This is a genomic window from Hyphomicrobium album (assembly GCF_009708035.1).
GTDB classification, from domain to species: Bacteria; Pseudomonadota; Alphaproteobacteria; order Rhizobiales; family Hyphomicrobiaceae; genus Hyphomicrobium_A; species Hyphomicrobium_A album.
This window is the reverse complement of the sequence record NZ_WMBQ01000001.1, coordinates 335,966-446,518: the sequence shown is the minus strand read 5'-3', so window position 1 is coordinate 446,518 and position 110,553 is coordinate 335,966. Positions and strand designations below refer to the sequence as shown.

At 65.9% G+C, this 110,553-nt stretch carries 116 protein-coding genes, 1 tRNA gene and 1 pseudogene (1 of these 118 running past the window's edge); 57 read left to right on the top strand and 61 right to left on the bottom strand.

Annotated elements, in window-relative coordinates:
- Positions 1-191: 191 nt before the first annotated feature.
- Positions 192-599, bottom strand: a complete 408-nt coding sequence (locus tag GIW81_RS02120) for a hypothetical protein (RefSeq protein ID WP_154737695.1) — start codon at positions 597-599, stop codon at positions 192-194.
- 340 nt (positions 600-939) lie between these two features.
- Between GIW81_RS02120 and GIW81_RS02115 the strand changes: the two genes are divergently transcribed.
- From GIW81_RS02115 to GIW81_RS02075, 9 genes are all read left to right on the top strand, one after another.
- Positions 940-1,272 (top strand): hypothetical protein, encoded by a 333-nt coding sequence (locus GIW81_RS02115; RefSeq protein ID WP_154737694.1) that lies wholly within the window; start codon positions 940-942, stop codon positions 1,270-1,272.
- A gap of 145 nt (positions 1,273-1,417) precedes the next feature.
- Positions 1,418-1,846 (top strand): DUF488 family protein, N3 subclade, encoded by a 429-nt coding sequence (locus GIW81_RS02110; protein WP_154737693.1) that lies wholly within the window; start codon positions 1,418-1,420, stop codon positions 1,844-1,846.
- Between the two features lie 85 nt (positions 1,847-1,931).
- The gene (locus GIW81_RS02105) at positions 1,932-2,165 is read left to right on the top strand and encodes a hypothetical protein (protein WP_154737692.1); all 234 of its coding nucleotides are present in this window, start codon (positions 1,932-1,934) and stop codon (positions 2,163-2,165) included.
- 151 nt (positions 2,166-2,316) lie between these two features.
- On the top strand, positions 2,317-2,559 hold the full coding sequence (locus tag GIW81_RS02100) for a MerR family transcriptional regulator (protein ID WP_154737691.1): 243 nt from the start codon (positions 2,317-2,319) through the stop codon (positions 2,557-2,559).
- Positions 2,560-2,755: 196 nt separating this feature from the next.
- Positions 2,756-4,207, top strand: coding sequence for a hypothetical protein (locus GIW81_RS02095; protein ID WP_154737690.1), 1,452 nt, complete (start codon positions 2,756-2,758; stop codon positions 4,205-4,207).
- Positions 4,208-4,401: 194 nt separating this feature from the next.
- The gene (locus GIW81_RS02090; protein WP_154737689.1) at positions 4,402-6,591 is read left to right on the top strand and encodes a phage tail tape measure protein; all 2,190 of its coding nucleotides are present in this window, start codon (positions 4,402-4,404) and stop codon (positions 6,589-6,591) included.
- Positions 6,592-6,668: 77 nt separating this feature from the next.
- Entirely contained in the window at positions 6,669-6,947 is a 279-nt protein-coding gene (locus tag GIW81_RS02085) for a phage tail assembly protein (RefSeq protein ID WP_154737688.1), read from the top strand.
- Between the two features lie 160 nt (positions 6,948-7,107).
- A complete protein-coding gene (locus GIW81_RS02080; protein ID WP_154737687.1) occupies positions 7,108-7,347 on the top strand; it encodes a phage tail assembly protein in 240 nt (79 codons plus the stop codon).
- Positions 7,344-7,664 (top strand): hypothetical protein, encoded by a 321-nt coding sequence (locus tag GIW81_RS02075; RefSeq protein WP_154737686.1) that lies wholly within the window; start codon positions 7,344-7,346, stop codon positions 7,662-7,664. Before GIW81_RS02080 ends, GIW81_RS02075 begins: the two co-directional genes overlap by 4 nt.
- Here the strand turns inward: GIW81_RS02075 and GIW81_RS02070 are convergent.
- The gene (locus tag GIW81_RS02070) at positions 7,654-7,851 is read right to left on the bottom strand and encodes a hypothetical protein (RefSeq protein WP_154737685.1); all 198 of its coding nucleotides are present in this window, start codon (positions 7,849-7,851) and stop codon (positions 7,654-7,656) included. The genes GIW81_RS02075 and GIW81_RS02070 overlap by 11 nt on opposite strands.
- A 29-nt stretch (positions 7,852-7,880) precedes the next feature.
- Between GIW81_RS02070 and GIW81_RS02065 the strand changes: the two genes are divergently transcribed.
- The 5 genes from GIW81_RS02065 (at position 7,881) to GIW81_RS02045 (ending at position 11,236) form a co-directional block, all read left to right on the top strand.
- Positions 7,881-8,438, top strand: a complete 558-nt coding sequence (locus GIW81_RS02065; protein WP_154737684.1) for a hypothetical protein — start codon at positions 7,881-7,883, stop codon at positions 8,436-8,438.
- 9 nt (positions 8,439-8,447) lie between these two features.
- On the top strand, positions 8,448-8,756 hold the full coding sequence (locus GIW81_RS02060; protein WP_154737683.1) for a hypothetical protein: 309 nt from the start codon (positions 8,448-8,450) through the stop codon (positions 8,754-8,756).
- Between the two features lie 130 nt (positions 8,757-8,886).
- Positions 8,887-9,624: a recombinase family protein gene (locus GIW81_RS02055; protein WP_154737682.1), complete on the top strand. Its 738-nt coding sequence runs from the start codon at positions 8,887-8,889 to the stop codon at positions 9,622-9,624.
- Positions 9,621-10,457, top strand: a complete 837-nt coding sequence (gene tcmP, locus GIW81_RS02050) for a three-Cys-motif partner protein TcmP (RefSeq protein ID WP_154737681.1) — start codon at positions 9,621-9,623, stop codon at positions 10,455-10,457. The genes GIW81_RS02055 and tcmP overlap by 4 nt, the downstream gene beginning before the upstream one ends.
- A gap of 5 nt (positions 10,458-10,462) precedes the next feature.
- A complete protein-coding gene (locus tag GIW81_RS02045; RefSeq protein ID WP_154739459.1) occupies positions 10,463-11,236 on the top strand; it encodes a DUF5131 family protein in 774 nt (257 codons plus the stop codon).
- 89 nt (positions 11,237-11,325) lie between these two features.
- Here GIW81_RS02045 and GIW81_RS02040 read toward each other — a convergent pair whose 3' ends face one another.
- Entirely contained in the window at positions 11,326-13,200 is a 1,875-nt protein-coding gene (locus GIW81_RS02040) for an ATP-binding protein (RefSeq protein WP_195930310.1), read from the bottom strand.
- Between the two features lie 289 nt (positions 13,201-13,489).
- On the opposite strand from GIW81_RS02040, the gene GIW81_RS02035 reads away from it, so the two are divergent.
- The 3 genes from GIW81_RS02035 (at position 13,490) to GIW81_RS02025 (ending at position 16,120) form a co-directional block, all read left to right on the top strand.
- Positions 13,490-14,164: an SOS response-associated peptidase gene (locus tag GIW81_RS02035; protein ID WP_154737679.1), complete on the top strand. Its 675-nt coding sequence runs from the start codon at positions 13,490-13,492 to the stop codon at positions 14,162-14,164.
- A 146-nt stretch (positions 14,165-14,310) separates the two neighbouring features.
- Positions 14,311-14,745: a hypothetical protein gene (locus GIW81_RS02030; RefSeq protein ID WP_154737678.1), complete on the top strand. Its 435-nt coding sequence runs from the start codon at positions 14,311-14,313 to the stop codon at positions 14,743-14,745.
- 664 nt (positions 14,746-15,409) lie between these two features.
- The gene (locus tag GIW81_RS02025; RefSeq protein WP_154737677.1) at positions 15,410-16,120 is read left to right on the top strand and encodes an ATP-dependent DNA ligase; all 711 of its coding nucleotides are present in this window, start codon (positions 15,410-15,412) and stop codon (positions 16,118-16,120) included.
- A gap of 642 nt (positions 16,121-16,762) precedes the next feature.
- Here the strand turns inward: GIW81_RS02025 and GIW81_RS02020 are convergent.
- The 3 genes from GIW81_RS02020 to GIW81_RS02010 all read right to left on the bottom strand — a co-directional run bounded on the left by GIW81_RS02020 (position 16,763) and on the right by GIW81_RS02010 (position 20,059).
- Positions 16,763-17,986, bottom strand: a complete 1,224-nt coding sequence (locus GIW81_RS02020) for a tyrosine-type recombinase/integrase (RefSeq protein ID WP_324614865.1) — start codon at positions 17,984-17,986, stop codon at positions 16,763-16,765.
- A 194-nt stretch (positions 17,987-18,180) separates the two neighbouring features.
- Positions 18,181-18,270 (bottom strand) — tRNA-Ser (locus tag GIW81_RS02015).
- A gap of 106 nt (positions 18,271-18,376) precedes the next feature.
- Positions 18,377-20,059, bottom strand: a complete 1,683-nt coding sequence (locus tag GIW81_RS02010) for a diguanylate cyclase domain-containing protein (RefSeq protein ID WP_154737675.1) — start codon at positions 20,057-20,059, stop codon at positions 18,377-18,379.
- 250 nt (positions 20,060-20,309) lie between these two features.
- On the opposite strand from GIW81_RS02010, the gene GIW81_RS02005 reads away from it, so the two are divergent.
- The 7 genes from GIW81_RS02005 to GIW81_RS01975 all read left to right on the top strand — a co-directional run bounded on the left by GIW81_RS02005 (position 20,310) and on the right by GIW81_RS01975 (position 27,916).
- Positions 20,310-21,329: a septal ring lytic transglycosylase RlpA family protein gene (locus GIW81_RS02005; protein ID WP_154737674.1), complete on the top strand. Its 1,020-nt coding sequence runs from the start codon at positions 20,310-20,312 to the stop codon at positions 21,327-21,329.
- A 65-nt stretch (positions 21,330-21,394) separates the two neighbouring features.
- Positions 21,395-22,591: a D-alanyl-D-alanine carboxypeptidase family protein gene (locus GIW81_RS02000; RefSeq protein WP_229309056.1), complete on the top strand. Its 1,197-nt coding sequence runs from the start codon at positions 21,395-21,397 to the stop codon at positions 22,589-22,591.
- A gap of 60 nt (positions 22,592-22,651) precedes the next feature.
- Positions 22,652-23,311: a dTMP kinase gene (tmk, locus tag GIW81_RS01995; protein ID WP_407658186.1), complete on the top strand. Its 660-nt coding sequence runs from the start codon at positions 22,652-22,654 to the stop codon at positions 23,309-23,311.
- A gap of 81 nt (positions 23,312-23,392) precedes the next feature.
- Positions 23,393-24,526, top strand: coding sequence for a DNA polymerase III subunit delta' (locus GIW81_RS01990; RefSeq protein ID WP_154737672.1), 1,134 nt, complete (start codon positions 23,393-23,395; stop codon positions 24,524-24,526).
- A 129-nt stretch (positions 24,527-24,655) separates the two neighbouring features.
- Positions 24,656-26,305, top strand: coding sequence for a methionine--tRNA ligase (metG, locus tag GIW81_RS01985; RefSeq protein ID WP_154737671.1), 1,650 nt, complete (start codon positions 24,656-24,658; stop codon positions 26,303-26,305).
- A 13-nt stretch (positions 26,306-26,318) separates the two neighbouring features.
- Positions 26,319-27,122 carry a TatD family hydrolase gene (locus tag GIW81_RS01980; RefSeq protein WP_154737670.1) on the top strand — a complete coding sequence of 268 codons (804 nt, stop codon included), beginning with the start codon at positions 26,319-26,321 and terminating at the stop codon, positions 27,120-27,122.
- Entirely contained in the window at positions 27,119-27,916 is a 798-nt protein-coding gene (locus GIW81_RS01975) for an MBL fold metallo-hydrolase (protein ID WP_154737669.1), read from the top strand. The genes GIW81_RS01980 and GIW81_RS01975 overlap by 4 nt, the downstream gene beginning before the upstream one ends.
- Positions 27,917-27,925: 9 nt before the next feature.
- Here the strand turns inward: GIW81_RS01975 and GIW81_RS01970 are convergent, their stop codons facing one another.
- From GIW81_RS01970 to rpsF, 11 genes are all read right to left on the bottom strand, one after another.
- Positions 27,926-28,672 carry an SDR family NAD(P)-dependent oxidoreductase gene (locus tag GIW81_RS01970; RefSeq protein ID WP_154737668.1) on the bottom strand — a complete coding sequence of 249 codons (747 nt, stop codon included), beginning with the start codon at positions 28,670-28,672 and terminating at the stop codon, positions 27,926-27,928.
- Between the two features lie 107 nt (positions 28,673-28,779).
- The gene (purF, locus tag GIW81_RS01965; protein ID WP_154737667.1) at positions 28,780-30,258 is read right to left on the bottom strand and encodes an amidophosphoribosyltransferase; all 1,479 of its coding nucleotides are present in this window, start codon (positions 30,256-30,258) and stop codon (positions 28,780-28,782) included.
- A 99-nt stretch (positions 30,259-30,357) separates the two neighbouring features.
- The gene (locus GIW81_RS01960) at positions 30,358-31,020 is read right to left on the bottom strand and encodes a CvpA family protein (protein ID WP_154737666.1); all 663 of its coding nucleotides are present in this window, start codon (positions 31,018-31,020) and stop codon (positions 30,358-30,360) included.
- Positions 31,021-31,057: 37 nt separating this feature from the next.
- Positions 31,058-32,434 (bottom strand): DNA repair protein RadA, encoded by a 1,377-nt coding sequence (gene radA, locus GIW81_RS01955; RefSeq protein ID WP_154737665.1) that lies wholly within the window; start codon positions 32,432-32,434, stop codon positions 31,058-31,060.
- A 6-nt stretch (positions 32,435-32,440) separates the two neighbouring features.
- Entirely contained in the window at positions 32,441-33,628 is a 1,188-nt protein-coding gene (gene alr, locus GIW81_RS01950) for an alanine racemase (protein ID WP_324614863.1), read from the bottom strand.
- An 81-nt stretch (positions 33,629-33,709) separates the two neighbouring features.
- Positions 33,710-34,225, bottom strand: a complete 516-nt coding sequence (locus GIW81_RS01945; RefSeq protein ID WP_154737664.1) for a hypothetical protein — start codon at positions 34,223-34,225, stop codon at positions 33,710-33,712.
- A 676-nt stretch (positions 34,226-34,901) separates the two neighbouring features.
- Positions 34,902-36,416 carry a replicative DNA helicase gene (locus GIW81_RS01940; protein WP_154737663.1) on the bottom strand — a complete coding sequence of 505 codons (1,515 nt, stop codon included), beginning with the start codon at positions 36,414-36,416 and terminating at the stop codon, positions 34,902-34,904.
- Between the two features lie 110 nt (positions 36,417-36,526).
- The gene (rplI, locus tag GIW81_RS01935; protein ID WP_154737662.1) at positions 36,527-37,111 is read right to left on the bottom strand and encodes a 50S ribosomal protein L9; all 585 of its coding nucleotides are present in this window, start codon (positions 37,109-37,111) and stop codon (positions 36,527-36,529) included.
- A 46-nt stretch (positions 37,112-37,157) separates the two neighbouring features.
- Positions 37,158-38,117 carry a DUF2232 domain-containing protein gene (locus GIW81_RS01930; RefSeq protein WP_154737661.1) on the bottom strand — a complete coding sequence of 320 codons (960 nt, stop codon included), beginning with the start codon at positions 38,115-38,117 and terminating at the stop codon, positions 37,158-37,160.
- A 134-nt stretch (positions 38,118-38,251) separates the two neighbouring features.
- The gene (gene rpsR, locus GIW81_RS01925; protein WP_154737660.1) at positions 38,252-38,506 is read right to left on the bottom strand and encodes a 30S ribosomal protein S18; all 255 of its coding nucleotides are present in this window, start codon (positions 38,504-38,506) and stop codon (positions 38,252-38,254) included.
- 2 nt (positions 38,507-38,508) lie between these two features.
- Complete coding sequence (gene rpsF / locus GIW81_RS01920) at positions 38,509-39,105, bottom strand: 30S ribosomal protein S6 (RefSeq protein ID WP_154737659.1); 597 nt, start codon at positions 39,103-39,105, stop codon at positions 38,509-38,511.
- Between the two features lie 931 nt (positions 39,106-40,036).
- Between rpsF and GIW81_RS01915 the strand changes: the two genes are divergently transcribed.
- Positions 40,037-40,246 (top strand): hypothetical protein, encoded by a 210-nt coding sequence (locus tag GIW81_RS01915; protein ID WP_154737658.1) that lies wholly within the window; start codon positions 40,037-40,039, stop codon positions 40,244-40,246.
- A 23-nt stretch (positions 40,247-40,269) separates the two neighbouring features.
- On the opposite strand, the gene GIW81_RS01910 is transcribed toward GIW81_RS01915, so the two are convergent.
- The gene (locus tag GIW81_RS01910; protein ID WP_154737657.1) at positions 40,270-40,449 is read right to left on the bottom strand and encodes a hypothetical protein; all 180 of its coding nucleotides are present in this window, start codon (positions 40,447-40,449) and stop codon (positions 40,270-40,272) included.
- Positions 40,450-40,659: 210 nt separating this feature from the next.
- On the opposite strand from GIW81_RS01910, the gene GIW81_RS01905 reads away from it, so the two are divergent.
- Positions 40,660-40,953: a hypothetical protein gene (locus GIW81_RS01905; RefSeq protein ID WP_154737656.1), complete on the top strand. Its 294-nt coding sequence runs from the start codon at positions 40,660-40,662 to the stop codon at positions 40,951-40,953.
- A gap of 12 nt (positions 40,954-40,965) precedes the next feature.
- Here GIW81_RS01905 and GIW81_RS01900 read toward each other — a convergent pair whose 3' ends face one another.
- Both GIW81_RS01900 and GIW81_RS01895 read right to left on the bottom strand, forming a co-directional pair.
- Entirely contained in the window at positions 40,966-41,361 is a 396-nt protein-coding gene (locus GIW81_RS01900; RefSeq protein ID WP_154737655.1) for a DUF4431 domain-containing protein, read from the bottom strand.
- Positions 41,362-41,447: 86 nt separating this feature from the next.
- Positions 41,448-41,708, bottom strand: coding sequence for a hypothetical protein (locus tag GIW81_RS01895; RefSeq protein WP_154737654.1), 261 nt, complete (start codon positions 41,706-41,708; stop codon positions 41,448-41,450).
- Between the two features lie 202 nt (positions 41,709-41,910).
- On the opposite strand from GIW81_RS01895, the gene fabD reads away from it, so the two are divergent.
- The 9 genes from fabD (at position 41,911) to GIW81_RS01850 (ending at position 51,400) form a co-directional block, all read left to right on the top strand.
- A complete protein-coding gene (gene fabD, locus GIW81_RS01890) occupies positions 41,911-42,858 on the top strand; it encodes an ACP S-malonyltransferase (RefSeq protein WP_154737653.1) in 948 nt (315 codons plus the stop codon).
- Between the two features lie 11 nt (positions 42,859-42,869).
- The gene (gene fabG, locus GIW81_RS01885; RefSeq protein WP_154737652.1) at positions 42,870-43,613 is read left to right on the top strand and encodes a 3-oxoacyl-[acyl-carrier-protein] reductase; all 744 of its coding nucleotides are present in this window, start codon (positions 42,870-42,872) and stop codon (positions 43,611-43,613) included.
- Between the two features lie 344 nt (positions 43,614-43,957).
- Positions 43,958-44,200 carry an acyl carrier protein gene (locus GIW81_RS01880; RefSeq protein WP_068462321.1) on the top strand — a complete coding sequence of 81 codons (243 nt, stop codon included), beginning with the start codon at positions 43,958-43,960 and terminating at the stop codon, positions 44,198-44,200.
- Between the two features lie 140 nt (positions 44,201-44,340).
- Positions 44,341-45,603: a beta-ketoacyl-ACP synthase II gene (gene fabF / locus GIW81_RS01875; protein WP_154737651.1), complete on the top strand. Its 1,263-nt coding sequence runs from the start codon at positions 44,341-44,343 to the stop codon at positions 45,601-45,603.
- A 167-nt stretch (positions 45,604-45,770) separates the two neighbouring features.
- Positions 45,771-47,033: an endolytic transglycosylase MltG gene (gene mltG, locus GIW81_RS01870; protein WP_154737650.1), complete on the top strand. Its 1,263-nt coding sequence runs from the start codon at positions 45,771-45,773 to the stop codon at positions 47,031-47,033.
- Between the two features lie 276 nt (positions 47,034-47,309).
- On the top strand, positions 47,310-48,197 hold the full coding sequence (locus tag GIW81_RS01865; protein ID WP_154737649.1) for a YicC/YloC family endoribonuclease: 888 nt from the start codon (positions 47,310-47,312) through the stop codon (positions 48,195-48,197).
- Positions 48,198-48,241: 44 nt separating this feature from the next.
- Positions 48,242-48,883 (top strand): guanylate kinase, encoded by a 642-nt coding sequence (gene gmk, locus GIW81_RS01860; RefSeq protein WP_154737648.1) that lies wholly within the window; start codon positions 48,242-48,244, stop codon positions 48,881-48,883.
- Positions 48,883-50,058: a lipase family protein gene (locus GIW81_RS01855; protein ID WP_154737647.1), complete on the top strand. Its 1,176-nt coding sequence runs from the start codon at positions 48,883-48,885 to the stop codon at positions 50,056-50,058. The genes gmk and GIW81_RS01855 overlap by 1 nt, the downstream gene beginning before the upstream one ends.
- Before the next feature lie 178 nt (positions 50,059-50,236).
- The gene (locus GIW81_RS01850) at positions 50,237-51,400 is read left to right on the top strand and encodes an alpha/beta fold hydrolase (protein ID WP_195930308.1); all 1,164 of its coding nucleotides are present in this window, start codon (positions 50,237-50,239) and stop codon (positions 51,398-51,400) included.
- Between the two features lie 21 nt (positions 51,401-51,421).
- Here the strand turns inward: GIW81_RS01850 and rsmA are convergent, their stop codons facing one another.
- The 6 genes from rsmA to lptF form a co-directional block, all read right to left on the bottom strand.
- On the bottom strand, positions 51,422-52,315 hold the full coding sequence (gene rsmA, locus GIW81_RS01845) for a 16S rRNA (adenine(1518)-N(6)/adenine(1519)-N(6))-dimethyltransferase RsmA (RefSeq protein WP_154737645.1): 894 nt from the start codon (positions 52,313-52,315) through the stop codon (positions 51,422-51,424).
- Entirely contained in the window at positions 52,312-53,355 is a 1,044-nt protein-coding gene (pdxA, locus tag GIW81_RS01840; RefSeq protein ID WP_154737644.1) for a 4-hydroxythreonine-4-phosphate dehydrogenase PdxA, read from the bottom strand. Before pdxA ends, rsmA begins: the two co-directional genes overlap by 4 nt.
- A 166-nt stretch (positions 53,356-53,521) precedes the next feature.
- Positions 53,522-54,730 (bottom strand): SurA N-terminal domain-containing protein, encoded by a 1,209-nt coding sequence (locus GIW81_RS01835; RefSeq protein WP_154737643.1) that lies wholly within the window; start codon positions 54,728-54,730, stop codon positions 53,522-53,524.
- Between the two features lie 206 nt (positions 54,731-54,936).
- Positions 54,937-57,273, bottom strand: a complete 2,337-nt coding sequence (locus GIW81_RS01830) for an LPS-assembly protein LptD (RefSeq protein WP_229309055.1) — start codon at positions 57,271-57,273, stop codon at positions 54,937-54,939.
- 93 nt (positions 57,274-57,366) lie between these two features.
- Entirely contained in the window at positions 57,367-58,461 is a 1,095-nt protein-coding gene (gene lptG, locus GIW81_RS01825) for an LPS export ABC transporter permease LptG (RefSeq protein ID WP_154737641.1), read from the bottom strand.
- Positions 58,462-58,466: 5 nt separating this feature from the next.
- On the bottom strand, positions 58,467-59,666 hold the full coding sequence (gene lptF / locus GIW81_RS01820; RefSeq protein WP_154737640.1) for an LPS export ABC transporter permease LptF: 1,200 nt from the start codon (positions 59,664-59,666) through the stop codon (positions 58,467-58,469).
- 395 nt (positions 59,667-60,061) lie between these two features.
- Here lptF and GIW81_RS01815 point away from each other — a divergent pair, with 395 nt between their 5' ends.
- Positions 60,062-61,597 (top strand): leucyl aminopeptidase, encoded by a 1,536-nt coding sequence (locus GIW81_RS01815; RefSeq protein WP_154737639.1) that lies wholly within the window; start codon positions 60,062-60,064, stop codon positions 61,595-61,597.
- Between the two features lie 111 nt (positions 61,598-61,708).
- On the opposite strand, the gene GIW81_RS01810 is transcribed toward GIW81_RS01815, so the two are convergent.
- From GIW81_RS01810 to GIW81_RS01790, 5 genes are all read right to left on the bottom strand, one after another.
- Entirely contained in the window at positions 61,709-62,176 is a 468-nt protein-coding gene (locus GIW81_RS01810; protein WP_154737638.1) for an SRPBCC domain-containing protein, read from the bottom strand.
- 2 nt (positions 62,177-62,178) lie between these two features.
- Positions 62,179-62,541 carry a VOC family protein gene (locus tag GIW81_RS01805; RefSeq protein ID WP_195930307.1) on the bottom strand — a complete coding sequence of 121 codons (363 nt, stop codon included), beginning with the start codon at positions 62,539-62,541 and terminating at the stop codon, positions 62,179-62,181.
- Positions 62,538-63,293 carry a hypothetical protein gene (locus GIW81_RS01800; protein ID WP_154737637.1) on the bottom strand — a complete coding sequence of 252 codons (756 nt, stop codon included), beginning with the start codon at positions 63,291-63,293 and terminating at the stop codon, positions 62,538-62,540. The genes GIW81_RS01805 and GIW81_RS01800 overlap by 4 nt, the downstream gene beginning before the upstream one ends.
- A gap of 99 nt (positions 63,294-63,392) precedes the next feature.
- Positions 63,393-63,878, bottom strand: coding sequence for a hypothetical protein (locus tag GIW81_RS01795; RefSeq protein WP_154737636.1), 486 nt, complete (start codon positions 63,876-63,878; stop codon positions 63,393-63,395).
- Between the two features lie 8 nt (positions 63,879-63,886).
- Positions 63,887-64,351, bottom strand: coding sequence for a hypothetical protein (locus tag GIW81_RS01790; RefSeq protein ID WP_154737635.1), 465 nt, complete (start codon positions 64,349-64,351; stop codon positions 63,887-63,889).
- 39 nt (positions 64,352-64,390) lie between these two features.
- Here GIW81_RS01790 and GIW81_RS01785 point away from each other — a divergent pair, with 39 nt between their 5' ends.
- The 3 genes from GIW81_RS01785 (at position 64,391) to GIW81_RS01775 (ending at position 66,485) form a co-directional block, all read left to right on the top strand.
- Entirely contained in the window at positions 64,391-65,068 is a 678-nt protein-coding gene (locus GIW81_RS01785) for a DUF2306 domain-containing protein (RefSeq protein ID WP_154737634.1), read from the top strand.
- 236 nt (positions 65,069-65,304) lie between these two features.
- Entirely contained in the window at positions 65,305-66,105 is an 801-nt protein-coding gene (gene mazG, locus GIW81_RS01780; protein ID WP_154737633.1) for a nucleoside triphosphate pyrophosphohydrolase, read from the top strand.
- Between the two features lie 152 nt (positions 66,106-66,257).
- Complete coding sequence (locus GIW81_RS01775) at positions 66,258-66,485, top strand: hypothetical protein (protein WP_154737632.1); 228 nt, start codon at positions 66,258-66,260, stop codon at positions 66,483-66,485.
- 45 nt (positions 66,486-66,530) lie between these two features.
- Here GIW81_RS01775 and GIW81_RS01770 read toward each other — a convergent pair whose 3' ends face one another.
- The 6 genes from GIW81_RS01770 to GIW81_RS01745 form a co-directional block, all read right to left on the bottom strand.
- A complete protein-coding gene (locus GIW81_RS01770; RefSeq protein ID WP_154737631.1) occupies positions 66,531-67,931 on the bottom strand; it encodes an APC family permease in 1,401 nt (466 codons plus the stop codon).
- 116 nt (positions 67,932-68,047) lie between these two features.
- Positions 68,048-69,442, bottom strand: coding sequence for a DEAD/DEAH box helicase (locus GIW81_RS01765; protein WP_229309054.1), 1,395 nt, complete (start codon positions 69,440-69,442; stop codon positions 68,048-68,050).
- A gap of 250 nt (positions 69,443-69,692) precedes the next feature.
- Positions 69,693-70,100, bottom strand: coding sequence for a hypothetical protein (locus tag GIW81_RS01760; RefSeq protein WP_154737629.1), 408 nt, complete (start codon positions 70,098-70,100; stop codon positions 69,693-69,695).
- 10 nt (positions 70,101-70,110) lie between these two features.
- Positions 70,111-70,455 carry a hypothetical protein gene (locus tag GIW81_RS01755; protein WP_154737628.1) on the bottom strand — a complete coding sequence of 115 codons (345 nt, stop codon included), beginning with the start codon at positions 70,453-70,455 and terminating at the stop codon, positions 70,111-70,113.
- Between the two features lie 181 nt (positions 70,456-70,636).
- On the bottom strand, positions 70,637-72,157 hold the full coding sequence (locus tag GIW81_RS01750; protein ID WP_154737627.1) for a ComEC/Rec2 family competence protein: 1,521 nt from the start codon (positions 72,155-72,157) through the stop codon (positions 70,637-70,639).
- 288 nt (positions 72,158-72,445) lie between these two features.
- Entirely contained in the window at positions 72,446-72,904 is a 459-nt protein-coding gene (locus GIW81_RS01745; RefSeq protein WP_195930306.1) for a tellurite resistance TerB family protein, read from the bottom strand.
- 159 nt (positions 72,905-73,063) lie between these two features.
- On the opposite strand from GIW81_RS01745, the gene GIW81_RS01740 reads away from it, so the two are divergent.
- Both GIW81_RS01740 and GIW81_RS01735 read left to right on the top strand, forming a co-directional pair.
- Complete coding sequence (locus tag GIW81_RS01740; RefSeq protein WP_154737625.1) at positions 73,064-73,465, top strand: hypothetical protein; 402 nt, start codon at positions 73,064-73,066, stop codon at positions 73,463-73,465.
- Positions 73,466-73,533: 68 nt separating this feature from the next.
- Positions 73,534-73,800, top strand: a complete 267-nt coding sequence (locus tag GIW81_RS01735; protein WP_154737624.1) for a hypothetical protein — start codon at positions 73,534-73,536, stop codon at positions 73,798-73,800.
- An 11-nt stretch (positions 73,801-73,811) separates the two neighbouring features.
- Here the strand turns inward: GIW81_RS01735 and GIW81_RS01730 are convergent, their stop codons facing one another.
- The 10 genes from GIW81_RS01730 to dusB form a co-directional block, all read right to left on the bottom strand.
- A complete protein-coding gene (locus GIW81_RS01730; protein WP_154737623.1) occupies positions 73,812-74,249 on the bottom strand; it encodes a hypothetical protein in 438 nt (145 codons plus the stop codon).
- A gap of 104 nt (positions 74,250-74,353) precedes the next feature.
- A complete protein-coding gene (locus GIW81_RS01725) occupies positions 74,354-76,024 on the bottom strand; it encodes a magnesium transporter CorA family protein (protein ID WP_210251894.1) in 1,671 nt (556 codons plus the stop codon).
- A 72-nt stretch (positions 76,025-76,096) separates the two neighbouring features.
- Positions 76,097-77,488, bottom strand: a complete 1,392-nt coding sequence (gene hflX / locus GIW81_RS01720) for a GTPase HflX (RefSeq protein ID WP_407658185.1) — start codon at positions 77,486-77,488, stop codon at positions 76,097-76,099.
- A gap of 32 nt (positions 77,489-77,520) precedes the next feature.
- A complete protein-coding gene (gene hfq / locus GIW81_RS01715; protein ID WP_072377609.1) occupies positions 77,521-77,766 on the bottom strand; it encodes an RNA chaperone Hfq in 246 nt (81 codons plus the stop codon).
- A gap of 139 nt (positions 77,767-77,905) precedes the next feature.
- On the bottom strand, positions 77,906-78,766 hold the full coding sequence (locus GIW81_RS01710) for a D-amino-acid transaminase (RefSeq protein ID WP_154737622.1): 861 nt from the start codon (positions 78,764-78,766) through the stop codon (positions 77,906-77,908).
- Between the two features lie 21 nt (positions 78,767-78,787).
- A complete protein-coding gene (ntrX, locus tag GIW81_RS01705) occupies positions 78,788-80,188 on the bottom strand; it encodes a nitrogen assimilation response regulator NtrX (RefSeq protein ID WP_154737621.1) in 1,401 nt (466 codons plus the stop codon).
- Positions 80,189-80,223: 35 nt separating this feature from the next.
- Positions 80,224-82,569 (bottom strand): sensor histidine kinase NtrY-like, encoded by a 2,346-nt coding sequence (locus GIW81_RS01700; RefSeq protein WP_154737620.1) that lies wholly within the window; start codon positions 82,567-82,569, stop codon positions 80,224-80,226.
- 157 nt (positions 82,570-82,726) lie between these two features.
- A complete protein-coding gene (ntrC, locus tag GIW81_RS01695) occupies positions 82,727-84,175 on the bottom strand; it encodes a nitrogen regulation protein NR(I) (RefSeq protein WP_154737619.1) in 1,449 nt (482 codons plus the stop codon).
- Positions 84,176-84,178: 3 nt separating this feature from the next.
- Positions 84,179-85,330 carry a two-component system sensor histidine kinase NtrB gene (locus GIW81_RS01690; RefSeq protein WP_154737618.1) on the bottom strand — a complete coding sequence of 384 codons (1,152 nt, stop codon included), beginning with the start codon at positions 85,328-85,330 and terminating at the stop codon, positions 84,179-84,181.
- On the bottom strand, positions 85,327-86,370 hold the full coding sequence (dusB, locus tag GIW81_RS01685; RefSeq protein ID WP_154737617.1) for a tRNA dihydrouridine synthase DusB: 1,044 nt from the start codon (positions 86,368-86,370) through the stop codon (positions 85,327-85,329). Before dusB ends, GIW81_RS01690 begins: the two co-directional genes overlap by 4 nt.
- Before the next feature lie 166 nt (positions 86,371-86,536).
- Here dusB and GIW81_RS01680 point away from each other — a divergent pair, with 166 nt between their 5' ends.
- The 4 genes from GIW81_RS01680 (at position 86,537) to GIW81_RS01665 (ending at position 89,702) form a co-directional block, all read left to right on the top strand.
- A complete protein-coding gene (locus GIW81_RS01680; RefSeq protein WP_154737616.1) occupies positions 86,537-87,721 on the top strand; it encodes a bifunctional 2-C-methyl-D-erythritol 4-phosphate cytidylyltransferase/2-C-methyl-D-erythritol 2,4-cyclodiphosphate synthase in 1,185 nt (394 codons plus the stop codon).
- 105 nt (positions 87,722-87,826) lie between these two features.
- A complete protein-coding gene (locus GIW81_RS01675) occupies positions 87,827-88,315 on the top strand; it encodes a MarR family winged helix-turn-helix transcriptional regulator (RefSeq protein WP_154737615.1) in 489 nt (162 codons plus the stop codon).
- Positions 88,316-88,393: 78 nt separating this feature from the next.
- Complete coding sequence (locus GIW81_RS01670; RefSeq protein WP_154737614.1) at positions 88,394-88,912, top strand: CinA family protein; 519 nt, start codon at positions 88,394-88,396, stop codon at positions 88,910-88,912.
- Entirely contained in the window at positions 88,905-89,702 is a 798-nt protein-coding gene (locus GIW81_RS01665; RefSeq protein WP_229309053.1) for a pentapeptide repeat-containing protein, read from the top strand. Before GIW81_RS01670 ends, GIW81_RS01665 begins: the two co-directional genes overlap by 8 nt.
- 3 nt (positions 89,703-89,705) lie before the next feature.
- Here the strand turns inward: GIW81_RS01665 and GIW81_RS01660 are convergent, their stop codons facing one another.
- The 13 genes and pseudogenes from GIW81_RS01660 to eno all read right to left on the bottom strand — a co-directional run bounded on the left by GIW81_RS01660 (position 89,706) and on the right by eno (position 100,343).
- Entirely contained in the window at positions 89,706-90,167 is a 462-nt protein-coding gene (locus tag GIW81_RS01660) for a type II toxin-antitoxin system RatA family toxin (protein WP_154737613.1), read from the bottom strand.
- A gap of 11 nt (positions 90,168-90,178) precedes the next feature.
- Entirely contained in the window at positions 90,179-91,114 is a 936-nt protein-coding gene (gene lipA / locus GIW81_RS01655; protein ID WP_154737612.1) for a lipoyl synthase, read from the bottom strand.
- 79 nt (positions 91,115-91,193) lie between these two features.
- Positions 91,194-91,463 (bottom strand): GlsB/YeaQ/YmgE family stress response membrane protein, encoded by a 270-nt coding sequence (locus GIW81_RS01650; protein ID WP_154737611.1) that lies wholly within the window; start codon positions 91,461-91,463, stop codon positions 91,194-91,196.
- A 32-nt stretch (positions 91,464-91,495) separates the two neighbouring features.
- Entirely contained in the window at positions 91,496-91,753 is a 258-nt protein-coding gene (locus GIW81_RS01645) for a GlsB/YeaQ/YmgE family stress response membrane protein (RefSeq protein ID WP_154737610.1), read from the bottom strand.
- 24 nt (positions 91,754-91,777) lie between these two features.
- Positions 91,778-93,244 carry a dihydrolipoyl dehydrogenase gene (lpdA, locus tag GIW81_RS01640; protein ID WP_154737609.1) on the bottom strand — a complete coding sequence of 489 codons (1,467 nt, stop codon included), beginning with the start codon at positions 93,242-93,244 and terminating at the stop codon, positions 91,778-91,780.
- 90 nt (positions 93,245-93,334) lie between these two features.
- Positions 93,335-93,643 carry a hypothetical protein gene (locus GIW81_RS01635; RefSeq protein ID WP_324614860.1) on the bottom strand — a complete coding sequence of 103 codons (309 nt, stop codon included), beginning with the start codon at positions 93,641-93,643 and terminating at the stop codon, positions 93,335-93,337.
- Between the two features lie 150 nt (positions 93,644-93,793).
- Positions 93,794-94,318 (bottom strand): hypothetical protein, encoded by a 525-nt coding sequence (locus GIW81_RS01630; protein ID WP_154737607.1) that lies wholly within the window; start codon positions 94,316-94,318, stop codon positions 93,794-93,796.
- A gap of 243 nt (positions 94,319-94,561) precedes the next feature.
- Positions 94,562-95,500: pseudogene (locus GIW81_RS01625) on the bottom strand (2-oxo acid dehydrogenase subunit E2); the annotation flags it as partial.
- 27 nt (positions 95,501-95,527) lie between these two features.
- On the bottom strand, positions 95,528-96,877 hold the full coding sequence (locus GIW81_RS01620) for a pyruvate dehydrogenase complex E1 component subunit beta (RefSeq protein WP_407658184.1): 1,350 nt from the start codon (positions 96,875-96,877) through the stop codon (positions 95,528-95,530).
- Positions 96,878-96,933: 56 nt separating this feature from the next.
- Positions 96,934-97,431, bottom strand: a complete 498-nt coding sequence (locus tag GIW81_RS01615; RefSeq protein WP_154737604.1) for a YfbM family protein — start codon at positions 97,429-97,431, stop codon at positions 96,934-96,936.
- 2 nt (positions 97,432-97,433) lie between these two features.
- Positions 97,434-98,489 (bottom strand): pyruvate dehydrogenase (acetyl-transferring) E1 component subunit alpha, encoded by a 1,056-nt coding sequence (gene pdhA / locus GIW81_RS01610; protein ID WP_154737603.1) that lies wholly within the window; start codon positions 98,487-98,489, stop codon positions 97,434-97,436.
- Positions 98,490-98,640: 151 nt separating this feature from the next.
- Positions 98,641-98,961 carry an FtsB family cell division protein gene (locus GIW81_RS01605; RefSeq protein ID WP_324614859.1) on the bottom strand — a complete coding sequence of 107 codons (321 nt, stop codon included), beginning with the start codon at positions 98,959-98,961 and terminating at the stop codon, positions 98,641-98,643.
- 89 nt (positions 98,962-99,050) lie between these two features.
- Positions 99,051-100,343 (bottom strand): phosphopyruvate hydratase, encoded by a 1,293-nt coding sequence (eno, locus tag GIW81_RS01600; RefSeq protein ID WP_154737602.1) that lies wholly within the window; start codon positions 100,341-100,343, stop codon positions 99,051-99,053.
- 149 nt (positions 100,344-100,492) lie between these two features.
- Between eno and GIW81_RS01595 the strand changes: the two genes are divergently transcribed.
- From GIW81_RS01595 to queF, 8 genes are all read left to right on the top strand, one after another.
- Entirely contained in the window at positions 100,493-100,849 is a 357-nt protein-coding gene (locus GIW81_RS01595) for a GFA family protein (RefSeq protein ID WP_154737601.1), read from the top strand.
- A gap of 9 nt (positions 100,850-100,858) precedes the next feature.
- On the top strand, positions 100,859-101,566 hold the full coding sequence (gene queC, locus GIW81_RS01590; RefSeq protein WP_154737600.1) for a 7-cyano-7-deazaguanine synthase QueC: 708 nt from the start codon (positions 100,859-100,861) through the stop codon (positions 101,564-101,566).
- Between the two features lie 189 nt (positions 101,567-101,755).
- Complete coding sequence (locus tag GIW81_RS01585) at positions 101,756-102,262, top strand: hypothetical protein (protein ID WP_154737599.1); 507 nt, start codon at positions 101,756-101,758, stop codon at positions 102,260-102,262.
- Positions 102,263-102,427: 165 nt separating this feature from the next.
- Positions 102,428-102,946, top strand: a complete 519-nt coding sequence (locus GIW81_RS01580; protein ID WP_210251931.1) for a Dps family protein — start codon at positions 102,428-102,430, stop codon at positions 102,944-102,946.
- An 87-nt stretch (positions 102,947-103,033) separates the two neighbouring features.
- Positions 103,034-104,089, top strand: a complete 1,056-nt coding sequence (locus GIW81_RS01575) for an aldo/keto reductase (protein WP_324614858.1) — start codon at positions 103,034-103,036, stop codon at positions 104,087-104,089.
- A gap of 48 nt (positions 104,090-104,137) precedes the next feature.
- The gene (gene queE / locus GIW81_RS01570) at positions 104,138-104,764 is read left to right on the top strand and encodes a 7-carboxy-7-deazaguanine synthase (protein ID WP_154737597.1); all 627 of its coding nucleotides are present in this window, start codon (positions 104,138-104,140) and stop codon (positions 104,762-104,764) included.
- 48 nt (positions 104,765-104,812) lie between these two features.
- Positions 104,813-105,196 (top strand): 6-pyruvoyl trahydropterin synthase family protein, encoded by a 384-nt coding sequence (locus GIW81_RS01565; RefSeq protein WP_154737596.1) that lies wholly within the window; start codon positions 104,813-104,815, stop codon positions 105,194-105,196.
- 4 nt (positions 105,197-105,200) lie between these two features.
- On the top strand, positions 105,201-105,662 hold the full coding sequence (gene queF, locus GIW81_RS01560) for a preQ(1) synthase (RefSeq protein WP_154737595.1): 462 nt from the start codon (positions 105,201-105,203) through the stop codon (positions 105,660-105,662).
- Here queF and GIW81_RS01555 read toward each other — a convergent pair.
- A complete protein-coding gene (locus tag GIW81_RS01555; RefSeq protein WP_324614857.1) occupies positions 105,644-106,483 on the bottom strand; it encodes a lysophospholipid acyltransferase family protein in 840 nt (279 codons plus the stop codon). The two genes, queF and GIW81_RS01555, sit on opposite strands and share 19 nt — an antisense overlap.
- A gap of 161 nt (positions 106,484-106,644) precedes the next feature.
- Between GIW81_RS01555 and GIW81_RS01550 the strand changes: the two genes are divergently transcribed.
- The 4 genes from GIW81_RS01550 to GIW81_RS01535 all read left to right on the top strand — a co-directional run.
- A complete protein-coding gene (locus GIW81_RS01550) occupies positions 106,645-107,826 on the top strand; it encodes an OpgC family protein (protein ID WP_195930304.1) in 1,182 nt (393 codons plus the stop codon).
- Between the two features lie 136 nt (positions 107,827-107,962).
- On the top strand, positions 107,963-109,543 hold the full coding sequence (locus GIW81_RS01545; RefSeq protein WP_195930302.1) for a L,D-transpeptidase scaffold domain-containing protein: 1,581 nt from the start codon (positions 107,963-107,965) through the stop codon (positions 109,541-109,543).
- A gap of 22 nt (positions 109,544-109,565) precedes the next feature.
- Positions 109,566-110,255: a methyltransferase family protein gene (locus tag GIW81_RS01540; RefSeq protein WP_154737592.1), complete on the top strand. Its 690-nt coding sequence runs from the start codon at positions 109,566-109,568 to the stop codon at positions 110,253-110,255.
- Positions 110,256-110,273: 18 nt separating this feature from the next.
- A protein-coding gene (locus tag GIW81_RS01535) for a DUF1810 domain-containing protein (protein ID WP_154737591.1) crosses the window boundary here: on the top strand, positions 110,274-110,553 show its 5' portion. 149 nt of this gene lie beyond the right edge of the window; only the first 280 of its 429 coding nucleotides appear in the window; its start codon is at positions 110,274-110,276; its stop codon lies beyond the right edge, outside the window.

Genomic DNA, 110,553 nt, shown 5'->3' with positions numbered 1-110,553 from the left:
GCCGGTCGCTGCCTGTGAGGTTCCCGAGGCTCCCGTGCGAGTCGCTGCTTAACCGCGGCGGCTGGTGCACCTGTCGAGGAACCGACTCCCGCCGCGTTCCAGGACCGCGCGCCGCGACTCCCTGCGGGGCGTCGACTCCCGCCATGTCCAGGACCGCGCAACGCGACTCCAGGCGAGGCTGAGACCTGTCGTTAGCTGGTGCTCTTTCGTTCAGTCTTCTTGCCCTCCTCAGCCCGTCTTGCAGCGTAGCTGAGCCACGTCAGGTAACCGAGGACGAACGTCGCGATACCTAGCAGAGCGGCGGCGATGGGCCAGTCGCTCTCGAGGCCCCAGACCGCGAGGCCGACCCAGTAGGGGATCACGGCGGACGCGAAGAAGGCGACCGTCTCGACGCGCTTCGGCAGCGCGCCGGCCGCACGTTCAGTGCCGGGCTGCAGGTCGTCGGCGTCCTGCGGGTCGCCGCGAAATTGAAGCCACCCGCCAAGTGCGAATATGGCGGCCACCGCCGCTAGCATCAGCCACTCGTTGTCAGGCAGGCCGAGGTCGACCCAGAACCACAAGAGCATCAACACCAAGGCACCGGCACCGGCGATCCACACTAGCCCTTCCTCCTCCTACGAGCCGACCTGGCGGCGATCGCCTCGGCCACGAGCTCGCGCACGATAGCACTGCGGTTCGGCCGGTCTAGACGTCGCTTCGCGATGGCGTCGATGGCCTTCAACATGCTTCCGGGGAACCTGATCATCACGGGCGCGAGCAGAGCCGACCGGGCGAGCCGTGGACGCCCTCTATGTGGCTTAGCCTTGGTCATGGAAAAACTTTATGTAACTTATTGAGCTACATAAATCACAGAAACTTGAACGATACCTTGCGCTTTTCGTGCCGCGAGTGGCGCATGCAATCTAGGATGTCTTCTCCAACCCTATTGCGGAGGTGCAGATGTTGACGGAAGCGTTGATGAAGGAGTTCGCGACCCTCGTTCCGGCTCGGCTCGAGGCTATCGACCGCGAGTCTGTCGTACTTGTCGGAACGAGAGCTCACAAGCGGGCCCGTGTAGAGGTGGCGGCATGCGACGAGCGCATGCTCAAGATCGCACGGTCCATCCCGGTCGATGGCACACTTGAGAGCGTGCTGGCCTTGCGGAATGTAGTGGCGGAATTCCACGACTACGGCCGCCAGGGCTGCTTGACCGAGCAGGCCCAGACGCCCGATGACGAGATGTTGGCGAAGCTCCTTGGGGCGCTCTACGAGCTCGAGAAGAAGCGCCAATAAGAACAACGCCGCCGTCCCGAGGGGCGGCGGCGTCTTCGCGAACATGGCAGCAGATGATGGAGCGTTGCGGCGCTCCGCAGCAAGCTATGGGCCGCTTCACTAGTTCGCGCTACGACAAGCGAGCAACAGGAGACACGGGATCTGCATGCCGAGAATCTTGACCAGCAGCTGGTACGTGGCGCTCCCCGAAGATCACCTGCGGGTGGGCATCTCGCGCGGCACGCCACGGGGCATGCCGGCGGGCTATCGCCGGTATCCCAAATTGGCCCCCGGCCCATGGTTCTCGAGCGTCTCGCCCGAGGAATACCGGAAGCGCTACCAAGCCGAGGTGCTCGACCAGCTGGACCCGGAGCGCGTCGTCTCCGAGCTCGTGGCGTTCGCGGACGGACGCATTCCCACGTTGGTCTGCTACGAGGCGCCCAACAAGCCGGACTGGTGCCACAGGGGCCTCGTGAGCCTGTGGTTGAAGCAGACACTCGACCTCGATGTGTTCGAGTACGGAATGGAGGACTGCGGCTGCGGCAGTCGACATCCGAAGCTCAGCCTTTTGCAGATGCCCGGCGGCGAATCCTAGAAGCCCCGCGCGCCTTGGGTACTGCTACCCCGGCCGTCGCCAACTCGGGCTTCACCGACGTCGTGCGGGGCGTTAAGCTGCACGGGTGTCGACGCTCAGAGACATTGTCGCTCGAGAAGCCGCGCTGCAGCAGCAGCGCTTCGATCTGCTGTTCGCAAAGCTCGACGACCTCAAGGCCGCATTCGATCGAGCGGAGGTAGCAGTAGACCGCACTAGTGCATCTCTGAATGTTCAGCTCGATGCATGGGCGAAGAGATTTGAGCTTCGGCTTGATGCGCTGGCGAAGAGACGCGAGCGCGAACCTGATAACACCGCTTGACGCCAGCGCGCTGGTCGAGTACACATTTCGGCATTCTCCGATTTTGCGCCTGGGGCAACCTGGGCGCTTTGCATTTTCTACATCCCCAACATCATCGACACGTCGACGTGACGCCTAGCGGCGGTCGCGCGCGTGTGCGTGGAGAAACGACATGGACAATCGACGTCTACCGAAGATGGTCAGGTTTACCGCCGCGATGCGCCAGCTCGGCATGAGCCCGAGCAAGGCCAAGCGCCTGTTGCGCGAGCCTGGGGGACTGCCGCCGCCGGTGTTGATCGGCGGGATCTACTATGTCGTCGAGGACGATCTTCTTGCCTACTTAGGCCTCAGCGGGTCAGCAGCTCCGTACATTGATGTGGATAGCGCCGCAGAAGCAAACCCAGGCCGAGGCTGAATCTAATAGCCTCGCGTCGGTGGCGTGCTCCAGGCCACCTCCGAGACGCTGCTCCTGACCAGAGCTAATACCGGCGTCTCACCATCCAGACCAGACCAGACCGCATGCGCGAGCGGCGCAAATGTCTCCGCTCAAAGAAAGCGACCGCGCTCGGGCTAGGGCGACGGCCGCAAGGTCATCATGCGAGGTCTGAAACATGAACCATTACAACGACACGCAAGTGCGCACACGCGCTATCGAAATTCGCGAACCTGCGAGCGCTGCCACCGTCCCGAACGCGGACTTGGACACTTCGATGCGCGCCCAAAACGTGATCGAATTTCCGTGCCGCGACGTCGGCTCATCATCCGATTATAGCGACATCGGCGACGTGCTGGCGGAGGTCCTAGTCGAGGAGCGCGGAAGGCTCCAACAGGAAGGTCCCCACCCGGCAGGGCGCGGACGGCCAAAACAGAATCAGACGCCGACGCCAGCCACCCAACCGTTCGCGTTCTACGCCGAGAAGATCGCCTCCATCCCGGACGACAAGAAAAAAGGCGAGGCTCTTCCGCATGGGGCACGGCGCGGCTGGCGTGGGGCACTGCAGGCCGCGCGAGAGGCAGTAAATCGGGACGCTCGGCAGACAAAGGCGTCCTGCGCGCTGTTCTCCTGCGTGGTCGACCGCATCAACCGCGAGAAGGGCAAGGACTGGCACGGCAACAATTACTACGCGGAGCATCTCGGCGTTTCGCGGACTACAGTCGAGCGCGCCTTCAAACGGCTCGTCGATACGGGGCACGTGAAACGTCAGACTCGGAAGTCAAAATTTGGCGACTACGACAGCTCTGAAACCACGTTGCCGACCCTTGCCGCCGCCGCATTCGATGTCGAGGGAATTTCTTGCGGGTACCCGCAGCCAAGCGGAGACGTACCCGCAGATGAGCGGGAAGGTACCCGCGCGGACGAGGAGAGGGGTACCCGCAGCGGTGCGGGACTAACCTCTCCTACGGGAGAACCTCAGAAAGATCCTCCACTTGAAGTGAAGTCCCCCCTATCCCCCCGTTCCGGGGGGAGAGAGCCGGCTTCGCCTTTAGAAAGAGGGCAAACCTCCAATACGTCGTCAAACGGGCGTGCTTCTTTTCCGCGGCGTGGTGGAGTACCGGACCCACGCGGCGACAACCGAACACTGGGCGCCACGCTGCTCAACAAATTGCTCGATCGACTGCGAGAGATCTGCCCTGAGGCCGAACCTCAGCACGTAGTAGATGGTGTTGAACGGACCCGCAGTTGGCGGTACCGAACGGTTGGGCGCACGTTCGACGATGATCAGCTGGCCAGCGACGTCTTGCGCGAGGCCGTGTACTCGCTGCGGGGCACGCCTAAGATGCACGCTGGGGGCGAAGTCGCCGAGCGACGTGATGGTTGCCCGTACGAATCCCCGTGGGTGTTCTTGTCCGCAAAATTTGTGGGCGACTTGGCGCTTCGGCACAAGGTTGCGTTCGACGACGAGGTAGGCGCGAAGCTCTTGTTCTCCGACATCGCACGCGCCGCTGGCCCCGGGGGCTACGGTCGCGACCTCCAAAAACGTGTCGAAGACAGTTTTGCGCAGGCAATTGCCGACCGCGCGATGTCGCTCAAGGCTCAGGAAGTGGAACGCGGGTCCGCATAGACACTGCGTAACTTGGTCCGCGAGCTCGAAGCTGTCGGCATCATTCACCCAAACGACCGGTTAACCTCGGCGCCGTGCTCGCCTTCCTGGAGGGGAGGGCTCGGCGTCGGGGTGTTGGAAATCTCCACAACATTGCGCACGCGCGGCAGCCACCTGCTGCTGCGAACGCCTGCGCGCGTCCAACAGGTATTCCCATGAGCAACCTCGCCGTCCAGATCCTGCTGCAACTGCGCGACCAGCTCACGGCGCCAGCACGCACTGCTGGCCGATCGTTCACGAGCATGAGCCGCGAGATTCAGGCGGCCTCGCGCAACATCACCGGCGCGGCCAACGGTGCCGCGAGCGGCGTGCGCTCAATCGGCGCCGCCGCGACGGCATCGAGCCGCCAGGTTGCCGGCTTGGCCCAGCAGATGAATGCTGCGACGCGCAGCCACGGCGCGATGGCGGCCCGCGTGGGCCGCAATAATCGCCTGGTGGGTCTGGGCGCCGGCCTCGGCCTCGCTGGCGTGCTGAGCTACGGCAGCGGCCTGGGCCGCGGGTTGTTCAATTCGAACCTCGATTTCGCACGCGAGATCAACAACACACGCGCGGTGATGACGCGGAGCTCGATCGCCGACCTTGAGGCGCTCGAGAAGAAGACCATCGAGCTGTCGACCACGACCACGTTCTCGGCGACGACGATCGCCAAGGCGTTCGGCGAGATGGGCGCGGCCGGCTACGAGGCGCGCGAGGCCATCATGGCCATGCCGACCGCCATCATGGTCGCCCAGGGCGCGCGAGAGCCGCTAGAGAAGACAGCGGAGACGCTGATCGGCATCAAGAACCAGTTTGGGTTGAGCGACGCCGACCTGCCTCATGTCGCCGACGTGTTGGCCGAAACGCAGCGCCAAACGTTTTCGAAGCTCGAAGATCTGCGCGAGGCCTTCAAGATGGCCGGCCCGATCTCGAAGCAGTTCGGCGTACCGCTCGAGCTGACCGCCGCTGCGGTCGGCCTCTTGTCGCAGCAGGGCATCAAGGGCTCGCTCGCCGGCACCGGCTTCCGACGCATGATGAGCGGCTTCGTGAAGGAGACAAAGCCGACGCAAAATATTCTCCGCAGCCTCGGCCTCGACCCGAGCGACATCTACGACAAGAACGGACACTTCAAGGATCTGCCAAACCTACTTGAGCACTTGCAGAAGAAGGGCGTTACGGCCCAACAGGCGATGGCGGCTTTCGGCGACCGGGGCGGACCGATCCTGGCAGCGTTGCTGTCCGGTGGCGTGAGCGAGCTTCGGCGTCTCACGCGCGAGCTCGAGACGGCCGACGGCGTTGCGCGCAAGATGGCCGACGACCAGATGGCCGGCCTGCCAGGCGTGTTCGATCGCCTGAGGGCCAATGTTGAGGCGGCTCGGCTGTCTATCGGCAGGTCGGGCTTTGCCGGGGACATGATCGCCGTGATGAACTTCGCCCGCGATCGGCTCACCGATTTCGTGCAAATGCCCGATTGGGTGCAGCGCGCGACGGGCTGGGCAGCGATGCTGCTCGGTGGTCTCGCCGCCATCGCGCTGCCGGCGGCAATGCTGCGCTTCGCGCTCGCGGGCCTCGGCACGCGGCTCGCGCTCCTGCTGCTGCCGGGCCGCGCGCTACTCGGCGTGCTGCAGGGTTTGGCGCGTGCGGGGCCGATGGTCGTGCATGCGCTCGCCACGGTGGCGCGAGTCGCAGGTCCACTTGCCGCCCTGTTTGCCGGCCTTCGCTTGCTGGCGCTCGGCACCGGCGTCGGCGCGGCGCTGCTCGGCATCGTGACGTTCTACCCCGCGATCGAGGCCGCGGCGTCGGGCTTCTGGTCGGGCCTCAACACCGGCTGGCAGGGCTCTGAGGCCCAGCAGGCCTTTCAGTGGCTCGCTGGTCAACTGCCGATCCTCGGCAGTGTGTTTGGCAAGATCAAATCGGGCATCGACTTCCTGTTCGATCTCGGTTCGCTCGACTCGGGGTCGCTCACGCGCTTCTTCGATGCTGGCGCGGCGGCCGCCAACAAGCTTCTCAACCCGCTGCGGGCGATCCGCGAGCTGCTTGGCTCCCTGCCGTCACTGAGTTCGCTCTGGGGCGGCGGCAAGGCTGGTGGGATCGCAGGCGCGGCCGCTGGTGCCCGCGCCGTCATCGCGCCGCCCGCTGGCGGCGTCGGCCGGTTCGCAACACTGCCTAGCGGCTTGCAGATGCCGCCGAGCATCGCGGGGCCGACGACCAACAACATCGATCAAAGCAAGACCGTCAATGTCGGCGGCGTCAGCACGAGTGTCTCCGTCAGCGTGCAAACCAACGCCGATCCAGGCGCCATCGGATCTGCCGTCGGCTCGGCCGTCGGCGCCAAGGTGCGGGGCGCAACCGCGATCGACGGCAACTAGCCACACCACCAATTCCGCCCGCGACGGCATCGCGGATCAGCAGGCGCTTCCGGGCGCCTTTTTCATTGGAGAAGCCCATGACAGGTACCAAGCCCGTCGAGCTCAAGCTCGCCTACCCGATTGACTACCAGGGCGCGACGATCGCCACGTTGAAGCTGCGTCGCCCCAAGGGCCGCGACATGCGCTTCCTGCCCGACGGGTCGTCGAGCGTCGAGAAAATGTTCCCCTTCTTCGCGTTGCTCGCCGGCGTCGAGGAGGGCGTGCTCGACGAGATGGACGCAGCCGACCTCACGCGCCTGGGTGCGGTTGTCACCGATTTTTTGTCGGACAGCCAAAAGGCGGCGGGTCGCCGATAAGCCCCTACGCCTGGCGCCAGATCCGCAACGATCTGGCGCTGATCTATCATTGGTCACCGTCGGAGCTCGATGAGCTCGACTGGCTCGACATGGTGGCGGATCACGCTGAGGCGGTCGCCCGCTGGAATGCCATGCACGTGCGGCCGGAAGGCGGTGCGCGATGACCAGCACCAAGCTAACGCTGCTGTACCCCATCGAACTCGACGACGGCTCGGTCGTGCGCGCCCTCATGGTGCGCCGACCGAGCCGCGAGGACGTGCTCGAGATCCGCCTCGCCGCCTACGCGGTGATGACCGGCCTAGACCGTCGCGTGATCGACGAGCTCGACCTCGCCGACATCCGTCGGCTCGACATCGTCCTCGATGAAATTTCAACCTTCAAACCCAAGGACAACCCATGAGCTATCCCCACTCGCTCTACGAGCTGCCGACCTCGATTGAATCCATCAGCGAGGCGCCGTCGAGCCAGCAACCTCTGTATGAGTCTGACGCCGCGGGCGGATACACGCTGCATGCCGGCGGCCGCCAGCTGCAAAAGGTCCGCAAGGCTATTCGCGACGCCGGCTACATGCCGGCCGCTATCGCTCGGCCGCCACGCGGCAAGGAGCCGGTGCTGGATCGGCGGGAATGGCAAATTGCTCTCGGCGCCGCTTCGCCCCCCGAGCGTAAGCTGCTGCTGGCTGCCGCAGGCCGCCGTGAGATCCGCTTCAAGATCTAAGCCGCTCCCACGGGCGCTCGGCCTGCACGCGCTCAAACCACGCGTAGCAGGCCTCCTCGGAGCCCAAGAACTCGACCGCCAGCACGTTGGTCTCGCGGTCGCCGTTGGCGATGTGTTTGTCCGACACGATCGCGATCCAACGACCCATCATGGGGTTGAAGGCGTGGCTCATGCGCAAGCGGTTCATCGCAGTCCTCTAGAACACGAGTGTAAGTCATGGCACGCAAGAAGCGTGAGGCCGCGGCTCGCCGGCCACATGAAAAGTTTTCCCCGGCTCAGGTCATCGCAGCCCTCGAGGCCAGCGCCGGTATCCGCCTCGGCGCAGCTCAGGTGCTGCGTTGCTCCCCCACAACGGTGACGAACTACGTGGAGCGCTACCCAGACGTGAAGGCGGCGCTCGCCGAGATTCTCGAGAACCGCCTCGACATCGCCGAAGGCGTGATCATCAAGCGCATCGCAGATGATCGGAACCCTGCAGTCCAAAGCAATGCGGCGCAGTTCTATTTGAAAATGATGGGCGCGAGCCGCGGCTACGGCGCGGCGCCTCGCGTCCTCAAGTTCAAGCTTCCCGATATCGATGGCGTCGAGGATGTCCCGCGCGCCCTGTCCGCCATCAGGGCTGGCGTGACGAACGCCGAGATCACGCCGGAGCAGGGACGACAGCTAAGCGACCTGGTCGACATACATCGACGTGCCCTGGTCGACGTCGAGCACGACGCGCGGCTGGTGGCCCTTGAGCGCACGCTCTCATCGAACGCCGCTCCGCGGCATTAGGAGGTGACAATGAGCACGAGCACGCGACTGCAGCGACTTGAGAAGGTTTTCGGCGCCCGACTACGCGAACGAGTCGATCCATATCCCGAAGTGACAGCCGCCTTCGCGCGCCTGCTGAGCGTGCTCACATTCGATCAGGTCACCGAGCTTGAAGGCCTGCTCCGGCCCGACCTCGGGGTCGAAGATGAGCGACGGCTCGCCGCCTACTGGGACTTGCTCGAGAAGGTTGTGGACGCTCCCGACGAAGTTGTCGCGGTGGCACGAGAGAAGGCGGAACGAGCCGACGCGCAGTTGCGCATCAACTTGATCTTGCCGTGAGCGTCCGCGCCGGTACTGTTCAAAACCCCTGTCGAAAAACCTCGCTGATAACCCCCAAAACACTGGCTCTCCGGAACGCCGTAAAGTATGTTCAAATCCACTACCTTTTGAACACGTCGCGGGAGGGTTTATGGCTCGTGTCGCTATCTACGCGCGCGTTTCCACGGATGCGCAGACTACCGCCAACCAGCTCGAAGAGCTGCACAGGTGGGCGGCGCGGTCGGGGCACGACGTGGTCGCCGTACACGAGGACAGGGGCATCAGCGGGTCGAAGGGCCGAGCGAAGCGGCCGGGGCTCGACAGGCTGCTCAAGGATGCAGTTCGCCGGAACTTCGACATCGTAGCCGTCTGGTCCTCGGATCGCCTCGGGCGGTCCATGAAGGACCTCCTTGACATACTCCAGACCATCCGCGAGACGCGCCGCGGCCTCTACATCCACACGCAAGCCCTGGACACCACGACGCCCGCCGGCCGCGCGCTCTACCAGATGCTCGGTGTGTTCGCCGAGCTCGAGCGCGAGATGATCGTGGCCCGTGTGAACGCCGGCATCGCCAGGGCCCGCTCCAGTGGCACCAGGAGCGGCAAGTCCATCGGCCGACCGAGAGGCGCGGACTTCGATATTGAGAAGATCAAAGCGGGGTTACTGCGGGGGGCGTCGGTGCGGGACGTCGTGGCCGAGACCGGCGCGAGCGTCGGCACTGTCGCAGCGGCGCGCAAGGCCCTCGTTGTGGCTGGACGGCAGGTAGGCGGCCAGCCGAGTCAAACTCGCGCGCGTAGGGTGTCCAAAATCTCCAGCTCAGTGCGACGTGACGCTCGGCCGGGATCCGACAGTACAGCGCTACCGATATCTGAGCGGAGCGGAAAGTGAAGGGGCGCGGCGGACCTTGGACGACGAAGAAGCTGGGCAAGGTGCGCGAGTACCTCGAGGCTTGGCTGAAGGTGATGAGCCGGCAGAGCTGGGCCAAGACGGTCTATATCGATGCCTTCAGCGGTAGCGGCGAGGTGATACTGCGCGATGCGGCTGCGCCGACGGCGGGCTCTGCGCTCCAGGCCGTCGGGCTGGATCCTCCAATGGCGGAGTATCACCTCATTGAAAAATCTGAGAAGGCGTTGAAGCGGTTGCGCGAGCAGATCGCCGCGCGCCATCTTGACCGGCTCGATCGCGTCTCCTTTCACGCCGGCGACGTCAATGCGATCCTGCCGGCGCTGCTGGAGAGGTTGACGAAGAAGCACCGCGTCGTGCTGTTCATTGACCCCTATGGCATGCAGCTCGAGTGGAGCACCTTGCAGGCGATCGCCAGGTGCAAGGCCGGTGTCGATCTCTGGCTATTGGTGCCGACCGGCATGGGCCTGCAGCGCCTGGCGACGAAGACAAGGTCGCAGATGCCCGCCAGTTGGGGTGCCAAGATCGACGCCTTCCTCGGCTACAAGGGGTGGCGAGAAAAGTTCTATGAGCCCTCGCGGCAGACCAATTTCTTCGGCAACGAGCCTGAGCAGGTGAAGGTGGCGACACTGGAGATGCTCGATCAGGAGGTTCAGGATCGAATACGCGCAGCCGGCTTCCCCGGCGTGGCGCGCAACGTGCTCCACCTCAAAGACAAGACTCGGGTACTCTACTCCTTAATGTTCGCGTGCTCGAATCCGTCACCGGCCGCGCAGGCGGCCTCGATGAACATCGCGAACCACCTCTTGAGGGAGTGACCCTACTGGCCGGCGGATCCGACATCGAATGGACGGATGCGACTTGGAACCCTGTCGCGGGGTGCGCCATGGTCTCGCCCGGCTGCACGAACTGCTATGCCATGCGCATGGCTGCGCGACTTCAGGCGATGGGTCTTGCGAAGTACCAGGGGACGACTCGCAAGTCTGGCGGCCGCGCGATCTGGTCGGGCTCCATTCGCCTAGATGTCAATGCTCTCAGCATCCCGCTGCGGTGGAGGAAGCCGCGGTTGATCTTCGTGAACTCGATGTCCGACCTCTTTCATGAAAGCGTCCCCGACACCTTCGTAAGCGCCGTGTGGTCGGTCATGGAACAGGCTCACTGGCATCAGTTCCAGGTGCTCACCAAACGCCCCCAGCGCATGGCGGCGTTCCTCAAGACGAGGAAGACGGTCACACCGAACGTGTGGTTAGGAACCTCTGTCGAGAGCGCCGCGTACCTCGATCGCATCGACGCCATCCGCGAGGTCTCTGCCGCCGTGCGCTTCATCTCCTTCGAGCCGCTGCTGGGCGCGATACCGAAGCCAAACCTGCGCGGCATCGATTGGATCATCGTCGGCGGCGAGTCGGGGCCCGGCGCGCGCCCTGTTGAAGAGAAATGGGTCTTGGACCTGCTTTCGGCCACCAGGAAGTACGGCTCGAGCTTCTTCTTCAAGCAGTGGGGCGGACCCGTGAAGAAGCGCAGAGGGCGTCTGCTTAAGGGGCGAACCTGGGATGAGATGCCGGCGACTGTGACCGCCACGCGCCAGAGAGCAGCTTAGCGCCTCGCAGCAGCGCCAGACAACGACTCGAGGTGTCGGAGCGTGGCCTCGCGCGAGCGCTGTGCTCACGCGAGGCCGAAAGGCCGGGACTACGCCGCATTTTTCTTGCGGCCCAGCTTGCCCAGCCGCTGGGCAAGCAGGCTCTCTTCGGCCAGCAGCCCCATCAGCGACACCGTGAGGGCCGCTTCATTGCGGTACACCTGATCGAGATCCTCCTCAGCAACATGTGCGATGAGCTTCTGGGAGTGAGCTATCTTGCACACCGCGACCTCGCCGTAGGTGTCTCGAACGATCTTGTCGACCTCGGCGGCGAAGACGTCCGGATACTGCTCCTGATGGTGCTTGACCGTCTCCAGCAAAATCGGCGCCTCACTGTTCATCAAGACCGTGGGCCCGTCTGGATCGTTCGGAACCCACGATGCGAGGTGCCAGTTCTCGTCGAACTGGTCGGCGCCGACGAAGCGGAACTTCGGCACGTCGACGGCTACCTGCCGCTCGACACCTTGCCCATTACCTCCTTCAACTGCGCGCAGGCGAATAACTTGAATTCGCCGAGCGCTCTTGCGCTTGTTCCGAACCTTCCGGGCGCCGCCACCCTCGCCATCGCGCTGCACGATCGCCACCGTCTCGTTGGTCGGGGTTGCAGGCTTGGAGTCCTTGTCCTCGTCGCGCGCCTGAACAAGCTTGGTGGTCAACCACCGAGTGCCGAACTTGTCCTGGAGACGCTTCCGGTACTCCTCATCCTCCAGGGTGTTGTTGCCGTCGCCGCGAGCCGCCAAGATCGCGTCGCGGATCTCTTGCGGCATGTTGTCGGAGAAGTCGAAACCCCAGTCGGAGAGGGGCAATCCAATGCCCTTTTCCCCGTTGCCAGCAAACATGAGCCGGTTGCGGCTTTGATCCGGGTACACGCCCCACATGGCGATCTGCGGGTCGAAGAGAGTGGGTTCGAGGATGATCGTCAGGTTTTGCTGCACCTGCGGATCAGCAATCCCGAACCACCGGAAGTGAGCCTTGTGCATGGAGAGCTCGAACAGCTCGTCCTTGTACTTGACGGCGATGTAGCCCGGCTTCTTGGCGTAGGAGTGAATGTTCGGCCGCTCGCCTTCCCAGAGGTACCAGTGCGCTTGTACGCGGCCCTCATCGAGCGGCAGGATCGACTGGTGCGCCAGCTCCCCCTTGCCGGCCGAAACGTCTGCCAGATAGTACTTCGCGCCACGAATTCGCCGGTTGTTCGGCCGCCGGGCGTCGTCGCGATCATCAGCGCTGGTGGGCCACGCGGTCTTGCGCTCACTGCGCAATTCGACAACGGTCACCTCGGGTTCGTTGAGGTCCCAGAATCGACTGTTCAGGTAGACCGAGAGGCCCTTGATATCTTTTTCGCCGGCCTTCGGATTGCCGAGCACGGTATCGGGGGCTTCTTCGCTGCCGAGAAGGACGATTGTTGTCCCATGCTCTCGTGCCCACGCGGGTGAAACCTCGCCCCAGTTCACGCCGTCGCCCCAGTCGACCTCGTCGGGATTGATAGCGTATGCAGCGCCCTTGGGGCTGCGGAATTCGAGGAGCTCGTACTCTGCGGCGTCGACGTCCAACTGGATCCGGATCATCGATGCGCGACCCTCCTTGTAGGAGATCACGACCACGCCTTCAGGGTTCCACGGCAACGACGCGATCTTGGCCCCGACGCCGAAATTGTCGTGGACGCCACCGATGCGCTTAGCGCCTTCCCCTAGTGTCGAGAAGAACCTGAGCAGTTCGTCGCGGGCCATGCCCGCGCCGTTGTCGGAGATCGTACGGCGATAGACGCCATCCTTCTCTACCGCCTGCCACTCGATGCCAAATTCGACCTTGGTGGCACCGGCCTCAAGTGAGTTTTTTAGGAATTCGCGCGCCCACTGGAAGTTTCCGCACGCCTCGAACATGCGATTGACGAAGTGAGACGCGCCGACGATGGCGAGCTTCTTCATAGGACTCTCCTGATCTCTAGTTGCTCTAGGTCTCGGGTCCGACGCTGCTGCTTCCGACATGTTGGTCATGGCTTCAGCAGGGCGCGACGAACACTTCGGATATACTCCGAAGTTGTAGTCCCCGCAACCCCGGGGCGAGGCCGCGGTATCCGCTCCGCATAGTTGCGGTCGCACTTGGCGGTTCGGAGACTACGATCATGCCCTTGCGCGCCAGGGCACCTCCCCTTGAACACGGCGCCACGCGACTTCGAACGCCTCGAGGGCATCGCGCTATCTGCCGTCGGGTTCTATGCTTAAGCTGATGTGCAATCTGTACTCTATGACCCGTGCCCCCGAGGCCGTGCTGCGCCTGTTCCGCGTCAGCCACAACCGTGCCGCGTCGATCGAGGGCAAGTCGGCGATCTTCCCCGGCTACGTTGCGCCGGTGGTGCGCAAGGCGGAGGACGGCGAGCGTGAACTGGTGAACCTCAACTGGGGCTTCGTGCTGTTGCAGAAGGACAGGGCCCCACGCCGCGTCACCAACGTGCGCGACGACAAGATCCTCACCAGCCCGTTCTGGCGTACGTCGTTCGAGCAGCGCCGCTGCCTGGTGCCGGCCTCATCGTACTGCGAGCCCAAGGGCGAGAAGCCGGCGACGTGGCACTGGTTCGCCGTCAACGGCGACGAGCAGCGTCCCCTCTTCGCCTTCCCCGGCGTGTGGACACGCTACCGCGGCCCGCTCAAGAAGGGTGGCGAGAACGTCGACCAGGAGGTTTTCGCCTTCATGACGACGGAGCCAAACGCGCTCACGGCCAGCATCAACCACGAGCGTATGCCGGTACTGATCACGGATCCCGCAGATTTCGAGACCTGGTTGTCAGGGTCGCCCGATCAGGCGTTCGCGCTGGCGCGCAGCTATGCCGCGGATCAAATGCAGATCGTTCAGTCGGGCGCCGATCAAGAGGATTTGCTCAACGCCGCTTAGTCGCTTGCCGCTCCGGCTCGAAGAGTTCGTGGCGATCGCCGTTGGGAACTTCAGCCAGCCGCGGTGGGCGCGACGCTGCATCGCTGAGATGGCGTTCCCTTTACGTCTGCGATAAGATGCCGATTTTCAGTGTGGGGAGTATTCCGATGAAATCGCTTTTTGCTGGCGTGTGTGCCCTGATGACTTTCGTGACTCTTCCAGCCCATGCAATGTGCCTGTGGAACTGCACGCCGAGCGAAGGCGCTGCGCGAAGCGTGTTCGAGAACTATCTCCGACAGCAGACGAACGGCGCGCCCTTTACGATCGAGAGCTTCAAGAAGTTGAAGGAATACCCGATCGCCAATATGGGGCGAGAGGGGTATGTGATCGACGTGGACGTGGTCGTGTCGTTCCCGCAAGGATCGCACCCCGAGTGTGTTTCGGGTGGTGGCCAGGGCTATTCGATGAAGTGCCTCACCATGAATACGGGAGTGCGGGGCGCGATCGTCGCTGAGCCTGGTGAGCGGCGGAGCATGCGCAGCAGCATGCTTTTCGAAAAGACATCGAGTGGATGGGTTGGCAGCGACGGGGTCGCTTATTAGCCTCCCTCGGGTCATCTGAGCGTTGCCCCGACATTCTGCCCGAGCAGATGCGCATCGTGCAGTCGAGCGCCGACCGCGAGGACCGTATCGAGCGGGAAGTCTGACCGTGGCACCTAAAAAAGCATACCCCGGCATCACGCTCGCCCAGCTTGCTGCTTCGGGCCGACACGTCGTCGTGCAGTGCGGGCACTGCCCGAACCGGCGCCTGTCCCGGACGACCGATCTCGACCTGCCGATGGACACGCCGGTGAACCTGGTGGGCGCGCTGCTAAGTGCTGCGAGTGCGGATCCACGGAAGTGCTGGTCTACCCCGAGAGCAACCGCGACGCGCGGCGTGGCCGCATCCGTTAAACGTGCCGGTGCGCCGCTCACCTGCGCCAGGCGCGGACATTCCGACCAAACGGGGCTAAGCTGATCTTGAGCATGCGGCGAGTTGTTCGGTACGCGACATGTCCCTTCGGCCCATCCCCAAATGCGCTCAGTGCTTCGACGTGGGCTGGGTCTGCGAAAACCACCCCACGTCGCCTTGGGATCGATCGGCGCCGGCGGGGTGCCGATGCGGGGCGGGTATGCCGTGCCCGAACTGCAACCCGTCTGACGCCGATACCAAGCCGCGCCTGCCAGCGGGCTTCAGGAGCGACGTCGCCAAGCGCGGGCAGCGTCATTGACGCCACGCCGCTCCACGCATCGCTCGTCCGCACGGTTCCTGGGCCGCGTCATCGAGGGCGCGAAGCCGGCGGCGTTCCCCGGCTTCGTTGAGCCGTGCGCGCCGACGCAGTGGAAAATTCCTCCGTCAGGCGACGACTGGCTGCACGAGATCAAGCACGACGGCTATCGCGCGCAGGCGCAGTTCTGCGAGGGCTCTGCCCGCGTCTACACCCGCCGCGGCAACGACTGGGCGGCGCGCATGCCGACCGTCGCCGCGTCGCTCATCGCGCTGCCCGTCAACAACGTCATCCTCGACGGCGAACTGGTCGCGGTGGACGCGAAGGGGCAGGCGGTGTTCTACGAGCTGCCATCGAGCCTCACGGCCAAGCCGACGCGCATCAAGGGCCGGCTCGTCTACTACGCCTTCGATCTGCTGTACCTCGACGGCTTCGACCTGCGTGGAGCGGCTCTGATCGACCGCAAGCGGGTGCTCGAAGCGCTGCTCGACAACACGTCGGGCGTACAACTCATCAGGTACGTGGATCACATCGGAGGCGACGGCGAGCTGGTGCTGGAGCACGCGTGCAAGCTCGGCCTGGAAGGCGTCGTGTCGAAGCGGGCGGATGCGGCCTACCGTTCGGGGCGCAGCACAGATTGGATCAAGACCAAGTGCCCGACGTGGAAGGACGCGAACCGCGAGCGCTTCGAGAAGATGGAAAAGCAGTGATTGCCTTCTACCAAGGAAAGCGCTCACCGTATCGCGCCGGTGCCACCCCCGGGACAGGAACATTTCGAACCGATGGGTGCCGGAGTGACCACGCATCGCCCGACTGGCCCGACATTTGTGATGCATTGATTTCCGCGCGGCAGGGCCGGTGTGGGAGTGGCCTGATTGCAGCCGGCAGAGGATCGACGGGGGTCATCGGCTGGCAGAAATTTGGACGCGGTGGTCACCCAGTACTCGGCGTTGCACTTTGAAGTGCGTTCGACGACGTCCTTGTCGTGTTCAATCTGACAATTGTAGAAGCCGATTTTCACAGCACCGGGATCGTTGCAATATCTACCGCGAATAATCTGCGACACGGACAGGGCCGAGGCCTTGTTGGCGGGATTCAGACACCATTCCAAGGTATCAAGGTCGGACTGCAAGCAAGCCTGGGCGTGCAGAGGTGTGGCGAACGTCAGGGTCAATAGGAATGCGGCTGTGTTCAAAACATTTTTCATCGGACGCCTGGATTATGTTTATGGAAAGTATGAATAATAACGAGAAGCCGGGTCCTGCTCCCTGGACGCCGGCTGTCTTAGTCTAGCTTGTAACCTAACCGAACCGAAGTCGATCGGCGGACCGACATCGGCTGTTGGCGCCCTATCACGCTGGCGCCCCGTGCAGGCCTGTAATTTGTGAGGTCCTGCGCTGGTCCAGGCGGTTTGGTCCCCCGGTGATGAACCTCTCCCAGGCCTTCATGAGCTCGCGCCGCTTCGCGAAGAGATCCCCACGTCTGTACGCGCCCTCAACCCTGTTCTCGACTTGGTGTGCGAGGGCGGCCTCGCAGACCTGAGGCTGGAAGTTGGTCTCCTCCGCGGCCCAGTCGCGAAACGAGCTGCGGAAGCCGTGCACGGTCTCACTGCGGCCGAGCCGACGCAGGTGCATGAGCATGGCCATGTCGGAGAGCGGCTCGCCGCGCCTCTTACGGCTGGGGAACACCAACTCGCTCTTGGGCGCCAGCGCACGTGCTAGTCGCAGCATCTCGACGCACCTGTCGCTCAGCGGCACTCGATGCTCGACCTCGACTTTCATGCGCTCGGCCGGGATCGTCCACGTGGCCGTGGGAAGGTCGATCTCCTCCCAGCGCGCCCCCAGGACCTCACCGGTGCGCATAGCAGTGAGGATTGTGAATTCGAGCGCCAGCCTGACTAGGCCGTCTCCGTTGCTGGCGTGAAGCCGGCGCATGAGGGCCGGCATGTCGGCGTACGGCACGGCCGCGTGGTGGCGAGACCGGCGAGGCTGCTTCTGCAACGCAGCGCCGATCGCATCAACGGGGTTGATACCGTCGCGGTGCCCGGCAACCCGTGCGCGCTCTAGCACGACGCGGAGCCGCTGGCGGACACGACGCGCGGTCTCTGCTTTGGCCAGCCAGATCGGTGTCAGCACATCGAGCACGTCGGCCATCGTGACGTCGGAAACGAGCCGGTCACCGATCTTCCGGAAGGCGTGTTGCCGGAGCGTGTTGATCCACTGGTCACGATGCTTGCCGTCGCGCCATCCCTTGCACCGGCGCTGATGCTCCTGCTCGGCGGCGTCTCTAAATGTTGGGATGGAGGTGCGCGCGGCGCGCTGGGCGGCAACCGGATCTCTGCCTTCGCGCACGTCCTTGCGCCGCTCGGCAGCTCTCTCACGCGCCTCTGCCAGGGAGACCTCAGATGCTGACCCCAGCCCGACGTCGCGGCGGCGGCCCCGCGCCGTCACGCGCAGCACCCAGCGCTTTGCGCCGCTCTCGAAGACCCGGAGGACCAGACCCTGCCCATCCCGATAGACACCTGGCTCGCGGACTTGCTTCACGAACAGCGCTGTCAGCAGAAATGCCTTGGCCACACGCGTCCCCCCTTTTCGCTCGGATGGCCCTAGAGCCGTCCCTCTTTCCGTCCCCCTTTTTTGTTGCGCTGTCCTGAGATTCGGCAAGCTCGCGTGAGCAGTCATGCACACTTGAATTCGGCGCTAAGTGTCCGCCAGTGCGTGCATTCTGCGCTTCAGTGAGCCGTCATGAGTTGATTTGAGCAGGACGGGGTTGGCGGAAGGGGTGGGATTCGAACCCACGGTGCCCTTGCGAGCACGCCGGTTTTCAAGACCGGAGCCTTAAACCACTCGACCACCCTTCCTGCCCGCCGCGGCGGAGGTGCGGACCCTATATAACCGGCCGCCGGGTCTCAAGTGATCAGGTGAGGCTGTGCCACGCCGGGAAGGCAAATTGCAGCAGCCGGCCGCTCAGGCGATGAGGGCCCTCTCGGCCTGCCCCGTATAGACGACAAGCGCGCGCGCCGTTTCGCCGTCGCGGCCATAGAAGCAATACCCGGTGCCGCCGGCCGCCTTCGTTTGATAGAGGGCGGAGTCGGCGCGCGACAGGAGCGTGATGGCGTCGACGCTGTCGCGCGACGCGACTGCAATACCGACGCTGGCGCCGATGTCGACGCGGCGCCCGGAAATGTGGAAAGGCGCCACAAGCGAGGCAATAATCCGGGAGGCGAGCTTGGCAGACTTGTTTATTGGATCGGTGGACGAGTGCATGACGACGAACTCATCGCCACCGAGACGTGCAACCAGGTCGGTGCGGCGCACCGTATCGCGCAAGCGGCCGGCCACTGCTTTGAGCAGGTCGTCGCCCATGAGGTGACCGAGGGTGTCATTCACCTGTTTGAAGCGGTCGAGGTCGAGGAAGAGGATGGCGACGCGCTCGTCACCGCACGCGTCATGCAGGGATGTATCGAGCACCTCCAGTAGATGGGCGCGATTGGGCAGGCCGGTGAGCACGTCGTGGCGCGCCATGTGCGCGATCCGGGCTTCCTGTTCCCTTTGCGCGGTGACGTCCTCCTGAACGTCCACCCAGCCTCCGCCGGCGATGGGACCAACCTTCTTGACGATGGTTCGCCCGTCATCGAGCGCCATCGTCTCGGAAAACGAGCTGCCACAGTCGAGATTTTGCCGGTGATCGGCGATCGACTGGCCGGCGCCGCCAACGCTCTTCTGAGCGCGGGCCAGCGTGGCTACGATGTCATTGTAGCGCACACCCGCGCGCGTCAGCTCCTCGGAAAGACCATAGAGCTTTCGGTAGGCCGGATTGCACATGATGAGCCGTTGGTCGCGATCGAACATCGACAGGCCGACGGGCAAGTAGCGCATCGCCGCCTCGAGCAGGGCGTTCTGCTCGGTCAGCGCCGCCTCGTAGCGCAGGTTCGCCCGCTGGACGGTGGCGGCCGAGAACACGCAGAGCAGGACGATGAAGGTCACGGCGGTGATGGCGAGCGCGAGATGCCCGCGGTTCATGCCCGATTCGTGAAATTCGACTGTTGGATCTGGCACGATCGTCACCGCGCCCATGGCAGTGAAATGCAACACGCAGATGGCGAGCGCCAGCAGGAAACCGGCGGTGACGATGGCGCGGGAGCCGGCCAGCGCCTTGAACGCAATGATGGCCGATCCGGCGATGACAATTCCAAGTGCAAACGACGCTGCGACCAGGTGCATATCCCAAGAGATGGAGCCTGGAATGAGGAGCGCCGTCATCCCGGTGTAGTGCATGGTACCGATGGAGAGACCAATGAGCAGTCCGCCGAGCGCTGCCGAGGCGTAGGACTTGCCGGTCGACACGACGAAGCCGGCGCCAGCGATCACGATTGCGATGAGAAGCGACAGCGCGGTCCATACCGGCTCGTAGTGGGTCGGCATGGCGCCCTTGTAAGCGAGCATGGCGACGAAGTGCGTCGCCCAAATGCCCGACCCGGCCGCCGCCCCAGTCAGCGCCGCCCACATAAATCGCCGCGGGCCGGTGGAGCTGTCGGCGATCGAGTACATCTGGAAGGACGTCAGCGTCGTCGCGATGCAGACGAGTGCGGCAAGGACGACGAGCCAACGATCGTGGTCGGTGGCGAGACAGGCGATGACGCGATACATGGCCTCACCGATGACGATGCAACGAACTAGCTCTCTGCCCCATGTGCTAAGGCCTCATTAAAATCGTTCGCGTACGGATTGAGCGACTTTCGTATGCGGTACTCTGCGCGCCGGCCGGCCCCATGCCCCAGCCTGAATGCACGGTTAACTCAAATTCAAACGTGTTGGGTCAACCTTGAGACGTGCCGCGCGAACGTCCGCGACGCACGAGGGACTTTCAGTTCTGCGCTCACCGGCGGCTGCTTCAAGTATGCGTTTGCGTTTGCCAATTGCCGGGCCGGCCCTTGTCGCCGTTGCCATCTGCAGCGCCGCCCTCGCCGGCTGCTCGGGCGGCAGCGCGTTCGACACAAATCTGGGGGTCAGCGCGAGCCCCCGCGTGGCGGACAACGGCCCGATCCGCAAGGGTGGCGGCATTTACAAAGTGGGGCGCCCCTATCGCGTCGGCGGGCGCTGGTACCACCCGCACGAGAGCCCCAACTACGATCGTGTCGGGACGGCATCCTGGTACGGCACGGCGTTCCACGGGCGCCGCACGTCGAACGGCGAAATCTACGACATGCACGCGCTGACGGCAGGCCACCCGACACTGCCCATGCCGTCCTATGCCTACGTCACGAACCTGCAGAACGGCCGCACGGTGCTGGTGCGCATCAATGACCGCGGCCCCTACGCGCGGGATCGCTTGATCGATCTCTCGTATCGGACGGCGCATACGCTGGGGTTTCATAACCAGGGTACGGCCCGCGTGCGGGTGCGCTATGCCGGGCGCGCGCCGCTCAACGGCGACGACAGCGCCGAGCGCCGCTTTCTGGCGCAGCAGAGCTGGTACGGCGGGCCGAAGCTGGCCCAGGCGGACACGGCCTCAATGACCACTGGATCGGTGAGCACGCGGCGCGTGCGCAGCGTCGACTACGCGCGTCTCGGTGCGCAGCAGACGCCGATGTGGTCGGTCCAACAGTACCGGCGCGGCGAGCTCGACAGCGCGAAGCAGGCCGAATCGATCCTCACCAAGCCTGCGGTCGATACGTATGTCCGGGTCGGACCGTTCTCGACGCACGAGGAGGCCGAGCGGCTGCGCTACATGCTGGGCGGCGGCGAATTAGGCCTCGTGGAGCGTTCGGGCACGCGCGCCGAGCCGGCCTACCGCGTGCGGCTCGGACCCTACGACGACGCTGATGCCGCGTCCGCAATGGCGCGAATCGTGGCCGCCGGGTTCGATCCAGAGGCCACCTCGCAGGCTCCGACGGGAGAGAGTGCTCCCAATCGTTGACAGGCGGCGCACCCTCACTTGATAGTCGGGGCGCGTGACGCAATTCCGTAAGGTGCAAAGGCGCAATGCTCTTTTCCCTCCGCCGGCGCGTTGGCAATGATCTCCTGCTGCCGTTGATGCTTCTTTTGACTGCCGTCGTGGCGGCGCCGCTTTCGGCGCTCGCACAGGGCGGCGGATTTACCACGCGCGCCAAGGCGGCGGTGCTGATGGACGGCGACACGGGCGCCATCATGTACCAGTCCAACGCCGACGAGCTGCTACCCCCCGCGTCGATCTCGAAGCTGATGACGGCGGCGGTGACCTTCCGCGCCTTGAAGGAAGGGCGGATCAAGCCGACGACCGAGTTCACGATGAGCGAGCACGCTTGGCGCACCGGCGGCGCGCCGTCGCGCACGTCATCCATGTTCGTGCCCATCAATACGCCGGCGACGATCGACGACCTGCTCAAGGGTCTGATCATCCAGTCGGGCAACGACGCCGCGATCTGTCTCGCCGAGGGGTTGGGGGGCACCGAGGATCAGTTCGCCAAGCGCATGACCGTCGAGGCGCGCCGCATCGGCCTCACCAAATCGACGTTCGCCAATCCGAGCGGGCTCTATGATCCGGCACAGTTGATGACGGCGCGGGAGATCGCGCTATTGGCGCGCTACATCATCAAGGAATACCCCGAGTACTACCCGATCTTCTCCCAGAAGCTCTTCGAGTACCGCAAACACAAGTTCTACAACCGCAACCCGCTGCTGCCGCTCGAGATCGGCGCTGACGGTTTAAAGACGGGCATGGTCAAGGAGTCGGGCTACAACCTCGTCGGCTCGACGGTGCAGGGCGGCAAGCGGCTGATCGTGGTCGTCATGGGGCTCGCCACGGAGAACGAGCGCACGGCGGAAGCGAAGCGCCTGCTCGACTGGGGCTACCGCAGTTTCGCGCCATTCAAGCTGTTCAACGCCGGCGAGACCGTCGGCAGCGCCCGGGTGTGGGGCGGCGAGCGGTTCTTCGTGCCGCTGACCGGCAATGGTCCGATCACCGTGATCCTGCCGCGCGTACCGGAGAACCCGCGCCTCAAGGCGGAGATCGTCTACGACGGACCGCTCAAGCCGCCGATCAAGAAGGGCGACAAGGTCGGCGTGCTGCGCGTCACCAGCCAGTCGAACTCGGTCAACGAGGTGCCGCTCTACGCCGCCGAGGACGTGGAGGCTGGCGGCCTGATGCGCCGCGGTCTCGACTCGCTCGCCCACATGGCGCTCAGCTGGGTGCCCCTGTAGCGCGGGGCAGGCTGCCGTGTTACCGACGCAGCACGGCTGTGGCGCTTTAGGGCGACGATCATCGTGCTCGGCAAGTTCATCACTTTCGAAGGCGGAGAGGGGTCCGGCAAGTCCACCCAGGCGCGGCTCTTGTCCGAGCAGCTCTGGCGGGTCGGCGTCCACACCTTCATCACCCGCGAGCCGGGCGGTTCGCCCTTCGCCGAGGCGCTGCGCCAGGTCATCCTCGATCCGAACATGCCGCCGCACTCGGCCCTGTCGGAGGCGCTCCTGTTCTATGCGGCGCGCGCCGACCACCTCGACAACACGGTCCGCCCGGCACTGAACTCCGGACTGTGGGTGATCTGCGATCGCTTCATCGACTCGACGCGCGTCTATCAGGGTATCGCCGGCGGCTTGCCGGGCGAGGTCATCGACACGCTCAACGAGATGATCGTCAGCCCGACCTACCCGGATCTCACCATCATCCTCGACGTGCCGGCAGAGCTGGGATTGGGCCGCGCCCACAGCCGCCGCGTCGACAAGGTCAATCCGGACACCGAGGCGGACGCCTACGAGAAGCGCGACCTCGCCTTTCACTGGAAGCTGCGCGACGCCTTCCGCGAGATCGCGCGTGCGGAGCCGCAGCGCTGCGTGCTGATCGACGCGGGGCTGGACGAACGCGTCGTGTTCTCGGAAGTCTGGCGTGCCGTGCAGACGCGCCTGTTCGCCCTGGCCCGCTAGTGTGATGATCGAGAAATTCGCCACGAAGTTCGCTCCAAGTCCCAGCAGCGAACGCCGGCGAACTTCGGAAGAGGGACACTAATGGCGCGCGCGCCGCTCACCGCGGAGATCGAGGAGCTGCCGGAGGCCGACCGGCTCGAAAGTTTCCCGCATCCGCGCCACACCAAGGTGCTCTTCGGTCAGGACGACGCCGAGCGCGCACTTGCCGCCGCGCTCGCCAGCGGGCGCATGCACCACGCGTGGCTGCTGGTCGGGCCGCAGGGCATCGGCAAGGCAACGCTGGCCTACCGGTTCGCGCGCGCCGCGCTTGCCGCGCCCGAGGAGCGCGACCTGTTCGGACAGAGCCTGGAGGTGGGAGATGAGACGACTGCCAGCCGCCAGGTGCGGGCGCTATCGCATCCGGGGCTGCTGCTTCTCCGACGTCCCTACGATGTGAAGGCCAAGCGGTTTTCCACCTCGATTCCCGTCGACGAGGTGCGCCGCCTACGGTCGTTCCTGGCGCATCGTGCTGCCGGCGACGGCTGGCGCGTCGTCATCGTCGACGAGGCGAATGAGCTCAACGTCAACGCCGCCAACGCGCTGCTGAAATCGCTGGAGGAGCCGCCTGCCCGCACGGTCTTCCTCCTGGTGTCGTCGGCCCCGGGTCAGCTCGTGCCGACCATCCGCTCGCGCTGCCGCATGCTCACGCTGCCGCCGCTGGACGACGGAAACCTGCGGAAAGCGGCGACACAGTCGCTCACGGGCGCTGATGCAGCACTGCCGGGGGATGGCGACTGGGCGCCGCTTATTCACCTCGCGGGCGGCAGCGCCGGGCACCTTTTGGGGTTGCTCGGTGCCGGCGGCCTGGAATTGCAGGGCCGCATCGACAAGCTGCTCGGACTGCTACCGCGCGTCGACTGGAAAGCGGTGCACGCCCTTTCCGACGAGCTACAACCCATAGCCGCCCAGGTTCGTTTCGACCTGTTCTTCGAGCTGCTGCTCGGCACACTCGCCCGGCTCATTCACGCGGCGGCGACCGGGGAAGGGAGCCCCGAAACACGGGCGCTGGCGGGGCGCATCATCGGCGATACCCGGCTTGCCTCGTTTGCCGCCCTGTGGGAAAGAGTAGCCCGCGAAAAGGCCGACACCCTTGCGCTCAACCTCGATCGCAAGAGCCTCATCATGGAGACGGTGGCTGGCCTTGCCGCCGCCGCACAGGATCGAAAGCCCGCTTAGAGATGCACGCGCCGCGCCGGCCCAGAACCGATCTCTCGCGCTCCGCCCGAATGTGAGGCGGCGATGCCGGCTGCGCGCCGGCGCCTTCGACCTCACACATCTCAATCCTATTCCGAGGACCCATAGTCCATGAGCGGGCGCCCCAAGTTCTACATCACCACGGCGATCTCCTATCCCAACGGCCAGCCGCATATCGGCCACGCCTACGAGGCGATCGCCACCGATGCGATCGCGCGCTTCGAGCGGCTCGACGGCAAGGACGTCTACTTCCTCACCGGCACCGACGAGCACGGCCTGAAGATGAAGCAGACAGCCCTCAAGGAGGGCCTGACGCCGCGCGAGCTGGCCGACCGCAATTCCAAGCGCTTTCGCGAGATGGCCGGATTGCTCGGGCTGTCGAACGACGACTTCATCCGCACAACCGAGCCGCGCCACTACCAAGCGTCGGAGGAGATCTGGCGGCGCATGGAGAAGTCCGGCGACATCTTCCTGCAGAAGTACGCCGGCTGGTATTCGGTGCGCGACGAGGCGTACTACAACGAGACCGAGACGACGCTCGGTGACGATGGCGTGCGCCGCGGCCCGCAGGGCACGCCGGTGGAGTGGACGGAAGAGGAGACGTACTTCTTCCGCCTCTCGGCCTACCAGGACAAGCTGCTCGCGCACTACGACGCCAACCCGGACTTCATCCTGCCGCCCGAGCGGCGCAACGAGGTGACGAGCTTCGTGCGCGGCGGCTTGGAGGATCTGTCGATCTCGCGCACCACGCTCGACTGGGGGATCCCGGTGCCGGAGCCGAAGCGCACCGACGGCAAGAACTCGCCGCCGCATGTCATGTACGTGTGGGTCGACGCGCTGACGAACTACATCACCGGCGTCGGCTTCCCGGATGAGAAGAGCGAGCTGTGGCATTTCTGGCCGGCCGACGTGCACGTGATCGGCAAAGACATCCTGCGCTTCCACGCCGTCTACTGGCCGGCGTTCCTGATGTCGGCGGGGCTGGAATTGCCCAAGCGGGTCTTCAGCCACGGCTTCGTCCTGTCGAAGGGCGAGAAGATGTCGAAGTCGGTCGGCAACGTCGTCGACCCCTTCGATCTCGTCCACGCCTACGGGCTGGAGCAGGTGCGCTACTTCTTCCTGCGCGAGGTGAACTTCGGGCAGGACGGCAACTATTCGCCGGAGGCGATCGCCAACCGCATCAATGCCGATCTCGCCAACGACCTCGGCAACCTCGCCCAGCGCTCGCTGTCGATGATCAACAAGAACTGCGGCGCGCGCGTGCCGGAGCCGGGCGAGTTCGCCGCGGCGGACAAGGCGATCCTCGCCGCGGCGGACGGGCTCTATGCCAAAGCGCGCGAGGCGATGGATAAGCAGGCGGTCACCCGCTACCTCGACGCGGTGTGGGCGGTCGTCGCCGACGCCAACCGGTATTTCGCCGGCGAGGAGCCGTGGGCGAAGAAAAAGACCGACCCCAAGCGCATGGAGACGATCCTCTATGTGACGGCCGAGGTGGTGCGGCAGATCGCCATTCTGGCTACACCGGTGACGCCGCACGCGGCGGAAAAGCTGCTCGACTACTTGGGACAGGACGACGACGCCCACACATTCAAGGCGCTGGGCGAGGCCGGGCGGTTGAAGCCCGGCACGGTGCTGCCGGAGCCGCAGGGCGTCTTCCCGCGCTACGTGGCGCCAGAGGCCGAGCCGCCGGCCGAGAAGCCGCCGAAGCCAGAGAAACAGAAAAAGGCGCCGAAGGACAAGGCGCCGAAAGACGAAGCCTGATGGGTCAAGCGTGATGCTCGTCGACCACCACTGCCACCTCGATTTCCCGCAACTCGTGGCCGACCGCGAGGGCATCCTCGCGCGCGCCAAGGCTGCGGGCGTCGGCGTGATGGTGACGATCTCGACGCGCATCCGCCAGCTTCCGACGCTGCTCGACATCTGCGCGGCGCACGACAACATCTACTGCTCGGTCGGCACGCATCCGCACAATGCGGACGAGGAGCGCGGCATCCCGGCGGACGAGATCGTGCGTCTGGCGCAGCATCCGAAGGTGGTGGCGATCGGCGAGGCGGGGCTCGACTACTACTACAAGAAGTCGTCGCCCGAAGCGCAGGCGGAAGGCTTCCGCCAGCACATCGAGGCGGCGCGGCGCACCGGGCTGCCGCTGGAGATCCATACCCGCGACGCCGACGACGACACGCTCGCAATTCTCGAGGACGAGCACGCCAAGGGCGCGTTCCCGGCGATTTTGCATTGCTACACGGGCGGCCCAAGGCTCGCGGCGCGCGCGGTGGAGCTCGGCCTCTACGTGTCGTTCACCGGCGTCGTGACGTTCAAGAAGTCGGACGCGCTGCGCGATATCGCCCGGGAAGTCCCACTCGATCGGCTACTGGTCGAGACCGATGCGCCCTACCTCGCGCCGGAACCGTTCCGCGGCAAGACCAACGAGCCGTCCTATGTCGCGCATACGGCGGCGACACTGGCCGAGGTGAAGGGCGTGAGCCGGGAAGAGATGGCCAAGGCGACGACCGACAACTTTTTCCGCCTGTTCGGCAAGGTGAAGCGCCCCGAGCGGCGGGATGACGCCGCCGCATGACCTACCGCGCCACGATCCTGGGCTGTGGCTCATCGGGCGGGGTGCCGCGCATCGGCACCATGTGGGGGGCCTGCGATCCTTCCAACCCGAAGAACCGGCGGACGCGCTGCAGCGCGCTGATCGAGCGCATCGGCAAGCCGCGCCACACGACCGTGCTGATCGACACCTCGCCGGACCTGCGCGAGCAGCTGTTGAGCGTGCGCTGCGAGGCGCTGGACGGCGTGCTCTACACGCACGACCACGCCGACCACACGCACGGTATCGACGACCTGCGCATGGTTTCCTATGCCATGAGAAAGCGCATTGACGTGTGGCTCGACGAGCCGACGCGGAAGAGCCTCGTCGAGCGGTTCGGCTATTGCTTCGAGAAGCCGCCGGGCTCGACATATCCGTCCATTCTGGCGGCGCACGCGATCGAAGCACCGGCCCCGATCACCGTTGCCGGGCCGTCGGGAAGCGTCAAGGTGACGCCGGTACCGCAAATGCACGGCGACATTGGCACGCTCGGTTATCGCGTCGCCGGCTTCGCCTATTCGCCGGACGTGAGCGATATTCCCGAGGCGTCCGTGCCGCTGCTCGAGAACCTCGATGTGTGGGTCATCGATGCGCTGCGCTTCACGGCGCATCCGAGCCACTTCAGCGTCAAGCAGGCACTGGCGTGGATCGAGCGCCTGAAGCCGAAGCGGGCGATCCTGACCCACATGACCAGCGACCTCGACTACGAGGCGCTGCGGCGCGAGCTGCCGGAAGGCGTCGAGCCCGCCTACGACGGCATGGTCGTCGCGTTCGATTGAGCTACCAGCTCAAGCGTCGGTGGAGGCGTGGTGCTTCTTCCACTCGGCAAAGCCGACGACCCGCCCGGAGAAATCGCAGTCGGGCGAGACGAGCTCCAGGAACATCGGCACCAGCTCCTCAGGGGCCGGCTGCTTCATTGGGTCCTCGCCGGGAAACGCCTTGGCGCGCATCGCTGTACGCGTCGGTCCCGGATTGACGAGGTTCACCTTCACGTTGGTGTCGGCGAGCTCGTGCGCATAGGTCTTTACCAGCGCCTCGAGGCCCGCCTTCGACACCGCGTAGGGACCCCAATAGGCGTACTTGCCGCTCGATGCACCCGAGGAGACGAACACCGCGCGTCCCGCATCCGATCGCTTCAGCAGCGGATCGATGGTGCGGATCAGCCGCCAGTTGGCCGACAGGTTGACGTCGATGACCTGGTTCCAGGCGTCCTCGGTGACGTGGTGCAGCGGCGACAGCGGTCCGAGCACTCCCGCATTGCCGACGAAAATGTCGAGCTTGCCCCAGCGCTGAAATAGCGTCGGGCCGATCTGATCGATCTTGTCGCCCTTGGAGATGTCGAGCTGGAGGAGCGTGGCCTTGCCGCCGCCGGTGCGGATTTCGTCGTCGAGCTCCTCCAAGGCACCGATGGTGCGCGCGACGATGACGACATGGGCGCCGGCTTGGGCGAGCGCGAGGGCGACGGCGCGTCCGATGCCGCGGGAAGCGCCAGTAACAAGCGCAAGCCGGTCTTTGAGCGGTTTCTTGTTTTTCATGGCCCCGTCAGGCTGGCGGAAAAAGCAACGCCCGCCCGGGCAGCTTATGCCGACGGGCGGGCGAGGCAAGTCCTACGAATTACCCGGGCGAAGCGCGCTGAGGCGGATTAACCCACTTCGGCCAGCAGCGAAAGCTGGCGCGGGACGGTCTGGCCACTCTGGTCCGTGAGCGGGGTCGGGTACTCGCCGGTAAAGCAATGGTCGGTGAACTGCGGGGCACGTGCATCCCGAGCGTCGAAGCCGACGGCGCGGTAGATGCCGTCGACGGACAGGAACGCCAGGCTGTCGGCGCCGAGGAACTGGCGCATGCCTTCCAGATCCTTGTTGGCCGCAAGCAGGTCCACCTTGTCCGGCGTGTCGATGCCGTAATAGTCCGGGTGCGTGATCGGCGGGGAGGCGATGCGCATGTGCACCTCGCGGGCGCCGGCCTCGTACATCAGCTGCACGATCTTTTTCGATGTGGTGCCGCGCACCACGCTGTCGTCGACGAGCACGATGCGCTTGCCGCGGATGACGCTGGCGTTGGCCGAGTGCTTGAGCTTCACGCCCAGCGCGCGGATCCGCTGCTCGGGCTCGATGAAGGTGCGGCCGACGTAGTGATTGCGGATGATGCCGAGCTCGAACGGCACGCCCGACTCCTGCGCGAAGCCGATCGCTGCAGGCACGCCCGAATCCGGGATGGGCACGATGACGTCGACCTCGGCCGGCGCCTCGTGCGCCAGCTGCACGCCCATCTGCTTGCGGATGTCGTAGACGGTACGGCCGCCGATGACCGAATCCGGCCGGGCGAAATAGATGTACTCGAAGATGCAGGGCCGCGACGGGCGCATCGGGAACGGGCGGTGGCTCTCGATGCCGTCCTCGGTGATGACCACGACCTCGCCGTTATCGATCTCACGGACGAACTCGGCGCCGACCATGTCGAGCGCGCAGGTCTCGGAAGCGAGGACATACGCCTGCCCGAGCCGGCCGAGGACGAGCGGGCGAATGCCGACCGGGTCGCGGGCGCCGATCAGCATGTCGTTGGTGAGGCCGACGAAGGCGTAGGCGCCCTCGACCTCGCGGATCGCCTCGACGAAGCGCTCGACGATTCGCCGCTTCTTGGAACGGGAGAGGAGGTGGAGGACGACCTCCGTATCGGAGGTCGACTGGCAGATGGCGCCGGTGGAGATGAGCTCCTGGCGGAGCGTCAAGGCGTTGGTCAGGTTGCCGTTGTGGGCGACGGCGAAACCGCCAGTATCGATGTCGGCGAAGAGCGGCTGCACGTTGCGCAACACGGCATCGCCGCAGGTGGAGTATCGATTGTGGCCGATGGCGGCGTGGCCTTTGAGGCGTTCAATCACCGAAGCGCGGGAGAAGTTGTCGCCGACGAGGCCCATGCGGCGCTCGGAGTGGAACTGCTTACCGTCGTAAGCGACGATGCCGCAGGCTTCCTGGCCGCGATGCTGGAGGGCGTGCAGCCCGAGCGCGGTGAGGGCCGCCGCATCCGGGTGCCCAAAAACACCGAAGACCCCGCATTCCTCGCGGAGTCTGTCGTCGTCGTAGCGCAGATTGACTGGCCCTTGGCGCTTCGCGTCGCAAAGCATTTGGGCATCTTCGAGCCGTTGAGTCATCGCCACCTCCCGCTGGTGTCGTGCCGCTGCCCGATAGGATGAACGCAAGTTAACGATGGCGGTGCCGCTGGATCAGCTGGCGCGCACCTGCCACGTGACACAAATATGATATCTCACTGCAGCTTCAAGCGCTAATTCGTCGCCCCGCGGGTTTTCCAGTGCCCCTTGCTGTTGAGGCTGCACGGGCTGCTCCTCCTGGGGTTGCTCTCCCGGGGGAGCCGTCAACGAGGACGGCATATAGGCTTCGAGGATGTAGCGGATCGAGTCGCCGGTGCCCTTGATGTAGGGCAGCGTCTTGGCGTCGCGCACCCACGGGACCTGCGTGTTCGGGTCCGGGAAGAACGCGTCGTAGAACATGTAAGGAATGACGACCAGCACGAAGCCGCGCACCACGCCGAAGATGAAACCGAGCACGCGGTCGATCATACCGATGCGGCTGTCGAGGATGGCGTCCGACAGGCGCGCGGTGATGAGATGCACGACGATCAGCACAATAAGGAAGATCACGGCGCCGACGACGATCTGCGCCACGGCGACCTGCGTGCCCATCTGCGCGGCCATGTCTTGCGCGAATGGCTTATGGAAGATGACAAAGTAGAGCACGGCCGCGGCCGCGATGGCCCACGAGACGATGGACAGCATCTCGCGGGCGAAGCCGCGGTAGAGCGCCAAGAGACCCGAGATGAAGCAGACGGCGATCAGCGCCGCGTCGAGATACGTGATCGGGCCCAGCATGGTTCAGAATGCTCCGTTACTCGGCAAAAGCTGCCTGTCAGTCGCATGACGGCGGGTCATCGGCAAGCTCCCTCAGGTGCGCGATCCGCGTCGTTTTGAGCTTCAGACCGGCAGTTTCGAGCTCTCCCTGACCGGGAAGCACCGCCTGGCGAAACCCCAGTTTCTGCGCTTCTTTCAAGCGCGGCGACATGAGCGGGGTCGCGTTGATGGCGCCCGAAAGCGACACCTCCCCGAAATGGACCCTATGTCGCGGAATAGCCACACCGGAAAGAGACGAGATGAGCGCCGCGGCAGCCGCGAGATCGGCGGCGGGCTCATTGATGCGCAGACCGCCCGCGACGTTCAGGTAGACGTCCTGGCCGGCGAACGACAGGCCAGCACGCGCCTCCAACACGGCGAGCAGCATCGACAGGCGCCCTGAATCCCAGCCGACGACGGCGCGGCGCGGCGTGCCGAGCGAGGAGGGCGCGACGAGCGCCTGGATCTCGACCAGCAGCGGACGCGTACCTTCCATGCCGGCGAACACTGCGGCGCCAGGGCTCGACGCGTCGCGATCGCCGAGGAACAACTCGGAGGGATTGCCGACCTCGCGCAGGCCCTCGCTCACCATCTCGAAGACGCCGATCTCATCGGTCGCGCCGAAGCGGTTCTTCACCGCGCGCAGGATGCGGTAGGTGTGCCCTCGGTCTCCTTCGAAATACAACACGGTGTCGACCATGTGCTCGATCACCTTCGGGCCGGCGATCTGGCCATCCTTGGTGACGTGGCCGACGAGGAGAAGCGCACTGCCGGCGTGCTTGGCGTGGCGGATCAGCGCCTGCGCCGCGGCGCGCACTTGGCTCACGGTGCCGGGCGCCGCTTCGATCGCTTCGGCCCACAGCGTCTGGATGGAATCGATGACGACGAGGTCGGGCGGCGGGCCGGCCTCGAGCGTGGCGAGGATGTGCGCCAGCGACGTCTCGCAGGCGAGCGCGACGGGCGCGTCCGAGAGCCCGAGGCGCTCGGCGCGCAAGCGGACTTGCGCGGCCGCTTCCTCGCCGGAGAAATAGACGGCGCGGCGCCCGGCGCGCGCCAGGGTCGCAGCGAGCTGCAAAAGCAGCGTCGACTTGCCGATGCCGGGTTCCCCGCCGATCAGCAGCGCCGAGCCGGGGACGATGCCGCCGCCGGTGACGCGGTCCAATTCGCCGATGCCGGTCGAGAAACGCGGTGCCTCGCGCGTGCCACTCTTCAGACCTTCGAGAACAATGACGCGCCCCGATCCACGGCGCGATAGGCCGGTGCCCGGTGGCGCGGCGACGGCGGTCTCCTCGGTCAGCGTGTTCCATTCCCCGCACGAGGGGCACTTACCCGTCCAGCGCGGCGAGGCCACCCCGCAGTTCTGGCAGACGAAGGTGGTCTTGCTCGGCTTCGCCATCCTGCTTCAGCCGCCGCGATAGATGCGATGGAACCGACGGCCGAGCCGCGTCAGCACCTCGTAGCCGATGGTCCCCGCCGCCGCGCCGACGGTCTCGATCGGCAGGCCCGGACCGATGAGGTCGACGAAGTCGCCACGCACCGGCGGGTGCTTGAGCTTGGTCACGTCGACGGTGATGAGGTCCATCGATACGCGGCCGACGATCGGCGCGAGCTTGCCCTCGAACATGACGTGGGCGCCGTCCTCGCCGGTGCCGCGGCTCAGGGCGCGGGCAACGCCGTCGTCGTAGCCGGCGGCGACGATGGCGAGCCGGGTAGGGCGATTGGGTCTCCACGTCGCCGAGTACCCGACCTGGTCGCCCGGTTGAACGTGCCGCACCTGCAGGACGCGCGCCTTCACGATGAGGACTGGTGCGACAGGTGCAGGGCCGCCCTGGAAGGCCTGGCCGCCGTAGAGCGCATAGCCGGGACGCACGAGATCGTAGTGATAGTCGACGCCGAGCATCAGTCCGTCGGAGGCGACGAGGCTCGCCGGCACGTGCGCCATGCAGCCACGCATCGCGTCGAAATTCTCGCGCTGCAATGCGTTCATGTCGTGCTCGGGATTATCCGCACACCCGAGGTGGCTCATGATGAGTCGCACGTCGAGCGAACGGGCGCGTCCTTCGGTGGCGATCACGTTCATGTCGGAGCCGGTCAGTCCGAGGCGGCTCAATCCCGTGTCCAGGTGGAGGACCGTCGGCAGGCGCGCGCCGCGAGCGGCGGCGAGCGTGGCCCACTCCTTCACCTCCTCGAAGCTGGCGAGCGCAGGGATGGCACCAATAGCGAGCAACTCCGATCCGGTCCCCGGCAGCAAGCCATCGAGAACGTAGATCGTGGCCTCGGGTGCAAGGCCGCGCGCCTGGGCTGCCTCGGCAATGGTGGCGACAAAGAAAGTACGGCAGCCTTCCTTCACCAGTGCCGGGATGACGTGCGCCGCGCCGAGACCGTAGGCGTCCGCCTTTACGACGGCGGCGCATTCGGCGGGAGCGACACGCCCTACAAGGGCCCGCCAGTTGGCACGGATCTGAGCGAGGTCGACGATGATGACGCCGGTGGCGCTGGTGGGCACCGCCGCGAGCTCCGCATCGGCACGCGGCGCCTCGCGCTGGGCGCTGTCGGTCATCGGCGAGATGTGGGCGGTCCTGTCCGACACTTGGCTTTCCGGGTTCCGGGAAAGCACTATTTCTAGCGCCGAATCGGGCCGCAAACGAGGCGCAGATTCCACGGTCCCAACCTATGGGGGATTCCCGCGTTGCGGCCTGGAGGAGAGCCATTGGATCAAGTCACGGGCTCCCACCCTGTAGTGGAGATTGAGCTTGCGACTGACGTTCTCAACGTCGGTGATAAACAGGGCCTCCGATACGAGGGAAACTGATCGCACTTCCTCCCACGCCACCCGCCAGCCCTTCGAGAACAGCCCTCGCACCTCCAGGGCTTCTGAGTTCCATCGGATGGTGCGGAAGAAAGAATCGTAGAACAGCCATGCGGCTCCGGCTGTCGTCAGGAAGATCACCGGAGGAACCCACCAGCTCTCCTCGAAGAGCTTGCTCCCGTTGTACAGGATGGCGGCGATCATGAAGGGGAGAAATAGCCCGGCAATCACCTTTACGAGCATCGTGTAGTGAAGGTAGGTCCAGCCTGCTGATACCTTCGGTTTCTCACGGTTCGCCGCCCAGGCCGCGAGCAAGAGCACAAGGGCCGTCGCCGCAACCTTTATGACCGCGTCATACTCTTTGAACCATTCGATCAAGGCCGTCCCCGGTAGCGGCAATGGTGCCTCTTCAATAGACCGCAACCTTGCGTCGTTTGCGCGACGGAGGTCGGCTAGTCGCCGTAGGTGGCAACCTGATAGTCGCGGGCGAGGTTGCCGAAGTGGCGACGGTGCCGACCGGGCCGTGGCGCTGCTGGCCGACGATACCCTCGGCGTTGCCGGACAGGCCATCATCTGGTTAAGGTAGCGCGATCAAGCCAATGAGCGCGTTCGTTGCGGTTGCCGCGGTGCGCTACGTCCGTCGACGTATTGAGCGCTGGCCGTTCTAGGTAATTGAGCCGTCATTCCCCTAGGACCTAGGTTCGCTTGCGGTCGCCACGCGGCTGCATTGCGACGGAGTATTGGAGGAAGCCATGTATCGGAAGCTAGGAGCAACCGGCGTCTTCTTGGCGACGACACTGTGGGCTCAAAACGCGTTTGCCTTATGCTTTTTGGGATTTGGTGATTGCGGCGGGGGCGATGGCGGAGCGGTTCCAGAAATAGACGGAACCGGGGCTCTCGCCGTGTTCGCTATCCTAGGGTCCCTCGTGGCCATACTTTATCGCCGTGCCCACAAATAGCACTGCGATGCTACCTCGGGAAGAAACGCGCCGTACGCTCCGCTGGGCGTACGGCGTTCTTGCGCGCATGAGGGGCGTCGCGCATAGCCAACTTGTCAGCGGCCGTATGGGGTGACCTGGTAGTCGCGGGCGAGGTTGCCGAAGCGCGTGAGGTGGCTCTCGAACGACAACTCGACCGTGCCGACCGGGCCGTGGCGCTGCTTGCCGATGATGACCTCCGCCTTGCCGGACACGGCCATCATCTTCTGCTGCCACTCGGTGAACTCGGCTGTTCCCTCCGAGGGCTTCAGGCGCTCGACGTAGTACTCCTCGCGGTAGACGAACATGACGACGTCGGCGTCCTGCTCGATCGAGCCGGACTCGCGCAGATCGGAAAGCTGCGGACGCTTGTCCTCGCGCTGCTCGACCTGGCGCGACAGCTGCGACAGGGCGATGATCGGCACCGCGAGTTCCTTCGCCAGCGCCTTGAGGCCGGTGGTGATCTCGGTGATCTCCTGCACGCGGTTGCTCTCGCGCTTGGAGGAGCCGGTCAGGAGCTGCAGGTAGTCGACGATGAGAACGCCGAGGCCCTTCTGCCGCTTCAGCTTGCGGGCGCGCGCGGCGAGCTGGGCGATCGAGATGCCGCCGGTCTGATCGATGTAGAGCGGGCTTTCGCTCATCACGCGGCTGACCTCGACGAGCTTGCGGAACTCGTCCTCGTTGATCATGCCGCGGCGGATCTTCTCCGAGCCGATCTCCGCCTGCTCCGAGAGAATACGCGTGGCGAGCTGCTCGGCGGACATTTCGAGCGAGAAGAAGCCGACGATGGCGCCGTCGACCGGTTTCATCGTGCCGTCCGGCTGCTGCTCGGCGCGATACGACTTGGCGATGTTGTAGGCGATGTTCGTCGCCAGCGCCGTCTTGCCCATCGAGGGGCGGCCGGCGAGGATGATGAGATCGGAGGACTGCAGGCCGCCGAGCTTGTTGTCGAGGTCGGTGAGGCCGGTCGACAGACCCGAGAGGTGCCCAGCCCGCTGGTAGGCGGCGCCGGCCATCTCGATGGCAGTGGTGAGCGCCGTGCCGAACCCCAGGAAGCCCGAGCCGTACTTGCGCTGCTCGGCGAGATCGTAGAGGCGGGTCTCGGCGTCCTCGATCTGCGTGCGCGGCGTCAGGTCGACGGGGCTGTCGTAGGCATTGTTGACCATGTCCTCGCCGATGATGATCAGCGCGCGGCGCGTCGCGAGGTCATAGACGGTGCGGCCATAGTCCTCGGCATTGATGATGGTCGTCGCCTTGCCGGCGAGCGTGCCGAGGTACTGCGGCACCGTGAGCGTCGGCGAGATCGGCTCGGCCGTCTCGAAAAAGGTGCGCAGCGTGATTGGCGTCGCCTGCTTGCCGGCGTGGATGAGCTTGGCCGCCGTCTCGTAGATCTGCTGATGCAGCGGATCGTAGAAGTGATGCGGGTCGAGAAAGCCCGACACGCGGTCCATCGTCTCGTTGTTGACGAAGATCGCGCCGAGCAGCGCCTGCTCCGCCTCGAGGTTGTGGGGAGCCTGACGGAAGGGCAGCGAATCGTCGGCAGCGCTAAGGGCAGCGAACCGATCGGAGACTTGGAGCGCGTTTTTTGCCATGGCTCACGGTATCCGATTCAATCGGTCCGCCGTCGAGCGCCTGGCTGGTCCCGTCCCCACTATGCACATGGGGACGGGATTTCGTTTGCAACGTCGCGAATCGCCCGCCGCTACTCTTCCTTGGCCTGTTCCTCGCCCTCGGCCGGGGAGGCGCCTTCCTCGAACATCTCGGGATTGAACGTCTCGAGCTCGAGTTTTTCTTCCTTGACCATGGTGACGTCCTCGCCGCGCGACTGGCGCTCGGCCTCGTCCTCGGAGCGAGCGACGTTCAGCGACACGGTGACGACGACCTCAGGGTGCAGCGCGACGCGCACCGGATGCAGGCCGAGGTTCTTGATCGGACGCTCGAGGATCACCTGACGGCGGTCGATGGTGAAGCCGCCGGCGGTGACGACTTCCGCGATGTCGCGCGTGGCGACCGAGCCGTAAAGCTGTCCGGTGTCGCCGGCGGAACGGATCGCGACGAACACCTTCTTGTCGAGCTTCTCGGAGACTGCCTCGGCTTCCTTCTTGAGCTCGAGGTTGTTCGCCTCGAGCTGGGCGCGCTGGCTCTCGAAGTGCTGGCGGTTGTCGTCGGTAGCGCGCAGCGCCTTCTTCTGCGGCAACAGGAAATTGCGCGCGTAGCCGTCCTTGACGTTGACGATGTCGCCCATCTGGCCGAGGCGGCCGATGCGCTGAAGCAGAATGACCTGCATGTTCAATACTCCTTCTATCTAACCGTTTGTTGTGTTGAGCCGGCGATCAGGTCGACGGCGGTTCGTCGGGTGGTGGTGAGAGTTTGCGCATCGGCCAAATCGCCTCGGCGAGGCCGAGAAGCGCGATGGCGAGAGACGCGATGGTGTTCATGATGAAGAGCGAGGCGTAGAGGCCCCACAACGCGAACGGCCGCCAGGAACGCCCGCGCGTCGTGTAGTGGACGACTGCGAGACCGAGCAGCACGTAGGAGAAGAGCAGGGGACCGGCGAAGCCGGCGGCGATCATGCCCGGTAACCCGGCGAGAAAGCCGGCAGCCGTCGCCGCGGCGAGCATCAACGGCGCCATCGGCGGATAGACCATCGCCGCCAGATCCGGCCAGGGACGCTGCAGGCGGCCGGAGGCCATGGTGATGCGGCCGGCGAGCCAGAGGTTGAACAGCAAGCTGCCCATGGTCGAGATGGCGGAAGCTGCAGGGAGCAGCGCCAGCGCGATCCCGGTCGCCTCGTCGATATCCGCCGGCCCGAGCGTGGGGGCGTCCGGCATCTTCGGTAGCTCGTTGTCGACGAACGTCTGCAGCATGCCGCGCAACGCTGAGCGTAAGGTGTCGATGTCGCCGCCGAGCAGGAACAGCGTCAGCGTGGCGAAGCCGCCGGCGATGAGCGCGGCGGCGATGACGATGCGCCCGACGGGATACCATTCGGTGCGCCCATCGTCGGCGACGCGGTTGAGCGCCACGAGATAGATGAGGATCGCCGCCGGGATGGCCTGGCTGGCGGCAAAGACGAGGGCGCCGAGCGGGCTGCCCGCGACGAGCACCAGCAGCGCCCCGGAAAATCCCGCCACCGCGACCGCGCGCGGTCCCAATCCGAGGCCCGCGAGGAACAGCGGCAGCGCCGTGAGCAGGAACAGGATCATGCGCATCAGCAGCGGGCCCGTGGTCGCAGAGGCGAACACGACCGCCGAGATGAGCCCGGCTCCCAATGCGATGAGCAGACGATACGGCATCAAAGCAGCTGTCCCGCGGTATCGCGGTTAGAGACACGTGCGGCTTCCCGCCTTGTCCCAACCTCGTGCCGAGAATTCTTCCCGGCACTTATTTGGCAGAGGACGGCGGGCGCGATGCACCCGCCGCCGGAATTTTACTTCAGCACGTACGGCAGCAGGCCAAGGAAGCGCGAGCGCTTGATGGCGCGCGCCAGCTCACGCTGCTTCTTCGACGACACCGCAGTGATGCGGCTCGGCACGATCTTGCCGCGCTCCGAGACGTAGCGGCCAAGGAGGCGCACGTCCTTGTAGTCGATCTTCGGCGCATGCTGGCCAGAGAACGGGCAGGTCTTGCGACGACGATGGAAGGGACGACGGCCACCACCGCCGGGAGTTGCGATCTCTGCCATTGTTATGCCTCCGAGCCGGAACCAGACGATGAGCCACCCGTCCCGCCATCACGCGGGGGCCGCGGGGGGCCACGGTCGTCACGCGGCGGGCGATCGCCGTCGCGGGGAGGACGAGGACGGAACGTCGAGCCCTCGCGGTCGCCGCCGCGGAAACCGCCGCCACCGCCGCCGCCGCGGTCGCCACCGCGGAAGCCGCCGCCACCGCCGCCGCGGAAGCCGCCGCCGCCACCACGGCCGCCGAAGCCGCCGCGATCACGGTCGCCGCGCTCGTCGCGGTCGCTCTTGCGCATCATGGCCGACGGCTCGGTCTCGTGCGCTTCGACCTTCACGGTCAGAAAGCGCAGGATTTCGGTCGACAGGCCCATGCGCCGCTCCATCTCGGCCACCGCCGCCGGAGGCGCATCGATGTTGAGCAGCGAGAAGTGGGCCTTGCGGCTCTTCTTGATCTTGTAGGCGAGGGACTTGACGCCCCAGTACTCGCTCTTGGTGACCTTGCCGCCACCCTGCTCGATGAGGTCGGAGAATTCCTTGGTCAGCGCTTCGACCTGGGCGTTCGAGACGTCCTGGCGCGCCAAGAAGACATGCTCATAAAGAGCCATGCGGATTGCCTTTCCTTTGTTCGTGCCGCCCCGGCGCAAAGCCCCTAATGGACCCGAGAAAGGCCCAAGCAGGTCACCCAAGAGAGTGAAGACACCGGGAAGCGGACCCCCTTAAGGGCCCTGCCGGTTCGGTTTCCCGCGCACGGCTCCCCGTTCAGCCTTCAGCCGAAGCGAGCGAAGGGGCGGTTTATAGCCGAAATCGCCGCCAGGGCAAGCCCACGATGGGCGCGAGGGGCTTGGCGGCCACGAGCAGGCGCCCCGCGGCATTAAGGCGGCCGGCATCGCCGTGATCAACGCCAAGGCGAGGAGACGCAGCAGAACAGCGCCTCCATCAAGGCTAGCGTCCCGTTCTGATCTGACGTGACCGCAGCTGCCCGTGAGCGCGACCCGCATACTCTCGAAAGGGCGTAATGGAGTAGGATTGCGTAGGGTCAGGCTCGACCGCTTTGCAGAGCGACGTCCACGGCCCTTAGGAGATTCTCGGAGATCACCCAGTGTGCAAACACATCTTCGGCGCGGTCCTACTATCCCTCGCCCTGATCCCATCCCCATCGGCAGCCGCCGAAATGGATGAGGTATGCGTCCAACGGCTGATCGGCGCGCAAAATAAACGGCTTCAGCAATGCAGCGACAAATTTCAAGGAGAGCATCGGGATCTCTGCGAAGCCGCCGCCCGCCTGGAGCACGCCAAAGCAATGCAAATCTGCAGAAGCAGAGATGAGGGTGCGCCTCCAGGCAGGCCTTAGCGGTATCGGTTCTGAGATAGTCGGCCGGGCCGGCCCAGCGCCCCCATCAAGGGCAGCGTCCCGTTCTGAGGCGATTTCCGGCTCCATCGCCTTCGCAGGTGTTCCCTGCGCGACAGCGCGTTCGCGTAGGCACCCCTAGCCTCCAGGCTCGCAGCGCTGAGCTGTGGTTCAGGAGGTATGGCGAAATGGCAATGGTCCGCAGGTGGGCGATCTTCAGGGTCGCCGATGATCTGCATCAGCAGGTGGGCGCGCATCCGTCGAAAGGCGCCGCCGCCGTCGAGGCGATGCGGCTGGCAAGCATCACCGGCATGTCGCATCACGTCGTCGAGCAGATCACGTCGCGGCGGCTCGCCCTGGAGAGTTATGGACGCGCCATAGGGCTCCAGCGCTTCTGACGGCGTGCGCTGGGTGAGGCAGGCTACTTGCCCTTCCCTGACCACCGCGTATGCGGGCGTGAGCGCTCCGCCACATCCCGCTCGAGCAGCCGCCGCAGCGCCTTCTCGATGTCCGGCTTGCGCTCCGGAGGCTCGCGGTCGAGCTCGTTTTTGAGATGCTTACCGATCACTAACAGGGCATCCCTTTGTCGATCGTTGACCATTCCCTTTCCCGCTAATCACAATATCAACGGCAGAGGAAAGCCCGGCGTTCCATTGATCGGGTTGGCCGCCGTTTTTTCCGGCAATTCCGCGCACTAGGCGATCTTATTTGCCGGCGAACCGTTATCACCTGTAGGCTCACCTCTCGCGGCGGGGGGACGTCGTCGATCTGTCTAGGAGCGCTGCGCTCCGCACCTACAGAGGATGTGCCCATGCCCCCGCGCAAGAAACCGGTCCGCCGCAAATCCGTAACCGCGAAATCACCTCGGCGCCGCCGCCCGAGCACGAAAGCGCTGGCGATCGGCGACGCGGTGCGGCGCGAGGCGTTGGGGCGCTCGGTGCTCGATCGGCAGCTCGCGGTGCTCGAGACGTTGATGGCGTGGTCGCCGGCCCGCATGCTGGTCAACCAGCAAGCGGCGTTTTGGGAAGGCTTCATTGCGCCGACCGCGACGCAACGTGCACCGGCACGCAAGCGGGTTCAAAAGCGCAAGGCGAAGCGCGGGTAGCCGCAATCTGAACTATTCCTGTGTGACGTCGCTCGTGTCGATGAGCACGTCCTCGGCGTGCCACATGGTGTGCGCCCCGAACAGGGTGCCGCTCACCTTCACGCGCTTGCCGAGCGGCAAGTCCTTGCCGGCTGCCTCGCCGGCGATCTGGATGCGGTCAATCGGCTTGTCGGTCGGCTCGTTGAACTCGTCGCCCGCGGTCTCCGAGGCGACGCAGACCGGCTGGTCGAGCGCGACGTAGCTATAGGCGAATGCACCCTGCGCCTCGTGCTGCCCTTTGCCGGCTTTGAGGGTGCCGCGGATATCGACCGGCTTATTGTAGATGAGGTTGATAGCGGCCTCGCAGGCCAGCGCCGGCATGGCGCCGAGCAACAGGCAGATGCAGGCGGCGCGGAGGGATGGGCGCATGGGACGGCCTCGAGATGACTGGGGCCGATCCTAGCAGAGGGTAGGGAGATGCGCGTCCGGCGTCGCGGCGTGCTTAATGTCCGGCCTTAATGTCCCGCGGGTGCGTGAGCGTCGGCGCGAACGATGCGGCAACCCTCGATGACGTGCAGCGCCACTGCGCAGAGGCGCTCCGGGTCGCGCTGCCCAGCGCGGACCGCGGCCATGATCCTCAGCGCCAGCGCCCGCCGGATGCCCGCCTTCTCCGGCGCGGCGCGCACCGGGGTGGAGCGCTCGACCTCGGCCCAGGCGGCATCGAGTGCCAACCCCATGACCGAGACGGTTTCCGGATCGAACGAACGATGCGGCATGGACTGTTTCTCCTCGCGAATTCCGCGGGGAGTGGGACCACGGCAGCTTCACAGGATCATGACAGGCGGGGCCCGCTACGTTGTCCCTTGCCCATGCCCCTAAGCGACCCTCGGCGTCCCGCACCGCGGCTGTATGCGCCGCTTGACAGGCGTGTGACAGGCGTGTTCTTGCCAGCCAAATCCTCCAGCCGAGCCCCAATTCATGGCCATCGCATTCATCTTCCCCGGACAGGGCAGCCAGGACGTCGGCATGGGCCGCGAGCTGGCTCAGGCCTACCCCAGCGCGCGCGCCGTGTTCGAGGAAGTCGACGACGCCCTCGGCCAGAAGCTCTCGCAGATCATGTGGGAGGGGCCGAAGGAGACGCTGACGCTCACCGAGAACGCCCAGCCGGCGCTGATGGCGGTGTCGATGGCGGTCATGCGCGTGCTCGAGAAGGACCACGGGTTCTCACTGAAGGATAAGGTGAAATTCGTCGCCGGCCACTCGCTGGGCGAATACTCGGCGCTCGCCGCGGCCGGCGCCTTCTCGCTCGCCGATGCGGCGCGACTGTTGAAGCTGCGCGGTCAGGCGATGCAGGCCGCCGTCCCGGTAGGCAAGGGCGCCATGACGGCGCTGCTCGGCGTCGGCATCGAGGCCGCGCGCCAGGTGGCGGAAGCCGCGGCCCAGGGCGACGTCTGCCAGGTCGCCAACGACAACGAGCCGACACAGGTGGTTCTCTCCGGCGACAAGACCGCCATCGACCGCGTGCCCGAGATCGGCAAGGCACACGGCGTGCGCCGCGCCGTGCCGCTGCCCGTGTCCGCACCCTTCCATTGCGCGCTGATGCAACCTGCCGCCGACGCGATGCGCGACGCGCTGGCCAAGGTGGCGGTCAACGCCCCGGCCGTGCCGGTGGTGGCCAACGTACTGGCATTACCGATCACCGACCCCGAGGAAATCAAGAAGCGCCTCGTCGAGCAGGTCACCGGCACGGTCCGCTGGCGCGAGTGTGTTACCTACATGACCGCGGGCGGCGTCACCGACGTTTACGAGATCGGCTCCGGCAAGGTCCTCGCGGGTCTCGCCAAGCGCATCGAGGCTTCGCTCACCGCCAGCAGCGTCGGCACCCCGGCCGACATCGACGCCGCGCTCGCGCGTCTCAACTCCTAGAGGATCCCCCGATGTTCGACCTCACCGGCAAGACCGCCCTCGTCACCGGCGCGACCGGCGGCATTGGTGCCGCTACCGCCCGCGCGCTCTACGCGCAGGGCGCCACCGTGGCGGTGTCAGGCCGCCAGGTGGACAAGCTCGAGGCGCTGGCGAAGGAGTTCGGCGACCGCGGGCACGTGCTGCCTTGCGACCTCGGTAAGCGCGATGAGGTCGTGAAGCTGATCGAGCAGGCGGTGGGGAAGCTCGGCCGCCTCGACATCCTGGTCAACAATGCGGGCTTGACGCGCGACAACCTCTTCATGGTGATGAAGGACGAGCAGTGGGACGAGGTGATCGCCGTCAACCTCACCTCGACGTTCATGCTGTGCCGCGCTGCCGCCCGCGCCATGCTGCGCGCCAAGCCGAACTTCGGCCGGATCATCAATATCGCCTCGGTTTCGGGCGTGTTCGGCAATCCGGGCCAGGGCAACTACTCGGCCTCGAAAGCCGGCGTGATCGGCATGACCAAGTCGCTCGCCCGCGAGGTCGGACCGCGTGGAATTACCGCCAACTGCATCGCGCCGGGCTTCATCTCGACCCCGATGACCGCGGCGCTGAACGAGAAGCAGACCGACGAGATCGCCAAGATGATCCCCCAGCAACGCTTCGGCGCGCCGGAGGAGATCGCTGCCGGCGTCATCTATCTGGCCAGCAACGAGGCCGGCTACATCACCGGGCAAACGCTGCACATCAACGGCGGCATGGCGATGGTCTAATGCCCATGGTAAATGTGCATCAGTTCGCTCTACTGCTTGGCCCGTCTGGGGAATTTAGGTCGCAAGGTGTGCGGCCGAATGCACCGGTGCGCCGCTGGCCAAGCTCTGTGAAGTATGTTAACGAGCCGAACGGTTTTTCGACCCTCGGCACACTAGTGCGAGTAAACGAAGGGCCTGAGTTCGGCCGCCGCACGGAGTGCGAACAAGTGGGATAGCCGCGTCGTTTCAATACCCAACGGTGGCGTGCGCCTTTATAGAAGTCGTGGCGCCGAGCCGGGTCAAGGGCTAGTCCTGATAACCGAATTTACGAACTGCCAAGAGCAACACCGACGCGAGGGAAGACGATGAGCGATGTCGCTGAGCGCGTGAAGAAGATTGTCGTGGAGCACCTGGGCGTGGAGGCCGAGAAGGTCACCGAGAACGCCAGCTTCATCGACGACCTGGGCGCCGACAGTCTAGACACGGTTGAACTCGTGATGGCTTTTGAGGAGGAGTTCGGTTGCGAAATCCCCGACGATGCCGCCGAGCACATCCTGACCGTCGGAGACGCGGTCAAGTTTCTCGAGAAGAACGCCAGCGCCGCTTAAAGGCCGCTCGCTTCCTTTCTGCCTGACCGCGGTTTCTGGAACGGCGACGCCGCGGTTGCTCGTGCGGACGCATCAGGCTCACGGGCTTGAGCGCGGCGTGGGCTGGGGACGGCGCCGTTCTCCCGCTTCGAAGGACTAGGATGCGTCGCGTCGTCATCACAGGTCTCGGCATCGTCTCCCCCGTCGGCTGCGGGGTCGATCACGCGTGGTCGAACCTCATTGCCGGCAAGAGCGGCGCGCGGCGGATCGAGGAGTTCGACGTTGCGGATCTGTCCTGCCAGATCGCCAACTTCGTTCCGCGCGGCGCCACCGCCGAAGGCAAGTTCAATCCCGACGATTGGATGGAGCCGAAGGAGCAGCGCAAGGTAGATGACTTCATCATCTATGCCGTCGCCGCCGCGGACCAGGCGATCGCCGATTCCGGCTTCACGGCGGATACGCCCGAGAAGCAGGAGACGACGGGCGTTCTGATCGGCTCGGGTATCGGCGGCCTCCCGGGGATCGCCGAGACCTCGCTGCTGTTGAACGAGAAGGGGCCGCGACGCGTCTCGCCGTTCTTCATTCCCGGACGCCTGATCAATCTCGCCGCCGGCTACGTCTCGATCAAGCACGACCTCAAGGGCCCGAACCACGCGGTGGTGACAGCCTGCGCGACCGGCACGCACGCCATCGGCGACGCGGCGCGTCTCGTCGCGCTGGGTGACGCCGAGGTGATGGTTGCGGGCGGTACCGAAAGCCCCATCTGCCGCATCGGCATGGCCGGCTTCATCGCCTGCCGCGCGCTATCGACCGGCTTCAACGACAACCCGACCAAGGCCTCGCGTCCCTACGACAAGGACCGCGACGGCTTCGTGATGGGCGAGGGCGCCGGCGTCGTTGTTCTCGAATCTCTGGAGCACGCCAAGGCACGCGGCGCGAAGATCTACGCCGAGGTGATCGGCTACGGCATGTCGGGCGACGCCTATCACATCACGGCGCCGGCCGAGAACGGCGATGGCGCCTACCGCTGCATGCGCGCCGCCCTGAAGCGCGCCCAGATCGACGTGAGCGATATCGACTACGTCAACGCGCATGGCACCTCGACGCCCATGGGCGACGAGATCGAGCTCGGCGCCGTCGAGCGCCTGTTCGGCAATGCCGCCGGTAAGGTGGCCATGTCGTCCACCAAGTCGGCCGTCGGGCATCTCTTGGGTGCCGCCGGAGCGGTGGAAGCGATCTTCTCGGCGCTGGCCATCCGGGACAACATCGCGCCGCCGACCCTCAATCTCGACAACCCCTCGGTCGAATCGGCGATCGATCTCGTGCCGCACACGGCGAAGAAACGCGAGATCAATACCGTGCTGTCGAACTCGTTCGGCTTCGGCGGTACCAACGCCTCGCTTATCCTGCGCCGCGTCGCCTGAGGCCCTCCCGCCACGGGCATCCACGGCTGCGTATCGGGTAACGAATTCCATTCGCGCTTTTGCCATAATTGGTCCTAGGGTCGTGGCGAGAATGACCTGCCGCGCGGGGCCGGCTTCGTCGGGAGCGCAACTTGAGCACTTTGCCACCTTCGCGGCACGAGCCTCCCATGCGGCGCGGGGCCATCCGTCCGCGCTCGCCGTCCGAGATGCTCGAACCGTCGCGTCCGCCCGGACCGCCGCGCGGTGCCGTGGCGCCCAACGCGCCCCGCCGGGGCTCGGGCTTCATGCGCTTCTTGAGCGGCCTGTTCACGGTCGTTCTGGTCGTCATGCTCGCCGCCGGCAGCGTCATGGCGCTGCTCTACCATCAGTTCGAGACGTCCGGTCCTCTGGCGGTGTCGCGCGTCGTCACCGTGCCGCGCGGTGAGGGACGCATCGAGATCGCGACGCGTCTGGAACGCGAGGGCGCCATCTCCAACCGCTGGGCCTTCATCATCAACTACATGCTGCGCAGTGCGCTGGGTCCGAAGCCGCTGGAACTGAAGGCCGGCGACTACGAGATCAAAAAGAACGCCAGCATGGCGGAGATCATGGAGACGCTGACGCAGGGCCGGGGCGTCCTTTCCAAGATTACGATCCCCGAGGGCCTGACGAGCCTGCAGATCGTCGAGAAACTCCGCGGCGAGGACGAACTCGTCGGCGATATCACCGAGATCCCGGCCGAAGGCACACTGTTGCCGGACACCTACCGCTATTCGAAGGGCATGGAGCGGCGCGAACTGCTCGAGCGCATGCAGGGCGAGATGCAGCGCTTTCTTGCCGCCGCCTGGGAGCGGCGTCAGCCGAGCCTGCCGATCACGACGCCCGAGCAGGCGATCATTTTCGCATCGATCGTGGAGAAGGAGACGGGCCGGGCGGACGAGCGGGGCCGCGTCGCCGCGGTGTTCATGAACCGCCTGAAGAAGGGCATGCGCCTGCAGTCGGACCCGACGGTGATCTACGGCATCGTCGGGGGGCAGGGCACTCTCGGGCGCTCGATCACGCGCGCCGATCTCGACCAGAAGTCGTCGCACAACACGTATCAGATCGGCGGCCTGCCGCCGACGCCGATCTGCAACCCGGGGCGCCCGGCAATCGAGGCGTCGCTCAATCCGCCGATGACCACCGATCTCTATTTCGTGGCCGACGGCACCGGCGGTCACACGTTCTCCGACACGCTCAAGGAGCACAATGCGGCGGTGAACGTCTGGCGCAAGGTCGAGCGCGACCGGAAGAAGGATCAGCCGGCGGACGCTGCCGATACGCCTGATGCCGTGCCCGTGCCGCTGGCGACCCAAGCCGCGGCGCCGCGCGTGCTCAACGCCAAGGGTACCGCGCCGGCCGTGGGCAGCGGCGCCTCCGTCCCCTTGCCGGTCCGCAAGCCGAAGCAATGAGCCCCACGGGGTGAGAAACCTTTCGGCGACCGGGCTCCTTGTTGCCGACGGCCGGGGCCGCTAGTGTCCTGATCGCGAAATTCGTCTCCGCGTGCGGCATAGTTGGAACGAATTTCGCGATCTGAAGGACACTAGCCAAGAAATGACTCTAGTGTGATTCAGATCGACAAGTCCGCTTCGGCCACCCAGCCGAGCGCGATGTTGCGGCCTTGTCGATCATCACACTAGATTTCGCGACGCGTTGGGGCCCCCGGCGCCGAGCCCAACGGAGCCGCGATGAGCATCAAGAGCATGACCGGCTTTGCGCGCGCCGAGGGCACGCACGAAGGCGCCACCTGGCATTGGGAGGCGCGCAGCGTCAACGGGCGCGGGCTCGACATTCGGCTCCGCCTGCCATCTGGCAACGAACCGCTCGAGCCCCGGGTGCGCGAGGCCGTAGGCCGCCACATAACGCGTGGCAGCGTTTCGATCACGCTCGCGGTGGAGCGCAGCGACGGCGGTGTGGAAATTCACCTCAACGAGCGAGCGCTGCAGCAGGTGATGCATGCGGCTGACCGCGTGCGCGACCTCACCAACGCGACGCCGCCGCGTGTCGACGGCCTCATCGCCATCAAGGGCGTTCTCGACATCGTCGAACCTCAGGAGAACCAGGAACTGGCGGCGGCGCGCGGTGAGGCAATGCTCAAATCGCTCGACGGGGCGCTGGTGGCGCTGGTCGCCGCGCGGTCAGCCGAGGGCGCGCGCCTCGCCGCGACGCTCGCAGCTCAGCTCGACGAGATCGAGCGTCTGGTCGCCATCGTGCAGGCGTCTCCGGCGCGCTCGCGCGAGGCGATCGAGCAGCGCCTCAAGGAGCAGGTGCGCCGTCTCGTCGATACCGGCAACGGCTTTGATCCTGCACGCCTGCATCAGGAAGCGGTGCTGCTGGCGACGCGCGCCGACGTCGAGGAGGAGCTGCAGCGCCTCGGCTCGCACATCGGCGCGGCGCGCGAGCTGATCAGCGAGCCTGGCGCGGTCGGCCGCAAGCTCGACTTCCTCGCCCAGGAATTCAACCGCGAGGCCAATACACTGTGCTCGAAAGCGAGCGACGTGGAGATCACCCGCGCCGGGCTGGCGCTCAAGACGGTGATCGACCAGCTGCGCGAGCAGGTGCAGAACATCGAGTAGGGAAACGCAAAAGGAGCGAGCGGGAGAACCCGCCACGGCACGACATGAGACAAACGCCCACTATCGATCGGCGCGGACTGCTGCTGGTGCTGTCGTCGCCCTCGGGGGCGGGCAAGACGACGCTAGCCCGCCGCTTGATCACCGCCGACCAGGACATTTCGATGTCGGTATCGGTGACGACCCGCAAGCCGCGCCCCGGCGAGGTCGAGGGACAGGACTACTACTTCGTCGACGATCCGACGTTCAAGCGCATGGCCGACAATAGCGAGCTGCTCGAGTGGGCGCACGTGTTCGACAACTACTACGGCACGCCGCGCGCGCCGGTGGAGGCCGCGATCGGCCAGGGACGCGACATGCTTTTCGACATCGACTGGCAGGGCGCGCAGCAACTCTCCGAAAAGATGAAGCACGACGTCGTGCGCGTGTTCATCCTGCCGCCGTCGGCTGGCGTGCTCGAGGAGCGGCTGCGCCGCCGGGCGCAGGACGCCGAGGACATCGTGCAGCAGCGCATGGACCAGGCGGCGGCGGAAATCAGCCACTGGCCGGAATACGACTACGTCATCGTCAACACCGACGTGGCGGTCTCGATGGAGGGCCTCACCGCGATCCTTTCGGCGGAGCGGTTGCGACGTGAACGGTTGAACGGCCTCACGGCTTTCGTGCGCGACATGCAGAACCAACTTTGATGCGCCGTCTCGCCAGCGTTCTCTGCGCCATTCCGATGGCAGTGCTGGCGACCGCCCCGGCCCAGCCGGGTGCGGGACATCCGCTTGGCGATGTCGGTAGTCACGAGATTGTCGCCGCCAAGCCCGGCACGATCCTTCGCGTATGGCCGCAAGTCGGCGGCGGCGAGGAAAAGGCCAAGGCGTATCGCATTCTCTATCGCTCGACCGGGCTCAACGGCGAGCCGATCGCGGTATCGGGCGCCGTGCTCATCCCGACGACACCGGCGCCGCACGGGAAGCGCGGCATCGTCGCCTGGGCGCATCCGACCACGGGGGTCGTAGAGAAGTGCGCGCCGACGCTGCTGCCCGATCTCGCGGGCACCATCGCCGGCGTCGAGGAAATACTCGACCGCGGCTTCGTCATCGCCGCCACCGACTATGCGGGGCTCGGCGGCGAAGGGATGCACCCCTATCTGATCGGAACCAGCGCGGCGCGGAGCGTGCTCGATTCCGTGCGCGCGGCGCGCTCGCTTCCGGACGCCGGTGCCGGCGACCACTTCGCGGTGTGGGGTCATTCGCAGGGCGGACATGCGGCGCTGTTCACCGGCCAGGAAGCGGCGGCCTATGCGCCGGAGCTACAGCTCGTAGGCGTTGCCGCCGCCGCGCCCGCTACCTACCTCGGCGAGCTGTTCAGGGCGGACCGCGGCTCGGTCGGCGGCAACAGCCTGACGGCCATGGTGCTCTTGTCGTGGTCGACGCTCTTCAAGATTCCGCTAGGCGACGTCGTCGTTCCCGGCTCCATGCATACGTTTGAGACCGTGGCCAAGACGTGCATCGAGCGCATCACCGAGCTTCTGCGCTTGCAGGAGATCGAAGCGCCGTTGCAGCGCGCATTCCTGAAAGTCGATCCGACGACCATCGAGCCGTGGCGCGGCATCATGGAGAAGAACACGCCGGGGCAGGCGCCCGCCGGTGCGCCGGTGCTGATCCTGCAGGGCACGGCCGACGATCTCGTGCGGCCACAGATCACCAAGCAATTCGCCGAGAAGCTGTGTGCCGCCGGCGCCGTCGTCGACCTCGTTTGGCTCGACGGGGTATCGCATGCCTTCGCCGGCTATGACGGGGCGTATACCGCGGTCTCTTGGATGGACGACCGGTTCCACGGGCGCCCAGCGCCCAATGGTTGCAAGCGCTGAGCCGCGGGTGCCTCAGGAATAGGCACTGTCATCAAGCCACAATGGCGCTCCATATACCTTGTTTGTCGCGGCCCCTGACTCTGGGCGCCGCGCACGATATGACACGTCCATAACCGCCCTCCACCAGCAAGTGCACACCCCGATGCGCGTTCTTCCCCGTCTCGCACCGCTTACCCGTATGCCTGCTCTCCTTCTCATCGCGGCGCTCTGGGTGCTCGTCGCACCGAGCGTGAACGCCGCGCCGGATCTCAAGCTCGACGTGTCCGAGGCAGAGATCCGCAAGGCCAAACCCGGCCGCGTCTTCCACATCCATCCGCAGGTCGGCGGGGCGCCCGCCAACGCCAAGGCGTTCCGCATCGTCTACCGCTCGACGGGATTGAACGGCGAGCCGATCGCCGTGTCGGGCACGGTGATCTATCCCGCGACCCCGGCGCCGAAGGAAGGGCGCGACGTCATCGCCTGGGCGCACTACACGACAGGCGTGGCGGGACGCTGCGCGCCGGGACTGCTGCCGAACCTGTCGGGAACCATACCGGGCCTGGAGGATATGCTGTCGCGCGGCTATGTCGTCGTCGCCACCGACTATGAAGGGCTCGGCCTTCCCGGCGTGCACGCCTATCTCGTCGGCATCAGCGAGGCGCAGTCGGTGCTGGACAGCGTGCGAGCGGCGCGCAATCTCTCGGGCGCCCAGGCGACCAACCGCTTCATCGTGTGGGGGCATTCGCAGGGGGGCCACGCCTCCCTGTTCAGCGGCGAGCTCGCGGCGTCATACGCACCCGAATTGAAACTGCTGGGCGTCGCGGCGGCGGCGCCGGCCACCAATCTCGTCGACCTGTTCAAGGCACAGAAGGGAACTATCGCCGGAGACAGCCTGACCGCCATGGCGATGCTGTCGTGGTCGCGGACATACAACCTACCGATCTCCGAGCTGTTGGAGGACGGCGTCGAGAAGTCGGTCGAGAAGGTCGCCGGGAGCTGCCTTCAATCCATCTCGCAGATGCTGCAGCTCTTGAAGCTCGCCAAGCCGCTGAAGAAGTCCTTCCTCAAAGTCGATCCGGCGACGCTGCCGGCCTGGCGCGATTTAATGGTCAAGAACTCCCCCGGTGCCGCGCCGCTCAGCGTACCGGTATTCATTGCACAGGGAACGGGCGACACGACGGTCAATCCGGCACTCACGGTGCGCTACGCCAAGGAACTCTGCAAAGCCGGCACGCCGGTGCAGCTGAAGATACTGAAGGGCGTCTCGCACAGCTTTGCCGCCGAGAAGAGCGCCTATGGGGCCGTGCAGTGGATGACCGATCGCTTCAAGGGGCGCCGCGCACCGAACGACTGCGGACGCTGAGGCGCTAAACTTGCGTAGCTCTCAGGCGCGCGACAGCGTCGAGCGCTCGAAGACCAGCGCCATGCGGGCGAAATCCTTCACGCTCAGATTCTCGGCGCGCAGGTTGCCGGCGATGCCCACCGCCTCGAGGAGCCGCTCGGGCTCGGGCATGAGCTGCTTCAGGCTTGCACGTAGCATCTTGCGACGCTGACCGAAGGCAGCAGCGGTCACCCGCGCCAGCGTACGCGGCGAACAGTCGGGAGACGGCGCCTTGTGAGGTACGAGCTCGACCACCGCGGACGATACCTTCGGTGGCGGCGTGAAAGCTTCCGGCGGCACTTTGAGCACGATGCGCGGCGCGCTGCGCCACTGCGCCAACACCGACAGGCGCCCGTACGCCTTGGTCCCCGGCTGGGCGACGATCCGCTCGGCCACCTCCTGCTGGAACATCAGCACCATACGCTGAAACCACGGCGGCCACGGCTCGGTGTCGAGCCATCCCGTGAGCAGCAGCGTGGCGACGCCGTAGGGGAGGTTGGCGACGATCAGCGCCTCGCGCGTGTCGCCGAGGATGCGCGGCCAGTCGGCTTCGAGCGCATCGCCAAAATGCACGTCGAGCCTGCCCGGGTAGCGCTGGGCGATCATGTCGAGCGCGCCGCGGGTGCGCTCGTCGCGCTCCACCGCGATGACGCGGGCGGCGCCTTCCATGAGCAGTGCGCGCGTCAGGCCGCCCGGCCCGGGGCCGACCTCGACGACCGTCTTGCCTTCGAGCGAGCCGGCGGCGCGCGCGATGCGTCGCGTCAGGTTCAGGTCGAGGATGAAATTCTGGCCGAGGCTCTTCTTGGCGTTGAGCTCGAAGGTGCGGATCACCTCGCGCAGCGGCGGCAGCCCGTCCGGGCTCGCGCCGCTGAGCGCGTCTCGCTCGCTGCCGCTCATGCCGGCGGCGTCGCGGCACGCGCGGCGGCAATAGCCGAGGCGAGCTTCAACGCCTCGATGAAGCTCGACGGCGAGGCGCGGCCCTGGCCGGCGATGTCGAATGCCGTGCCGTGGTCGGGCGAGGTGCGCACGAAGGGCAGCCCGAGCGTGACGTTGACGCCCTCGTCGAAGCCAATGGTCTTCAACGGGATCAGCGCCTGGTCGTGGTACATGGCGACGACCGCGTCGTAGCCGCGCCGCGCTGCGGCGTGGAACAGCGTGTCGGCCGAGTGCGGCCCGGTGACCGACAGTCCCTCGGCACGCAGATCGGCAATGGCCGGCGCGATAGTGTCGACCTCCTCGCGCCCCATCGTCCCTTCCTCGCCAGCATGCGGATTGAGACCCGCCACGGCGATGCGCGGGGCGCTGATGCCGAAGTCGCGCCGCAGCGCCGCGTAGGTGGTGCGCACCGTCTCGAAGATGAGGGCCCGGGTGATGGCTTTCGGCACCTCGGCCAGCGCACAGTGCACGGTGAGCGGGACGACGCGCAACTCGTGCGAGGCGAGCATCATCACTGGCCGCACCGGCTTGCCGGTGTGGCGCTCGGCGAGCGCGGCGAGGAACTCCGTGTGGCCTGGGAAGGGAAAGTCGGCGCTGCGCAGGACGTGCTTGGCGATCGGATTGGTAACGACGGCGGATGCCTCGCCGCGCACCACCGCAGCGGTCGCGGCCTCGATGGCGGCGATGATGGCGGGTGCGTTGGCGGTGTCGGGGTTGCCGGCGTGAGCGCGCATTGCGAGCGGGGCATGCAACACGGGGAGCGCGGTGCCGAACACGTCGAACGCCTCGGCGGCCGTTCCCACCGGCGCGATGGGGACCGTGACGCCGAGCGTCCGGGCGCGTTCGGCGATCGCGCCCTTGTCGGCGAAGACGACGAAGGGCTCGAGCCCCTTGTCGCTGCGCTCCAACCAGGCGCGGAGCGTGATCTCGGGGCCGATACCGGCCGGATCGCCCATGCTGATCGCGAGCGGACGCCGGCGCCTGTGGTCCCCACCAATCATCTAGTGTCCCGCTTCCGAAGCTCGCCAAAGCCCGCGGCTGATCGTGGGAGCGAGCTTCGGAAGCAGAAGGGACACTAGAGGCACACATTTCTTGCTAGTGCGATTCAGATCGAGAAATTCGCTCGAGACCTCGCAGCTGATGTTGGCGAATTTCTCGATCATCGCACTAGCGGTACTCGATATGGGCGTCCGTACGCAGGTCGTTCAGATGCTTCTTGGAAAGGATCTCGAACTCTTTCTGGCGCAGCTCGTTCTGCGCGGTCTCGCGCTTGGAGTCGGCGGCCTTGACCACCTTGCGTCCGCACACCGCCCACAGCTCGACGCCGTTCTCGCCGATGGTGGCGGGGAGGAGCTCGTCGTCGTGCGCGGCGAGGAGCAAGCTGCGCGTCGGCTCCGGCAGGCTGCTCGGGCGCCGGTCGCCGAGGTTGTCGAAGCGGGCCCCGGGCACGCCGCGCGCCATCGTTTCCATCGACTTGCAGCCGGTAAACTTGGTGCGCAGCTGCTCCGCATCGCTGAGGCGCTGGGTGAGGCGCTTCTGGTCCTCCTTCACCGGCAGGTTGAGGAGCACGCGGTGGATGCGCAGCTCGACGTCGTCCTGCCCCTCGGACGACGCGACCATCCGATCGACGTCGCGGCTGGCAACGGTGATCTGGTGGCCGAACTTGCGCCGTATCACGTCCGACCACGATAGGGACGCGCGGATACGGTCGCGCATCCCCGAGATGCTGGCGCCCATCTTGGCAATGTGCTCGCCAAATTGCGCGGGCGTCATCTTGTTGCGCTCGGCCATGCCGGCGATGACGCGGTCGACCTCGTCGTCGGCGGCGACGACGCTGAGCTTTTTGGCCTCCTGCAGCTTGAGCCGCTCGTCGATGATCTCGTCGAGCGCCTGCTTGCGCGCGGTCGGAACGTATTCCTTCTCGATCTGGTTCTTGATGCTGTTGACGAACTCGCCCTGCAACTGCTTCACCCGCGCCTGCTGCTCGGTCTCGCTCTTGGGTGGGTTGGCCTGTAGTCGCTTCATGGCAAAGTTCTTGAACTGTTCGTTCATGTTTGCCGACTTGAGGCGCGCCTGCAGCTTCTTCTGCACCTCAGTTGCGCCGAGCATCGACAGGGCGACGCGCTGCTCGATCTCGTAGCCGGTGATCGGCTCGTCGTTGATGAGGGCGACGATCGACTGTATCGGCCGGTCGCTGGCAGCGTCCGCCTGGGTCGCCTTGGCGGTGACGGTGGGCTTGGCTTGCTGGGCGACAGCGGCAGTCGGAGGCGCCACCAGCGAGCCCGCGAGCAGCGGCAGGCAAGCCCACATCAGCGTCCGCACGCCGGCGCGGCCCGCGGACGGGCAGCGCTGCCGATCTGGACGAAGAGTGGTCATACGGTTCGCGCCTTCCAGTGTGGCAGGGTCGCGGCGTCGCGGGTGGCGCCGCTTAACGAGGGCGGCCAAGCACTTTGCCCTGGGATGCGGACTCTATCGACGCAAACATTGGCGGTCCCGTGGCGCGGACGCAGCGCCCGGCAGGTTCAATTACGCCACGCTGCCGCTCGAAGCCACCCGTACCCGCGTCGACGGGACGCGCAAGGTTAACCGCCCGACTGCTGCTCGCTTATCGCCGCACCGCTGAGCACGTCGGTTGAATAGCCGAACTCTCCGAGATGCTTCAGCTCGAAGCGCAGCATCAGCGTCTGGCCGTCGACGATATCCTGGTTGTAGTAGTAGTTGTCCGTATACGTCGCGGTGAGGACGAAGCACTCGTCGGCGTACTTCACCTGGAACATGTCGGACGCGATCTGGTCGTCGTCGATGTCGTAGCGCATGGCGGCACCGACGCTCCAGCGATCGGTGAGCTGCAGGTTGAAGCTGCCGTACACATCCTCCTGGGCGGACAAGATGCCGTTGGTTGGGTCGGTGTTCAGGTAGGCGTAGATGGCGTTCATGGCGAACGGACCGATCGTCACCTGACCGCCGGCGTCCTGGCGGCGGATGTCCAGAGAGTCCTGATCGAAGCGCGACTGCGAGATGAGCTGCAGGAAGCTCCACGGGGCGACGTAGGCGCCGAGCACGTAGTCGGAGCGGTCGTTCTGCAGGCCGCTGAAGGGCGTGAACGTCGGGTTGCCGGTCGAATCGAGGCCCGGGTTGCGATACGGGTTGAGGCCGGCGAGGTGGAAGCTTTCACCCGCGAGGATGCGCGCGTAGCCGCCCTCATTGCCCTGGAAGGTATACTGCACGCCGACGTTGGCGCGGGTGCCCGTCTCGATGCGGTCGTAACCCGAGAACTTGGTCAGCTCGAACAGGTTGGTGTCGTCGAACACGAGGCTCTGCGCGTCCTCGTTGGGGAGGTTGGCCTGCTCGATGTAAGCCTGCCGGGCGATGATCTGGCCGATCGGCTCGATGACGTGCGAGCCCTGGCGCGTGTTGGCGGCCCACGGATAGGCGACGGTGACACCCGCTGCCGCGATGCCGCGCGCCACGGAGGTGTTCTCGACGCCGTTCGGCGATTGCGGATCGACGTAGTCGTTCAACTGATAGAGGTCGCCGCGCAGCTGGCCGAACGGCGTGTAGGTGATGCCGATCGGATCGGTCAGGCGGCGGCGCCAATCGACCTCGGTGACAACGCGGTTCATCTGCTCGTTGCCGGAGATGTTCGGGAAGACAGCGTTGTTCTGATCGTTGGTGAAGCTCAGCGCATTGGTGTTCCAGCGCAGCTCACCGCCGAGGATCGGATCGGCGAAGATATAATTGTAGTCCAAGATCGGATGCGCGAACGACTCCGATTCAGGAGTGTCCGAGAACATCAGGCCGGTGAACTGGTAGGCAGCGAGGCCGAAGTAGTTCCGGTCCCCGATGCCCTCGAGGAAGATCTTGTTCACGCGGTCGGTGAGCAGCATGTTGTCGAGTTTGTAGAAACGGCGGAACGTGTCGTCGCTCTCGGTGGTGATGTCCCACCCGAACTTCCACCAACTACCCAGATTGAACAGGCCCTTGGTCTCAATGCTTCCGCGCCAACCCTCGTACTGATCGCGATTGGTGATCGAGGAGGGCAACTGGTCGGCATCCTGATCGAGGCCGGCGCCGCGAATGAAGTACTGACCGTTCTCCGTGCGATGGCGCCACTCACCCTGCCAGAGGATGCCCTGGCGGGAGGTGTACATCGGGTAGAACGTGAAGTCGTAGTTCGGTGCCAACGCGAAGTAGTACGGGATCGTCGTCGAGTAACCGAGCGTGTCGGACGTCGACGGCTGCGGCATCAAGAAGCCCGACTTGCGCTTCACCGACGGATCGGCGTGCTCGAAGTACGGCGTGTAGAGGATCGGCACCCCGAACAGCTCGAACTGGGCGTCCTGGTACGTGATCGTCGCCGCCGACTGATCGTGGATGACGGTCGCCGCGCTCAAGCACCAGAGCGGCGGCGTGCTGTCGTCCGACTTACACGGCGTGAAGCGACCGTTCTTGAAGACGGTCGTGTTGCCCGCGCGGCGGGTCGCGGATTCGGCGGCGATGCGCGTGTCGTCGGAGGCGACGACGGAGAGCTGCGAGACGAAGCCGTCGCGGAAGTCGTCCGTCAGCGTGTAGCGGTCGGCGCGGACGATATTGCCGTTGGGCTCCTTGAGCACGACGTTGCCGACGGCGGTCAGCGTGTTGGCCGACTGGTCGTAAACGACTTGGTCAGCAGTCAGGATGTAGTTGTTGTAGTAGATCTCGACGTTGCCGCGGGCGATCACCTTGTTGCCGCCGGTGTCGTAGATCAGCTCGTCGCCCTGCAGATAGAGCGGCTGCGATTTGTCGACGTTGCGTGATGGGCCGACAAGGCTCTGCTTCGGAAATGAGCTCTTGGACTGCACATCCGGAGCGAGTGTCGATGGGTCTTGAGCGTACGCGTCGTGCGTGGCGAAGAGCGAAGCGGACAGCAACGCGAGCATAGCCAACCGCACCCAGCCGACTGCCTTCCGGCGCCGGCAGGTGACGCGTGACGATCCGCAACCCTCTTGCGGTGCCCGCGTAAGACGCATCACTCAGCCATCCTCCTGGTGCAACAGTACTGCAGCCGAGACAATCATCACGAGGACCACGGGCAGCCAGATCGCCGCCCATGGGGGCGTCAAACCAGCTACGCCGACTTGTCGGGAGACTTCCGAAAGAAGAAAGAAGCCGAACCCCCCCACCAGTCCAGCAATAACCATAGTTTGGATGCCTCCACCGCGGAATGACCGGAGGGACACAGTGGCGGCCAAAAGGACCATCGCCGCGCACAATAATGGCCTTGACATCAAAGCCTCGTACTGGATGCGCAGGCGGTCTGATGAAAGTTTAGCCTTTTCAGCCACTTCGATGAGCGCCGGCATCTCCCAGAAGGAGACGGAAAACACAGTTCCCAGCGCGTCCGTGACGCGGTCCGGTGTAAGGTATGTGGACACCAAGTAGATATCGAACTTTTCAGGCTCCCGTCCGATGCGTGCGACCCAGGCTTCCTTGACCTCCCAATAGCCCTCGTGGAGGTCGGCGCGCTTGCCGTCGACGCGCTCGACGAAGTGCCCCTCGTTGTCGAAGACGAACGCCGACACGCCGTGCAGCGTCAGGCCCTTGTTGGTGGCGACGGCAGCGCTGATGACGGATTGCCCGTCAGCGCCGTTCTGGCGCAGCCACGTGGAGCCCGAGCGCGAGCGCAAGAGGTTGGTTTCCCTACCGAAAGCGTCGGCGAATAGGTTCTCGGCGGCGTCGCGGCCGGCGGCAGCCATGGGGTTGAAGACGGCGACGGTGAGCACGCCGACCAGGAAGGCGACGACGATCCCCGGGCGCAGGAACTGCCAGACGGACATACCGCCGGCGCGCATGACGGTGAGCTCGCTCTTGCGGCTGAGCTGCAGGAGCGCCGTGATCGAGCCGACGAGCACGGCAAAGGCGATGAGGAACTCGGCGTAGGCCGGCAGACGCAGGATCGCGATCAGCGCCAGCGTCAGCAGCGGCACCTCGCCCTGCTTGCCGGACTGGCGCAGCAGCTCGACGAAATCGATCAGATAGATCAACACCGAGCACAGCAGGAAGGTCGTCAAGATCGCCATCATGAAACGGGCGGCGATGTAGTGGCCGAGGGTGCGGGTCCCGAACATGGCGCCTACCTCCGCCCGCTCGTTGCCGGACGTCGGCGCAGAAGCCGGCCAATCGATGCGAACGCATCGACGATCGGGTCGAGGAGGATGCCGGGGAAACGCGACGTGCTGAGCCGGCGGCGGGCGCGCTCCATGAGCATGAGAGACGCCAGCATGGCTGAGAGCGGCAAGGCGTAGAGCAGCGGCGTCGCCGCAGCGTCGATGACAACGATGTTGTTCATTGCCAGGCCGCCGAGGCGCAGCGCGGCGGCGACCACGAAGGCGATGGCCACCTGCTGAACGCGGTTTTGGCGCGTCGAATGTGCCTGGCCGACGGCAGCCAGCGCAATGAGCGCGAAGGCGATCGGGTATAGTGGATTGGAAAACCGCTCATGCAACTCGGCACGGAATTTTCCGGGTCCCTGGCGGAAGGCTTTGCTCGTCGCTTCCGGGTAGACGAGCTCGCTGAAGTAGCGCTCGCGCGGCTTCATGTCCTCGCCGTCCTCGTCGATCTTCTTCTCGAACTGGTCGAGGTCGACAGCGTACTTGTCGAAGGCGATGACCTGCGAGGGCTCGTCCTTGTCGGTGCGCCGTACGATGTGCCCGGTGCTCATCACCAGGTAGTTCGAAGGCTTGCGCTCGACGATCAAGCCGCGCTCGGCGAGATACGACTGGTTCAGCTCCTTGTTACGCGTGTCGTGCACGATGAGGCCGAGGAGTTCGCCGTTGGGCGCGCGCTCGCGAATATGGAAGGTGAGCCCTTGCTCCGGGCTCGAGAAGGCGCCGGGCTGGATGACCTGGGTGAGGATGTTGGCGCGCACCTGCACGATGTACTCGCGCAGCAGCTTCAGGCTCCAGGGCATGGCGAGGTGATTGACGAAGGCGACGCCCAGCGCCACGAGCAGTGCCAGCAGGAGCAGGGGCCGCGCCGCGCGCCATACGGTGGCGCCCGAGGCCGTCAGCACGATGAGCTCGCTGTCGCCGTTCAAGCGATTGAGCGTGTGGATCGAGGCGATCAGCAGCGAGAAGGGGGCGACGATGGCCATCAAGTTGGGCAGCGCCAACGTGGTCATCTTGATCAGCATCCACACGTCCTGACCCTGGCTGGTCACGACGTTCAGCTGACGCAGCGCCAGGGCCACCCAAACGATGCTCGACAGCGACAACAGGATGATGAGCAGCGCGGACCCGGCCTGCCGAAAGACATACCTTTCGAAAATCGTCATGCGGACCGAGAGTGGTGAATGCGCCCCCGGGACCTGCCGGCCCCCGGCACGTCCCATAGACTGTCGTTCCATTCCAGCGTGGCGGAAATTCGGCTTTTCCCCAGGGACTTGGCCTATGCAACCGGGCGAATTGCGCGACCTCCACCCTGAATTTGCAGCCGGGCGTGAACGCACCGGGAACACGACCCTTCACACGCCGGGTTGATGGCGGATTGAAGGCCCCCTCGCTTGCCAGCGCGGCTCCCGCGCGTTAGCTCGGTCGGGACCATCGTTTCGGACTTCCCTGCCTCCTCGTACATGGCTTGGGTCCCTGCTCGGCGGCAGGGGTTCCAGGCTGAGCGTTTGCTTCGCGAGCAGGGAAGCGTTTTGCGCAACCCACCTGGAGCTTCGCCCTCATGACCACCCGCCCCGAGATCGTCTTCCAGCCGCTCACCGCCGACCTCGAGCCGACCGTCGTCGTGCTCGCAGCCGACGACGTGGCGCTGGGGAGCCGCGCGCGCGAGCTCGATCAGCGGGCGGGCGGGGCGCTCCTCAAGGCGGCGGAGGCAGCGCAGTACAAGGGGCGCAAGAAATCGACGATCGAGGTTCTGGCGCCGCCGCGGCTGGGTAACGTCAACCGCGTGATCCTGCTCGGCACCGGCAAAGCGGGCGACATGCAAGAGAACGACTGGATCCTGCTCGGCGGCTCGGCCGCCGGTGCGATCGGCGCCCGCAAGAGCAAGTCCGCGAGCCTCATCGTCGAGGTGCCGGAGGGAGCGGGGATCAAGGCCGACGCGCTCGCCGCCTCGCTCGCCTTCGGCGCCGCGCTGCGCAACTACGAGTTCCGCAAATACCTGACGAAGAAAACCTCAGACGAGGACACGAACGGCGAGGCGGCCGACGGCCTGCAGAAGCTCGTCGTGCACTGCGCCGATCCCGACAAGGCACGCGCCGCCTATGTCCGCTACGCAGCGCTGGTCAACGGCATCGTCACCGCGCGCGACCTCGTCAACGAGCCCGCCAATGCGCTGGGACCGGTCGAATTCGCCGATCGGGTCAAGGAGTTAGAAGCCTCCGGGCTCGAGATCGAGATCCTCGACGCCGAGCAGATCACCGAGCTGAAAATGGGCGCGCTGCTCGCCGTGGCGCAGGGCAGCGTCCGTCCCGCGCGCATCGCCATCATGCAGTGGCACGGCGCCAAGTCGAAGCGCGCCAAGCCGATCTGCTTCATCGGCAAGGGCGTCGTGTTCGACACCGGCGGCATCTCGATCAAGCCAGCCGCCGGCATGGAGGACATGAAGGGCGACATGGGCGGCGCGGCTGCCGTCGTCGGCACGATGCAGGCGCTCGCCGAGCGCAAGGCGCACGTCAATGCCATCGGCATCATCGGCCTCGTCGAGAACATGCCGTCGGGCACCGCGACGCGCCCGGGCGACATCGTGCGCGCCCACTCGGGCAACACGGTCGAGATCCTCAACACGGACGCGGAAGGCCGCCTCGTGCTCGTCGACCTCATCTCCTACGTGCAGGAGCGCTTCAAGCCGCGGCTGATGATCGACCTCGCGACGCTCACCGGCGCGATCATGGTGGCGCTCGGCAAGGAGTACGCGGGGCTCTTCGTCAACGACGAGAAGCTCGCCGCCGATCTGCTCGAGGCCTCGTCCGAGACGGGCGAGAAGCTGTGGCGCATGCCGCTCGACAAGGCCTACGACAAGATGCTCGAGTCGAAGAATTGTGACATCAAGAACATCGGCGGCCGCTGGGCGGGCGCGTGCACGGCGGCGGCCTTCATCAAGTACTTCGTCAAGGACACGCCCTGGGCGCACATCGATCTCGCCGGCACGGCGATGGACGCACCCAAGTCGGAGATCAGCCCGAGCTGGGGCGCGGGCTGGGGCGTGCGGCTGCTCGACCGGTTCGTCTCCGACAAGTACGAGAAGGCCGAGAAGTAGGTGGGCCGTAGCGGCCGGACGACCGACGCATCGCGCGCCACAACAGACTGTTAATCCGCGTTAATCTTCATACGTTTTCCATAATATATATTATGCGAACGACGTTGGGGCTCAGCCGCGCTCGGCGTAGGCCGCGAGATTGGCGAGGCTCGAAGCGATCCCAACCGCGTGGTCAGCGGCGCTGATGCCCGCGGGCACGTCCGAGCATGCCATCGTCACCTCTGTGCCCTCTGCCACCGGCCTGAACGTGGTCGTGACGGTCATGACGCCGGCGAACGCCGGGTCGTCGCTCTCGAACGTGGCCTGCTCGGCAATGCGCGCGTCCGGTACGAGCTCGACGAACGTCCCGGTGAACACGTCGGCCTTCCCCGTCGACTTGCCGCGCACCGCAGGATCGTCACTCGCGTAGACGAACGCCATGCGATAGCCGCCGCCCACCCGCGCATCGAAGTTGTAGATCTCCGCCCGCATGCCGGCCGGCGGTCGCCATTGCGCCACGGCCTGCGGATCGAGAAACGCGTCGTAGAGCGCCTGGGGCGTCGCCCTGATGATCCTCGATCCGGTGTCGATCCTGCCCATGCTCACGCCGTCCCGAACATCACCATGCGGCCATCCGGGTCGGCGACGGTCACGACCACGTCGTCGATGAGTGCCGGCGCGACCGCCAGCCCTTCAAGGTGGTTCAAGAACGCCGCCTGGTCGTCGATCTTGAAATAGAGATGCGTCAGGTTGGAGGCGCGCACCGCCGGATGCGTGTAGGCGGAGAAGGTCTTGGCGTCGTGTATGGCGAGCTGCAGACCGTCGCGATCGATCTTCCAGTAGACGTAGACGCCCTCCGTGCCGACGTGCTCGAGCGGCAGCCCGGCGACGTCGATGTAAAAGCGCGCGCAGGCTTCCGGCTGCTCCGACGTGAGGAAGATGCCCCTGAGCGTCGCCGCCGTCACAGCAGGGTGTCCTCGGAGCGGCGAACCGTGGCCGCGATCAGCGCCGCGTAGACGGCCGTCACGAAGCCTGACAGCACGTTGACGCTGACGACGACGCCGATGAGCCGCGCCCATTCCTCGCCCACCAACACGGACAGCGCCTTGACGATGAACTCGTCGAACGCCTGCTTCAGCTGAAAGAACAGCTCGCTCACCTGCTCGACCGACGGCTCGGCGGGCGTGTTGAAGATGATGTCCCAGCCGATGCCGGTGACGTTCGCCGCCGGCAGGATCTGCGCCGCGGCAAGCAGCGCCAATCCGGCCGAGAACAAGAGGCCGAGCGGCGGCGCCAGCCGGAAGTAGCCCCAGCGCATGGGCAGCGCATCGGCGCGCAGCGACAGCAGGCGCAGCACGGCCGCACCGACGTAGACGCACACCGCAAACAGCACCGCGACCCAGAAGCGCCGATCTACATTGGTACCGGCGAAGGTGAAGAGCGCGGCGACGCCGGCGAGCAGTCCCTTGAACATCGCCTCGAAGCTGCCGACCAGCGCCGTGAGGAAGGCGCCACGCTTGACGAGACCGCCGAAGTAGAACGGCAGCTCGTAGCGCAGCCGCGCCACCTCCAGGCGCAAGCCGAGAACGAAGGCTAGCGCCGCCGTCACGCCGGCGAAGATGAACGGGTAGTAGAAGGCGAAGGCGGCGAGCGCCACGACCGCCACCACCTCGGCCCCCATGATGACGGCGTTGGTGATGATGCGCAGGATGATCATGCCCGTTGTCCGCTCCCCGTCCGCGGTGCGGACGCCCTTCCCCGCGTCGATGCTAGACCGGCGCGGTGCGCGCGAACAGGGGCAGATAGTGGAGGACTGCTAACGGAGCGAGGAGACCGTTGCCGGCGCGTGGCAGACAGCATCCTGTACGCGCGCCAACGCCGCCTGGAACGGGAACGAGCGGCGATAGGCGCGATACTCGCCACCCGTGTCGCCGGTGATCTGCAGGGCGAGAACACCGTTGTCCGGCCGCGGTATGAGCCACGCCTGCACCGTGTAGGGCTCGGTGCCGGGCATGAGCTCCAGCGTGCCATTGAACTGGAGACTGTCGGATTGTGGTCCGCCGAGCGGCTGGACGGAATCGAGCTTGAGTGCCGTCACCCCGCAATTGTCGCCCGCTTCCACCTTGATGCCGCACCAGGCACTACCGCAGGCGACGATGTCGAGCGTGATGCGAGCGCCGCTTTGCATGCCGTAGGTGGCGCCGCTCCAGCGCCCGGCGATCTGCTCGGGCTTCACATCCGCCGCGACGACGGGTGCCGTGAGCGCGAGGAGGCAGAGGCTAGCGAGGATGCGCTTGCGCATGGGTTCGCTCAGCGCCGATCGAGCGACGAGACGGTCTGTGGCGCGTGGCACACCGGATCCTTGATGCGCGCGAGCTGCGCTTCGAACGGGAACGAACGGCGATAGGCGCGATACTGACCGCCCGTGTCGCCCGTGATCTGCATGGTGAGCTTGGCGTCGGGCTCCTGTGGGAAGACAGTGGCGTGGACGGTATAGGGCTCGGTCCCTGCTGCGAGCTCGAGCGTGCCCTCGAACTGCGCGTTGTTCTCCTCAACTATCCCCGCATTCACTTTCAATGCCGTGCCGCCGCACGTATCGTTTGCGGCGACGCGGACACCGCACCAGCCTTGACCGCAGGCAACGATGTCCAGCGTCAGTGGGACTTCGCCTTCGCCCGCCCAGCTCGGTCCCTGCCAGCGGCCGACGATGCTGGCGGTGGTGAGCTCCGCGGCCGTCAGCGGAGACGCCGCCACCACAACACAAAGTGCGATCAATATGCGTTCCAACATGGCGTGCCTCGAAGCTCGATATCGATGACCAACGCAGCGACCACAGCACTTTCCGCGGGCGGCTTTAAGTCCACCATGCGCCAGCTTGCCGGGCGCTCTCCGCGTCTTGCCGCCATTTGCGGCGTGTTGCTGCTGGCGCTGCCGACGGGGTTCGTCGCCGTCTCGCAGGGTCTCGGCGCCATCCCGCTGCCCTACAATCTGTTCGTCGTCGACCACAGCCTGCCGGGCACCTTCAAGCTGCACATGCTGGCGTCGGGAGCGGCGCTCGTACTCATTCCGTTTGTCATCGCCCTGCGCCGCAATCGCGCGCTGCACCGGCCGCTCGGTTACGCAGCGGCCGTGTGCGTACTGCTCGGCGCGCTGACGTCGCTGCCCGTGGCGATCTACAGCCATTCGGCGGTGATGGCGCGCGCCGGTTTTCTCGCCCAGGGCGTCGTGTGGCTGGCACTGATCGCGCTGGGCATTTCCGCCATTCGGCGCCGCCAGTTCGCCGACCACGCGCGGCTGATGCTGGCGATGGCGGCGGTCGCGTCGGGCGCGCTGTGGGTGCGGCTGACGACCACGCTGGTGACGGGCTACGACCTGCCGTTCGACACCGTCTATAGCTGCGCCGCCTGGCTCGGCTGGCTGGTGCCGCTGGCGGTCGTGACGCTCCTCCCCACCCCCTGGACGCCGTCCTCACGCAACGTGGCGCCCCGCTGATTACTGGCCACGCCGCAACTCACGACTTCCATTCTCCGTCATCCCGGCGTAGGCCGGGATCCACGCAAGTCGAGTGGCGCTCACCAAGGCGATGGGACACCTGTGGCAACGACATCACTCGGGCCTCATAGAGAGAGCTCGTTGATCCTGGCGTGGTTCCCGCTCTGCAGCGGGATGACGGAGTTGAATTGGCGATCGGCGTGCCCTAGCGCACGGCATCGATTAGGGTGCCGCGCATGAAACCCTCCAAAGACATCTCCCGCCTCATCGAGATCATGGCCGCACTGCGCAACCCCGAGACGGGCTGCCCGTGGGACCAGGTGCAGACGTTCGCCACCATCGCCCCCTACACCATCGAGGAGGCCTACGAGGTCGCCGACGCGATCGCGCGCGACGACATCGTCCACCTCAAGGACGAGCTGGGCGATCTGCTGCTGCAGGTCGTCTATCACGCGCGCATGGCGGAGGAGCAGGACGCCTTCGCGTTCGGCGACGTCGTCGAGGCCGTCACGACCAAGATGATCCGCCGCCACCCGCACGTATTCGGCACGGACGAGGAGCGCGCCGCCGGCGTGACCGCCGGCTTCTGGGAGCGCGCCAAGGACAAGGAGAAGCCGGACGACGTTGCGCGAGGGGTTCTCGACGGCGTGCCAGTCGGACTGCCGGCGCTGACGCGCGCCATCAAGTTGCAGAACAAAGCGGCCAAGGTCGGCTTCGACTGGCCGTCGCTCGCGCCGGTGTTCGCCAAGCTGCACGAGGAGATCGGCGAGCTCGAGGCGGAGATCGCCGATGCCAAGGACAAGGCCGATCGCGCGGCGATCGAGGAGGAGTTCGGCGATCTGCTGTTCGTCGTCGCCAACGTGGCGCGGCATCTGAAGATCGATCCCGAGACCGCGCTGCGGGCAGCGAACGAGAAGTTCACCCGCCGCTTCCGCTACATCGAGGAGCAGCTCGCGCGGCGCGGGTCGTCGCCTGCCCAGTCCGATCTCGCCGAGATGGACGCGCTGTGGGACGAGGCCAAAGCGGCGGAGAAGTAAGCCCTAGGAATTGCCGCATAATCCGCCGCAACAAAATTTCAACGGCGGTTCATCGGCCGTTCAGGCGGGGCGAGCGTTTCTAGCGCGCGCACCCGGCGTCGTGGGCGCCGCGTGCCTCACCCTAAGTCCAAGTCCAAAACGGAGTATCCGCAATGTCTCGAACCCTCGTGATTGCGAGCGCAATCTGTGCCATGTCCGCCGCCGCCCTCCTCGTGCCGGCCCAGGCGAGCCCGATGTCGGGCCTCAGGAATGGTGACCCCGCCGCGCAGTCGCTCATCATGAAGACCGGCCCGCGCTGCTGGAAGTGGAACGCCATCTGCCGCGAGCGCTGGGGCTGGAACTGGCGCTATCGCCGCTGCATGCGCAATCACGCGTGCTGATCTGACTTCCCGGAGCAGCGTGCGCGCTGCTCCGGACCCCTCCGATCAGTTCTTCAGGCCGCGCTCGGAGAGATCGTCGGCGAGCGGCTCCGCCACCTTCTCGCCGGTGGCGCGGTTGACGTACATCGTCACCACCCACAGCGCCACCCCGATGGCAACGAGGATTCCGCCGATCACATACTGCTGCGGATTGCGTCCCGTCCACGGGCCGACGAGGAAGCCGCAGGTGATCGCGCCGAGCACGGGCACGAGCGTCGGGGCGCGGAAATGCGCGTGCTCGACCGTGTCCTTGCGCAGCACCAGCACCGCGACGTTCACCACCGTGAAGACGCAGAGCAAGAGCAGCGCCGTCGTGCCGCCGAGCGCCGGCACTTCGCCGACGAACATGATCAGCGCAAAGGCCAGCAGCGTCGTGAAAGCGATGGCAATGTAGGGCGTGCGCCGGGTTGCATGCACCTTGCCCAGCACCGCCGGCAGCACGTGCTCGCGGCTCATGCCGTAAATGAGCCGGCTCGCCATCAGCATGTTGATGAGCGCGCTGTTGGCCACCGCGAACATGGTGATGACGCCGAAGACGCCGAGCGGAAACCCCGGCGCGCCGGCCTGCACGACCTGGAGCAGCGGCGTCTCCCCTTCCCCGAGTTTCTCGGGCGGGACGAGCGCGATCGCCGAGATCGAGACGAGCACATAGACGAGGCCGGTGATGACGAGGCCGCTGAGCAGCACCTTGGGGAAGATGCGGCTCGGGTCCTGGGTCTCCTCGGCCATGTTGACCGAGTCCTCGAAGCCGACCATGGCGAAGAAGGCGAGCGTCGTGCCGGCGATGACGCCCCAGACGATGCTGCCGTCGGCCGCGGTGTTGAACTCGAACGCCCGCGACAGGTTGCCCGTGCCAGCGCCGATGGCCCACAGGCCGATGGCGATGATGATCAGGAGGCCCGACAGCTCCACGACGGTGAGCAGCACGTTGAGCTTCACGCTCTCGCCGACGCCGCGGAAATTGATGGCCGCCACAGCCGCCATGAAGACCAGGCCGACGAGCGTCACGCCCCAGGCGCCGAGCCCGAGGCCAAGCGAGTCCGAGAAGTTGGCGGCGAAGGCGCGCGAGGCCGTCGATGCCGAGGTGATCCCCGAGCACATCACGGTGAAGGCGATGAGGAACGTAACGAAGTGAATGCGGAAGGCGCGGTGCGCATAGAGCGCGGCGCCGGCGGCTTTCGGATATTTGGTGACGAGCTCGAGGTAGCTGAAGGCGGTGAGCAACGCCACGCCGAACGCCGCGAGGAACGGCAGCCATACCGCACCGCCGACGTGCTTTGCCACTTGGCCGGTGAGCGCGTAGATGCCGGTGCCGAGGATGTCGCCGATGATGAACAGCAGCAGCAGCCACGGGCCCATGACCCGGGCGAGCGATGGCTCCGTGGAGGTGTCGTGCTGGTCGGCCATCGCGCGGTCCCCCCTGCTCAGGGCGGCAGTGTGGCCGGGCACGTGTTGCCGCGTCAAACGAAAGCGGCGCGCGAAGCATTTGCCTCGCGCGCCGCTTTACTTGATAAGCCGGGCGCTCAGCGCGCCGCGGCGCTGCCGGAACGCGGCCCCTTGCGGTGCGCCTTGGCCGCCCCGCCGCGGCCTTCGGCGCCGCGCTGGGGACGGAACTTGCCGCCACCGTTGCGACCCGCTCCGCTGCGCGAACCCGCCGGCTTGTGGCCGTGGCCGTTACCGCCGGTGCCGCCGGTGCCGCCGGTGCGCTGACCGCCGCCGGTGTGGCGATGGACACGCTCGCCGCTGCCAACGCTAGCGTTGCCGACGAGAGTTGCATCGCCCGTGCGGTCGGACGCCGGAATCGTCTGGCGCGTCGTGCGCTCGATATCACGCAGGAAGGCGCGCTCCTCGCCCGAGCAGAGCGAGATGGCGATGCCCTCGGCGCCGGCCCGCGCCGTGCGTCCGATACGGTGCACGTAGCTTTCCGGGATATTCGGCAGCTCGAAATTGACGACGTGGGTCACCTCGTCGATGTCGATGCCGCGCGCGGCGATGTCGGTCGCCACGAGGCCGCGGATGTGGCCGTTGCGGAACTGGTTGAGGGCCCGCTCGCGCTGGCTCTGGCTCTTGTTGCCGTGGATGGCCGCAACCAGAACGCCGGCGGCTTCGAGGTGGCGAGCCACCTTGTCGGCACCGCGCTTGGTACGCGTGAAGACGAGGGTGCGCTTCATGGCCGGATCGGCGAACAGCTCGACGAGCAGCGCGCTCTTCTTCTGCGGCTCGACGTGGATGACGCTCTGGCGCACGCGATCGGCGGTCTTGGCGACGGGTGTCACCTGGACGCGCAGTGGATCGCGCAGCATCTCGGCGGCAAGTGCCCCGATCTCGCGCGGCATGGTGGCCGAGAAGAACAGGCTCTGGCGGCGATGCGAGAGCTTGCCGAGGATCTTACGGATCGGTGCGATGAAGCCCATGTCGAGCATCTGATCGGCCTCGTCGAGCACGAGGATCTCGGTGCCCTTGAGGTCGACGCTGCGCTGTTCCATGTGGTCGATGAGGCGCCCGGGCGTGGCGACGAGGATGTCGACGCCGCGGCTCATGGCCTTCACCTGGGGACCGAACGGCATGCCGCCGTACATCACCGCGACGGTGAGGCCGCTGTGCTTGCCGTAGGTGCGGAAGCTTTCGGCGATCTGCGTCGTCAGCTCGCGTGTCGGCGAGAGGATGAGCGCACGCGTGCCCCCGCGCAGCGCCGGGCGGCGCTCGGCGGCGAGACGCTGCAGGATCGGCAGCGCAAAGGCGGCGGTCTTGCCGGTGCCTGTCTGGGCGATGCCCATGAGGTCGCGCCCGGCCAAGACGCCAGGAATAGCCTGCGCCTGAATCGGAGTTGGAGTTGTGTATCCCTCAGCAGCGAGCGCTTTCAAAAGCTCGTTGTTGAGGCCGAGGTCGGTGAACGTGGTCGAAGTCGTATCGGTCAAATGCATGTCTTTCATTGAGGCCAGGCGCGCGGGCAGCGGCACGCACAACAAAGGCGGCCGAACGCGAGCGAACGCGGCGGTACTAAGAGAGCCCCGCGTGGCCTGGGCTATCGATGGATTGGAGGTTCTAAAGGCGCTCAACAGGAGGGCAGTCGTAAGCCCGTTCACGCGGCTGGAGCACCGATGGCCGCTCGGAGTTCCCGAGCGATGTGAGGCATATGGCACGCCTAGGCGCGGAACACAAGTGCGGCTAGTTGAGCAGCGCGGCGAGGCTCGCTGCGGCGGGTACAACTGCGGGCACGATGAATGCGAGGTAGGCCCATCCCTCGTTAAGCTTTGGCGCCCCCTCCGGCGCCGCCGATCTATCGTCCGATGATTGCCGCGCGCGCTCGGCATCGGGCGTCCGCTCGCCCCGCCCTTCACGCAAACTGATGGCAAACACGCCCAGCGCCGCGATGGCCGTGAGCGTGGCCGCCATCAGGGTCCAGGCGAGCGCGGTGACGTCGTCGTAGCCGACGAGGAGCGCAACCAGCGACAGCGCCGCGGCACCTCCGAAGCACGCGCCGACCTTCGGCTCGTTGAGCAGCCCCGATATCGCGAACGCGAGGCCGTTGATGGCGACGCTGACGGCGGCAAGGGTCAACGCGAGCGCGTGCATTTGGGCGAGCCTATTTGCAGCTGACGCCGGTCACCTTGTTGAGACCCCACCAGGCATCCATGCGTTCGTACACCTTGCCGGTCGCGGTAATCTGTTGACCCGCCTTGCACGTGGCGAGCGCCGCCTTCGGCACACCGGTGAGGAACGTCAGGCAATGGTCGGCGGCGGAATTGTCGAGCGTCACCCATACGGTTTTCGGGTCGTCCTCGTCCGGCTCCATCATCTCGATTTTCGCCGTCATCGTCATCTTCTCGCCGGCCACGCTCTGCATCTCGCGATACTTGCACTGGCGCGCGGCGAGAGGGGCCGAGATCAGCGTCATCGCCAAGCCGAGCAGAAGGACCTTGAAGCTCACGCAGACCTCCTCCGGTTGCGATCGAGGTAGCGCGCCGCCGGGACCGGCGGGCGGGCTCGGCGTAATGAGGCTCAGTTCGCCGACTTAGACAAGATCGGCGACGCTGCCCGCCGCGAGTCGCAAACAGCTTCTACGACGAAGCCTGACGCGCGAAGGCGATTCGGCGCGGCAGCGCGGCTGCTCAGAAGCGGGAGCTGAAGGACTTGATCGCCCAAGAGCCGTCCTTTTCGTTCATGGTCGCGGCGAGGATGCGCTGGCCGTCGGTGCGCACGTTGACAAGACCGTAGATCAGCCGCGTCATGACGCGGGTATTGCGCAGCAGCGTCTCCCCGTTCGTCTCTCCCAGGGCGCCGACGCCCCTTTCGCGGTACTTCAACTTTGATTCGCCGAAATCGTTTTGCGCCAGCTCGCGCACCCCGCCGCCCTCGTCGAGCGACAAGCCGACGGCACGGCCGACGCTGATGCTGCGCGCGAGCTCCGTCGAATAGACGAGCGGCGTGATCACCTCGTCCCGCTCGACCGTGACGAACCCCGTCTGTCCGCTGGCGGCGACGATGCGCGGACGCGGATGATCGTGCCCCTCGCCGTCGCCGGAGCTGATGACCGTGCAACCGGCCTCCATGGCCTGCAGGAACTCGAACGAAACGTCGTCGCTGCCGTGGTGGCAGGCTTTCGCCACGTCGCATTTGAACTGCAGGCGATCGCCTTCGTAGTCGTTGAGCAAGGTGCGCTGCGCCGCCTTGTTGAGATCGCCGGTCAGCAGCACACGCACGCGGCCGTAGTCGACGCGCAGGAGAATGCTGTTGCCGTTGGTATTCTTGCTGGTGTCGCCGAGCGAGCGCAGGGCCGGTTTGCCGTTCACCCGGTGCTCGACGGGCCCGAGGATCTCGACCCGCGGTTCCGTATCCGAGGCCTCCGCGAACCCCGGGAGGTGCAAGCTGGTGCCCGACTGGATAGCGGTCGCAGGGCGGCTGAGGCGCGATATCGGCGTCGATGACCCGTCGAGCGTCTTGGCGACCAGCAGCTTCTCGACGAAGTCCCGCCACTCGCCCTGTAGAATCGGATCGGCGCCCTCCCTCGTTACTTTGCGCGCATGCGTCCGGTTGCCGAGCAGTTGGACGAGGAACTTGCCGTCATCGGTCGTCTCCATCTCGCCCAGCCAGCGACCGCCCGTCGGCTTCACCCACCAGGAGACCCCGGCGTGGTAGATCGCCTCGACGGTCATCGATCCGGCGTCCAGCTCCCCTTCCTGCTCGACGTCGAGCAGGTCGGCGAGACCGCCGTAGTGGTCGTAGTCGTTGTGCGAGGCGATCAGGGCGTCGAGGTGAATGGCGTCGAGGCCGTAGTCCTTGACGAACTTCCAGTCGACGAAGTCGGCGCCGCTCTTGCCGGTGTTCTGCGATCGCCGCGGATAGCCGGCGTCGATCAGGATGTGGCGGAAGCCCGGCGTCTTGATCAGGATGCCGTCGCCCTGTCCGACATCGATGAAGTAGAACTCGAGAAGCGACCGGCCGCCGAGGGCGCCGGCATCGATCCAACCTTCTTTGTCGCGAAGCTTGACCTTGACGCGGCCGTCAATCTGCCGGCCGCCTAGCCGCTTAACGCCGTCGCCCCAGAGCCCGTAGCGGATGACCTTGCCGTCGTCGTTGTAGAGCTTGGCCTCGTCGGCGCCGATGAAGTCGTCAAACTGAATTTCGGCCATGGCGGCCTCCCGAATGAATGAACAAAGAAAGCTGCAGGAATAAAGGACAGGAAACGTAATTCGGTCGTGTGACGGCCAGCGTATAGCGGTGTCGAATGGCTTTAAAGACCCGCGCGCGCGGGGGCGCCCACCAGGTGCGCGAAACAAGCTAGCGCCAGCGAACAACGAGGTTTGCCATCATGCCGACGTCCCCGTGCCGTCACGCCCCGCAAGCGGGCACACGCAGCGTATGCCAGCAAGAAGCGATAAATTGTATGGGCTCGCGCGCTTCCGCGTTCGGCGGCAGCGTCAATCGTCCTGCCTGCCGGCTGCCAGCGCGCGCTGGCGCGCCAGCCCGCGCTCGCGGTCGGGCACATGGATCAGCCCGGCGATCTGGCGGATGAGCATGTCCTCGTGCGGATCGAGCACGCCGTCGGCAAACGCCACGCGCCACAGCATCTCGATGATCTCCGCCCGCTGCTCGCATTCGAGCTCGCGCGTGACGCGGCTCGTGTAGGGAAAATATTGCGCCGAGCTTTCGACCTTGCGCTGCGCCTCGTCGACGAGCGCTGTCACGTCGTCCTCGCTCAACTCGAAGCGCCTGGCGAGCAGGCTTTCGATCGCCGACCGCTCATCGGCGCCGAACACGTCGTCCATGCGCGCCGCCTCGACGAGCAGCGCCGCGACGGCCAGCTCGAGGTCATTGGCCGCGGCCCCGATGCCCGGGGCTTCGCGCCCGTTCAGTACATTCAAAAGTCGTTGCAGCATGCTCGGTCCCTGGCGTTCGCGGCGTTGTGTCCTGATGTAAGCCGCCGTGCCTGGCCTGACCAGCCGCCTGCGGCACCCGTGCATTGAGCCGCAAGTCGCATTGCACCCGGCCGGCCGGCCCGCTCTAATCGGTGCGGCCAACAAGAAGCGAGGGATTGCATGCGCTCGCCTAACATCTCATTAGCCGCGGCCCTGGTCCTCGGCACCGGCGCCATCGCCGCCGCTGGGGTCGGCACAAGCCCCACCGAGATACCGAGCCTGTCGGCCAAAGACGCCGGCGCCCGCTACGGCGAGGCGGCCGGCGCCGTCCTCGTCTGCTACGGGCTGAAGATCACACCGCGCGTCGCCGCGCTGCGGTCGCGCTACCAGGGCGACGAGCTCACAGAGTTCGACGCCCAGGCGGGCAAGATCCTCTCCGCCTGGCGCGAGACGCTCAACTGCACACACGCCGACGGTCCCAACGACTGCAAGGTGTCGCAGCAGTGGAGCTGCCAGCAGGCCGTGCAGGAGATCGGGCCGGCGGGAAGCAAGGTGCCGGGGCTGGTCGAGCCGAAGAACTGACGGCCGCGCAACGAAGCCGCCGCCTTGCGCGTTGTCTCGATAGGACAATGCGTTCTGGCGAGGCTCTCATGCGCAGGCATTTGCTCGTTGCTGCTCTTACGGCTTTGTGCGCGACCGCGGCGGCCGCGCAGGGTGTGCCGCACGACTTCACGCAGGACACACCACCGGTGCCAGGTCAGATCATCGAACCGCAGCGCGAGAAGTTGCGGTTGGCGCCGTTGCCGTTGCGCGATGCACGCGACGCCCACGAGGTCGCGCTGCCGTCGAGCGGGCCGAAGGGCATCGTGCGCGAGACGCGCAACGAGCGCAAGTACGTGCCCCCGGCCGATCGCTGACGGCGGCTAAACTAACCTGCGGCGCGGCGGCGCCGCTGCATCAAACTCACCGGCGCTGCAGATTCGTTCGCACGCCGCTCGTGCGGGAACAGCGCGCGCGGCGCAGCGCTGGCGCTGACCGGTTCTAAATCGTCGCGGATGTTGCTGGCGGCTTCACGCCAATCGCCGGCCGTCGGGAGATAGGTTGGCTCTTCAAGGTCGGCACGCGCAGTTACCTGCGGGTGCTGGACCTGGAACATGCCGATGCTCGAGGCGAGGCCCTGCAGCTCGCCAAGGATGGCGGAGCGGCGCGCCTCGTGCTCACTAGCGATGGTCTGCACATCCTGCAGGAGCTGCTGATCGAGGCGATCGAGCGCTTCACTCAGCGCCCTGACCAGCGTCTCCTCGTGTGTCGCAGTCTCGGCAATTCGGATGTGCATATCTTGGAGTTGTTGCAGCAGCGGTCGCATTCGGGCCCCCTCGTCGTCGTTGCCGAATCAAATTGCACTTTGGATTTGGCCATGCGTTCGGGCCGGAAATGAGGTGGAAACAAGGATGTAGCTGCTTAGGTCGGCTAGCGTTTCTCCCAGATCGCAAAGAAGGCCTTGAGCTTGCGCCGCCAATAGAGGCGCGTATCGGCCAACGCATCGAGGAACTCGGCGAGCCTGTTGGCCTTCATGACCGTGTAGACAGTGAGCATGGTGGTGAGCAGCGCGACGACTATGAAATAGATCACCTTGATGGTCAGCGAAGCATCGGCCTCATCGAGCAAGTTCATGCCGAGGAAGCCGGTCGTTGCCGTGCCGATGAGGCTCAGAATGGCGACGACGGTGAGCCTCACGATCGTCGCCGACGAGCGGCGCAGCAGGTCGCTGTCGAGGTACTCGCTCATGTCGCGCAGCTCCTCGCGCACGTCGTTGTAGAGGCGCGTTGTCGCCAGGTGGTCGGACCAGAGGCGAAAGAGATCCCGGGCGACGGCCTGATTGGACACCTCGTAGAACCAGTACCTGTGCGAGAAGCGGAGAAAGATCTCCAACGAGCGGCGAATGTTGGAGTGAAAGTCCTCGACGCTTTGCGGGCGCTCCGTGTTCAGCCGCCCGATGGTGCGCGCCAGCCGCTCGGAAAGCGCCAGCAGAGCGGCGCGATGCAAGTGGGCGATCAGGCCCAAGAGGAAGAAGGAATGGCGGAACTGGGCGAGCAGGCCGCGCTCGGCATCCGTGACGGCCTCGTGCCGCGCATCGACGACCATGACGAACGCGTGCCCGCAGCACATGATGCGGGTATCGCTCCAGTCACCGGCGCGAGATCGATCGTGGAAGCGGTCGTAGCAATAGCGCTTATCGAAATCCTGCAGGAACGCCGCCGCATAGGGCGCCGCCGCGGGATCTCCGGGAGGGAGCACCAGCGCCAAGCGCGCATGATCGTTGGCCGTCAGGCTCAACGGGTCAGCCATGGCGAGGTAGGCCATAAGCGGTATCCAGTTGTGCTCGATGAGCCCGAACCGCAACGCCCCCGTCCCCTCGCCGCGATTGAGCGGCGCCAGCAGGAACCTCCAGTGCGCGGCGATGGCCGGAACCTGCCGCTCGCAAATCGAGGCCAGGAACTTGTCGCGCTGCTCATAGTCTGAAGTCGCGAGCCCACGGCCGTCCCGGTCGAGCCATTCGACCCGTTCTGGGCAGTGCCAGGGCTCTCCGGTTTCGGTCCAGCCCGACGGATAGGCGCGGCCGAAGCGATACATGACCTCCTGCACATCCTCGATGGCGAGATCCCGGCCCTCGATCTCGACGGCAAGGATGGCAACGTCGACGTCGCAGAAGAAGTGCAACTCCACGCGGGCGACGTCGAACACCAGCGGCGCTGCACCGCGGACAAGCGTTATGCGCGCCCGCGCGATGTCACGGCGGCTGAAGATGCGCGTCGGCCCACCCTCCCCGTAGAGAAACCGCTGCACGTGCGGCAGGACGGATACGAACTCGCGATAGCAGTGCTCGTAGAGGGCGCGCGGATCGTCGGGAATTGCGCGGTCTGTCTTCTCCGTCCACGGCGAGCCGGTGGCGGTCATCAGTGCAGCAACGGAGTGGCAATCGCGGTCTTCGGCGTCTCGCTTGCCCGGCTTCAGTTGTAGCGGCCAGAGGAGGACTTGCCGAAACTGCCGCACACGGCGCCCCGGATCGGCAAGCGCCGGCCCCGCGCCAAGAACGTCGGCGCTGGGCGATTGGCGATCGGCGTTGTTCGTCGTGGCCATGACGTCACGGCGGGCTCGAGCACACGTGCCCCGATTACAATCTTCAACCTTTAATATCGCGTGCGCAGGCTTCTATTCGAGCGATAACGCGGCCCCGGCGCGGCGGGCTTGCACCAGAAGTCGCTCTTTCTTCTCCGCGGCGACACGAACGCGCGCGCGCGTCTCGCCGTTGTCGAGCGCCTCGCGCGCCAGCACCTCGGCCTCCTCGTAGAGCCAGTTGAGGAGGCGGCCCTCGTGCGCCGGGATGACCAGCTCGACGACCGCGTCCCCGCGACCCAGCCGCTTGTCGATGTCGGCGAGCAGACCGTCGATCCCCTCGCCCGTCGCGGCCGACACGAGGGCGGGCGGACGGTCGGCGAAGCGCGCGGCGCTCACCGCCGCCTCGCTGGTCACGGCGGAGAGCAGGTCGATCTTGTTCCACACCTCGAGGATCGGCGCCTCGGCAGCGAGCGTGTCGATGCCGAGGTCGGTGAGCACAGCCTCGACGTCGCGCGCCTGGCTGTCGGTCTCGAGGTGAGCGATGTCGCGCACGTGCAGGATGAGGTCGGCCTCGATCACTTCCTCGAGCGTGGCGCGGAAGGCGGCGACCAGCATCGTGGGCAGATCGGAGATGAAGCCGACGGTATCCGACAGGATGATGCGCCGGCCGCTCTTGAGGCGGACCTCGCGCATGGTCGGGTCGAGCGTCGCGAACAGCTGGTGCTTGGCGAAGACGTCGGCGCCGGTGATCCGGTTGAAGAGCGTCGACTTGCCGGCGTTGGTGTAGCCGACGATGGCGACGACCGGATACGGCACGCGCCGGCGCCCCTGGCGATGCAGCTCACGGGTGCGCACGACGACTTCCAGATCCTTGCGGATGGCGATGATGCGCTCGTCGATCATGCGCCGGTCGAGCTCGATCTGCGCCTCGCCGGGACCGCCGAGGAAGCCGTAGCCGCCGCGCTGGCGCTCCAAGTGGGTCCAGGTCCGGACCAGGCGGCTCTTTTGATAGGACAGGTGCGCCAGCTCGACCTGCAGGCGTCCCTCCTTGGTGCGTGCCCGCCGCCCAAAGATCTCGAGGATGAGGCCGGTGCGATCGAGAACCTTGGTGTTCCAAGCCCTTTCGAGGTTGCGCTGCTGGATGGGCGAGACGGGATGGTCGATGATGACCAGCTCGATTTCGTGCGCGGCAATGAGCGCCTTGAGGCTCTCGACCTTGCCGGTGCCGAACAGCGTCGCGGGACGCGGCGTGGCGACGGGCACGAGCATGCTGTCGATGACGTAGAGGTCAATCGCCTCGGCGAGGCCGCTGGCTTCCTGCAGGCGATCGCGGGGAGAGTGCAGCGGCGCCGTGCGCGCCTTTCCGCTACTCTGGCCGCCACTCTGCTCGCCGCCCTTGCGTGCTGCGCGCTTCAGATCCGGAACGAGCACAAGAGCGCGCGCACCGCTTGCGCGCCGCTCTCCGTCCTCAAGCTCTTCTGCTATGTCAACGCGTTCGTCGATCTGTGCCGTCCGGCTTAGGCCTCGGTCGTCTCGGTCTCCATGAGGTGGACCGGTTGGCCGGGCATGATGGTCGAGATCGCATGCTTATACACGAGCTGCGAGTGACCGTCGCGCCGCAACAGAACACAAAAGTTGTCGAACCAGCTCACGATCCCCTGAAGCTTGACGCCATTGATGAGGAAAATGGTCAGCGGCGTCTTGTTCTTGCGCACGTGGTTCAGGAACGTGTCCTGAAGGTTTTGGACTCTATCTGCGCCCATTTTTGTTATCCGCCTGTTCTAGGGTCTGCATAGGGTATTCGATACGTGGGTGAGCGTCGTTGCTGAGCGTAATATAATAACATTTTTTCGCACTGCACCTTAAAAGGTATACCAACTCCGTCATCAAAATGAAGCCGCTTCAAGCGCTCGAAATGGCGGCAATCTGGTGAAAATTCAAGCGTAGGCGCTGGGCCACCGGACCGGGTTTACCATCGGCGATTGGGCGTCCGTCAATGCGGACGACCGGCATGACCGTCTGGGTCGCCGAGGTGATGAAGGCCTCCCGCGCGGAATAGGCCTCGTCGAGCCGAAAAGGCCGCTCGGTCAGCGTAATTCCCTCTCCCTCCAGCACGTCACGGAGCGTCGCCCGCGTCACGCCCGGGAGGATGGCGCTGCTCAATTGCCGGGTGATGACAGCACCGCCGGCATCGACGATCCAGGCGTTGCTGGAGGCGCCCTCGGTGACGAAGCCATCGGCGTCGATGAACCAGGCCTCGCGCGCGCCGTCCTGCCGCGCCGCCTCCTTGGCAAGGCAGGCGGGGAGCAGCATTACTGTCTTTATGTCGCACCGCTGCCAGCGGATGTCGGGCATCGACTTCACCGCGATGCCTTCGAGCGCGCGGGCGTCGAGCCCCGCGCTGGCCATCGGGCGGGCGAGACAGACGACCGTCGGCTCGGTATCGGCTGGAAACAGAAACTCGCGCGGAGCCGCCCCGCGCGTCACCTGCAGGTAGACGAGGCCGTCCTTGACGCGATTGCGCCGGATCACCTCGCGCATGACGTGGCCCAAAGCAGCAGCGCTCATCGGCGCGGCGATCTCGAGTTCGCCGAGCGATCGGGCAAGGCGTTGCATGTGGCGCGCCTCGTCGATGAGGCGCCCGCCGCGCACCTCGCATACCTCGTAGATTCCGTCGCCGAACTGGAAGCCGCGGTCCTCGGCGTGAACGGCGGCCTGTGCGTACGGCACGTAGCGGCCGTTGACGTAAACGATGCGGCTCAACTGATCCCCGCGTGCATGAGATTAGGCCTGGCGGATTTCCATGCCGCGGTGCTCGGACGAGACGCCCAGCGCGCGCAGCTTGCGGTGCAGTGCCGAGCGTTCCATGCCGACGAACTCCGCCGTGCGCGAGATGTTGCCGCCGAAGCGGTTGATCTGCGCCAGGAGGTACTCGCGCTCGAAGATTTCGCGCGCCTCGCGCAGCGGCAGCGACATCAGGTGCTCGGCACCGCCGTTGACCGGCAGCGGCACGTTGGAGCCGATCTCCTCCGGCAGCATCTCGGCGGTGATCACCGTCGTCGGATCGCCGCCGGCGAGGATCATCAGCCGCTCGATATTGTTACGCAGCTCGCGCACGTTTCCGGGCCAGTCGTGCGCCTGCAGCACGGCGATAGCGTCCTCGCCGATGCGACGCGGCGCGAGACCAGAGGCACTGGAGAGCTGGCCCACGAAGAACTGGATGAGGTCGGGAATATCCTCGCGGCGCTCGGCGAGGCCGGGCACGCGCAGCGGCACCACGTTGAGGCGGTGGTACAAGTCCTCGCGGAAGCGGCCCTCCTGGATCTCGCGCTCGAGATCGCGGCTGGTCGAGGAGATGATGCGCACGTCGACCGCCACCTTCTGGCTGCCGCCGAGGCGGAGGAACTTCTGCTCGACGAGCACGCGCAGCACCTTGCCCTGCGTCTCGACCGGCATGTCGGCGACTTCGTCGATGTAGAGGGTGCCGCCGTGGCTCTCCTCCAGCGCGCCGACCTTGCGCGGGCCGCCGCCGGTGCGATCCTCGGTGCCGAACAGCTCCTCCTCGACGCGGTCGGGCGCCATCGCCGCCGCGTTCAGCACGACGAACGGCCCTTCGGCGCGCGCCGACTTCATGTGGATGACGCGCGCCGCCAGCTCCTTGCCGGCGCCCGAGGCGCCGCGAATGAGGATGCGGCTGTTGGTCGGCGCCACGCGATCGAGCGCGTTGCGCAGCTGGTTGATCGCCGGCGACTTGCCGACCATCTCGGCCGAGAACGTCGAGCGCTCGCGCAGCTCCTTCACCTCGCGCTTCAACTGCGAGGCTTCGAGCGCACGCAGGGTAACGAGGATCAGTCGGTCGGCCTTGAAAGGCTTCTCGATGTAGTCGTAGGCGCCGCGCTTGATGGCGGTGACGGCGGTCTCGATGTTGCCGTGACCGGAAATGATCACCACCGGCAGATCGGGATAGGTCCGCTTGATGTAGGACAGCACCTCGAGCCCATCGAGGCGGCTGCCCTGCAGCCAGATATCGAGCACGACGAGGTGCGGGCGCCGCTCCTCGATCGCCTTCAGCGCCTCGTCGCTGTCGCGAGCCAGGCGTGCGCTATGTCCCTCGTCCTCGAGGATGCCGGCGACGAGGTCACGGATGTCGGCCTCATCGTCAACGATCAGGATGTCTGCAGCCATCTCTCAAAGCTCCCTTCAGCAGGAATTCGTCGGGCCTAGTGGGCCACGGCTTGTTCAGTCTCTTGATGCGGTGTGACGGGGCGAACCGGCCCCTGTCCGTGAACGAGTGGCAGCGTGATGCGCACCAGCGCGCCGTGCGCGCGCCCCGGTGCCGGCGGCGCATCCTCGAGAACGAGGGTGCCGCCGTGCTGCTCGGTGATCTTCAGCACCATGGCGAGGCCGAGACCCGTGCCCTTGTGCCCTTTGGTGGTGACGTACGGCTCCAGCAGCCGCGCGCGGTTCTGTTTCGGCAGGCCGGTGCCGTTGTCGATGACCTCGATGGTCACGCGATCCGACTGCGGCGTGACGATGGTTTCGATGCGGCCCTTCCAGTTCGGGTCTTCCTTGAGCGAGGCCTCGCGCGCCGCCTCCACCGCTTCGCTGGCGTTCTTGACCAGGTTGGTGACGGCGCGGGTGATGAGCCGCCGGTCGAGCGACATCATCAGCGGCTTGTCGGGGATACGCAGCTCGTAGTGGATCTCCGGATGCCCCTCGCGGAACAGGACGACAGGCTCCTGCACCGCGTGGCGCAGGTCGTTCGGCGCCATCTCGGGCTTGGGCATGCGCGCGAACTCGGCGAACTCGTCGACCATCGTCTTCAAGTCGGTGACTTGCCGCTCGATGGTCAGTGTGAGGCGGTCGAACGTCTCGCGATCGTGGGTGATGTTCTTGGAGTATTTGCGCCGCAGCCGCTCGGCGGAGAGTTGTATCGGCGTGAGCGGATTCTTGATCTCGTGCGCGATGCGCCGCGCCACGTCGGCCCAGGCGGCGGTGCGCTGGGCGACGACGAGATCGGTCACGTCGTCGAAGGTGACTACCGAGCCGACGTCGCCGCCGGTGGCGCGCTCCCGCGTCGCTATCACGGCGAAGGTGCGCTCCTCGCCGTTGACGAAGACCGTCACCTCCTCCTGCGAGCGCTGCTTGAGCGTGTGCTCCTCGCGCTCATCGAGGACGTTGGCGAACGCGGGGATGGCATCCTTGAGCTTCTTGTCGACAAGGTCGGTTTCGCTAAGGCCCAACAGGTTGATGGCTGAGCGGCTCACGAGCGTGATGCGGTCCTGGCTATCGAGACCGATGACTCCGGCCGAGACCCCCGACAGCACCGCTTCCATGAACTGGCGGCGCTCCATCAGCTGCTCGTTGGCGGTGACGAGCGCGTCGCGCTGGTTCTTCAGCTCCCGCGTCATGGTGTTGAAGGTCTGCGACAGGCGGCGCAGGTCTCCCTCGCCGCGCTTCTCGGGCAGCTCGATGTGGAGGTTGCCGGTAGAGACCTCCTGGGCGGCGCCGATGAGGCGCCGGATGGGCGCCACGAAGCGGCCGGCGAACCACAGGCCGATCCAGATGGCGGCAAGCAGCGCCGTCATCGAGATCATCAGGTACATCAGGCCGTGCGCGATCTTGAGGCCGCCGCGCGCTTTGCGCAGCCGGTTGAACTCGTCGACGTTCTGCGCCGTCAGCTGCAGATGCTCGATGACCTTCGGACTGACCTTGCGGGTCACGTAGAGGTATTTGCCCGGATAATTCTCGAGCCGCGCCACTGCCCCGACGCGAAAGGTGCGCGAACTTGGTTCCAGAAGCGCCACCTGGCCCGTCGCGGCTTGCGCCAGCGCACTCAACGGCGGCACGATGTAGGGGAGCTGGTTGTCAGCACTCGTTTCGATGACCGGCACGCCCTCGCCGTCGATGATGTAGGCGGACGGCAGGTCGCGAAGACCCGCCTGCACCATGACCAGGCGCTGCAACCGCCCCGGGTCGCCGGCTACCGAGCCGGCCGCCATGTCGAGATCGCGCGCCATGTTGACGATGTCGGTGCGGATCACCTGCCCATGCTCGTCGAGATAGGCGTTGGCGACGTCGCGCGACGACAGCACGATGGCGCGGGTGCTCGTTGCGAACCACCCGTCGAGCGAGCGCGCGAAGGTGACGGTCGCGCCGATGGCGAGGAGCAGCGTCGGCAGCGCCGCGATGATCGAGAACAGAGCGACGATGCGGATGTGCAGCCGTGCGCCGGGCGTCCGCTGCTTCCAGGCGCGCGCCAAGCCGATGATCTGCCGCGTCAGCAGGACAATCATCGCAACGATCAGCACGACGTTCAGGAAGAGGACGGTGAGCACCACCTCGTTGCGCGGGGCGATGGGCGACAGGCCGGTGAGGATAATGTAGGTCGCGAACGCCGAGACGAGCGACAGCAGCACCAGGCAGAGGCCGATCCAAAAGGCGCGGTCGCTCGGATTGAGGGCGGACGAGCCCTCTTCCAAGCTATAGCCTCGCTGCGGTGCAACCTGCACGGCCGGCATCAGCACACTTTCGAAATGGTGGCGGCCGGGGGAGGCCGGGTTCATTGGTCGCCGCCGAAATCGATCCGCGGCCGTTGCGAGAACACATCACATCAAGTGACTGTGACATTTTCGCGACGTGGCCAATAGGTAACGCCAGCTGCGCACTGGCGCAAGCCGGTTTCGAGATTGCCCTGGGATTCCAAGGGGAGAACGCGCCGCACTAGCCCTGCGGAGTCCGAAACACCCGGATGTCGAGCGCACGAATGCGCGAACGCAAGGTGTTGCGGTTCAATCCCAACAGCTCTGCGGCGCGTATCTGGTTGCCGCGCGTCGCCGCCAGCGCCGCCGTCAGCAGCGGCAGCTCCACCTGGCGGATGACCCGGTCGTAGAGACCGGGCGGCGGCAGCTCCTTGCCGAAACCCGAGAAGTACCCGGCAAGGTAGCGCTCCACCTGCTCGGAGAGATCTTTGGCGTCGCCGTTGCCGATGTCGGTCGCCCGATCCGGCAGCACCTCGGCAAGCTCTTGCTCGATGATCTGGCTGGTCAGCGTGTCCTGCGTGTAGAGCGCGGCGAGACGGCGAACGAAGTTCTCGAGCTCGCGCACGTTGCCCGGCCACGGGTGCGCCTTGAGACGGTCGATAGCCGCCGCCTCGATGGACTTCTGGCCGAGACCTTCGCGCGCTGCCTGACGCAGGAAGTGGCGCACAAGATCACCGACGTCCTCCAGGCGCTCGCGCAACGGCGGGATGCGGATAGGCACCACGTTCAGGCGGTAGTAGAGGTCCTCGCGGAACAGGCCCTGCGCGATCTGGGAGCGCAAGTCGCGGTGCGTGGCGGCGATGATGCGCACGTTGGTCTTGATCGGCGTGCGCCCACCGACGGTGGTGTACTCCCCCTCCTGCAAAACGCGCAGCAGTCGCGTCTGGGCTTCGAGGGGCATGTCGCCGATCTCGTCGAGGAACAGCGTGCCGCCCTCGGCCTGCTCGAAACGGCCCTGCGTGCGCGTCTGGGCGCCGGTGAAGGCGCCCTTCTCGTGGCCGAACAGCTCGCTTTCGACCAGCTCGCGCGGGATTGCCGCCATGTTGATCGGCACGAACGGACCCTGCCGGCGGCGGCCATAGTCGTGCAGGACGCGCGCGACCAGCTCCTTGCCGGTGCCGCTCTCGCCGTTGATCATCACCGTGAGGTCGGTCTGCGTCAGGCGGGCGAGGACGCGATAGATCTCCTGCATCGCCGGCGAGCGGCCGATGAGCGGCAGCTCCTCGCTCTCGATCTCCTGCGCCGGGCGTTGCAGGCGCCGCCCCGGCTGCGTCAGGGCGCGGCCGACGACGGCGACCATCTCATTTAGGTCGAAGGGCTTGGGCAGATACTCGTAGGCGCCCTTCTCGGCGGCGGTCAGCGCCGTCATCAGCGTGTTCTGCGCGCTCATGACGATGATTGGCAGATCGGGGCGGATCTTCTTGATGCGTGGGATCAGATCGAAGGCGTTCTCGTCCGGCATGACGACATCGGTGAGCACCACGTCGCCCTCGCCCTGGCTGACCCACCGCCACAGCGTTGCGGCGTTGCCGGTGGCGCGCGGCGCGTAGCCGGCACGCGCCAGCGCCTGATTGAGAACAGTGCGGATCGCGGTGTCGTCGTCGGCAATAAGTACGGTGCCACGGGCCATGGCCTACCTCGGGCTCGAGCGGGAATTCTGGGTGGATGCACGATCCTGCATGGGCAGCAGGACGCGGAAGACGGTGCGCTTTGGCTCGCTGTCGAGCTCGATGATTCCCCCATGGTCATTGATGATCTTGGCGACGAGCGCGAGCCCGAGCCCGGTGCCATAGGGTTTGGTGGTGACGAACGGGTCGAACAGATGCTCTTTCAGGTGGTCGGGGACGCCGGAGCCGTTGTCCTCGATCTGGATCATCAGCGGCAGGCTGATGCGCATGTCGGAGCCTTGCACCGACAGACGGACGCCGGGACGGAACGATGTCTGAATGACGACGCGCCCTTGCGCCTTGTTCTCGCCGATCGCCTCGACGGCGTTCTTCACGAGGTTGAGGATGGCCTGCACGAGCTTGTCGCGATTTCCAGAGACGGGCGGCAGGGATGGATCGTAGTCCTCGATGAAGCGGATGCCGCGGCCGAAGCCCGACTCGCACAGCCGGCGCACGTGGTCGAGCACGTCATGGATGTTGACCGGCTCCTTCACCAGCGGGCGCTCGTCGCCGAACACTTCCATCCGGTCGACGAGGTTACGGATGCGGTCGGTCTCGGAACAAATGAGCTGGGTGAGCGAGCGGTCGGCGTCGGTGATGCCCTGCTCGAGCAACTGAGCAGCGCCGCGGATGCCCGACAGCGGGTTCTTGATCTCGTGCGCGAGGACGGCGGCGAGGCCCGAGACGGAGCGCGCCGCGGCCCGATGGGTGAGCTGGCGCTCGATCATCTGCGCCATGTTCCGCTGCTGCAACATGAGCACGACGAGCTCTGGATTGTCGGGCATCGCTCCGCCGTACACGTCGACGAGCTTGGGCGTCTGGAATTTGGGCCCGGACACCTCGATGCCGTACTCGTTCACCGTGGACCCGGAGCTGCGCACCTGCTCGACGAGGCCGAGCAGCGGGCAGCCGAAGGCGACGATCTCTTCGAGCTTGATGCGCTTCAGGAGTGCGACGCCGCTCGACAGGAAGGCTTCCGCCGCCGAGTTGGCGTAGACGATGCGGTTTTCTTCACCGAGCACGATGATCGGATGCGGCAGTGCGGCGAGCAGCAGATCATGCTCGACGGGGCGGCGGCTCGGCGCGGCGGGACGCGTGGCGGTAGCAGTCTTGGTCATGCGGCCGCCTCCTTCTCCTGCGCGTCGGCATAGAATGCCTTCTTCTCCTGCGCGTCGGCATAGAATGCCTTCAGGCCATGCAGCACGCGCGCCGGACTGCTCTCGGTGCACAGTTGGCGGCGCCACGCCTTGACGACGTCCACCGCGCGGCCACTCGTCTCCAGGTACCAGCCGATGTGCTTGCGCGCATTGCGCAGGCCGAGGTCGGCGCCATAGTGGCTCAGCATGGCTTCGACGTGCTCGGTGGCGATGCTCGCCTGCTCGTCGAGCGGAGGCGCTGTCGGCGGCGTGCCACGCGATAGGAACGCGGCGATGCGACCCGGCAGCCAGGGCGCGCCGTAGGCGCCGCGGCCGACCATGACGCCGGTGGCGCCCGAAGCGTCGAGCGCCGCGGCGGCGTCCTTGGCCGATGCGATGTCGCCGTTGACGATGACGGGAATTGAGACGGCTTGGCTCACCTCGCGCACCGCCTTCCAGTCGGCGGCGCCCTTGAAGAACTGGCAGCGCGTGCGACCGTGCACGGTGATCATCTTGACGCCGGCGCTCTCGGCGCGGCGAGCGAGCTCGGCGGCGTTGCGGCTCTTGTCGTCCCAACCGAGGCGCATCTTGAGCGTCACGGGCACGCGTACGGCGCGCACAACGGCCTCGATGAGCGACAGCGCGTGATCGAGATCGCGCATCAGCGCGCTACCCGACAGCTTGCCGGTGACCTCGCGCGCCGGACAGCCCATGTTGATGTCGATGATGTCGGCGCCCATACCTTCGACGATGCGGGCGCCCTCGGCCATCCACTGCGCCTCACGCCCGACAAGCTGGATTACAAAAGGTTGCAGCTCCCGCCCTTCGGCGCGGCGTAGGACGTCGGCGCGCTGGCGCACCAGCTCCTCGCTCGCCACCATCTCGGAGACGACGAGGCCAGCGCCCAGACGATGCGCGAGGCGCCGGAACGGCAGGTCGGTGACGCCCGACATGGGCGCCAGGAGAACCCGGTTGGGTGCGCTATATCCCCCGATGGTGAGTGCGTCGGTCTTCGACGTCATCGCGACAGCTGACCTGCTCACTATTTAGGCAATGTGAAACGGTGCCCTTGATTTGTGCAGAATAGGGGGTCGCGCCTTCTTTCGCAAGCGCGAACAAGCCCGTCCACAATTGCCGTCGATGGCCAATCTGGCTAAGCAGGGCCGAGTTTTTCCGAAGGGTGCGACAATGGTGACGACGGCGGCGGTGATCGTGGCGGCCGGCCGCGGAACGCGGGTCAAGGGCGGCAGCGGCACGCCGAAGCAATACCTGCCGTTGGGGGGCACCCCGGTGCTTGCCTACTCGCTGCGCACCCTGACCGGCCACCCACGAGTGAACACCGCCGTTGTCGTCTACAACCCTGAGGATGCTGAGTTTTATCAGGCTGCCGCGGCGCCCTTCGAGGGCCGCCTGCGGCCCCCGGTGCCGGGCGGAGCGACCCGCCAAGCGTCGGTGCTGGCCGGTCTCGAAGCGCTGGGGTCCGCGTCCCCCGACCGCGTCCTGATTCACGACGCGGCGCGCCCCTTCCTCACCGCCGAACTGGTCGACGATCTCGTCGCGGCGCTCGACACAAGTGCCGGAGCGATCGCCGCCGAGCCCGTCAGCGACACGCTGAAGCAGGCAGCCGCCGACGGCACCATTTCGCGCACGGTCGATCGCGCCGGGCTGTGGCGGGCGCAGACACCGCAGGCGTTCCGCTACGACGTGATCCTCGAAGCGCATCGGCGCGCGATTGCCGAGGGCCGCTCCGACTTTACCGACGATGCGGGCCTCGCCGAGTGGGCGGGACTGCCGGTGAAGCTCGTCGCCAGCTCGGCGCGCAACATGAAGCTGACGACGGCAGATGACATCGAACTTGCGGAGCGGCTGCTCGCGCGCGCAGCGGCGCTATTGGAGCCACGCAACGGCACTGGTTTCGACGTGCACCGCTTCGCCGCCGGCGATCACGTCTGGCTGTGCGGCGTGAAAATCGCCCACACGCATCGCCTTGAGGGTCATTCCGACGCCGATGTCGGGTTGCATGCACTCACCGACGCCATTCTCGGCGCGATCGGCGACGGCGACATCGGCCAGCACTTCCCGCCGAGCGACCCGCAATGGCGCGGTGCCGCCTCGCGCATTTTCCTCGCCGACGCCGCCGCGCGCGTGCGCAAGCTCAACGGCCGCATCGTCAACGTCGATGTGACGTTGCTGTGCGAGGCGCCGAAGATCGGTCCGCACCGCGAAGCCATGCGCGACGCCATCGGCGGCATCCTGGGTATCGGCGCTGAGCGCGTCGGCATCAAAGCGACGACGATGGAAGGCCTGGGCTTCATCGGCCGGGGCGAGGGAATCGCCGCGATGGCGAGCGCCACGGTCCTCCTGCCGGCCTGAAATCCGGGGCCCGGCGCCGAGTTGTGTCGGTCATTTGACCCCTGCGACAGAATCGCGGCATCAAGGCCTGAGGTGGTTGTATGACCACGAGCCTCGGGGGCCGCTATGAACCTGATGACCAATACGTTGGAGCGCAAGCCGGTCGAGACCGCGAGCATTTCCGACATCGCCGAAACAACGGCGAACGCCTGTCTTGCCACGCGTGTGCGCCAGCTGTCGCGCATCGTGACCCGCGTCTACGACGATGCCATGCGCCCGCTAGGCATCACCGCTAGCCAATACACGCTGCTGGCACAGCTCGCGGCACGTGACGCGATCACGGCCGTCGAGATCGGCCACGAGCTCGACATCGAGAAATCGACGCTGTCGCGCAACCTGAAGCGCCTCCTGGCGCTGGGTCACATCAACATGGATCCGCCGGCGGGTCGCCGCGGTCGCGGCCTGCATTTGACCCCCAAGGGGCAGGCGATCCTCAAGGAAGCGTTCCCGGTCTGGCAGGACGCACAGAAGCGCGCCTTCACGGTCATGGGCGCGGAGAGCCGCAACACGCTCGACAATCTGCTGCACCAGGCCGAGAAGCTGGTTCCCGCCTGAGCCTATTTGACGGCTCACGTGGCTCTAGGACTATATTCGGGGGTGCCGTCGGCGCCCCCGAATTCATTTCTAAGGTCCATGACGAGCCTCTTCCCCGCCGATCTCTACGCTGAAGCCGAAGCTCTGCTGGCAGAGCTGCAGCGGCATGCGCTGCTCATCGTGACGGCGGAAAGCTGCACCGGCGGGCTGCTTGCCGGCCTTCTCACCGAGGTGCCGGGCTCGTCCGGCATGGTGGAGCGGGGGTTCGTTACCTACTCCAACGCGGCCAAGACCGATCTCCTCGGCGTACCTGAGGAGTTGATCGCGCGGCATGGCGCCGTCAGCGCCGAGGTGGCGCGGGCCATGGCCGACGGGGCGCTGGCGAGGACGCCCGCGCACATCGCCTTGTCCGTGACCGGGATTGCGGGGCCGGATGGCGGCTCCCCGGAGAAGCCGGTCGGCCTCGTCTACTTCGCCGTCGCGGCCGAGGGCGAGACGACGCGTGCGCTCGAATGCCGTTTCGGCGATATTGGACGGCGTGAGGTGCGTTTGGCCAGCGTGCGCGAGGCTGTCGCCTTGGCGCGCTCCGCCGTGAAGCCGGGATTGCGACATGCGTAGAATGACCGCTGGCATCGTTGGCTTGGCTGCGACGATGCTGATGTCTGCCGCGGCAACCTTCGCCGCCGACGTCACGGTCCGCGATCTCACGCTGCGCCTGCACCACGCGGATCGCACTCGCCCTTTGCAGCTTTCCGGCCTCGACTTGCGCGAGCTTGACCTGAGCGGCCTCGACTTCAAGGGGGCGACGCTCGCCAACAGCAACATGTTCGGAGCCGACCTGACGCGCGCCGACCTGTCGAAGGCGGATCTGCGCGGGGCGCGGCTCGACCGCGTGGTGATCATCGGGGCGCGCTTCGACGGCGCCGATCTTTCCGATACGAGCTTCCTGCGCCCGTCGAGTTTCTCCACGCTCGCCGCACCACGGAGCGAGGCGCCGAGCTTCGCCGGCGCCAACCTCGCCCGCTCGCGCCTCTTCGGCCGCTTCAATCGCTCGAGCTTCCGCGCGGCCGATCTTTCCGGAGCGATGCTCGCGCCGTTCAACAAGACGGGGTTCATCGAGCACATATGGCGGACGGAGCTCGCCGGCGCCGACCTCGCCAACGCCAATCTCTCCGGCGCCGATCTCGGCTATGTGCTGCTCCGCTTTGCCAATCTACGCGGCGCCAACTTACGCGGCGCCAAGCTGCGCAAGGCCGACCTTTCGCGCGCCGATCTCACGGGGGCGGACCTGACCGGCGTCGATCTGGCCGAGGCCGACCTCGACGGGGCGATCCTCACCGGAGCGAAGGGATTGAGCACGGCGCTGGGCCTCGATACTGCTCTTAACGTCGACAAGGCGATCCGCTGAGCCCTACGCAGTGACGGTGGGGCTGCCATAGACGGCGCGGGCGCGCGCCTCGAACGCATCGGTGTACTTGCGTACCGCCTTGTCGAAGACGGCGCCCATCAACAACGCCAGCATGCGCGAAGCGAACGCGTAATCGATATAGAAGTGGACCTCGCAGCCGCCGGGCAGCTCGCGGAACCGCCAGCGGTTGGCGAGGTACGAGAATGGCCCCTTGATCTTGACGACATCGACCTCGTGCCGCTCGGGGCGCAGCGTGACGCGGCTGGTGAAGCTCTCGCGGATGGCGCCGTAGCCGACGGTCATGGTGGCGACGAGCGTTGAATGCGTGCTGCCGTCCTCGCGCGAATGGACGACCAACTTTTCGCACAGCGGCAGGAATTCGGGATAGCGCTCGACATCGGCGACCACCGCGAACATCTGCGCGGGCGTGAAGGCGACGCGCCGGGTCATCTCGAAGGTCGGCAAGGGGTGCTCCGCTATGCCTGCGTCGCGCTGCGCGCCGCCTGCAGCTTCGCGAAGTCATCGCCCGCGTGATAGGACGAGCGCGTCAACGGGCTGGCGGCGACGAGCGCGAATCCCTTGGCGACAGCGATCTGACGCAGCGCCTCGAACTCGGCCGGCGGCACGAAGCGCTGCACGGCCGCATGTCGCGGGCTCGGCTGCAGGTACTGGCCGATGGTGAGGAAGTCGACGCCGGCCGAGCGCATGTCGTCCATCACCTGCATGACCTCCTCGCGCGCTTCCCCGAGCCCGACCATGATGCCCGACTTGGTGAACAGTCGGCCGTCGATCTCCTTGGCGCGCTGCAGGAGGCGTAGCGAATGGAAATAGCGCGCGCCGGGCCGGATGGAGAGATAGAGCCGCGGCACGGTTTCGAGGTTGTGGTTGAACACGTCCGGGCGCGCCGCGAGCACCGTCTCGAGGGCGCCGGCCTTGCGCAGGAAGTCGGGCGTCAACACCTCGACCGTCGTCGACGGGGAGGACGCGCGCAGTGCATCGATGACGCGGGCGAAGTGCGCCGACCCACCGTCAGCCAGATCGTCGCGATCGACCGAGGTGACGACGATGTGCGTGAGGCCCAGCTCCTTCGCCGCCTGGGCGACGCGGGCGGGCTCGCCCGGATCGAGCGGCCGCGGCATGCCGGTGCGCACGTTGCAGAAGGCGCAGGCGCGCGTGCATGTGTCGCCCATGATCATGAAGGTTGCGTGCCGCTTCGCCCAGCACTCGCCGATGTTGGGGCAGCCGGCTTCCTCGCACACCGTATGTAGGCCGTGCTGGCGAACGATGCGCGCCGTCTCGGCATGCGCTGCCGAGCCAGGCGCACGCACGCGAATCCACGCCGGCTTCGCCGGACGCGGCGATACCGTTCCGCCCTCGGCGGCTACTTTTGTGGATGTGGCGGGCGCGCTCAATCAAAAGCTCCAGCCTCGGCTTCGCCGCCATCTTAAGGCTCGGCGCCGTCGACGCAAAGCGGGCCGCGGTGACACCCGCCTAACGCCCAATGATGCGGGCAATGATGATGATCAGGAGCGCGCCGATGGTGGCGACGAGGATCTGATGCACCCAGGGCCAGTCCAATAGGATCGGCAGTTTCAGAAGACCCGCCTGTACCAGGGCGCCGCCGACGAAGGCGCCGATGATACCCGTGAAGATATCGCGGATGAGCCCACCGCCGCCGAGGATGAGATGGGCGAGCCAGCCGGCGATGAGGCCGTTAACCGCCATGACGATCCACGGCGCGTAGCCTGCGTAGTCTTCCATTCGCGTTTTCTCCCTAGCGTTCGTTGGGGCGCTTACGCGATGATCCGCGCCAATAAGACGACGATAACGGCACCGACCGATGCGGTGACGATCTCAGAAACAATTTTGCTGCGAAATCCCAAATCGATCTTCAGGACGTCGAAGAGGTAGCCGCCGACGAAGGCACCGATGATGCCGGTCAAGAGGTAGCGCAGCAGTCCGCCGCCGCCGCCGAGCAGCAGCGAGGCGACGAAGCCGGCGACGATGCCGATGAACGCAAAGATGAGCAGCGCCCGCGTATCGATATCCATGGCGTCCCTCCCGGTAGCAACGCGTTAGCTCGACGGCTTGCCCGCCGGCGGAATGTGCAACGCCCGCCCGTACGCCGCCAGCGCGCTTTCACCCATCATCTCCGAAAGGGTCGGATGTGGGAAGACGGTACGCATCAGGTCCTCCTCGGTCGCCTCCAGCTGCATGGCGATGACGAACCCCTGGATCAGCTCGGTGACCTCGGCGCCGATCATGTGCGCCCCGATCAGCTCGCCGCTCTTGGCGTCGAAGATCGTCTTGACGAGCCCCTCCCGCTCGCCCAGCGCCAGGGCCTTGCCATTGGCGCGAAACGGAAAGCGGCCAATGCGAACCGCGCGGCCCTGGGCCTTGGCGCGCTGCTCGGTGAGACCCACGGAGGCGATCTGTGGACGACTGTAGGTGCAGCCGGGGATGTGCAGCTTGTCGAGCCCGTGCACCTTCATCCCCTTGATGGCCTCGACGCAGATCACCCCTTCGTGCTCGGCCTTGTGGGCGAGCATCGGTGGCCCGGCCACGTCCCCGATCGCGTAGATACCGGACACGTTGGTGCGGCCGAGGTCGTCGGCGACGACGAGGCCCCGGTCGAGCTTGACGCCCAACGCCTCCAAGCCGAGCCCCTCGGTATTGCCGAGGACGCCGACGGCGGAGATCAGCCGTTCGGCGGCCATGCTCTCGCGCTTGCCGTCGCCATGCTCGATCGTGGCGGTGATGCCGTCCTTGCTGCGCTTCACGTCGCCGACCTTGGCGCCGGTGACGATGCGGATACCCTCCTTCTCGAACGCCTTGCGCGCCAGCGCGGCAATCTCGGCGTCCTCGGTGGGGAGTATCTCCGGCAGGATTTCGACGACCGTCACCTCCGCGCCCAGCGCCCGGTAGAACGAGGCGAACTCAATGCCGATGGCACCGGAGCCGGCGATCAGCAATGACTTCGGCAGCGCCGGCGGCAGCATCGCCTCGAAGTACGTCCAGATGCGGTCGCCGTCCGGCTCCAGGCCGGGTAGCGCCCGCGGTCTGGCTCCGGTGGCAATGACGATGTGGGATGCCGTATAGCGGCCGGGGCCGCGCGCATCTTTTGGCGGCTCGGGATCGGTCCGGCCGGTCGGCTCGGGTTTCGTCACCTCGATGACGCCGTTGCCTTTGAGCTTGGCGGCGCCCCAGATGACGTCGACGCCATTTTTCTTGAGCAGGAAGCCGACGCCGGCATTGAGCTCGGCCGATACCTTGCGCGAACGCTCGACCATCTTCTTGAGATCGATGCTCGGTTTGCCCGGCACGACGACCCCGAAGTTCGCGGCCTCGCCAACCTCGTGGAAGATCTCGCCCGAGCGCAGCAGCGCCTTGGTCGGGATGCAGCCCCAGTTGAGACAAATGCCGCCGAGATGCGTGCGCTCGACGACTGCGGTGCGCAGGCCGAGCTGCGCGGCGCGGATGGCGGCAACGTAGCCGCCGGGTCCGGCGCCGATGACGATTGCGTCGTAGTCGCTGGAGCTCATGGCTTAGGCCCCATCTGAAAATCGAAGGCCCCGGTGTCGTCGGACGCCGAGGCCAAAGCACTCATCGCAGTGAATGGGCCGCGCCGCCTCTTACACGTGGCAGCGGGCGCCGAGGTACTTGTCGAGCAATTGGTTGTACAGATCGGCCTTGGCCTTCTGCGGAGCGGCCAGCTTCTTGCCGTTGTTCTGCTGCTCGACCAGCGAGGGCACGCCCTCGCGGTCCATGCGGTTGAGGTTGGCGCGAATGCCCTGGCATGTCTCGCCGCCGCTCAAGCTTTGCGGACCCGGGTCGCCGCTGGTGCCCGTACCGGTGTTGCCGGCACATCCCGCGAGCAGCACCGCTAGGGTGACCGCTACTGCCCCGCTGTAAGCACGCGCCCGCCGACCGTTGCCAGACACCATGGCCTCCCCTGGTATTGGTTCCAGGGCGGTTTCACCACACGCTAACGGGGCGTGCAACCCTTCTCATCGTAGTGTGCAGAAATGATCGAGGCGCCCCCGCATCTGAGTGACACGGTAGGCGCCTGGAAGTTGAGTACAACTCGCGTTTTAAGGCGTAGGCGTCGTCGTCGTCCCGGAAGCCGGAGCGTTCGCCGTCTGTGTCGTATCCTGGGCCAAGGCCGAGGCAACCGGCTTCTGTGACGGAACCGGCGGCTTGGCGGCAGTCTTCGTCGCCGGCGCTGCCGCAGGTGCGGCTTCCGACGTCTTGGTCACCGGCTCGATCGGCGCCGTCGCGGCGACGCGCGGCGGGTAGCTCGAGCACTTGCTCTGGAATTCGACGTTGGCCTTGTTGAGCTCGTCGGCCTTCGTCAGGTCGGTGGCCTTGAGCTTGTATTTCTTGGCCGCCGCCTTGGAGACTTTGTCGGTCACGCCTTCCGAGTTGAGCGCCTCGATCTGCGAGACGAGCGTGTTGCACAAAGCCTGCTTTGATTTCTCAGCCTGCTCGTTCGCCGCCTGCTTTTGCGGATCGATAGAGCCGGTGTTGAATGCGGAAGAGAGAGAGCCGTCGTTGGCGCAACCTGCGAGCATGCAGGCTAGGGCCGCGGCATAGAGGGCGTTCGAGCGCGCCGTCATTGTGATTCACTCCAAGGGCTAGAGTCGGTCACCAGGTACGCCCACGCTGTCGTTCCGCTTTAGGCTTGCCCTGGGCCGGCAGCAAGCAAGTGCCCTATTCTTATGCTTTTCGGAGCCGATTGTGAGGCTCTTACCTGGGGAAAGGCGCCGAGGCGTGCTCCTCGTGCCACAGCTTGTCACCCCAATTGGGGCCTGAGGCACCACTCGGCGCCGCGCTGATTCGCAATTAACCACTCCGGCCGGTCAGACGAGCATGCGCACGGGATCCTCGATGAATGCACGGAAAGCGCCGAGCAGCGCGGCTCCCGTCGCACCGTCCACCACCCGGTGATCGCACGACAGCGTCACGTTCATGACGGTTGCCGCCTGCAAGCCCTCACCCACCACGACTGGCCGCCGTTCAGCCGAGCCGACGGCAAGGATCGTCGCGTGCGGCGGGTTGATGACGGCATCGAAGTTCTTGATTCCGTACATGCCGAGATTGGAGATCGACGTCGTGCCGCCCTGATACTCGTGCGGGGCGAGGCGGCGTTTGCGGGCACGGTCGGCCAGGTCGCGCATCTCGTTGGAGATCTCGGACAGCGACTTCACCTCGGCATGGCGGATGACCGGCGTGAACAGGCCGCCCTCAATCGCCACCGCGACGCCGACGTCGGAATACTTGTGGCGCAGCATGCCGGCTTCGGTCCACGTCGCGTTCGCCGCCGGCACCTCCTGCAGGGCGAGTGCCATCGCCTTGATGATGAAGTCGTTGACCGAAAGCTTGTAGGCGCGCGGGCCGTCAGCGGGGGCCGCGGCGTTCATCCGCTCGCGCGAGCGCAGCAGCTCGTCGATGCGGCAATCGATCGACAGGTAGTAGTGGGGGATCGTCTGCTTGGCGACGGTCAAGCGCTCGGCGATGACGCGGCGCATCTTGTCGTGCGGGACGACTTCGTAGCTGCCCTTGTCGTAGAGCGCGAGGATTTTGTCGTCGGGCATCGCCGCCGCCGGCCGCTCGAAGGTCGCGACCTCCCGACGCGTCGGGGAGGCGCCGGCTCGCTTCGAAGCGCCCGATGCGAGCGCCGCCTCGATGTCGCGCTTGACGATGCGCCCGTGAGGGCCGGTGCCCGGCAAACCATCCAGCGCCAATCCCGCCTGCTGCGCCAAGCGCCGCGCCAGCGGCGAAGCGAAAATGCGATCTTGCGCGGCGATGCCCATGGTGCGCCCCAGCTAAACGTACATGACCGACTTCACCGCCGCGACGACGCGCTCGACCGACGGCAGCGCCAGCTTCTCGAGGTTGGCCGCATACGGCATCGGCACGTCGGCGCCCGACACTTTCGCCGGCGGCGCGTCGAGATCGTCGAACGCCTGCATGGCGACCTGGGCGCAAATTTCCGAGCCGACCGAGCACACGGGCCAGGCTTCCTCGACGGTGACGATGCGGTTGGTCTTCTTCACCGAGGCGAGCACCGTCGCCATGTCGAGCGGGCGCAGCGTCCTGAGGTCGATGACTTCCACGTCGATGCCGTCCTTGGCGAGCCGCTCGGCCGCCTCCAGCGCGTAGACGATGCCCCGCGCGAACGAGACGACAGTGGCGTCCTTGCCGGGCCGCGCGATACGCGCCTTGCCGATGGGGATGACGAAATCGCCGCCTTTGGGCACTGGGCCGTGCGCCCCGTAGAGGATCTCGTTCTCCAGGAAGACAACGGGGTTCGGGTCGCGGATCGCAGCCTTCAACAGCCCCTTGGCGTCGGCCGGCGTCGACGGCGCGACGACCTTCAGTCCCGGCACGTGCGCGTACCAGGCGGAAAAGCACTGGCTGTGCTGGGCGGCGACGCGTGCCGCGGCGCCGTTGGGCCCGCGGAAGACGATGGGAACGGTGACGAGCCCTCCCGACATGTAGTGGGTCTTGGCAGCGGAGTTGACGATCTGGTCGATCGCCTGCATGGCGAAGTTCCAGGTCATGAACTCGACGATGGGCTTCAGGCCGGCGAAGGCGGCGCCGACGCCGATCGCAGCGAAGCCCTGCTCGGTGATCGGCGTGTCGATGACGCGCCGCTCGCCAAATTCCTCGAGCAGGTTCTGGCTGACCTTATAGGCGCCCTGGTACTGGGCGACCTCCTCGCCGATCAGGAACACGTCCGGATCGCGGCGCATCTCCTCTGCCATCGCATCGCGCAGCGCCTCGCGCATCGTCTGGTTGACGGTCTCGGTTCCCGGCGCGGTCTCAGGTTCGGCCGAGAGGGGCTCATAGCTGCGGCCGGGCTCGTCGCGTGGCTGCTCGGTCGGCGCGACATCGAGCTCCGCCGCCAACTCTGCGTTCTTCGGCCGCGTCTCCGCCTTCGGGGGCGCAGATGGCGGGGCAGCGCTCTCGTCGTCGCCGGAGATGAGGGCGATCGGCGTGTTGACCTTGACGTTCTCCGTGCCGGCGGGGACGAGGATCTTGGCGAGCTTGCCCTCGTCGACCGCCTCGACCTCCATCGTTGCCTTGTCGGTCTCGATCTCGGCGATGACGTCGCCAGCCTTCACGTCCTGGCCTTCGCTCACCAGCCACTTGGTGAGCGTGCCCTCCTCCATGGTGGGCGACAGCGCCGGCATCAGGACTTCGGTGGGCATGACGGCGGCAACCTTCGCTACTGGTCAGTGGTGAAGACGACAGAACGGCCGGCTTCGGCAGATCTAAGGTAGAACGGTATAAGGCGCTGCAGCCAACTCCAGCTGTATTCGAAGTCCTCCTCCGAAAGAGGACAATCGTACTTCATCGGATCAATCCCAAAGTAGCGCGCCCGAAACTCCTGCTCGCCCACGGCGCCGAGCGCTCCCGCGATCTCTCCAACGCACCCGCTCTTTTTCAACGAGATGATGTAGTCGCGACGGAAGTAGAGCGGCTCACCGCCAAGAATAACGCCGTGCAGCGGTGACCGGTACTCGTAGTGGAGCTCGCTCGCTCCAAACGAGCGATGAATTGCGTCCCAGGCCTTGTCGGTCTCGCAGAGCCATTCACCGGCGTGTGCGAAATAGAACTCCTCGATGTCATTCCTTATGAAATCGGGCCGCTGCCCTGCTGGACAGGCTAGCAATCGCCGCTCGTCTTCTGCGGTCAAAGCAAAATGTACACCGCGCGCGACCACGCTTAAACCTCCACGAGCACATCCGTGGTGAGCTCGGAGGCGTCGGGCTCGGGATCGGCGAGCGCGAACTCGGCTGCCGCGTTGACTTCCTCGCGCACCTGGCGGTCGATGGCCTTCAACTCGTCCTCGCCGACGCCGCCGTCGATGAGCCGGGCGCGGATCTGCTCTATCGGGTCCTGCGTCTCGCGCATATGCTGCACCTCCTCGCGGGTGCGGTACTTCGCGGGGTCGGACATCGAGTGGCCGCGGTAGCGGTAGGTCATCATTTCGAGAATGAACGGACCCTTGCCGGAACGCGCATGCTCGATGGCGCGTGCACCCGCAGCGCGAACCTCCTCGACGTCCATGCCGTTGACATGCTCACCCGGGATGGCGAACGACAGGCCGCGCTGGGACAGGTTCGTCGTCGACGACGAGCGCTCGATCGAGGTGCCCATCGCGTACTTGTTGTTCTCGATGATGAACACGGTGGGGAGTTTCCACAGCTGCGCCATGTTGAAGGCTTCGTAGACCTGCCCCTGGTTGGCGGCGCCGTCGCCGAAGTAAGTGAGGCAGACCCGGCCATTGCCGCGATAGAGGTTGGCGAAGGCGAGCCCGGCGCCGAGCGGTACGCAGGCGCCGACGATACCGTGGCCGCCGTAGAACCCTTTCTCGGGCGAGAACATGTGCATCGACCCGCCCTTACCCTTGGAGCAGCCGTGCCGGCGCCCGGTGAGCTCGGCCATGATGCTCTTCGCGGTCATGCCGACGGCAAGTGTGTGCCCGTGATCGCGGTAGGCAGTGATCACCTGGTCGTCCGGCTCGAGCGCCATCTGCATGCCGACGACGACCGCTTCCTGACCGATGTAGAGATGACAGAAGCCGCCGATATGCCCCATGCCGTAGAGCTGGCCCGCCTTCTCCTCGAAACGGCGAATAAGCAGCATCTGGCGATAGGCGTCGAGGCGCTCTTCGCGCGTGAAGACCCTGGCAGGGGCCTTCCCGTCGGCGCCGTTGGTTCCGCGCGCCTTCCCGGCGCCGGCTGCCTTCCGGCTGGATGAAGCTTTCGCCGCCACCATCGGGTTCCGTGCAAATCGTGGAAACGATGCGCCGCGCGACAAAACCCATGCTCGCGGAGTGAATCGAACCCTACTAGAGCCGTATGTCGATATCTAGAACCCAGAAGTCGGCGCAGCGTTGACCGATTAGGCTGCCGTGTGCGTCTGCCGCTCAGCGCTCGATGAGTACAGCGTCGTCGGGACGGACGAAACCCAGCACTTCGCGCGCGACCTCTTCGACGAGGTCGGAGTCGGGCTTTTCGGGAGACAGGAGAGCGACGTCGCGCTCAAGCTTGGCGCGCACGGCCTCGAGGCTTTTGATCTCAAACTCCAACAGAGCTGACCGTTCGATCAGCCTGGATCGCGCCTCGAAGCCGTGCCTGCCATTGATTGCATGATGGACGAAGTAGGCCGTCAAACCCAGGCAGAGAAGCAACACCGTCGCCTGCCTTAGCCTCGAGCGTCGATCATGGATTTTTGGCTGACGCAGCACTGGGGGTACGCTGCACATGACTGGTGGACACCCCTGTTATGCCACACGGTGCTTAATGGCAGGTAAAGCGGTGTGCCAGTCATTGCAATTCAAGCCGAGACGGCGCGGCCGCGGATGACACTCTTGCCGGCATAGCGGGCCGTATCGCCCAGCTCGCCCTCGATGCGGATGAGCTGATTGTACTTGGCGAGCCGGTCGGAGCGGCACAGCGAGCCGGTCTTGATCTGTCCGGCGTTGGTCGCCACGGCGAGATCGGCGATTGTGGCATCTTCCGTTTCGCCCGAGCGATGCGAGATGACGGCCGTATATGCTGCGCGCTGCGCCATCGACACCGCGTCGAGCGTCTCCGACAGCGAGCCGATCTGGTTCACCTTGACGAGGATCGAGTTGGCGACGCCGCGCTTCAGGCCCTCGGCGAGACGCTCGGTGTTGGTGACGAACAGATCGTCGCCGACGAGCTGGCAGCGCGCGCCGATTGCCTGCGTCAGCGCCTTCCAGCCGTCCCAGTCGTCCTCGGACATGCCGTCCTCGATGGAGATGATCGGATAGCGCGAGACGAGCGCCTCGAGGTATTTCACCATGCCGGCGGAATCGAGCGACTTGCCCTCGCCCTCAAGGTTGTACTTGCCGCCCTTGAAGTACTCCGTCGCCGCGCAGTCGAGCGCCAGCATCACGTCATCGCCCGGCTTGTAGCCGGCGCGCTCGATGGCCTTCATGATGTAGCCCAGCGCTTCGTCCGCCGACTTCAAGTTCGGCGCGAAGCCGCCCTCGTCGCCGACGCTGGTCGAAAGGCCCGCGTCCTTCAGCGACTTCTTCAGCGTGTGGAAGATCTCCGCGCCCATGCGCACGGCGTCGGCGATGGAATTGGCCGCCACCGGCATGATCATGAATTCCTGGATGTCGATCGGGTTGTCGGCATGCGCGCCGCCATTCACGATGTTCATCATGGGCACCGGCAGGACGTGCGCCGCCGCGCCGCCGAGATAGCGGTAGAGCGGCAGGCTGCTCGACTCCGCCGCGGCCTTCGCCGTGGCGAGCGACACGCCGAGGATGGCGTTGGCGCCGAGGCGCGACTTGTTGCGGGTGCCATCGAGCTGAATGAGGGCCGCGTCGACGCCGCGCTGGTCCTCGGCGTCCATGCCCGCCAGCGCATCGAATATCTCGGTGTTGACCGCGGCCACCGCCTTCTCGACGCCCTTACCCAGATAGCGAGCGGGGTCGTCGTCGCGCAGCTCGACCGCCTCGTGCGCGCCCGTGGAGGCGCCAGACGGCACCGCGGCGCGGCCCATGGCGCCATCCTCCAACACCACGTCGACCTCCACCGTCGGGTTGCCGCGGCTGTCGAGAATCTCGCGGCCGATGATGTCGATGATGGCGGTCATTTGGTCGGTACCTTATGAGTTGCGGGCCGCGGACGGGCGTGGGAGGGTCCGGCGCCTTTTAGCCGCTCTTGCCGCAGGCGCAAAGAGTTGAAAATGCCCTTGCGCCCGGGCGGGATTGACGCGCTGCAGCCAACAAGGGGAGCTTCGGCATGACGGAGACGAAAACCTACACTGGAAGCTGCCATTGCGGTCACGTCGCCTACGAGGTCGATGCGGACCTCAACCAGGTCATTTCGTGCAACTGCTCAATCTGCCGCAAGCGCGGTGCGCTCCTGGCCTTCGTCCCGGAGGACAACTTCCGCCTCAAGAGCGGCGAGGCGCTGACCGACTATCAGTTCAATAGGAAGGTCATTCACCACATGTTCTGCCCAACCTGCGGGGTCGGCGCTTTTGCGCGCGGCATCCGCCCGGACGGGGCCAAGATGATCGCCCTCAACGTGCGCTGCCTCGACGGCGTCGACCTCGATGCGCTCACGGTCCGGAAGTTCGACGGCGCCAGCCTCTGACGGACCAAGATGGCGAACGACGCGGCATTGGTGCTGTTTTCAGGTGGGCAGGACTCCACCGTGTGCCTTGCCTGGGCACTTAAGCGCTACGAACGCGTCGAGACCGTTGGCTTCGCCTACGGACAGCGTCATGCCGCCGAGCTCGGCCAGCGTGGGCGGCTACGTGAGGGCCTCACAAAGCTGAAACCCGAATGGGGTGGAAGGCTCGGCGACGATCACATGCTGGAGCTGCCGGAGCTCGGGCGCTTGAGCGACACGGCGCTGACGCGCGACGCCGAGATCGTGCTGAGCGACAAAGGGCTGCCGTCGACCTTCGTCCCCGGCCGCAACCTCCTGTTCTTCACCTACGCCGCCGCGCTGGCCTACCGCCGCGGCATGCGCACCCTCGTCGGCGGCATGTGCGAGACGGATTTCTCCGGCTACCCCGACTGCCGCAACGACACGCTGCAGACGCTCGGCAAGGCGATCTCGCTCGGCATGGACGCGGAGTTCATCATCGAGACGCCGCTGATGTGGATCGACAAAGCCGGCACCTGGGCGCTCACCGAGGCGCTGGGCGGCGCACCGCTGGTGGAACTCGTCACCGAGGAATCCCACACCTGCTATCTCGGCGTTCGCTCGCGCCGCCACGCGTGGGGCTACGGCTGCAACCATTGCCCGGCGTGCGCGCTGCGCCGGCAGGGATGGGAAAAGTGGCAAGCCGGCAAGACGACCTGATCCGCGCCGTCGACCTGGCGGCTGCGGGAGACTGGGCGGCGGCGCATGAGATCACTCAGCGCCACGAGAGTGACGCGCTCGCCGACTGGCTCCGGCGGCAATTGTGCTCACTTTGGACGCGCGGTAATCCGTGGTGGCTTCCACTGCAGACTAAAAGGGCTAGTTGCTCGTACCAAAGGATCTGCCGTCATGTTGCGCATCATGCCTTTGCTCGCCACCCTTTGCGTTGTAGCCGCCGCACCCGCCATAGCAGGCGACCTGCCCGACAAGTTGACCTTCGGCTACGAGTACGAGGGCGAAGTCGACGCCTCGCCGAAGGCATGCGAAGCGACCGTCCGCGAGGTGGTCGAGTGGTCGGATGAAGACGTGAAAAGGGCGACGGCCGACGTGTGCGCCGCGCGCAAGGCGCACGTCGATGCCTACGCCGCCCTCCAGCAGAGCTACAAGGAATTTGCCCAGACTTTTGGCGCGGATACGCGCCTGAGCACCGGCGAAGCGGTCCAGCATTTCCAACAGCTCGTGAAGGAGTGCATCGACCACAAGACCGGCATCACGACCGGCGGGCACAACATCGCCCTCGACATCATTCCGAACCAGATCGCCAGCGAATGCCTCGCGCTCGGCAAACGCCTGCTGGACGAGGAAACGGCGTGGTACAAGGCGCCAGCCGAAACGCACACGCGCCTGTCCCCATGAGCCGCTTGCCGCTGCAATAGTTTCCGAAACGTTCCATTTGCGTGTGCGTCAAACCGCGCGCGTCAACCCGGCGTTAGGCGGGCTCGCAACCTTGTGTGTGCGTCCGCATATGAGTGGTCGCATATACTTGCGGCACTTCAGCCGAGGAGATTCCCCATGGGCGATATGAGCAAGGCTGCCGAGCGCCGCAAAGCGCCGCTGCAGACACCGAGCACCTACGACGGCAACGCCATCCGCGATCTATCGGGCGCGCTCAACGCGCTGCTCGCCGACACGTTCGCGCTCTACATGAAGACGAAGAACTTCCACTGGCACATGAGCGGGCCGCATTTCCGCGACTATCACCTGCTGCTCGACGAGCAGGGCGACCAGATCTTCGCCATGACCGACCCGATGGCGGAGCGCGTCCGCAAGGTCGGCGGAATTACCCTGCACTCGATCGGCGAGATCGCCCGGCTGCAGCGCGTCGAGGACAACGACGCGGCTTACGTCACGCCGCAGGACATGCTCGCCGAGCTGCGCGACGACAACAAGGATCTCGTCTCCCGCATGCGCGAGGTCCACGGCCTTTGCGACGAGCACGGCGACGTGGCCACGGCGAGCCTGCTGGAGAACTGGATGGACGAGACCGAGCGGCGCGTCTGGTTCCTTTTCGAGGCGACGCGCGAGAAGCACGCGCCGTAAGGCTGCGTAGCGACAGAGACAAACTAACGCGGCGGCAACTTTGCCGCCGCGCTTGTTCCAAGCATCCATCAGTCGAAGGAGAAGCCTGTGGCCCTATCCGAAACTGACACGCTCGCCGGCAAGACGGCGCTGCCCAAGCGACGCCTCGGCCGCACCGACATGCTCATCACGCCCGTCGGGCTCGGCGCCTGGGCGATCGGCGGCGGCGACTGGGCCGTCGGCTGGGGCGACCAGGACGACAGCCAATCGATCGCCGCCATCCGCCATGCCGTCGAGCGCGGCGTCAACTGGATCGACACCGCGGCGATCTACGGGCTCGGCCATTCCGAAGAGGTGGTGCGCGCCGCGCTGAGAGAAATCCCCGCGTCACAGCGGCCGTTCGTGTTCACCAAGTGCGGTTTGCGCTGGGACGAGGCGGACCGCATGGCGCCGCCGCACAACGTCGGTGACCCGAAGAGCATCCGCCTTGAGTGCGAAGCCTCGCTGAAGCGTCTCGGCGTCGACCGCCTCGACCTCTATCAGATGCATTGGCCCTCGCGCGACGGCACGCCGATCGAGGAATACTGGCAGGCGCTGCTCGACCTGAAGGCCGAGGGCAAGGTGCGCGCCGTCGGGCTTTCCAACCACAACGTGGCGCAACTCGCGGCCGCCGAGAAACTCGGCCACGTCGACACGCTGCAGCCGCCGTTCTCCGCCATCCGCCGCGAGTTCGCCGCTGCCGAGCTGCCGTGGTGCGCCGAGCACGATACCGGCGTCATCGTCTACAGCCCCATGCAGGCGGGCCTCCTCACCGGCGCGTTCACGGCCGAGCGCGCCAAGCGACTGCCCGAAAACGACTGGCGCTCGCGCAACGCCGAGTTCACCGGCGACAAGCTGAAGGCCAACCTGGCGCTTGCGGAGACGATGAAGCTCGTCGGCCAACGCCACGGAACGTCGGCCGCAGCCGTGGCCATCGCCTGGACGCTGGCCTGGCCTGGCGTCACCGGCGCCATTGTCGGCGCCCGCGAGCCCGCCCAAGTCGACGGCTGGATCGACGCCGCCACCCTGCACCTGCGCAAGGCCGATCTCGACGAGATCGCGGCCACCATCAAGCGCACCGGGGCGGGTTCTGGGCCGTCCCTGCCCGCCGAGCCCGGCCACTAGGCCGGCGCGCTCTTGTTTGCGGCGGTCCGGGCCGTTACGGATGCCCGTATGTACGCCGTCAAAGAGATGTTCTACACGCTGCAGGGCGAAGGCACGCACACAGGGCGCGCCGCCGTCTTCTGCCGCTTCGCCGGCTGCAATCTGTGGTCCGGCCGCGAGCAGGATCGCGCCAAGGCCGATTGCCAGTTCTGCGACACCGATTTTGTCGGTGTGGATGGCGAGGGCGGCGGCAAGTTCGCAACCGCCGATGCTCTCGCCGACGCCTGCGCGCAGGTGGCGGGACCATCCGCGGCGCGGCTCGTCGTGCTGACCGGCGGCGAGCCGATGCTGCAGGTGGATGAGGCGCTGATCGATGCTCTACATGCCCGCGGTTTCGAGATCGCCATCGAGACCAATGGCACCCTCCCCGTGCCGCGCGCCATCGACTGGATCTGCGTCAGCCCCAAGGCCGGGACTGACCTCAGGCAGCGCTCGGGCGACGAATTGAAGCTCGTCTACCCGCAGGCGGGGCTCGACCCGGAAGCGGTCGCGGAGCTAGCGTTCACGCATCGCTACCTGCAGCCGATGGACGGCCCGGACGCCAAGGCGAACACCGAGCGCGCCGTCGCCTACTGCAAGGCCCACCCCGGCTGGCGGCTGTCCCTGCAGACCCACAAGCTGCTCGGCATTCCTTAACGACGGCCGGCACTGGAATTGCACGAGAAAATCCCCTACAGACCCCCCATGCGCATCTACAAAGAATTCCAGTTCGAGGCTGCCCACTTCCTGCCGACCGCTCCGGCGGGCTCGCCGAACGCACGCGTGCACGGCCATTCGTTCCGCGCCCGCGTGACGATCGACGGCGTGCCGGGCGCCGACACCGGCTACGTTTTCCACTTCGACGAGCTGGCGCAGACCATGGCGGAGGCGCAGGATGCGCTCGACCACCGGTTGCTCAACGAGGTCGAAGGCCTCGAGGCGCCGACGCTCGAGCGCATCGCGATTTGGCTGTGGAACCGGCTGCAGAACCGCGTTCCGGGCCTTGCCGAGATCGAGATTGCCCGCGACAGCTGCGGCGAGGGCGCGGTCTATAACGGGCCGGCGCCGTCTCGCCTCGCTGCGGAGTAAGCCGATGGGCCAGAAGGACACCACCGTCACCATCCTCGGGCAGGCGACGAAGCTGCCGCAGAGCCCGGAAGAGGCGACGCTCGAACGCGTGCCGAACCCGCACCGCGACACCGCCTACGTCGCGCGGTTTGCGGCGCCGGAGTTCACCTCGCTCTGCCCGGTGACGGGGCAGCCCGACTTCGCGCACCTCGTCATCGACTACGTGCCGCGCGACTGGCTCGTGGAATCGAAATCGCTGAAGCTCTACCTCGGATCATTCCGCAATCACGGTGCCTTCCACGAGGACTGCACCATCGCCATCGGCAAGCGCCTCGTCGCGCTGCTCGACCCGCAGTACCTGCGCATCGGCGGCTACTGGTATCCGCGCGGCGGCATGCCGATCGACGTGTTCTGGCAGACCGGCAAGCTGCCCGAAGGCGTGTGGCTGCCCGACCAGGGCGTCGCGCCCTACCGCGGCCGCGGCTGATCGGCGTCAGGCGGCGCGAGCGCGTGCACGCGCTCGTATAGCTCGGCGATGAGCGCGCGCCGGTCCCGCCCATGCTTCAAGTCTTCGAACGCGATCACGTCGCCGACGCGCGCCACGAGCTTTTGACCAACGGCGCGGCGAAACTCGCGGATGAGCATGGACAGCCGCAGCGTCATGCTCAGCCGCGACGCCAGATGGAACAGCGGGCTGCACTGGCCCTCGAAATAGACGGGCAACACGGAGGCGCGCGCCGCCTGCACCATCCTTCCAGTAAAGAGCTTCCACGGCAGCTCGACTGCACGGCCAAACGGACGCGGCGCCGTCGCCACGCCACCAGCGGGGAAGACGATGATGGTCGCGCCTTCGCGCAGCAGGCCGATCGCGGCGTTGCGCGTCGCGAGGTTCTTAGCCAGCGCCTCATCGGTATCGCGAAAGTCGATGGGCAATGAGAAGGGTACCATCTCCGGCACCTTCATCAGCTCCCTATTGATGAGCACTTTGAAGGGTCGCCCGAGGTCCTCCGCCAAGGTGAGCGCGGCGATCCCGTCGAGAATGCCGTAAGGGTGGTTGGCGACGAGGACGAGCCCGCGATCCTTCGGCAGGGCGGGCGGCCATTGGCGCGCGATGATCTCCAGGTCGACGCCGATCATGCCGAGCATGGGACGGATGATGCGCCCATCGCCTTCCATGCTCTGGCGCCGCCAGCGGTCGTAGAGCGGTGCGAAGTAGTCGCGGCCTGACATCCGCTCCAGCATGCGGATCAGTCCCCGCTTCAGCGGCGGGTCCTCGGCGTTGGCGTAGGACAGCTCCGGAAATCTCACGGTCGGTCCTTAGTTGGCGATGACGGCTTATACCGCTTGTTTGTGAAACCTCTAAGCCCAGCGGACGTCGAATTGACGCGCGCCGCATGCCGGAACCGTGTGCGCCGCATGGCGTTGCCCGCCTTTCGCCGGAGATGGTTTACAGCGATCGAGGCAGGCGCATGCATACGCTTCAACCGGGCCGTCAGCGCGACCTGCGGATCGACTTCTTTCGCGGCCTGGCCCTTATCTTCATCTTCATCGACCACATCCCCGACAACCGGCTCGCCAACTTCACGCTGCGCAATTTCGCCTTCGCCGACGCGGCCGAGGTGTTCGTGCTGCTGGCCGGTTTCTCGGCTGTGCTTGCCTATGGCCGCACGTTCGAGACGCAAGGCTTCCAGGCCGGCGTCCAGCGCACGCTTCACCGGGCGGGGCAAATCTACGTCTGGCATATCGGGTTGCTGCTGCTCTGCAGTTTCGGGCTCGCCGCGATCGCCACGGCGGTCGCCAATCCGATGTACGTCGAGGCGATCAAGCTCCACACGTTTGCCGACCAGCCCGTGAGCGCGATCGCGTCCGCCATCACGCTCCTCAACCAGCCCAACCTGCTCAACATCCTGCCGCTGTATGTGACGCTGCTGCTCGTATGGGCGCCGCTGCTCCTGTGGATGGTGAGCCGTGCCCCGTTCGTGGCGCTCGGGTTGTCGATCGGACTGTGGGCGGTCGCCAACGCATTCAGCCTCAACCTGCCCGCGCACCAGAACCCGGCTGGCTGGGTGTTCAATCCGTTCGCCTGGCAGGTGCTGATGACCATCGGCGCCGTCACCGCGCAGTTCAGCCTTCGTCGGCCGATCCCTGTCATCCCCTGGCTGGTGATTGCAGCCGGCGCGTACGCCGTGTTCGCGTTCCTATTCATGGCGCCGTGGGCGCTGATTCCGGGTCTTGAGAACACCCGGCTCGTGGCGCCGGATGCGCTCGGCTCCATGGATCGCATCTACGTTCCGGCTTGGCGATTGGTGAGCATCCTCACCCTCGGCTATCTCGCGCTCGTCCTCATCTCCGCGCGTTCAAGATGGCTGACCGAGCCGTGGGCGGTGGCGGTCGCCAATTGCGGCCGCCACTCCCTGCAGATCTTCTGCCTGGCGACGGTTCTGTCCCTCGGCGCCTGGGTGTTCCTCACCGAGATCGGCGGTAACGGCCTTGCGCCCCAACTCGTGGTCAATTTCGTCGGCATAGCGCTGATGCTGGCGACGGCCGCTTTGCTGACGCAGCGCAAGGCGGCGCCGGAAACGGCGGTCGCGCGCACCCGGCACCCGTTGGCGCAGGCACGCGCCGAGCCGATGACCGCACCGCGACCGTAAATTCACCCCTTATCTTTCGCCGGGGCACTAGGCGTGGGGAATGCGGCACACCAAGTCCCCGGTTTCCCGGCCTCGCCCTGCCGCACCCTGGCCAGATTGGCATGGCTCGGTTAGCGTGCCGGCCTTCGGAGGGGGAATGATTCGCTCAACGATTCTAATGCTTGCCGCCGCCCTGCCGCTGGCGGGCACCGCCGGTTACGCCGTAGCTGCGCCTAGCGCCTCGGAGCCGGCAGTGGGCGCTACCGATCCGGCCATCACGCCGCCGATGGCACCGCCCACCGATACAAATCCCGTCGCCAGCGCCGTGCGCACCAAGCTGAACGGCCTCCCGACCGACGGCTCCGCCCAGGAGCTGAAGGAGCGCGCCGTCCTTTCGGATTTCTACGCCGCGCGCCGCGACGCGCCGATGTGGCTGAGCGAGGCCGGGCTCACCGAAAAAGGTGCAGCTCTCGGGGCGGAGATCCTCGAGGCCGACAACTGGGGCCTCAACGCCAAGGACTTCGACCTGCCGTCCATCCCGCCGGCAGCGCAACTCGACAGCGAGACGATCGGCAAGGCCGACGTCGAGATCTCGCTCGCCCTCCTGAAGTATGCGCGCTACGCCCGCGGCGGCCGCATCACCGAGCCGTCGATCCTGCTCAACTCCAACCTCGACCGCAAACCGCAGCTTCTCGATCCCGAGCTGGTGATCGTTGGCGCGGCCAATGCAGCCGACCCCGCCGCCTACGTGCGCGGCCTGCACCCGCAACATCCGCAGTTCCAGAAACTGCGCCAAGCCCTTCTCGGCAACAAGGGTAAGCCGCTGGCGCGCAAGATCCTCGCCAACATGGAAGAGTGGCGGTGGATGGCGGACCTGGGCGAGGTCCACATCATGGCGAACGTGCCGGAGTTCATGGTCTACCTCGTGAAGGACGGAGCGCGCATCCACACCGAGCGCATCGTCGTCGGCGAGACCGGCAAGCAGACGTCGATCTTCACGCGCAACTTGAAGACCATCGTCTTCAAGCCGATGTGGCGGGTGCCCGATTCCATCAAGGCGTATGAGTTGCAGCCCAATCTGCGGCGCGGCGGAAGCATGTTCCGCGAGCACGACCTCGACTTGGAAACGAAGGACGGCAAGCAGCTCGACTACCGCTCGATCGACTGGAACACGGCCAACATCCTCGACTACGAGGTCGTCCAGCACAATGGCCCGAAGAACGTCATGGGCGTGGTGAAGTTCACCTTCCCGAGCCAGCACACGATCTTCATGCACGACACGATAGACAAGTGGATGTTCGCGCAGGGCGTGCGGACGCTGAGCCACGGCTGCCTGCGGCTACGCAATCCCATGAAGATGGCCGAGGTGGTGCTCGCCGAGGACAAGGGCTGGGACGCCGCCAAGGTGCAGACGATGATGCGCCAGGGCGGCGACAACAACGAGGTCGTGCTGGAGAAGAAAATCCCCATGCACCTCGTCTACTTCACCGCCTGGGTCGACGACGACGGCAAGCTCAAGACGTTCAACGACATCTACGGGCATGAGAAGCGCATCGCGCTCGCCATCGAAGGCAAGTGGGAGCAGATCGACATCGGCCGCGACCACCTGGCGCCCGTGCAGGGAGGCCCAGGCGCAAGCGAGTTCTCGCCAGGGCCGCAGGCTCGCCAGCAACGCCGCCAGAAGCAGCCGTCGACCATCGTCGACATGGTGGGCAGCGCGTTGGGTGGCGGCTTCTAAGCTTGCGGGAAGGATTGTGGCGATGTTCGACGATCCCCTCGTCCGGCGGCTCCTCAAGCAGACCGTCGTCTGGCTGACGGTGCTCGGCGCCATCCTGTTTCTCGTCGCCGGAACGTTCGACTGGCCCGGCGCGTGGGTTCTGCTGATCGAAAGCGGCGTCATCGGCGTCATCTCGGGCGTACGCATCGCCCGGCACGACCCGGAACTCCTGAAGGAGCGCATGCGCGGCCCGATTCAGAAGGATCAGAAGCCGTGGGACAAACGGCTGCTCACGATCATCTTCTCGCTCTGCTTCCTTATGCCCATCGTCGCCGGGCTGGAGGTGCGGTTCGGCACGTCGACAATGCCGGTGTCGCTGCAGGTTCTGGGCGCGCTGGCACTGGCCTTCGGGTTCTACGTCTTCCACGTGGTCATGGAGACGAACTCGTATGCCAGCGCCGTGGTGCGCATCCAGAGCGAGCGCGGGCAGAAGGTGATCTCGACCGGACCTTATGCCTATGTCCGCCACCCGATGTATGGCGGTGCCATCGCCTATTTTCTCGGCCTCGGGCTGTTGCTCGGCTCCTGGTACGCCGTCGGCATCGGCATCGTCATCATCGCTCTGTTCGGCCTGCGCGCCGTGTGGGAGGAGGAGACGCTGGCGCGCGAGCTCGACGGTTATGCCGCCTACGCAGGGCGTGTCCGCTACCGGTTGATCCCCGGGGTGTGGTAGGCGCACAATCCGCGCGCCATGCCGCACGCGGACGATGCCTTCAACCTGCAGCGCTTCGTCGATGCGCAGGCGCCGATCTACGACCGCGTGCTCTTAGAGCTGCGCGAGGGACGCAAGCGCACCCACTGGATGTGGTTCGTCTTCCCGCAGATCGCCGGCCTTGGGTCGAGCCCGATGGCGCAGCGCTATGCCATCGCCTCGCATGCCGAGGCGGTCGCCTACCTCGCCCATCCCGTGCTCGGGTCGCGTCTGCGCGGATGCACCCGGCTCGTCGCCGCGACGGAAGGCCAGAGTGTTC

Excerpts from the sequence above, each read along its gene's own strand:
- GIW81_RS01760 (WP_154737629.1), bottom strand. The coding sequence starts at position 70,100 with ATGCACGCGCTCGCGTTGACCCTTGCCGCCGTCAGCGTCGCCATCAAC.
- pdxA (WP_154737644.1), bottom strand. The coding sequence starts at position 53,355 with ATGATTGGTGGGGACCACAGGCGCCGGCGTCCGCTCGCGATCAGCATG.
- GIW81_RS01630 (WP_154737607.1), bottom strand. The coding sequence starts at position 94,318 with ATGACGGCGCGCTCGAACGCCCTCTATGCCGCGGCCCTAGCCTGCATG.
- fabG (WP_154737652.1), top strand. The coding sequence starts at position 42,870 with ATGTTCGACCTCACCGGCAAGACCGCCCTCGTCACCGGCGCGACCGGC.
- GIW81_RS01735 (WP_154737624.1), top strand. The coding sequence starts at position 73,534 with ATGCGCAGGCATTTGCTCGTTGCTGCTCTTACGGCTTTGTGCGCGACC.
- GIW81_RS02090 (WP_154737689.1), top strand. The coding sequence starts at position 4,402 with ATGAGCAACCTCGCCGTCCAGATCCTGCTGCAACTGCGCGACCAGCTC.
- GIW81_RS02085 (WP_154737688.1), top strand. The coding sequence starts at position 6,669 with ATGACAGGTACCAAGCCCGTCGAGCTCAAGCTCGCCTACCCGATTGAC.
- GIW81_RS01725 (WP_210251894.1), bottom strand. The coding sequence starts at position 76,024 with ATGGCCACGACGAACAACGCCGATCGCCAATCGCCCAGCGCCGACGTT.
- eno (WP_154737602.1), bottom strand. The coding sequence starts at position 100,343 with ATGACCGCCATCATCGACATCATCGGCCGCGAGATTCTCGACAGCCGC.
- GIW81_RS01900 (WP_154737655.1), bottom strand. The coding sequence starts at position 41,361 with ATGCGCCCATCCCTCCGCGCCGCCTGCATCTGCCTGTTGCTCGGCGCC.
- ntrC (WP_154737619.1), bottom strand. The coding sequence starts at position 84,175 with ATGGCCCGTGGCACCGTACTTATTGCCGACGACGACACCGCGATCCGC.
- lptG (WP_154737641.1), bottom strand. The coding sequence starts at position 58,461 with ATGTTCGGGACCCGCACCCTCGGCCACTACATCGCCGCCCGTTTCATG.
- GIW81_RS01880 (WP_068462321.1), top strand. The coding sequence starts at position 43,958 with ATGAGCGATGTCGCTGAGCGCGTGAAGAAGATTGTCGTGGAGCACCTG.
- GIW81_RS01595 (WP_154737601.1), top strand. The coding sequence starts at position 100,493 with ATGACGGAGACGAAAACCTACACTGGAAGCTGCCATTGCGGTCACGTC.
- dusB (WP_154737617.1), bottom strand. The coding sequence starts at position 86,370 with ATGACGTCGAAGACCGACGCACTCACCATCGGGGGATATAGCGCACCC.
- GIW81_RS01740 (WP_154737625.1), top strand. The coding sequence starts at position 73,064 with ATGCGCTCGCCTAACATCTCATTAGCCGCGGCCCTGGTCCTCGGCACC.
- GIW81_RS01830 (WP_229309055.1), bottom strand. The coding sequence starts at position 57,273 with ATGCTCGCGTTGCTGTCCGCTTCGCTCTTCGCCACGCACGACGCGTAC.
- GIW81_RS01800 (WP_154737637.1), bottom strand. The coding sequence starts at position 63,293 with ATGATCATCCTGCGCATCATCACCAACGCCGTCATCATGGGGGCCGAG.
- GIW81_RS02040 (WP_195930310.1), bottom strand. The coding sequence starts at position 13,200 with ATGAAGAAGCTCGCCATCGTCGGCGCGTCTCACTTCGTCAATCGCATG.
- GIW81_RS01680 (WP_154737616.1), top strand. The coding sequence starts at position 86,537 with ATGGTGACGACGGCGGCGGTGATCGTGGCGGCCGGCCGCGGAACGCGG.
- GIW81_RS01620 (WP_407658184.1), bottom strand. The coding sequence starts at position 96,877 with ATGGAGGAGGGCACGCTCACCAAGTGGCTGGTGAGCGAAGGCCAGGAC.
- lptF (WP_154737640.1), bottom strand. The coding sequence starts at position 59,666 with ATGACGATTTTCGAAAGGTATGTCTTTCGGCAGGCCGGGTCCGCGCTG.
- GIW81_RS01775 (WP_154737632.1), top strand. The coding sequence starts at position 66,258 with ATGTCTCGAACCCTCGTGATTGCGAGCGCAATCTGTGCCATGTCCGCC.
- GIW81_RS02100 (WP_154737691.1), top strand. The coding sequence starts at position 2,317 with ATGGACAATCGACGTCTACCGAAGATGGTCAGGTTTACCGCCGCGATG.
- GIW81_RS01565 (WP_154737596.1), top strand. The coding sequence starts at position 104,813 with ATGCGCATCTACAAAGAATTCCAGTTCGAGGCTGCCCACTTCCTGCCG.
- mazG (WP_154737633.1), top strand. The coding sequence starts at position 65,305 with ATGAAACCCTCCAAAGACATCTCCCGCCTCATCGAGATCATGGCCGCA.
- hfq (WP_072377609.1), bottom strand. The coding sequence starts at position 77,766 with ATGGGCGCAGATAGAGTCCAAAACCTTCAGGACACGTTCCTGAACCAC.
- purF (WP_154737667.1), bottom strand. The coding sequence starts at position 30,258 with ATGCTTTGCGACGCGAAGCGCCAAGGGCCAGTCAATCTGCGCTACGAC.
- mltG (WP_154737650.1), top strand. The coding sequence starts at position 45,771 with ATGCGGCGCGGGGCCATCCGTCCGCGCTCGCCGTCCGAGATGCTCGAA.
- GIW81_RS01550 (WP_195930304.1), top strand. The coding sequence starts at position 106,645 with ATGCATACGCTTCAACCGGGCCGTCAGCGCGACCTGCGGATCGACTTC.
- GIW81_RS02115 (WP_154737694.1), top strand. The coding sequence starts at position 940 with ATGTTGACGGAAGCGTTGATGAAGGAGTTCGCGACCCTCGTTCCGGCT.
- GIW81_RS01915 (WP_154737658.1), top strand. The coding sequence starts at position 40,037 with ATGGCAATGGTCCGCAGGTGGGCGATCTTCAGGGTCGCCGATGATCTG.
- GIW81_RS01815 (WP_154737639.1), top strand. The coding sequence starts at position 60,062 with ATGACCACCCGCCCCGAGATCGTCTTCCAGCCGCTCACCGCCGACCTC.
- queC (WP_154737600.1), top strand. The coding sequence starts at position 100,859 with ATGGCGAACGACGCGGCATTGGTGCTGTTTTCAGGTGGGCAGGACTCC.
- GIW81_RS01855 (WP_154737647.1), top strand. The coding sequence starts at position 48,883 with ATGCGCCGTCTCGCCAGCGTTCTCTGCGCCATTCCGATGGCAGTGCTG.
- GIW81_RS02110 (WP_154737693.1), top strand. The coding sequence starts at position 1,418 with ATGCCGAGAATCTTGACCAGCAGCTGGTACGTGGCGCTCCCCGAAGAT.
- GIW81_RS01835 (WP_154737643.1), bottom strand. The coding sequence starts at position 54,730 with ATGACCACTCTTCGTCCAGATCGGCAGCGCTGCCCGTCCGCGGGCCGC.
- fabF (WP_154737651.1), top strand. The coding sequence starts at position 44,341 with ATGCGTCGCGTCGTCATCACAGGTCTCGGCATCGTCTCCCCCGTCGGC.
- gmk (WP_154737648.1), top strand. The coding sequence starts at position 48,242 with ATGAGACAAACGCCCACTATCGATCGGCGCGGACTGCTGCTGGTGCTG.
- GIW81_RS01650 (WP_154737611.1), bottom strand. The coding sequence starts at position 91,463 with ATGGAAGACTACGCAGGCTACGCGCCGTGGATCGTCATGGCGGTTAAC.
- pdhA (WP_154737603.1), bottom strand. The coding sequence starts at position 98,489 with ATGGTGGCGGCGAAAGCTTCATCCAGCCGGAAGGCAGCCGGCGCCGGG.
- GIW81_RS02035 (WP_154737679.1), top strand. The coding sequence starts at position 13,490 with ATGCTTAAGCTGATGTGCAATCTGTACTCTATGACCCGTGCCCCCGAG.
- GIW81_RS01730 (WP_154737623.1), bottom strand. The coding sequence starts at position 74,249 with ATGCGACCGCTGCTGCAACAACTCCAAGATATGCACATCCGAATTGCC.
- metG (WP_154737671.1), top strand. The coding sequence starts at position 24,656 with ATGAGCGGGCGCCCCAAGTTCTACATCACCACGGCGATCTCCTATCCC.
- rsmA (WP_154737645.1), bottom strand. The coding sequence starts at position 52,315 with ATGAGCGGCAGCGAGCGAGACGCGCTCAGCGGCGCGAGCCCGGACGGG.
- GIW81_RS01645 (WP_154737610.1), bottom strand. The coding sequence starts at position 91,753 with ATGGATATCGATACGCGGGCGCTGCTCATCTTTGCGTTCATCGGCATC.
- GIW81_RS02005 (WP_154737674.1), top strand. The coding sequence starts at position 20,310 with ATGCGTTTGCGTTTGCCAATTGCCGGGCCGGCCCTTGTCGCCGTTGCC.
- ntrX (WP_154737621.1), bottom strand. The coding sequence starts at position 80,188 with ATGGCTGCAGACATCCTGATCGTTGACGATGAGGCCGACATCCGTGAC.
- GIW81_RS02080 (WP_154737687.1), top strand. The coding sequence starts at position 7,108 with ATGACCAGCACCAAGCTAACGCTGCTGTACCCCATCGAACTCGACGAC.
- GIW81_RS01770 (WP_154737631.1), bottom strand. The coding sequence starts at position 67,931 with ATGGCCGACCAGCACGACACCTCCACGGAGCCATCGCTCGCCCGGGTC.
- GIW81_RS01905 (WP_154737656.1), top strand. The coding sequence starts at position 40,660 with ATGCCCCCGCGCAAGAAACCGGTCCGCCGCAAATCCGTAACCGCGAAA.
- GIW81_RS02070 (WP_154737685.1), bottom strand. The coding sequence starts at position 7,851 with ATGAACCGCTTGCGCATGAGCCACGCCTTCAACCCCATGATGGGTCGT.
- GIW81_RS01970 (WP_154737668.1), bottom strand. The coding sequence starts at position 28,672 with ATGAAAAACAAGAAACCGCTCAAAGACCGGCTTGCGCTTGTTACTGGC.
- rplI (WP_154737662.1), bottom strand. The coding sequence starts at position 37,111 with ATGCAGGTCATTCTGCTTCAGCGCATCGGCCGCCTCGGCCAGATGGGC.
- GIW81_RS01665 (WP_229309053.1), top strand. The coding sequence starts at position 88,905 with ATGCGTAGAATGACCGCTGGCATCGTTGGCTTGGCTGCGACGATGCTG.
- GIW81_RS01795 (WP_154737636.1), bottom strand. The coding sequence starts at position 63,878 with ATGCGCAAGCGCATCCTCGCTAGCCTCTGCCTCCTCGCGCTCACGGCA.
- GIW81_RS01585 (WP_154737599.1), top strand. The coding sequence starts at position 101,756 with ATGTTGCGCATCATGCCTTTGCTCGCCACCCTTTGCGTTGTAGCCGCC.
- GIW81_RS02060 (WP_154737683.1), top strand. The coding sequence starts at position 8,448 with ATGAGCACGAGCACGCGACTGCAGCGACTTGAGAAGGTTTTCGGCGCC.
- queF (WP_154737595.1), top strand. The coding sequence starts at position 105,201 with ATGGGCCAGAAGGACACCACCGTCACCATCCTCGGGCAGGCGACGAAG.
- GIW81_RS01690 (WP_154737618.1), bottom strand. The coding sequence starts at position 85,330 with ATGACCAAGACTGCTACCGCCACGCGTCCCGCCGCGCCGAGCCGCCGC.
- GIW81_RS02000 (WP_229309056.1), top strand. The coding sequence starts at position 21,395 with ATGCTCTTTTCCCTCCGCCGGCGCGTTGGCAATGATCTCCTGCTGCCG.
- GIW81_RS01960 (WP_154737666.1), bottom strand. The coding sequence starts at position 31,020 with ATGCTGGGCCCGATCACGTATCTCGACGCGGCGCTGATCGCCGTCTGC.
- queE (WP_154737597.1), top strand. The coding sequence starts at position 104,138 with ATGTACGCCGTCAAAGAGATGTTCTACACGCTGCAGGGCGAAGGCACG.
- rpsF (WP_154737659.1), bottom strand. The coding sequence starts at position 39,105 with ATGGCTCTTTATGAGCATGTCTTCTTGGCGCGCCAGGACGTCTCGAAC.
- GIW81_RS01785 (WP_154737634.1), top strand. The coding sequence starts at position 64,391 with ATGACCAACGCAGCGACCACAGCACTTTCCGCGGGCGGCTTTAAGTCC.
- GIW81_RS02030 (WP_154737678.1), top strand. The coding sequence starts at position 14,311 with ATGAAATCGCTTTTTGCTGGCGTGTGTGCCCTGATGACTTTCGTGACT.
- GIW81_RS01540 (WP_154737592.1), top strand. The coding sequence starts at position 109,566 with ATGTTCGACGATCCCCTCGTCCGGCGGCTCCTCAAGCAGACCGTCGTC.
- GIW81_RS01930 (WP_154737661.1), bottom strand. The coding sequence starts at position 38,117 with ATGCCGTATCGTCTGCTCATCGCATTGGGAGCCGGGCTCATCTCGGCG.
- GIW81_RS01750 (WP_154737627.1), bottom strand. The coding sequence starts at position 72,157 with ATGGCCGAAATTCAGTTTGACGACTTCATCGGCGCCGACGAGGCCAAG.
- GIW81_RS02095 (WP_154737690.1), top strand. The coding sequence starts at position 2,756 with ATGAACCATTACAACGACACGCAAGTGCGCACACGCGCTATCGAAATT.
- GIW81_RS01940 (WP_154737663.1), bottom strand. The coding sequence starts at position 36,416 with ATGGCAAAAAACGCGCTCCAAGTCTCCGATCGGTTCGCTGCCCTTAGC.
- GIW81_RS01580 (WP_210251931.1), top strand. The coding sequence starts at position 102,428 with ATGAGCAAGGCTGCCGAGCGCCGCAAAGCGCCGCTGCAGACACCGAGC.
- rpsR (WP_154737660.1), bottom strand. The coding sequence starts at position 38,506 with ATGGCAGAGATCGCAACTCCCGGCGGTGGTGGCCGTCGTCCCTTCCAT.
- GIW81_RS02065 (WP_154737684.1), top strand. The coding sequence starts at position 7,881 with ATGGCACGCAAGAAGCGTGAGGCCGCGGCTCGCCGGCCACATGAAAAG.
- GIW81_RS01850 (WP_195930308.1), top strand. The coding sequence starts at position 50,237 with ATGCCTGCTCTCCTTCTCATCGCGGCGCTCTGGGTGCTCGTCGCACCG.
- GIW81_RS01810 (WP_154737638.1), bottom strand. The coding sequence starts at position 62,176 with ATGGGCAGGATCGACACCGGATCGAGGATCATCAGGGCGACGCCCCAG.
- GIW81_RS01975 (WP_154737669.1), top strand. The coding sequence starts at position 27,119 with ATGACCTACCGCGCCACGATCCTGGGCTGTGGCTCATCGGGCGGGGTG.
- lpdA (WP_154737609.1), bottom strand. The coding sequence starts at position 93,244 with ATGAGCTCCAGCGACTACGACGCAATCGTCATCGGCGCCGGACCCGGC.
- fabD (WP_154737653.1), top strand. The coding sequence starts at position 41,911 with ATGGCCATCGCATTCATCTTCCCCGGACAGGGCAGCCAGGACGTCGGC.
- GIW81_RS01670 (WP_154737614.1), top strand. The coding sequence starts at position 88,394 with ATGACGAGCCTCTTCCCCGCCGATCTCTACGCTGAAGCCGAAGCTCTG.
- GIW81_RS01545 (WP_195930302.1), top strand. The coding sequence starts at position 107,963 with ATGATTCGCTCAACGATTCTAATGCTTGCCGCCGCCCTGCCGCTGGCG.
- GIW81_RS01865 (WP_154737649.1), top strand. The coding sequence starts at position 47,310 with ATGAGCATCAAGAGCATGACCGGCTTTGCGCGCGCCGAGGGCACGCAC.
- GIW81_RS01700 (WP_154737620.1), bottom strand. The coding sequence starts at position 82,569 with ATGAACCCGGCCTCCCCCGGCCGCCACCATTTCGAAAGTGTGCTGATG.
- GIW81_RS01990 (WP_154737672.1), top strand. The coding sequence starts at position 23,393 with ATGGCGCGCGCGCCGCTCACCGCGGAGATCGAGGAGCTGCCGGAGGCC.
- radA (WP_154737665.1), bottom strand. The coding sequence starts at position 32,434 with ATGGCGAAGCCGAGCAAGACCACCTTCGTCTGCCAGAACTGCGGGGTG.
- GIW81_RS02055 (WP_154737682.1), top strand. The coding sequence starts at position 8,887 with ATGGCTCGTGTCGCTATCTACGCGCGCGTTTCCACGGATGCGCAGACT.
- GIW81_RS01980 (WP_154737670.1), top strand. The coding sequence starts at position 26,319 with ATGCTCGTCGACCACCACTGCCACCTCGATTTCCCGCAACTCGTGGCC.
- GIW81_RS01895 (WP_154737654.1), bottom strand. The coding sequence starts at position 41,708 with ATGCCGCATCGTTCGTTCGATCCGGAAACCGTCTCGGTCATGGGGTTG.
- GIW81_RS01745 (WP_195930306.1), bottom strand. The coding sequence starts at position 72,904 with ATGCTGCAACGACTTTTGAATGTACTGAACGGGCGCGAAGCCCCGGGC.
- GIW81_RS02075 (WP_154737686.1), top strand. The coding sequence starts at position 7,344 with ATGAGCTATCCCCACTCGCTCTACGAGCTGCCGACCTCGATTGAATCC.
- GIW81_RS01910 (WP_154737657.1), bottom strand. The coding sequence starts at position 40,449 with ATGGTCAACGATCGACAAAGGGATGCCCTGTTAGTGATCGGTAAGCAT.
- GIW81_RS02010 (WP_154737675.1), bottom strand. The coding sequence starts at position 20,059 with ATGTATCGCGTCATCGCCTGTCTCGCCACCGACCACGATCGTTGGCTC.
- GIW81_RS01675 (WP_154737615.1), top strand. The coding sequence starts at position 87,827 with ATGAACCTGATGACCAATACGTTGGAGCGCAAGCCGGTCGAGACCGCG.